Raw genomic sequence first — 110,800 nt, 5'->3', positions numbered from 1 at the left:
AAGGTTAGCACCATCGCCGTCATCAGCCCCGGCCAGGCCAGCGGCAGCTCGACCCTCCAGAGCGAGGCGAGCGGCGACATCCCGCAGCATCGCGCGGCCTCGCGCACCTCGACCGCGATGGCCTCGAAGCCGCGCTGGGCAGGCTGGATGGCGAAGGGCAGGTTGAAGATGACGGAGGCCACCACCAGCCCCTCGAAGCTGAACACCAGCTGATGCCCGAACGCCTCCTGCCAGAACGCGCCCACGGGCGAGTTCCGGCCGAAGGCCACCAGCATGTAGAAGCCGAACACCGTGGGCGGCAGCACCAGGGGCAGCATGACCAGCGCCTCGACCACGCCCTTGCCGGCGAAGTGGCGGTAGGCGAGGAACCGGCCCATCACGACGGAGACCGGCAACAGGATCGCCACCGTCCACGCGGCCAGCCGCAGGGACAGCCAGAGCGCGGTCCAGTCCATGGATCACCCGTCGTCGGGCAGGACGAAGCCGTAGCGCTCCATGATCTCGCGCGCCGAGGGCGACCGGATGTAGTCGTAGAAGGCTTCGGCGACGGGGCCCGCGCCATTCAGCAGCACCATGCGCTGGCGCAGCGGCTCGTGCCATTCCTCGGGGATGAGGTCGTGGCTGCCCTGTGCCGCCACGTTCGGGGCGAGGGCCAGCGAATAGGCGATGATCCCCCCTTCGGCATTGCCCGAGAGGGCGAACTGCGCGGCCTGTGCGACGTTCTCGCCCAGGACCAGGTAGGGCTGGATCGCGTCCCACAGCCCGGCATGGCGCAGCGCCTCCTCGGCGCGCTGGCCATAGGGGGCATGCTCGGGATTGGCGATGGCGAACCGGGTGATCCGGCCCGCCTCCAGCGCCTCGCGCAGCGTCCCGAACGTGCCGTCGGCCACCAGCGACGAGCCCTCGGGCACCTTCACCACGATCCGTCCGACGGCATAGAGATCCCCCTCGTCCCGGGTGAAGCCGTCGCGGTGCAGGTCGAGGATGAACTGCTCGTCCGCGGCCATGAACATCTCGAAGGGCGCGCCTTCGCGGATCTGCCGGGCGAAGTTGCCGGTGGAGCCCAGCGACAGCCGCACCGTCATCCCGGTCTCCTCGCTGAACCGGGCCGCGATCTCCTCGACCGCGAACTGGAGGTCGGCGGCGGCCGCGACCACCGGCGCCTGATCCTGCGCCTGATCCTGGGCACGGGCGGCGCCGGCCATCAGGGTCAGCGCAACGGCAGCCGCGAGAACGGAACGGCGGCGAAACGGCTCGGGCATCGGGACATGTCCCTCGGGATCTTGCTGCCGGACCATATCGCAGGGCCACCGCCGGTCGGGCAAGCGTTATTTCTGACCGGGTATATCCCTGAGCATCGCCCGCAGCGCGTCCAGATGCGCGGCTCCTGCCCGGGCCGCATCCGCCTCGAACGCGCGATAGAGCGCCAGCACCCGTCGGCCGGTCTCGGTCAGGACCGCGCCGCCTCCGCCCGGGCCGCCGCGGGTGCGGTCCACGACGGGGTCCCTGAACATGCTGTTCATCGTGCCGATCAGCTGCCAGGCGCGCTTGTAGCTCATCCCCATCTCGCGGCCCGCCGCGGCGATGGAGCCGGAGCGATCGACGCGCTCCAGCAATTCGGCCTTGCCCGGCCCGATCATCCGCTCGTCGCCGAAGACGATCCGGATGTGGAGGCGCTCGCGGCTGGCCTTGTCGGTCATGGTCCGACTATCGCGACGTGCGGGAGCGGTTGGCAAGGGCGCCCGTCCGGCGCCGCGCCGCCGCTGCGGGGCCGTGCCCCCCGTGCTCCGGCCTTCCGGGACCGCCCCGAAAAGCGGCAGCCCCCGGCCGGCCGCCCACCGGACGGGCAACGCCCGGCTCTTGCCCATCAAGGACCTTGACGCGCTCCGCCGGGGGCGCATGGTAGAAGCACATGCCGGGCCCGCGCCCGGTCGGCAACCGCGCCTCGTGCCGCGCCTCCCGGTCCAAGGGGGTGCGGCGCGGGGCGCTTGGCTTTTGGGGGACCGCGACCCGTGACCTCGGTGCGAATCGGCCTGCTCCTGTCGCGCTCGGGCACCTACCGCCTGCTGGCCGATGCCTGCCGGGCGGGCGCCCTGCGCGCGATCGAGGCGGTCAATGCCGATCCCTCGCTGCCCCTCACGCTCGATCCCGTGGAGCGCGACCCGGCGGGCGAGGCCGATGCCTATGCCCCCCTCTGCGCCGAACTGGCCGCCGAGGGCGCGCGCCATGTCCTGGGCTGCGTCACCTCCTGGAGCCGCAAGGAGGTCATCCCCGCGCTCGAGCGCACCGGCACCGTGCTGTGGTATCCCTGCCCCTACGAAGGCTTCGAGGCCTCCTCGCAGGTCGTCTATGCCCATGCCTGCCCGAGCCAGCATCTCGTGCCGCTGCTCGCCTGGGCGGTTCCGCGCTTCGGCCGCCGCGTCGTCCTCGCAGGCTCCAACTACATCTGGGGCTGGGAGACGAACCGGGTGGCCCGCGACCTGATCGAGGGGGCAGGGGGGCGTGTGCTGGCCGAGCGGCACCTGCCGTTGGGCGACGAGGATGTGGGCCGCCTCGTGGCCGAGATCCGCGCCACACGGCCCGACTTCGTGCTCAACAGCCTCGTCGGCGCCTCCTCCTACGCCTTCCTGCGCGCGATGGCCGGCCTGCGCGCCGAGGACCTCGCCGTCCCGGTCCTCTCCTGCAATCTCACCGAATGCGAACTGCCCGCGCTCGGGCCTGCGGCCGAGGGGCTGATCGCCGCCGGGCCCTCCTTCGGGCAGGGCCTCGGGTCCTTCGAGACCGCCGCCCATGCCGCCGTCCTGAGCCTCGCGCGGCGCATGGCCAGCGCCGGGCCGGAGGCGCCGCTCGACGCGCTCCTTGCCGCCCCCGACGGCGGCCTGCTCGCCATCGACCCGGCCACGCACCACGCCACCCTGCCCGTGCTGATCGCGCAGGTGGAGGGCGGCGCGTTCCGGGTGCTGGAGCGGCACGAGGCCGTCGCCCCGGACCCCTATCTGTCCCGCCGCCCGTCGCTGCCCGCCGCTCCGCATCTGAGGGCCGTCACGCCATGAGACGCCTGGCCACCCCGGTTCTCGCCGGCGCCCGCGCGGCGATCCTGCACCGCCCGCACCCGACCGTGGAGGCGCTGACGCGCCAGCTCGCGGCCATCGGTCTCGCCGCGGAGGCGCACTGGCCCGACCTCGCCCCCTCGGTCCTGGCGGCCGACTTCGTGTTCTTCGACGTGGACCGCGGCCACGACGCGCAGTTTCCCTGGAAGCCCGGCGAGGCGCCGATGCCCATGGTCGCGCTCATCGGCTCCGAGGCGCCCGGCCGCATCGAATGGGCTCTCTCGATGGGCGCGGACGCCCAGCTCCTCAAGCCCGTGGGCGACGGCGGCGTGTATTCGGCGCTGCTCATCGCCCACAGCGCGTTCGTCGCCCGCCGGGCGCTCGCCGCCGAGGTGGAGGGTCTGCGCGCTCGTCTGGCCGAGCGGCGCACGGTCCTGCGCGCGGTGCTCCTGCTGGCCGGGGGGCAGGGCGAGGAGGCGGGCTATGCCGCCCTGCGCCGCCGCGCGATGGAGTGGCGGGTGACCATCGAGGAGGCTGCGGCGCGCATCCTGGCTGCGCGCGGCCCAGCCCGGGGAGGCCGGCATGACCGACATCGCCCTGCCTGAGCCGCGCCGCCGCGGCACGCTCGCGCGGCTGGCCCGCCGGCCGCTCGCCTTCGCGGGGCTGGTGGTGATCGTGCTCACCGTCCTGGCCGCAATCCTCGCCCCCTGGCTCGCGCCCTACGATCCCAACACGCAGCATTTCGACGGCCTGACGCTCCAGGGCGCGCCGCTGCCTCCCGGCGGGGGCCCGGACGGGGCCTTCCCGCTCGGCACGGACCTCCTGGGGCGCGACCTGCTCAGCCGCATCCTTTACGGCGCGCGCACGTCGCTCGTGATCGGGGTGGTCGCCAACGGCATGGCGCTCGTGGTCGGCACGCTGGTCGGCGTCACGGCAGGCTATTTCCGCGGCCTTCTCGGCGCCGTGCTGATGCGGTTCACCGACCTGATGATGGCCTTCCCGGCGCTGCTGCTCGCCATCGCCCTCGCCGCAATCCTGCGTCCCTCGCTCTGGATCGTGGCCCTCGTGATCGCGCTCGTGAACTGGGTGCAGGTCGCGCGCGTCCTCTACACCGAGACGACCTCGCTCGCCGAGCGCGACTTCGTGCAGGCCGAGCGCGCGATCGGCGCGGGCCACGGGCGCATCCTCGGGCTCCATATCCTGCCGCACCTGCTGCCCACGATCATCGTCTATGGCACGCTCGGCATCTCCACGACCGTGCTGCTCGAGGCGACGCTGTCCTTCCTCGGCATCGGCGTGCAGCCGCCCGATCCCTCCTGGGGCAACATCATCTTCGAGAGCCAGACGTATTTCCAGGCCGCGCCGTGGCTCGTGTTCTTTCCCGGCCTCGCGATCCTCGTGCTCGCGCTCGCCTTCAACCTCGTGGGGGACGGGTTGCGCGACGTGCTCGACCCCACCCAGCGCGAGAGGGCCTGACCGATGGCGCTCTACCTCGCCCGCCGCCTGCTCCAGTCCGTGCTGATCCTGCTCGGCGTGACGTTCATCACCTTCTTCCTCCTCTATGTCCTGCCCGCCGACCCCGTGCGCCAGATCGCCGGCCGTTCGGCCACCGCGCAGACCGTCGAGTCGATCCGCGAGCAGCTCGGCCTCGACCAGCCCTTCTGGGTCCAGTACGGCCGCTATCTCTGGGGCCTGCTGCATCTCGACCTCGGGCGCAGCTACCTCCAGCGCGCCGAGGTGGCCGAGCTGATCTGGGCGCGCCTGCCGCCCACGCTCCTGCTCATGGCCGCCGCCATCGCCTGCGAGGTGGCCATCGGCCTCACGATGGGCATCTGGGCGGCGCTGCGCCGCGGCACGGCCACCGATACCGGCCTGATGCTGGCGAGCTTCGCGGGTGTCTCGGCGCCGCAATTCGTCGTGGGCCTGCTGCTCCTCTACGTCTTCGGCGTCTGGCTGCGCTGGCTGCCCATCGGCGGCTACGGCACCTTCGCCCACCTGATCCTGCCCGCGCTCACGCTCGGCCTGCTCGGGGCGGGCTGGTATTCGCGCATGATGCGCTCGAGCATGATCGAGGTGCTGCGCCAGGATTTCGTGCGCACCGCCCGCGCCAAGGGCCTGACCCGCGCCCGCGTGATCGTCCGGCACGCGCTGCCCAACGCGATCCTGCCCATCGTCGCCATGATCGGCATCGACATCGGCATCTTCATGGGCGGCATCGTCGTGGTCGAGAGCGTGTTCGGCTGGCCCGGCATCGGCCAGCTCGCCTGGCAGGCGATCCAGCGCGTGGACATCCCCATCATCATGGGCGTCACCCTCGTCTCGGCGGTGGGGATCATCCTCGGCAACCTGCTCGCAGACATCGTGGCCCCCCTCATCGACCCGCGCATCACGCTGCGCTGAACCACAACCATCAGGGAGACCAAGAACCGATGAAGAGACTCCTCGCCTCCACCGCGCTTCTCGCCGCGCTGGCCCTGCCGGCCCTGGCCCAGGACGGGAACGGCTGGCAGCCCGACCCCGATGCCCGGCAGGGCGGCGCCATCGTCATCACCTACAAGGACGACGTGGCCACCCTCGACCCGGCCATCGGCTACGACTGGCAGAACTGGTCGATGATCAAGTCGCTGTTCGACGGGCTGATGGACTACGTCCCCGGCACCACGGACCTGCGCCCCGGCCTGGCCGAGAGCGTCGAGATCTCCGACGACGGGCTGACCTACACCTTCACCCTGCGCGAGGGCGTGCGCTTCCACAACGGGCGCGAGATGACGGCCGAGGACGTGAAGTACTCGCTCGACCGCGTCACCGACCCCGAGACCCAGTCCCCCGGCGCGGGCTTCTTCGGGATGATCGAGGGCTTCGACGCGCAGATGGCCGGCGAGGCGGAGGGCCTGTCGGGCGTGGAGGTCGTGGACCCGCGCACCGTGCGCATCACGCTGTCGCGCCCCGACGCCACCTTCCTGCACGTCATGGCGATCAACTTCTCCTATGTCGTCCCGCGCGAGGCGGTCGAGGAGCACGGGGCCGACTTCGGCCGCAACCCGGTCGGCACGGGCGCCTACCGACTCGGCGAATGGACGCTGGGCCAGCGTCTCGTCTTCGAGCGCAACGAGGATTACTGGATGGAGGGGCTGCCCTATCTCGACCGGATCACGATCGAGGTGGGCCAAGAGCCGACCGTGGCGCTGCTGCGCCTCCAGAACGGAGAGGTGGACATTCCCGGCGACGGCATCCCGCCCGCGCAGTTCCAGCAGGTCATGGACGATCCCGACCAGGCCGAGCGCGTCGTCCGGGGCGGACAGCTCCATACCGGCTACGTCACGATGAACGTCACCGAGCCGCCCTTCGACGACGTGCGCGTGCGCCAGGCGGTCAACATGGCGATCAACAAGGACCGCGTGATCCAGATCATCAACGGCCGCGCGGTGCCCGCCAACCAGCCGCTGCCGCCCTCCATGCCCGGCTACGACCCGGACTACGAGGGCTATCCCTACGACCCGGAGGGGGCGCGGGCGCTGCTCGCCGAGGCGGGCTACCCGGACGGGTTCGACACCGAACTGTTCGTGATGAACACCGATCCCAACCCCCGCATCGCCCAGGCGATCCAGCAGGACCTTGCGGCCATCGGCATTCGCGCCTCGATCCAGTCGCTCGCCCAGGCCAACGTGATCGAGGCGGGCGGCGCGGGCACGGCGCCGATGATCTGGTCGGGCGGCATGGCCTGGATCGCGGACTTCCCCGACCCTGCCAACTTCTACTACCCGATCCTCGGCTGCGCCGGCGCCGGGGAAGGCGGCTGGAACTGGGCCAAGTACTGCAACGAGGACCTCGACGCGATGGCCGAGCGGGCGGATTCCATGTCCGATCCCGCGCAGGCCGAGGAGCGTCTCGCCCTGTGGACCGAGATCTATGCGCGCATCATGGAGGATGCCCCCTGGGCGCCCGTGTTCCACGAGGAGCGCTTCACCATGCGCTCGCCCCGCATGGGCGGCGCGGACGAGCTCTACGTCGATCCGGTGTCGATCCCGATCAACTACGACTATGTCTACGTGACCGAGTGAGGGCGCATGTGCAGGGCCTGTGACTACACGATCCACGGGCACCAGCACCATTTCGGCTGGGACAACGCGCTTGTCCCGGCCGAGAGGGTCGCTCCGGGATCGACCATCCTGTTTCACTGCCAGGATTCCTCGGCGGGCCAGCTCGGCCCGTCCTCCACCCTTGCCGATGTCGTCAATCTCGACTTCGCGCGCATCAACCCCGTCTCCGGTCCAATCTGGGTCGAGGGGGCGGAGCCGGGCGACGCGCTCAAGGTCACGATCGAGGACTTCGTGCCCCAGCGGCGCGAGGGAACGGCCTGGGGCTGGACCGCCAACATCCCTGGTTTCGGGCTGCTCGCCGACCAGTTCCCGGACCCCGCGCTGATCGTCTGGACCTACAACGCCGCGACGCTGGCCCCCGCCATGTGGGGCCGCGAGGCGCGCATCCCGCTCAAGCCGTTCGCTGGCACGATCGGCAACGCGCTGGCCGAGCCCGGCCAGCACTCCGTCGTGCCCCCCCGGCGCGTCGGCGGCAACCTCGACATCCGCGACCTCTCCGCCGGCACGACGCTCTACCTGCCGGTCGAGGTCGCGGGCGCGCTGTTCTCGGTGGGCGACACCCATGCCGCGCAAGGAGACGGCGAGGTGTGCGGCACCGCCATCGAGAGTCCGATGGACGCGATCCTGACGCTCGACCTCGTGAAGGGCGCCAATCTCAGGACCCCCCGCTTCACCACGCTCGGTCCCGTGACGCGCCATCTCGACGTCAAGGGCTACGAGGTCACGACCGGCATCGGCCCGGACCTCATGGCAGGCGCGCGCGATGCCGTGTCGGCCATGATCGACCTGCTCTGCGCCACGCGCGGCATGTCGGCGGCGGATGCCTACATGCTCTGCTCGGTCTGCGGCGATCTGCGCATCTCCGAGGTGGTGGACCTGCCCAACTGGGTGGTCAGCTTCTACTTCCCGAGGGCCGTGTTCGAGTGAGCCGCACCGCATCCCTCCGCTCCGGGGCCGTTCAGGGCCCGGACACACCGCCGGACGGCTCCCCCGGTGTCGCGCCCGTGCTGTCGGTCGAGGGTCTGACCGTCTCGGTCGCAACCGCCGCCGGTCCGCGCCCGCTGGTGCAGGAGGTGAGCTTTGCGCTCCGCTCCGGCGAGACGCTCGCCATCGCGGGCGAATCCGGCTCGGGCAAGTCCATCACGTCGCTCGCGGTCATGGGCCTGCTGCCCCCGAACGTCGCCCCCACGGCAGGTCGGGTGATGCTGGGCGGCACGGACCTCTTGCGCCTGCCCGAGCGGCGGATGCGCGCCATCCGCGGCGACCGCGTGGCGATGATCTTCCAGGAGCCGATGACCTCGCTCAACCCGGTCATGACCGTCGGCGCCCAGCTTGTCGAGGCGATCCGCGCCCACGAGCCGCTGTCTGCCCGCGAGGCGCGCGGCCGCGCCCTCGACGCGCTCCGGGCGGTGCGCCTCTCCGAACCCGAGCGCCGCCTCTCCCAGTATCCGCACGAACTCTCGGGGGGCATGCGCCAGCGCGTGATGATCGCGATGGCGCTCGCGCTGCGCCCCGACGTGCTGATCGCCGACGAACCCACCACCGCCCTCGACGTCACCGTCCAGCGCGAGGTGCTCGACCTGCTGCGCGACCTGAAGCGCGACACCGGCACCGCGCTTGTCCTCATCACCCACGACATGGGCGTGGTGGCCGAGATGGCCGACCGCGTCCTCGTGATGAAGGACGGCCGCACCGTGGAGGAGGGTCCCGTCGCAACCGTGTTCGAGGCCCCGGCCGCGGACTATACCCGTGCGCTCCTCGCCGCCGTTCCCCGCATGGGGGCCCGCCCCCCGGCACCTCCCCGCCCCGTGGCGGGCCCGCCCGTGCTGGCCCTGCGCGATCTCGTCGTGGGCTTCGACACGGGCCGCGGGCTGCTCGGCCGGCCGACCCACCGCGTCCATGCCGTCGAGGGCGTGTCCCTGACCATCGCCCCCGGCGAGACCTTCGCGCTCGTGGGCGAGTCGGGTTGCGGCAAGTCCACCATCGCCCGCGCGATCGCAGGTCTGGTTCCCTTCTCGGGCGAAATCGAGGTGGCCGGGCGCATCCTGCGCGGCCAGCGCGATGTCACCCGTGCCGTGCGCCGCGATGCCCAGCTCGTGTTCCAGGACCCGGCCGCCGCGCTCGATCCCCGGATGCGCGTGGGCGACCTCGTGGCCGAGCCGCTGGCGATCCACGGCATCGGCAGCCGGGCCGAGCGGCGGGCCAAGGCCGAGGCGCTGTTCGAGCGCGTGGGCCTGCCCCGCACCGCGCTGGACCGCTATCCGCACGAATTCTCCGGCGGGCAGCGCCAGCGCATCTGCATCGCCCGCGCCCTCGCGCTCGACCCCAGGCTCATCGTCGCGGACGAGAGCGTGTCGGCCCTCGACGTCTCGGTGCAGGCGCGCGTCCTTGCGCTCCTGAAGGAGCTGCAGGACGAACTCGGGGTGTCCTACCTGTTCATCTCGCACGACATGGCGGTGGTGGATTCCATCGCGGACCGCGTGGCGGTGATGTATCTCGGCCAGATCGTCGAGACGGGCACCCGCGCGCAGGTCTTCGGTGACCCGCGCCACCCCTATACCCGCCGACTGATCGAGGCCGTCCCCGTCCCCGATCCCCGCCACGTCCGCCCCCCCCGCCTGCGCGAGGCGCGCGAGATCCCCTCGCCCGTCCGCCGCCGCGGCGACCCGCCCGCCCGCATGGCCCTGCGCGACATGGGGGAGGGGCATCTTGTCGCCGAGGCGTAGGCCGGCCCGCGGCGGCACCGCGCCGTGCGGTCGTCAGGCGACCGGCGCATCGGGCCGCGGCCGGAGATCCGGGCCGCCTCACATCCCCCGCGATGCCGGGCCGCGCAGGCTTGCGGCGAGGATCACGGCGATGATGATGAGACCGGTCAGGATCATCCGCGGACCGGCGCCGAAGCCGTAGGTGTTCAGCATCGAGACCACGAGGAACAGGAACAGCGCCGCGCCCCAGATGCCGGGGACGTTGGAATTGCCCCCCGCGACCGAGGAGCCGCCGATCACCACCACGGCGATCGAGATCAGCAGGTATTCGGCGCCCATGTTCAGCGCCGCCCCGCCCGAGAAGCAGGAGAGCAGGAAGCCGCAGAGCCCCGCGAGCGTCGCGCAGAGGACATAGGCCGACAGCCGGACGCCATGGACCGCGATGCCTGCCCGTCGCGCGGCCGGCAGGCTCTGGCCGATGGCGGTGACGCGCCGGCCCCAGGCGCTGCGCTCGAGCAGCACCCAGGCCGCGAGCGTGAGCAGGCTGGCGACGATGGCGAGGTTGGGGATGCCCCACAGGTTGCCGGTGCTGAAGGCGGCGAGCGTCTCGGGCGGCTTGATGCGCAGGCCCCGGTTCGTCCAGATCGCGGCGGACTGGACGACGAAGGACAGGGCCAGGGTGGCGATGATCGGCGGGATGCGCAGCGCCTTGATGAGCGCGTAATTGGCAAACCCCACGCCCGCCCCGATCCCGAGCGCGACGGCAAGCCCCGGCAGCGCCATGGCGTCGGCCGTATCCATGAGCTTGAGCGACACCGTGCCGGCGAGCGTCATCGTGGCCGGGATCGAGAGGTCCACGTTGCCGGGCCCCAGCGTGATGACGAACATCTGCCCCAGCCCGACGATCACGCTGAAGGCGGCAAAGGTGAAGGCCGCCTGCGCGAGCCCCGCCGCACTCGCCCCCGCGGTGGCGGCGATGGTCGCGGCATAGACGACGATGGCCGCGATCCAGGCCCAGATCCAGGGCTTGCGCAGAAGGGTCATGCCCGCACCCCCCGCCGCTCGAGCGCATCGAGCCCCAGACGCAGCGCCAGCACGAGGATCAGGATCGCCCCCTGCGCGCCGATCTGCCAGTCGGGCGACAGCCGCAGGAAGGACAGGAACGACCCGGCGAGGGTCAGGGTCAGCGCTCCCACCACCGCGCCCACGGCCGAGACGCGCCCGCCCACGAACTCGCCCCCGCCGAGGATCACCCCGGCGATGGACAGGAGCGTGTAGCGCAGCGCGATGTTGGCGTCCGCCGAGGTCGTCAGCCCTACCAGCGCCATGCCTGCGAGCACGCCGAACAGCCCCGCCAGGGCATAGGCCGCAGCCTTGGCGCCCAGCACGCTCCAGCCCGCGCGGGCGACCGAGCGTTCGTTGCCGCCCACCCCCCGGATCAGCACGCCGAGCGAGGATCGCGCCATGATCAGATGCGCGGCCAGCGCGATCAGGATGCTGGCGGCCAGCGCCATCGGCAGGAGCGGCGGCCGCACCGTCATGAGCGCGCGCAGCCAGCCCGGCGCCGCCCCGCCGGGCGCAGGCAGGATCATCACGGCCAGACCGAGCCAGACGAAGCTCATCCCCAGCGTGACGACGATCGCGGGCAGTCCGCGCAGATGGATGATCACGCCGAGGAGCGCATAGCCCGCGACGGCGGCAAAGAGGATCAGCGCCCCCAGAAGCGGCGTGTCGTGAAGAAAGGTTGCGGTGACGCAGGCGGCAAAGCTGACAAAGGCCCCCATCGACAGGTCGAGGTCGTTGACCGCGATGACGAACATCTGCGCCAGCGTCGCCAGCGCGATCGGCACGGCCAGGTTGAAGAGCAGGTTCAGGCCCGTATAGCTCATCGCCCGCGGCTGGAGCCAGAACACGCCGGCGAGCAGCGCCCCCAGCGCGAGGAACGGCACTGCCAGCCGGATCAGGTCGGCTGTCGGTCTCACGCCGCGCCCTCTGCGGGATGCCCGGCAAAGGATGCCTCGAGGATGGCCGTCTCGGTGATCTGCGCACCCGCGAGTTCGGCCGCCGCCGCCCCCTCGCGGAAGACATAGACGCGGTCGCAGAGTTCCATTTCCTCGATCTCGCTCGAATACCAGACAAAGGCGCGACCCGCTGCGGCCTCGGCGCGGATGATGCCATAGACCTCCTGCTTGGTCCCCACATCCACCCCGCGCATGGGATCGTCCATCAGGACCAGCGGCGCTCCGGCCAGCAGCGCCCGCGCGAAGAGCACCTTCTGCTGATTGCCCCCCGACAGCGACAGGATCGGCAGGCCGAGATCGGGCGAGCGGATGCCGATGCGCGACCGCCAGGCTTCGGCTGCGGCCCTCTCGGCGCGCTCGTCCACGAGACCGCGCCGGGTGAGCGCCGACAGCGCCGAGACCGTCAGGTTGCGACGGATCGACCAGAGCGGCAGGATGCCGTCGTGCCGGCGGTCCCCGGCGACATAGGCGACGGCCGGGCGCCGGCCGGCGGCCCAGGCGGGGGCCAGCCGGTCGTGCAGCGCCCGCAACAATTCGGTCTGGCCATGGCCGGCAAGTCCGGTCAGCCCCACCACCTCGCCCGCGGCCACGCGCACCGGCAGGCCGCGGGGCAGCGCGTGGACGACGAGCGGCGCGGCAGCTGCGGGCGCGGCGCCCCTCTCGGCGCGCCGACGCTCCTGCGCGGTGGAGCCCATGGCGGCCACGAGGCCGGCCGGCGTGAACTCTGCCGCCGGGCGGTCGGCGACCACCTGGCCGTCCTTCATCACCACGATGCGGGTGGCGGTCTCGAGCACCTCCGAGAGGATGTGCGAGATCAGGACCACCGATCCCCCGGCGGCGACGAAGCGGCGGACATGCGACAGAAGCTGCCGCGCGATGCTCGCATCGAGCGAGGATGTGGGCTCGTCCAGGATGACCAGCCGCGGGGGGGGACCGGCTTCGGCGAAGGCCAGTGCGATCTCCACCATCTGGCGCTGGGCGAGCGCGAGGCTGGCGACCTGCGCCCGCACGTCGATGCCGTGGCCGGGAAAGACCGCATCCAGCGCCGCCTTCGCCAGCCGGCGCGCCTCGGCCCGCCAGATCAGGCCGAACTGCCCGCGATGCAGGATGCGGGCATTCTCGGCCACCGTCAGGTTCGGGCAGAGCGACAGCTCCTGGAAGACGCAGCGCAGCCCCAGCGCGCGCGCGGCCGCCACGTCCCAGCGCACCGGCTGTCCGTCGGCCCGCAGGCTGCCCCCCTGCAGCGCAAGGCCGCCGTTGAGCACGTTGACCAGCGTGGATTTCCCCGCGCCGTTGTGCCCGACGAGGCCCAGGCACTCGCCGGCTCTCAGCGCGAGGCTGACCCCGTCGAGCGCGGTCACCTCGCCGAAGCGGAGCCGCGCATCGGTGACGGACAGAAGGGCAGGCGCATCGCTCATGGCGGGGAACGGGGCGAGGGCAGGCCGGGACCCGTGGGACGGAAGCCGGGCAGGAGGCTTCCGTCCCGTGCGGAGGAGCCGGTCAGCCCGCGTCCTCGATCACCGCGACGGCATCCTCGAGCGTGTATTCCACGTTGGCCACGCCACCCACGGGCGTGGTCTCGAGGTTGGCCTCCAGCGTGTCCTGCGTGATGGTCAGGAACGGCACGACCAGATCCTTGGGCACCTCGCGTCCGTCGAGGATCTGCTGGGCGACCCAGAAGGCGAGCGTGGACACGCCCGGCGCGATCGAGACCGACATCGTCTCGTAGCCGCTCGCGTCCTTCTGTTCCTTCCACCACAGCAGTTCGTCCTGCCGGTTGCCCATGATGATGATCGGCATCGGCCGGCCCGCCGCCTGGAAGGCCTGGGCCGCGCCGTAACCGTCGCCGCCCTGGGTGACGACACCCACGATCTCGGGCAGGGAGGGCAGGATGCCGGCCACGGCGCGCTGGGCCACGTCCTGGGCCCAGTCGCCGTGCACCGAGCCCACGATGGTGAACTGCGGATATTGTTCCACGCCCGCATGGATGCCGGCGCTGATCTCGTCATCGACGAAGACGCCCGCCAGGCCGCGGATCTCGAGGAGGTTGCCGCCCTCGGGCAGCCGGTCGGCGAGGTATTCGACCTGCACGCGGCCCATCTCCCGGAAATCGACCGCGATGCGCCAGGCACAGGGCTCGGTCACGATCCCGTCGAAGCTGACCACCGTCACGCCGGCGTCGCAGGCCTCGCGCACGGCCCCGTTGAGCGCCGTCGGCGAGGCGGCGTTGAGCACGATGGCGTCATAGCCCTGCAGGATCAGGTTCTGGATCTGCGCCGCCTGTTCGGTGGCCGAGTTCTCCGCGGTGGTGAAGGCATCGGCGGCCGCGACGATGCCGGCCTCGACGGCAGGCCCTGTCACCGTCTCCCAGCTGGTCAGCATCGCCTGGCGCCACGAATTGCCGGCATAGTTGTTGGACAGGGCGATGCGCTTGTCCGACGTGTCGGCCGAGGCGGGCAGGACCGCCACGGACAGGGCGGCTGCAAGGGCGGCCCCGAGACTTCTGGTGGACAAGAGACGTCTGGCCATGGCGTTTTCCTCCCCGGGGTATTGGTGGCCGCACGATCGGGCTGCGGCGGACACTGGCGTGCCGCGGTTCCTCCTGCCGCGACGGGCCGCACTCTGCCTGCCATGCCGCAAGGTGAACAGGACCAATCGCGCAGCCGGAATGCGGGAACGCGCTCGCGTCCTGCGGGAACCCGCAAGCCGGCTGCCGGTGTCTCCCTTCCCCGTCGCGGGCATCGCGGCCAGTATGAGGCGGGGAGGATGCACGGTGCCCAGGCTGCGACCCCAGACACGCTTGAACCAGTTCCTGCGGATCGCGCGTCTGCTGGCCGGCCATCTCGACTTCCTGTCGGCGATCCGCGCGGTCGCCGCCGAGATCGCGGGCATCGTGCCGCACGACCATCTGGACGTCTGCATCGTCCGGCCGGATGGCAAGGTGCACACGGCCTACGAGACCGGAATCGACACCGCCTGGGGCAGCGCACCGGAGGCTCCGGTCGCCAAGAGCCCGATCCGGTCCCTCCTGACGGGCGGCGTGGGCTACATCCTCACCGACGATGCGACGCGGGACCGGCGTTTCCACTTCCCCGGCGCCTTCACGCGGCCCATCCATGAGCACGGGCTGCGCGCCCGCATCCATGTGCCCATGGTCGTGCATGGCGAGGTGATCGGGGCCCTGTCCTGCTCGCGTCACGAGCCGGGGACCTATCGCGCGGCGGACGTGCGCAACTGCCGCTATGTCGCGGAAATCCTCGCCCCCTATTTCTTTGCCCTGCGCGCGGCCGAGGATGCCCGCCGTTCGGCCATCCTGGAGGCCGAGCTGCGCGCCCGCGAGGAGGGTCTGCGGCAGGGCGCCCTGCGGCTGACCGAAGCGCTCGAGGCCGAGCGGCAGCGCATCGGAATGGACCTGCACGACCAGACGCTCGCCGAACTGACCCGACTGATGCGGAGGCTGGAACATCTGGCCGACCGGCCCGCGCTGAGCGGTCCGGATCTCGTCCCGCTGATCGCCAGCCTGCACGCCAGCCTGGCCGGCCTGCGGCAGATCATCGAAGAAGCCAAGCCGACGGTGCTGCATCTGTTCGGCTTCCGCGATGCGGTCGAGAACCATCTGGATCGCGCGGTGCGCGACAGCGGCATGGCCATCGCCACGCGCGTCGTGGACACGACGGGCGGGGTGATCGACCGGCTGCCGGGCTCCGTCGCGGTGACGCTGCTGCGGATCGTCCAGGAGGCGGTCAACAACGCCATGAGCCATGCGGGCGCGACCAGCGTCTCGGTCGATCTGTCCGCGGAAGCGGGAACGCTGGAGCTTGCGGTCATCGACGACGGCTGCGGCCTGGGCTCCGGGCCGCGGCGCGGGGGGGCGGGGATCGACAACATGCGCACCCGCGCCCGTCTGGTCGGCGCCCGGTTCGCCATCGGCCCCGGCCCCGGCGGGAGAGGCACGGAGGTGCGCATCGGCCTGTCGCTGCCTGCCGCCGGGGTCGCAGGCACGGCAGGGCCGTTGCAGGAAGCGTCATGAGGGTGCTCCTCGTCGAGGACGATCCGCTGCATCGGGCCTGGCTGCGGGAGGCCGTGCGGCAGGCTCTGCCGGAATGCCGCGAGATCGTCGAATGTGCCGATGGCGGCGACGGAGAGACGCGCGCCCGCGAGATGCCGGATGCCTGCGTGGTGATGGACCTCCAGATGCAGCCGCGCACCGGGATCGACGCGGCCCGGACCATCTGGCGCGAGCGGCCGGCCACGCGGATCCTGTTCTGGTCGAACTATTCGGACGAGGCCTATGTGCGCGGCGTCAGCCGGATCGTGCCGCCCGGCGCCGCCTACGGCTATGTCCTCAAGTCGGCCTCCGGCGAACGTCTCCGGCTGGCGCTGCGCGGCATCTTTGTCGAGAACCAGTGCGTGATCGACGGCGAGGTGCGTGGCGCCCAGCAGCGCAGCGCGGTGCAGTCCGGCGCCCTGTCGGAAACCGAATACGAGGTGCTGATCGACATCGCGCTGGGTCTGACCGATCAGGCGATCGCCTTGCGCCGGGGGCTGTCGCTGCGTTCGGTGCAGAACCGGCTGCAGGCGATCTACGACAAGCTCGGGGTGCGCGCCGTCGAAGGCCAGACGGGGCTCTACAACCTGCGGGGCCGGGCCGTCTCCGTCGCCGTGCTGCGGCGCCTGCTCAACCGCGCGACGCTCGAGCACGCGGAGGCCGACCTTGCCCGATGGACGGCCCGGCATCCGCGACCCCGGGACCCGTGACTCGCCACAAGGTGCGGCCCCTCAGCCCGGAAGACCCCGGAGCGCCCGACCGGGGCGCCGGACCCCCGAAGCCGCCCAATCGGCTCTCTCAGGCCAGCTCAGCCCGGGGGTCCGGCAGCCCGCACATGCCGACGCAGGATGGCGGCGAACCGGTCCTGGAGCGGATGGGCGAGCATGCCGGCCCGTCGCACGAGGCCGACCCGTCGCTCGCCCGAAAAGCCCACGAGGGTGAACGGCGCGAGATCTGCAAGCCAGCCGCGCCCGACAGCGGCCACAGGCGCCACCGACAGCATGCGGCCGTCGCGCAGGCAGGCGGCCATTACGGGATCGGCGTTGGTCGAGACGCGAAACCGCGGCCGCGCCAGACCATGCCCGACGAAGAACGCCTCCAGCGCGGCGCGCACCGATTCGTCAAGCTGGGGCACCACCCACTCGTAGCCCGCGACTTCGGCCGCCGCCACCCGCCGCCCGGTTAGCGGATGGCCCCGCAGGCAAACACCCGTGAAGGCGTCGCGGAACACCTCGTCGATCGCAAAGGCGGCGTCTCCCTCGAGATGATTGCACATCCCGACATAGAGATCGATCCGGTTGGCCAGCAGTGCCGAGCGCAGGTTGTTGGCGTGATCGGTCATCACGTCGATCTCGGCGTCGGCCTCCTCCAGCAGTTCGAGCACCGCCGCGCCGGTGGCGTCGAGGAAAGTGGACCCTGCTCAGGGGTGGCGGAGACGAAGGGATTCGAACCCTCGAGACGGTTTCCCGCCTACGCCCTTAGCAGGGGCGCGCCTTCGACCACTCGGCCACGTCTCCGCGGCCGGTCCTACAGGGCGGGGGCGGGGGAAACAAGGGCGGATCGGATGCCGGGCGGACTCGCGCCCCGGCTCGCCCGAACCGGCCCGGCCCATGCCGGGAGAGCGACGGAGACCCCGCTCGCGCCCCGGCCTGCCCGGACCGGCCCCGGCCCCGCACGGCCGCGTCCGTCCGCCGCGCCAAGGGGGCGCTGGCGCGACCGGACCCCGGCCCTAGATCAGATCCACCCGCCCCGAGGTGCCATGCCCCCCGATTCCGCGCCCCGCCCGTCCGTCCCACTTCCGCCCGCCGCGACCGTTACGGCCTCCGGCCCCGCCCGCGCTGCGCCGGCTGCCGGTCCGCGCGCGGTGCAGGCCGCTGCTCCGGTCCCCTCCGGGCGCCTCTCCCGCCTGTCGCGCGTGGGCGGCCTGGCCGCCGCGCTCGCCGGCGGCGCGGCGGCCGAGGGGGCGCGCCGCCTCCTGAGGGGCGAGCGGCCGCGCCTCGACGATCTCCTTCTCGCCCCCGCCAATGCCCGCCGCCTCGCCGCCCGACTGGCGGAGATGCGCGGGGCGGCCATGAAGATCGGCCAGATCCTGTCCATGGATGCGGGCGACCTGCTGCCCCCCGGAGCGGGCGAGGCGCTGGCCGCCCTGCGGGCCGAGGCGCGGCCCATGCCGTCCGCCCAGCTGCGCGCCGCGCTCTGCGCCGAATGGGGCGCGGACTGGCACCGCCGCGTCGCCTTCTTCGACGCCGTCCCCGCGGCCGCGGCCTCCATTGGCCAGGTCCATCGCGCCCGCGCCCATGACGGCCGCGCGCTGGCGCTCAAGATCCAGTATCCCGGCATCGCCGCCAGCATCGACGCCGATCTCGACAACGCCGCCGCGCTCCTGCGCCTCTCGGGCCTCCTGCCGCCTGACCTCGACCCCGCCCCCTTCCTCGCCGAGGCGCGCCGCCAGCTTCACGAGGAGGCCGACTATGCGGCCGAGCTGCGCCACCTCCGGCACTTCCGTGCGCTGCTCGCGGACGATCCCGCCTTCCGCCTGCCCGAGCCCGTCCCCGAGCTTTCCACCCCCCGCCTCCTCGCCATGACCTGGGAGGAGGGGGCCCCCCTCGAGACCCTCGCCGCCGAGCCCGCCCCCGTCCGCGACCGCGCCGCCGCCGCCCTGATCCGCCTCGCCTGGCGCGAGCTGTTCGAGTGGGGACTCGTCCAGACCGACCCGCATCTGGGCAATTACCGCTGGGACGGCGCACGCGGCCAGATCGTGCTGCTCGACTTCGGCGCCGTCCGCCCCGTGCCGCCCGCACTCGCCGCGCTCTACCGCGCGCTGCTCGATGCGGCCCTCGCGCGCGACCGGCCTCGCGCCGCCGCCGCCCTCGAGGGGTTCGGCGCGCTCGACGCCCGGACGCCCCCGGCGCTCCGGGCCGAGGCGCTCGCGCTCTTCGACCGCACGGCCGAGGCGCTGTTCCACCGCGGCCCCTTCGACTTCGCCCGCGACCCGCTGCTCGCCGAGCTGCGCGACAGGGGTCTCGCCCTCGGCCGCGACCGCTCCGCCTGGCGCGCGCCGCCGCCCGAATCGATCTGGGTCCAGCGCAAGCTCGGCGGGCTCTACCTGCTCCTGGGCCGGATCGGCGCGCGGGCCGACCTGCGCGCGCTGCTGGCCTAGGCGCCCAGCGCCCGCGCCACCGCCGCAAGGCCCCCGCGCAGGATCGCCCCCGCCCGCGCCGCGTCTCCCGCCTCGGCATAGACGCGGAACTCCGGTGCGTTGCCCGAAGGGCGCAGGTGCAGCACCTCCCCCCCCTCCAGCCGCATCCGCAACCCGTCCGTCCGGTCGGGCGGGGCCGCCTCGCGCAGCCCCATCCCCGACAGGAACGCCCCCCGCGCGCCCTCGTCCTCCAGCCCCGCCAGAAGGGCGCCCGCCCGCGCGGGCTCCACCCCCTCCAGCCGGTCGGCGGCGGTGAAGCGCGCAGGCAGCCCCCGCCGCAGCGCCGAGAACCCCCCCGCCTCGCGCGCCGCCGCCAGCCCCGCCACGATCGGCACCAGCGCGTCGCGCGTCATCAGCGGCGCGATCGGCCCTGCCGGCCCCCGCGCGGCAAAGCCCAAAAGGAACCCCCCATTGGCCTCGTAGCCCGCCACGCGCGCGCCCGCCTCCGCCTCCATCGCCGCGATCACGAAGGGCGAGCCGATGCGCGTGCGCCGCACGGCGAATCCCATCCCCTCCACCAGCCCGTTGGAGGAGACGGGCGTGACCACCACCTCTGCCCCCAGCGCCCGCGCTGCCACGGGCCCAAGCACGTCGCCCGGCACGATGGCGCCGTCCTCGCCCGCCACCAGCGGCCGGTCCGCGTCCCCGTCGGCCGACACGAGCGCATCCAGCCGCTCCGCGCCCACCCATTCCGCGATCCGCGCCCGCGCCTCCGCGTCCACCGCCTCCGTGTCCACCGGCACGAAGATTTCGGACCGCCCCAGCCCCACCGTCTCGGCCCCCAGCGCCCGCAGCACCCGGTGCAGCCCGTCGCGCGCCACGGTCGAATGCTCCCACACGCCGACCCGCATCCCCGCCAGCGCGCCCTCGCCCCAGGCCGCGGCGACGCGCGCCTCGTGCGCCTCGGCCACGCCCGCCTGCGCGCGCGCGGGCGCGTCGCGGCCCCCGGGCGGGGCGCCGAGTTCCGCCAGGATCGCACCCTCCTCGGCCTTGGTGATCTCGCCCCGCGGCGTGTAGAACTTCAGCCCGTTGCGGTCGGCCGGGATGTGGCTGCCCGTCACCATCACGGCCGCCGCCCCCGCCTCCGCCGCCGCGCGCGCCAGCGCCGGGGTCGGCACCGCGCCCGCTTCGACGACCGCCACCCCCTCGCCCCGCGCGGCCTGCGCGACCGCCCGGGCGAGACCGGGGGAGGAGGGGCGCAGGTCCTGGCCCACCCACATCTCGCGCGCGCCGGGGCAGGCGCGGAGAAAAGCGCGGACATGGTCGGCCACCAGATCCGGTGTCAGTTCCGCGACCAGTCCGCGCAGACCGCTCGTGCCGAATCGCGGTGCCATGATCCCCTCCCGGCCGCCCCGTCCCGATTCGCCCCGCGGCAAGGGGGTGTCAAGGCGTTGCGCAAACCGGGGCCGGTGCGCGCGGTGCCCCAAGGTTTCGTTAACCTTTCGGCGGCAGAAGGGGACGCGACGCGCATCCCGTCCGAAAGGCTCCGCCATGTCCGACCCCGACACCTCGCCCCATCTCGGCCTGCCCTATCTGCTGCCCGGCCAGGCGCAGAAGCACGTCACCCACAACGAGGCCCTGCGCTTGCTCGACGCGATCGTGCATCTCGCTGTGGAGGATCGCGACCGTCCTGCACCCCCTGCGTCCGCCGAGGAGGGTCAGCGCCACATCGTCTCCCCGGCCGCGGGGGGGGACTGGGCGGGGCAGGGGGGGCGCATCGCCGTCCGCCAGGACGGGGCGTGGACGTTTCTTGCCCCCCGCGCAGGCTGGCGCGCCCGTGTGCTGTCGGAGGATCTCGATCTCGTCCATGACGGGACGACCTGGCGCGACGGGACCGCGTCGGGGCTGCGGGCTGCCACGCTCGGCCTCAACGCGGCGGCCGATGCCGCGAACCGCCTGACGGTGGCCGCGCCGGCCACGCTCCTGACCCATGACGGAGAGGGGCATCAGCTCAAGATCAACAAGGCCGGCCCGTCCCGGACGGCCAGCCTGCTGTTCCAGAGCGACTGGTCGGGCCGGGCCGAACTGGGGCTAGCGGGGTCGGATCGCTTCGCCCTCAAGGTCAGCGCCGACGGCGCGGTCTGGTCCGAAGTCCTGTCGGCCGATCCCGCCACGGGGCGGCTGCACCTGCCCGCGGGGGCCGGGATCGACGGCCCCATCAGCGGCACGGCCGTCACGCAGGGCCCCGCGGACGCCACGCCCGACCGCCTCGTGCGCAGCCAGGATGCCGTGCTGCGGGGATCGATCCTCGGGACGGTCGCGCTGGCCGGAGGCCAGCCGGCGGGAGCGGTGATCGAGCGCGGGTCCGGTGCGGGCGGCGAATACATCCGCTGGGCCGACGGCACCCAGATCTGTCTCAGCCCCGTCTTCACGGCCCATGTGACCACCGCGACGGGGGCGATCTTCCGCTCGGGCAGCTTCACCTGGACCTTTCCGGTCCCCTTTGCCGCCGACATGCCGCTGGCCGTCCTGCCGTCCAACGGCAATGCCCTCTTCACGCACTGGATGGTGGCCCGGCCGGTCGATGCGCTCAGCGCCCAGATCGCCTTCTTCGCGCCGGCCTCGGTCAACAGCCGCACGGGTTCGGCGGTGGCGATCGGACGGTGGGCGTGATGGCCCCCTCAGCGCGCGGGCCAGGGGGGCTCCACGGCCAGGCCGGGATGCAGCGGGCGGAACCGCTCCGGCGGCACCCCGGCCTCCGCAAGCGCCCGGTCCAGGGCGCGGGGCGGGTCCTCGCGCCCCTCCCAGGTGAGCTGGAACGTCCCCCAGTGATGGCCGAAGGCCCGTTCCGCCTCGCAGTCGAGCAGGATGCGCACGGCCTCGGCCGGGTCCACATGCTCGTGGCCCACGAACCAGCGCGGCTCGTAGGCGCCGATGGGAATGAGCGCGGCATGAGGCGGACCGAACCGCCGGCGCACGTCGCGGAAGATGCGCCCGTCGCCATAGGCGGTGTCGCCCACATGGTAGAGCACGCCCCCCGTTCGTGCATCCGTGACGACGAACGAGCCCCAGAGCGCCATGCGGCGGTCCCAGAGGCCCCGGGCGGACCAGTGGTAGGACGGCACGCAATGCACGGCGAGCCGCTCGCCCAGGGGTTCGCTCTCGCCCCAGTCGAGGCTGCGCACCGGGATGGCCGGATCGGCGCGGCGGATGATCGCGTCGTTGCCGAGCGGCGTGAGCACGCGCGCCCCGAAGCGGCGCCACAGCCGGGCCAGCGTCGGCGCCTCCAGATGGTCCCAGTGATTGTGCGTCACGAGCACGGCGTCGATGGGGGGCAGGTCCTCCCAGCGCAGGCCCGGCGGATGGGCCCGCCTGGGTCCCGCCCGGCCGCCCGGCCCCAGCCGCTCGGCAAAGACCGGATCGATCAGAAGGTTCAGCCCCGCGAGCTGCACGAGGAGGCTCGAATGTCCGATCGGGACGATGCGCAGGGCCTCGCTGCGGGTCGGCGGGCGGTCTGGCGTCACGGGCAGCGGCAGGTCGGGCCAGCGCCGCGCGATCTGCCCCCGCACGAAGCGCAGCGCCGCGCGCAGACCCCGCCGCGGCACGGGATGGGAGCGGAAGCGGAGCCCGTCGAAATGGGGAGTGACGGGGCCCCGGTGATAGGGGTTGCGCCGCCTCATGCGCGGCGGTCCTCCGCCGGGGCGATCCGGATGCGGAACCGGCGACAGGGCAGGGGCCTCGGCATGGTCATCTCCTCCGGGACGGGCACGGGGATCGGCGCCCGAGCAAACATCATCCCGCCCCGTCTGGCGAGCCCGTCCCCGGCGGCTTTACGCAACGGCGCCCGCGCCCTAGACCGGGACGGGGGGCGGACCGGACAGGGAGCGTCGCGATGAAGGCAGAGCTCGGCGGCGCGGCCGTCCTCGTGACCGGTGCGGCCAGCGGGATCGGCGCCGCCGTGGCGCGGCAGGCTGCCCGGTCGGGGGCGGGCGCGCTCGCCCTGGTGGATCGCGACGGGCCCGGCTGTCGCCGCATGGCCGACGAGCTGGCGGCCTTCTGCCGGACCGAGGCGATCGAGGCGGACCTGGCGCAGAGCGGGCAGGCGCGCGATGCCGCCGCTCGTGCCCTCGACCGGCTGGGCCGTCTCGACGGGCTGGTGAATGCGGCCGGCCTGACCACGCGGGGCTCGGTGATCGAGGGCTCGGCCGGGACCTGGGACGCGCTTCTGGCCGTCAACGCCCGGGCGCCCTTTCTGCTGATGTCGGCGCTTCTGGCCCATCTTCGCGCGCGCGGCGCGCCGGGCGCCATCGTCAACATCCTGTCCATGCACGCCCATGGCGGGGCGCCCGACCTCGGCCCCTATGCTGCGAGCAAGGCCGCCCTGCTCGCCCTCACGCGCAACGTCGCCCATGCCCATCTGCGCGACCGCATCCGCGCCAACGGCATCAATCTGGGCTGGGTCGCCACCGAGGCCGAACACCGGATGCAGGCGGAGACGCTGGGGCAGGGGGAGGACTGGGCCGAGCGCGCGGCCGCCCGCCTGCCGCTGGGCCGCCTCATCGCCCCCGAGGAGGTGGCGCGGCTGGTCGTCTTCCTGCTCTCGGACGCCTCGGTGCCGCTCACCGGCGCGATCATCGACCTCGAGCAGTGGATCGCCGGAGCTCCGCCCCCATGAGCGCTCCCGACCGTCCGGCCGAGGAGCCCATCCGCGACTATGACGGCCTCGTGGCGGCAATCGTCGCGCGCGGCGACCGCCTCAGCCGGCGCCATGCCGAGGTGGCGCACTTTCTCCTCAACCACCCCGAGGATGTCGCGGTCAGCTCCATCGTCCGGCTCGCCGCCCGCGCCGGGGTGACGCCCGCGACGATCACGCGCTTTGCGCAGGAGATGGGACTCGGCGGGTTCTCCGACCTGCAGGCGCTGTTCCGCGAGCGCCTTCTCGGCCCGCGCCTGCCCTTTGCCGACCGCCTCGCCGCGCTGCGCGCGGCCCCCGTGGACGAGGCCGACCTGGACGATCCCGGCCGTCTGTTCGAGGGGCTCGTCGCTGCGGCCGTGGGCTCGCTCCTGCGGATCGAGGAGGGGCTCGACCGTGCGGCGCTCGGGGCGGCGGTGGAGGCGCTGGTGCAGGCGGGAGCGGTCCATGTGGCGGCGGCCCGCGGGGCCTTCGGGATCGGGGCCTATGCCGTCTACGGCCTCGCACGGTCGGGCAAGCGCGCCCATCTCGTCGACAATCTCGGCGCCATGCGGGCCGAGCAGGTTGCGGCCATGGCGCCGGGGGACGTCCTTCTCGCCCTGACCTTCGACGACTATACACCCGAGACGGTCGAGATCGCGCGCCACGCGGCCGCTGCCGGACATGCGGTCCTCGCCGTCACCGACAACCCCCTGAGCCCCGTGGTCCCGCCCGCGCGGCACGTGCTCTACGTCAAGGAGGCCCGTCTCGGTCATTTCCGCTCCCAGGTGCCCGCGCTGGTGCTCTGCCAGACGCTGATCGCCAGCGTGGCACGCCGGCTGGGGCGTGCCGAGACGACGCCGGAGGCGAAACGGAATGTTCGCTCCCATGAGGAATGAAAAAGTCCTTGCACCACGGGCGGCGCGCGCCATGATGGGCCGGGGGGAGACGGATCATGGCCGCGCCGCACTGGAACTTCGAGGGCGCCCGGGTGCTCGTGATCGGCGCCAGCCGCGCCGGGATCGGGGCGGCCATCGCCCGCGCCTTTGCCGCGGCCGGCGCCGCCGTCACGATCACCGGCCTGGAGGAGGAGCCGGCGGAACCCGATCGCGGCCGCTTTGCCTATCGGCGGCTCGACGTGACGGATGGCGCCGCGATCGGGGACCTGGCCGCGGCGCTGCCGGAACTCGACGTGCTCGTGAACTGCGCCGCCATCACCGCGCGCGGCGAGGAGATGGACCCCGCCTTCTTCGCCCGCGTGGTGGATGTGAACCTGTTCGGGACGTTCCGCACCGCTCTCGCCTTCCATCCGCATCTGCGGGCCTCGGGCGGCTGCGTGGTCAACCTCGCCTCCATGTACGCGATCTTCGGCAGCCCGCGGAACCCGGCCTACGGGGCGAGCAAGGCCGGCGTGGCCCAGCTGACCCGGTCGCTCGCCATCGCCTGGGCGCCCGACGGCATCCGCGTGAACGCGGTCGCGCCGGGCTTTGTGGTCACGGAGCAGTCGGCGCGGTCGCGCACCGATCCGGCCCACGTCGCGGCCGTCGCGGCGCGCACGCCGCTGGGCCGCTGGGGCGAGCCCGAGGACATCGCGGGCGCGGTCCTGTTTCTTGCCTCCTCCGCAGCGGCCTTTGTCACGGGGGTCTGCCTGCCCGTGGACGGCGGCTATTCGGTGAGCTGAGGGGGCGATGACGGGCGCCGCACTGATCGGGACCGGCTTCATCGGGGCGGTGCATCTCGACGCCCTCCGCCGCCTGGGCATCCCGGTGCGGGGGCTTCTGGGCAGCAGCCCCGCCCGCGGGGCGGAGCGGGCCGCCGCCTGGGGCCTGCCGCGCGCCTATGCGACGCTCGAGGACCTTCTGGCCGATCCGGCAGTGGAGGTGGTCCATGTCACCTCGCCCAATCGCCTGCACCATCCGCAGGTGTCCGCTATCCTGCGCGCCGGCCGCCACGTCGTCTGCGAAAAGCCTCTGGCAATGGACTCGGCCCAGTCGGCCGAGCTGGTGGACCTCGCCGGTCGCAGCGGACGGATCGCCGCCCTGTGCCACAACATCCGCTTCTATCCGCTCAACCGGCATGCGCGCGGCCTGGTGGCGGGGGGCGAGATCGGACCGGTCCGCCTGATGACCGGCGCCTATCACCAGGACTGGCTCTCGCGCGAGGAGGACTGGAACTGGCGGCTCGATCCGTCCGAGGGCGGAGGGCTCCGGGCGCTCGGCGACATCGGGACGCACTGGATCGACCTCGTCTGTCACCTCTCGGGCCTCTGGCCCGAGGCGATCTTTGCGGATCTCGCCACCCTGCTGCCCGAGCGCCTGCGTCCCGCCGGGCCGGTGGAGACCTTTGCCCGCGACCGCGGCGGCGGCGAGCGCGTCCGCGTCCGGACGGAGGATGTGGGCCTCGTCCTTCTGCGCTTTCCCGGCGGCGCGCGGGGATCGCTCTCGGTCAGCCAGGTCAGCCCCGGCCGCAAGAACGCCATCCGCTGGGAGATCGCGGGCGCAGAGGCCACCCTCGCCTGGGAGGGAGAGGACCCCGACCGGCTCTGGATCGGCCGGCGCGAGGGGCCGAGCAGCCTGCTGCTGCGCGACCCGTCGCTGCTCAATGCCGAGGGCCGTGCGGCCACAAGCCTGCCTGGCGGTCATGCCGAAGGCTTTGCCGACAGCTTCCGTGCCCTGTTCGCCGCGATCTATGCCGACATCGCCGCGGGCCGCCGCAGCCCGGCAGCAGCTTGGGCCGACTTCGCCGACGGCCACCGCATGATGCGCCTTCTGGACGCCGCGGCCGACAGCGCGCGCACGGGCCGCTGGATCGATCTGGCCGCAGGCGAACCCGGCAGACCCCCCGCCCAGCCCCGGACCGAGAGGAGAACGCCATGAAGCTCGGCCTGCTCACCGCCCCCTTCCCCGACCGCACGCTGTCCGAGGTCGCAGACTGGGCTGCCGCGGTCGGGTTCGAGACGCTCGAGATCGCCTGCTGGCCGCGCGAGGGGGCCGAGGCGCGGCGCTATGCCGGCACGGCGCATCTGCCCATCGGCACGATGGGGCGCGAGGAAGCGGCCGAGATCGCGGACGCCCTGCGCGGGCGCGGGCTGTCGATCTCGGGGCTCGGCTACTATCCCAACCCGCTCCATCCCGACGCTGCGGTGCGCGAGGCCGCCTTCGCCCACCTGCGGCGGGTCGTGGAGGCGGCCGCGCTTCTCGGGGTGGGGGTGGTCAACACCTTCCTGGGAGGCGACCGCCATCTCGACCTCGACGAGAACTGGAGCCGTGCGGAGGCGATCTGGCCCGAGGCGATCGCCCATGCGCGCGATCACGGGGTCACGCTCGCCTTCGAGAACTGCCCGATGATCTTCTCGCGCGACGAATGGCCCGGCGGCCACAACATCGCCTATTCCCCCCGCATCTGGCGGCGGATCCTCGAATGGGACGGGGTCGGGATGAACTTCGATCCCTCCCACCTCGTCTGGCAGATGATCGACATCGGCCGCTTCATCCGGGAGTTCGGGTCCCGGATGGTCCATGTCCACGCCAAGGACGTGATGATCGACCGCGACGGCCTCTACGAGAACGGCGTGATGAGCGCCGGACGCGGCTGGCAGGTGCCGCGGATGCCGGGTCTGGGCGACGTGGACTGGGGCGCGTTCTTCTCCGGCCTCTACCGGGCGGGCTACGACGGCCCCGTCGTCATCGAGCACGAGGACCGACGCTTCGAGGGCTCGGAGGAGGCGGTCCGGCGCGGTTTTCTGTTGGCACGGGACGTCCTGCGGCCTTACGTCAAGTGAAGCGCGCCCGCGGGCGCAGAACGGGAGGGAGACGACATGACGCGACGGATTTCGGCGGCTGCGGCGCTGGCGCTGGCGGCGGCGCTCGGGGCGCCCGCGGCGGCGCAGGACATGTTCACCATCGGCGTGTCCAACACCGTCCAGGGCAACGGCTGGCGCGAGCAGATGATCTGCGCCATCCGGGCCCAGGCCCTCGACTCGGGGCAGGTGGCGAGCCTCAACGTCGCACACCGCAACACCGATGCGGCCGGCCAGCTCGAGGACATCCGCAACCTGATCCAGGCCGGCGTGGATGCGATCGTAGTCAACCCTGCCAGCCCCGACGCGCTCAACGACGCGATCCGCGAGGCGACGGCCGCCGGCATCGTCGTGGTCGCGGTGGACCAGGCCGTGTCGGAGGAATCGGCCTTCGTGATCTCCAACGACCAGGAGCAGTACGCCTATCTCGGCGCCCGCTGGCTCTTCGAGCAGCTCGGGGGCGAGGGCGACGTGGTGTACATGCGTGGGGCCGCCGGGGCCTCGGCCGACGAGGACCGCGACCGCGGCTTCCGCCGCGCGCTCGAGGAGTTTCCGAACATCCGCATCGCGCAGGAGGTGTTCACCGGCTGGCAGCAGGACCAGGGCAAGCAGCAGATGCTCGACTATCTCGCCTCAGGCCTGCCGGTGGACGGGGTATGGACCTCGGGCATCGACAACGTGATCGTGGACGCCTTTCTCGAATCGGGCGAGCCGCTCGTGCCGATCGTCGGTGCCGACAATGCCGGCTTCGTCGAGCAGCTGCTGACCGTGGACGGGCTGGTCGGGGCGGCCGTGACCAATCCGGGCTCCATCGGGGGGGCCGGGGTGACCCTCGCGCTCCAGATCCTGAACGGCGAATCGCCCGAGGAGCGTGTGGTCACGGTGACGCCGGAGCTCTGGACGAACGCCACGGAGGAAGGGCGGGCCCGCATCGAGGAGGCGCGCAATCCCGATCTGGACCCGGAATGGCCGGTGAGCGTCTCCATCCCCGGCTGGACCACCTATTCCATGGAGGAGATCATCGCCTGCCGCGGCCCCGGCGAGTGACGCCGACCCGGCCGATCGGGCCGGTCCGCCCCCGGCGGGGCCGGCCCTGCAAGCGAAGGGGACAGGACAACCCGTGGGAGCGATGAGAGAGGCCGCGGCGACGCGGCAGGACGGCCCGGAGGCCGCTCCGGCGCCGGCCGGGCCGCCGATCCTCGACGCGGCGGGCGTGTCGCGCCGGTTCGGGGCGGTCGTGGCCCTGCGCGACGCCTCGCTGCGCGTGGCGCGCGGCGAGGTCGTGGCGCTCATGGGGGCGAACGGCGCGGGCAAGTCCACCTTCGTCAAGATCCTGACCGGAGCCCTGAAACCCGATACGGGGCGCATCCGCCTTGCGGGCCGCGAGGTGCGCCTCACCTCGCCCGCCGCCGCACGCCGGGCGGGCCTCGTGCCCGTGTATCAGGAACCCGCGCTCATCCCCGACCTCGACGTGGGCGACAACCTGCGCCTGACCCGGACGCCCTCCGGCCCGTTCCTGCACTGGGCGGCCGAGCTGGGCCTCGGCGCGGTGCGGCTCGACGCCAGGGCCGGAGCCCTGCCGCTCGCAACGCTCCGCGTCCTCGACCTCGCCCGGGCGCTGGCAGCCGAGCCGGACCTGCTCGTGCTCGACGAGATGACGGCCGCCCTGCCGACCGACCTTGTCGATCGGGTCCTGTCGGTGGTGCGGGCGCAAGCCGATGCGGGCCGCGCGGTCATCTACATCTCGCACCGCTTCGCCGAGATCGCCCGGCTCTGCGACCGTGCCACCATCCTGCGCGACGGCACCACGGTCGGCGATCTGCCCATCGCGCCGGGGGTGGAGGAGCAGGCGGTGGAACTCATGCTGGGCGGCCGCCTCTCCGCGCCGGCGGCCCTGGCGACCCGGGCGTCTCCGGCCGCCTCGGGCCCGCCGCGGCTGCGCGTGCGGAATCTGGCCGCGGCGCCCAAGCTCGCCGGCCTGTCCTTCGACCTCCGGCCGGGCGAGGTCCTGGGCGTCGTCGCGCTCGAGGGGCAGGGGCAGGACGAGCTGTTCGAGATCCTGGGCGGCCTGCGCCGTCCCGAAGCCGGTCGGATCGAGGTGGACGGCCGCCCGCGCGCCTTCCGCCACCCCGCCGATGCCATCGCCGCGGGACTCGCGCTCGTGCCCGGCGACCGGGCGGATGCGCTGCTCTCCGTGCGCTCCGTGCGCGAGAACCTCGCCCTTCCGGCTCTCGCCCGGCCCCGCGCCTGGGGGCCCATCGCCATGCGGCGCGAGGCCGAGGCCGTCTCGCGCACCATCGCGCGGCTCCAGATCGACACGCGCGCCCAGGGCGAGGCGCGCCGCCTCTCGGGGGGCAACCAGCAGAAGGTGACGATCGGCCGCTGGCTGACCGGGGCGCCGCCCCGCATCTTCCTTCTTCTGGACCCCACGCGCGGCATCGACGTGCGCACCAAGCGCCAGATCTATGCGCTGGTCCGGGATCTCGCGTCCGAGGGGGTCGCGGTGCTGTTCTACACGTCGGAACTGCCCGAGGTCCCGCAGACCTGCGACCGGGTGATCGTGCTGTTCGGCGGGCGCGTCGTGGATGCCCTTCCGGCGGCCGAGGCCGACGAGCCGCGCCTGATGCGCGCGGCCTATGGCCTGACCGAGGGCGAAGGCGGGGCCGATCGCGCCCGGGAGGCGGCCCCGTGACCGCCCGCCCGGTCGCCGCGCGGCCCTCCGTCGCGATCGTTGCGGCCCGCCACGGCTGGACGCTGGGCCTGGCCGTGCTGCTGGCGCTCCTGCTCGCGCTTACCAAGATCATCCAGCCGGCCTTCGGCGCCACGGGGCTCGAGGCGCTGGTGCGGGCCGCGCTGCCCTTCGCCTTTGCCACCGCCGCCATGACCGTGGTCGTGATCGCCGGGGGCATCGACCTGTCGGTGGCCTCCATGATGGCGGTGGCCGGCGTGACCGGCGCGGTCCTGATGCAGAATGCCGGAGACGGGGCCGGAGCCCTCCTGGCCGTCGGGGCGGTGCTCCTGGTCGGGGCGGCGATGGGCGCGACCAACGGGTTGCTCATCGTCGGCACCCGCCTGCCCGACATCGTCGTGACGCTGGCCATGCTCTTTGTCTGGGAAGGCGTGGCGCTGCTCATCCTGCGCGCGCCGGGCGGCGCCGCGACCCCGTGGCTGCGCGAACTCGTCGTGGGCCCGCTCGTGATCCCCGGCCTCCCGCCCGCGGCGACCGCCCTCGTGCCACAGGCGCTGCTGGTCCTGGCCGTGATCCTGGCCGCCATCTGGCTGCCCCTGCGGCGGTCGCGGCTGGGTCTCGGGATCTATGCCGTGGGCAGCGACGAGACGGCGGCCTTCCGGTCCGGCGTCTCCATCGGCGCCACAAAGGTCGCCGCCTATACCCTGGCCGGGGTCCTCGCGGCGCTGGGCGGGCTGTCCGTCACGCTCGCCACCGGGATCGGCGAGCCCATCCCCGGCCCCTATCTGCTCGCCTCGGTCGCCGCCGTGGTGCTGGGGGGGGTGGCGCTGGGCGGCGGGCGGGGCGGCCTTCTGGGGCCGCTCCTGGCGGTGTTCATCCTGCGGGTCGTGCGGCTCGACCTGACGCTGCTCGCGGTCGATCCCAACGTCACCACCATCATCGAGGGCACGATCATGGCCGCCGTCGTGATGGCCGGAGGGCTCCTCGCGATGCGGGAGAGACGATCATGACGGCTGCCGCTGCCTCCCCTTCGCCGCTCGCCCGCGCCGCTCGCCTGTTGCGCGACAATCCCGTGATCGCCCTTCTGGCGCTCCTCCTGCTCCTGGTCGGGGTGCTGGAGATCCTGCGGCCCGGCATCGTCAACGAGCGCTGGATCGGCAACACGATCCGCTTCGCCATCCCGCTCGCCATGCTCGCCGCCTGCCAGACCCTGACCATGCTGACCGGCGGCATCGACCTCTCGGCCGGCTCGGTGGCCACCGTCGCGGCCTTTGTGGCGGCCACGCAGGCGCCCCTGATCGGGCCCGAGGCCGCCATGCTCGTGGCACTGGGACCCGCCCTGCTCGTGGGGCTGGCCAACGGGGTGGGGGTGGGGCTCTGCCGCGTCCATCCGCTCATCATGACGCTCGCCACCGGGCTGATCGCGGTCGGCGCGCTCCAGGTCTACCAGCGGGGGGTGATCGCCACGGGCTCGGCCGTGCCGCCGCTCCTGGGCTGGCTCGGGACGGGGCGCAGCTGGGGCGTGCCGCATGCGCTGGTCCTGTTCGTGCCCTTCGCCGCCCTTCTCCTGTGGGCCGAGCGACGCACGGGCTTCGGCCGCCTGCTCTATGCGGTGGGGGCCAACGAACGGGCCGCACGGCTTGCCGGGGTGCGGGTCTGGGGTGTCCATCTCGCGCTCTATGCGCTCTCGGGGCTGATCGCGGGGCTGGCGGGGCTTCTCTATCTGGGCGTGATCCGTGCCCCGTCGCTCTCGCTGGCCGAGCCGCTGCTCCTGCCCTCCGTCGCCGCGGCGGTGATCGGCGGAACCTCCATCTTCGGAGGGCGCGGCGGCTATGCCGGCACGATCGTGGGTGCGCTGATCCTCACCGTGCTCGGCACGCTGCTCACGATGCTCCAGATGCCCGAGGGCGGCCGGCGCATCCTGTTCGGTCTCATCATCCTCGTCGTCACCGCCGCCTATCTGCGCCTCACCGACCGCGGCTGAGCCGCCCAGCCAAGGACCCCCGCCATGCCGCTTCGCGTCGCCGGAATCAGCTTCGACCACATGCACATGGGCGACCTGCTCCGGATGGTCCACGACCATCCCGGGGCTGAGATCGTCGGGATCTTCGACCCGGACCGGAGCCGCATGGACGCGGCCGCCCGGACCTTCGCCATCCCGGAGGAACAGATCTTCACCGATCTCGACCGCTGCCTCGCGGAAGCGCGCCCCGACCTCGTGCTGCTGTGCGCCGCCACGGCCGCGCATGCCGACTACGTCGAACGCCTCGCCCCTCGCGGCGTCCACATCCTCGTGGAGAAGCCCTTTGCCGCCTCGGCCGACGACGCGCGGCGCATGATCCGCGCGATGGAGGGAACGGGGCGGCTTCTGGCGATCAACTGGCCGCTCGCCTGGTATCCGCCGCACCGCACCGCCAAGCGGCTGCTCGACGAGGGAACGATCGGCACGATCACCGAGGTGCACCATTACGGCGGCAACCGCGGTCCCCTCTTCCACCTCGCCGACAAGGTGGAGGTCACCCCCGAGGAAGTGGAGCGCCAGAAGCCCCATGCCTGGTGGTACCGGCGCGAGGCGGGCGGGGGATCGCTGCTCGACTATCTGGGCTACGGCGCCACGCTCGGCACCTGGTTCATGGGCGGCGAAGCGCCTCTCGAGGTGACGGCTGCGACCTGGGGCGCGCCGGGGCTCGAGGTGGACGAGCACTCCATCACGATCTGCCGCTATGCCCGGGGCCTCAGCAAGATGGAGACGCGCTGGGGCACCTTCACCGATCCCTGGGTTCACCAGACCCAGCCCAAATGCGGTTTCGTCCTCGTCGGCACGGATGGCACGATCGCCAGTTACGACTACGAGGATCACGTCACCGTCCAGACCCGCGCCCGGCCCGAGGCAACGCCGGTCCCCAACGACGTCCTGTCCGAGGGGATGCGCAACCCCATCGAGTACCTCGCCGCCTGCCTGCGCGAGGGCCGACCCGTCGAGGGGCCGCTCGACCCCGCGCTCTGTCTCGTGGCGCAGCGCATCGTGGACACCGCCGCGCGCTCGGCCGCCGAGAAGCGCACGCTGGAGCTTGTGCCATGACCGACGAGAGCCGTGCCGCCGAGACAAGGACGGAAGGCATGCCCGATCAGGACAGCTATGCCCTGAAATCGGTCAACCTGCCGGAGATCCCCGCGCCCGACCTCCCCTATCGCCCGCCCAGTCCGCGGGGCAAGGCTCCGCGCATCGGGCTGATCGGGGCAGGTGGCATCGCCGCCGCCCATCTGGATGCCTACCGGGCGGCCGGCTGGGACGTCGCGGTGATCTGCAACCGCACGCGAGCGCGGGCCGAGGCTCGCGCCCGCGAGTTCTATCCCGAGGCGCGCGTCACCGATGACTGGCGCGAGGTCTTGGCCGATCCGTCCATCGAGGTGGTGGACGTGACGCCGCATCCAGCCGACCGCCTGCCGATCCTGCGGGCCGCGCTTGAGGCGGGCAAGCACGTGCTCTCGCAGAAGCCCTTCGTGCTCGACCTCGACGAGGGCGAGCGGCTCTGCGACCTTGCGGACGCGCGCGGCGTGCGTCTGGCCGTGAACCAGAACGGCCGCTGGTCGCCCCACATGGCCTGGATGCGCGCGGCGGTCCGGCAGGGCCTGCTGGGGGACGTGGTCTCCTGCCATGTCTCGATCCACTGGAACCACGGCTGGATCGCCGGCACGCCGTTCGAGCGGCTGGAGGATCTGGTCCTCTACGATTTCGGCATCCACTGGTTCGACTTTCTCGCCTCCGTGGCGCCGGGGCGGGCGCGGAGCGTCTTTGCCACCGCCGCGCGTGCCCGCGGACAGGCGGCGCGTGTGCCGCTTCTGGCGCAGGCGCTGGTGCGGCTCGAGGACGGGCAGGCGTCGCTCGTCTTCGACGGCGCCCTCGCGCACGGGCCGCGCGACACCACCTATGTCGGCGGCACCCAGGGCAGCCTTTTCAGCGAGGGGCCGGATCTCGGCACGCAGACCGTGACGCTGACGCGCGCGGACGGATGGTCGCGGCCGTCCCTCGAGGGGAGCTGGTTCAACGACGGGTTCCGCGGCGCCATGGGCGAGCTGCTCTGCGCGATCGAGGAGGGCCGCGAACCCGGTCACGCCGCACGGGCCAATCTCGACAGCCTCGCCATTGCCTTTGCGGCCATCGAATCGTCCCATTCGGGCCGGGAGGTGGCGGTGGGATCGGTCCGCCGGATCGCCGTCTGATCGCCTCAGGCGGCGATCAGCCCGGCTGCCCGCGCGCCGTCCAGAAGCGAGGCGGCCACGTGATGGGCATGGGCGCCGCGGGTGGGCTGGATGTCGGGTACCTGCACCACCGTCAGACCGGCCGCATGGGCCGACCGTGCCCCCGTCTCGCTGTCCTCGAAGGCGAGCGCGCGGGAGGGCTCCACCCCCAGCCGCTCGACCGCCAGAAGATAGGGGTCCGGCGCCGGCTTGGGCGCGGCCACATCGTCGAACGTCACCATGGTGCGGAAGTGGCGACGCAGCCCCGCCGCCTCCACCTTCTCCTCTGCCGGTCCGCGGCGCGACGAGGTGGCGAGCGCCACCGGCACGCCGCGCTGCTCGAGCATCCCGAGCAGGTCCAGCGCGCCCGGCTTGAGCGGGATGCCGCGCGCGAAGCGCTCCGAACAGCGGCGGTCCCATTCGGCGAAAAAGGCCGCCAGCTCCACCGTGGCACCGGCATGTTCCTCGATCAGGCGGACGCGGGTGCGGTCGTCGATCCCCGCCAGACTCTCGAAGAAGGGCAGGTCCACCGGCAGGCCCAGGGCGGCGCAGGCTTCGACGCCGGCCTCATTGCACAGGGATTCCGTGTCGATCAGGGTTCCGTCGAGATCGAACACGACGGCGGCAAAGGGGCTGGGCATCGGGTCTCCTCGGGAACCGCCCGGGACGTAGCCTGCCCCATGTCCCCTGTCGAGGGGTCGCCCAACCAGAGACGGAAGCGCCGCAGGCCCGAGGGCTGAAGGTCCAGCGCCTCGATCCGGCATCCAGGCGCGGCGGCCGGATCGGCATCGGGGCGCAGATCGATCCAGGCCGCCGTCCCCGGAAGGGAGGCAAAGCGCCACGCGATGCCGCTTCCGGGCACCGAGCCGCCCCCGGCCAGCCAGCCCACGACGATCTCCCGGATCGTCCTCGCCGACACGGCCAGCGGCCGTCCCGTCCAGCCTGCCCCGAACCCCCCACCGCCGCCCAGCCGGAAGCTGCTGGCCGCCAGCACGAACCGGTCGGCCGCGGCCACGGGCCGGCCCGCATGCTGCAGCGCCGCAATGCGCCGCCCCGGCGGCCGGGACGGGTCCACCACCCATTCGAGCCCGGACAGCACGTCGAATCCGTATCCCGGCACGTCCCCGGCCAGCAGAGGCTGGTCCGTCTTGCCGCGGCGCAGGGTCGCGAAGACGGCGGCGCTGCGCTCCAGCCAGCCGCGCAGATCGGCCCCCGTGATTTCCAGCACCACCAGCCGGTCGGGATGGGGATGCAGCGCGAGCGCGTCGCGCAGGCGCAGCGGACCCGGCGACAGCGCGAGGCTGCCGCCTCCGCCCGCGAGGCGGAACGGAGCCGCCGCCGCGACGAGGGGCAGGCGGGCCTCGGGCCGGTCGCCGAGCAGCTGCCGCGCGGCCGCCGTCTGAGCTGCGGCGACCAGCGCCAGCGTGCGGTCCGGCGCCACGAGCGCGAAGGCGTTCGACAGCGGCGATTCGAGCGGTGCCAGCGGACGGCGCAGCAGGGCCCGGACACGCCGGTGGGCGGGGGCTGCCATCCCGGCCAGATCGGGGTCCGGGATCGCTCCCGCCGTCGGCACCGCGCGGGCCCGCGAGGCGACCGTCCGCCACGATCCGTCCCGCCGCGCCAGAAGCAGGTCGATCACGCCGACATGGCTGCCGTGACAGCCCGGCTGGACGGCCGCGACCGCCCCGATCCGCCCCGGCTGCCGGCCTGCGGGAAAGACCTCGTGGGTGTGGCCGAGGATCAGCGCATCGATCCCCCCGACCCGGGCGAGCAGCTCCGCCGTCCGCTCCCCCTCCGGCGCCTCCCGGTCGTGGGGTCCCGCATGACACAGCGCGATCACCACATCGGCACCGGCCGCGACGAGGTCGGGGATCTCGCGCCGCGCCGCCGTGACGATGCCCTCGGCGACGAGGCGCCCGCCGAGGACGACCCCGTTCCAGGGCACGGTCTGCGGCGGTGCAAAGCCCGTGATCCCGATCCGCAGAGGGTGCATGACACCGCCCCTGTCGCAAGCCTGCCGCTCGAGCACGGCCCACGGCCCCCAGCGGGCAGGCTCGTGCGGCAGGCGCAGATTGGCGCAGACGATCGGATAGGGCAGGGCCCCGATCCGGCGCAGCAGCGGGTCGAGGCCGAAGTCGAGATCGTGATTGCCGAGCGTCGCGGCATCCGGGCGGAGCGAGGCCAGCGCCGCCGCGACCGGATCGGGCCCGCGCGGCCGTCGCTCGCCGCAGCCGCCCATCCACCAGTCCGCGAGCGGCGTGCCCGTGAACGTGTCGCCATTGTCGAGCAGCAGGCAGGCTGCCCCGCGCGCGGCGCTCCGCAACCGGCGGACCACCGTCGCCACGCACGCGATCCCCATGGCTGCCGCCGGGCGGTCGGCATAATAGTCGAAGGGCAGAAGATGACCGTGGAGATCGCTCGTGGCCAGGATGCGAAGCCGGATCGTGCCGCCCGTTGCCGTTGCCGGATCGGTCCGCACCGTCTTCCGTGTCGCCATCGGGTCCGTCCCCCTCCGTTGCCTCCCGATCCAGCAACCCTTGATCGGGACGCGCCCGGCAAGCCTGCCGGCCTCCTCGGGCCTGCCGTGCCGGCGGTGAGCGCGTCGTGAAGGACACGCTCGCCCTCGCACCCGCCGTCTGCGCGCTCGACCGCGCCGCGCATCTGCGCACCGACCCGGAGGCCCTGTCGCGGCTGGCGCGCAGGACCGGTGCCCGCCGCCTGGCCCTGGCAGAGACGGGCGATGCCCTGGCGCACGAGGTCGGGGGCGTCGTCCGCCCCATCCTGGAGGAGGGGGCCCGGCCCGAGGACATCTTTCTGGGCCTTCTGGACGACGAGGGCCTGTGGACGGGCCTCGCGACAGACCCGCCGCCGGAGGCCAGGCCGCTCGATCTGCGCACCGTCCTGGCCACGCTCGACCCGGCCCACGCGGAATGCGCGGCGCTCGCGCGGGCGCTCTGGACCTGGCACGGGCGGCACGGGTTCTGCGCCGCCTGCGGCGCGCCCAGCCGGATCGTCGCCGCAGGCTGGCGGCGCGACTGCCCGGCCTGCGGGGCTCAGCACTTCCCGCGGACCGATCCGGTCGTCATTGCCCTGGTCCTGTCGGGCAATGCGGTGCTGCTCGGGCGGTCCCCCGGCTGGCCCGAGGGCATGCACTCGCTGCTCGCGGGTTACATGGAGCCCGGCGAGACGGTGGAGGCGGCGGTGCGCCGCGAGGTGGCCGAGGAGGCGGGCGTGCCGGTCGGCCGGGTGCGCTACCTGGCCAGCCAGCCCTGGCCCTTTCCCGCCTCGCTGATGCTCGGCTGTCGGGCCGAGGCGACAGGCCGGGCGCTCGCGCCCGATCCGGCGGAGATCGAATCGGTGCTCTGGGTCGGGCGCGAGCGTCTGCTGTCGGTGTTCATGGGGCGCGACGCTGCGCTGCGCGCGCCACGCCCCGGCTCCATCGCATCGTTCCTGCTGCGCGAATGGCTTGCCGGACGGATCGGTTCGGATCAAGGCTGAGGGGGGCAGGGGAGGCGGCCATGGACATCACCGTGCAGGAGGATGTGGGCCTGGCGGCCGCCGACCTGTTCGAACGCATCACGGACACGGCCACCTTCGAGCGGCAGGCCCTGCGCCGGGGGGCCGAGCTGCGTCGCCTCGACCGCCAGCCCCGCCCCGGACCAGGGGCCGCCTGGCATGTCACCGTCCCCTTTCGCGGCCGCCGGCGCGAGATGCAGATCGAGATCAGCCGGATGGAGAGCCCGTCGCTCGCCGAGGCGCTGATCCGCGGCGGCGGCATGGAGGGTGTGCTGCGCGCCGAATGCGTGGCCCTCTCCCGGACGACGACCCGGCTCACCGTCCATCTGCATCTGGAGGGACGGACCCTGCCCGCGCGCCTTCTGGTCCAGTCGTTCCGGCTGGCCCGCGCCTCGCTCGAGCGGCGCGCGGCCGACCGTCTCTCCGCCTGGGCCCGCAGCCAGGAGGCCGCGCCCGCCCGGCGCCGGGCGCCCGGCGTCAGAAGCTGAAGCTGACGCCGAAATTGATCGAGTTGGTGACGATGTCGGTCTCGAGCGTGCCGCCCCCGGCGAGGTCGGCGCTGTTCATCGAGTAGCTGCCCTTGTATTCGCCGAACACCGACCACCGGTCGGTCAACGCATAGGAGGCCCCCGCCATCCAGGTCACGGCCGGGCCGGTGACCTGATAGCCCCAGGTCCGGCTGTCGCCGCTCACCACCTCCACATGCGGCACCGCCAGCCCGATCCCGGCCCCCGCATAGGGGGTGAGGGGGCCCAGAGCCTCGGGCCAGCGGTAGAAGCCGTTCACGGTGACGAGGTTGAGCCCGTCGCTGAACTCGAAATGCTCGAGACCTGCGCGGTCGAGCGTCTCGCGGTCGGCATAGACCTTGGCATGGTTCAGCTCGACGCCCCAGCCGAGATTGCCTCCCTCCGGCCACCAGGTCGCCCGGAGGCCCCAATGCGGCGGCATCTCGAACGAACGTCCCTCCCAGCCGGCCGTGAAGTCCGCATCGGGAATCGCGTCGTCGCCGCGGATCGTCACGCCCGAATGCGGCGCCGTCTGCCAGCCGCCATAGAGGCCGATCTCGACCTCCGCCCAGGCGGGAGCGGCCGACAGGGCCAGAAGGAGCGCAGCACCCGCGCGCAGCGATCGGAATGGGGAAAGGGTCGCGGTCATGCGCGCAAGCTAAGGGCAGGGGGGGCGTCCCGCAAGGCGCGGCCCGCGCCTGCGCCGCCTTTTGCCGAGCAACACGGCCGGGCTGCTTGTGGCGCGGCCGCGGCGGGGGTGCGTCCTGTCGTCCCGGCCTGTCCCGGACGGCTGGACGGGGCCGGATTTGGTGATAAGAACCGGCCGAGCGGGCAGCCCTCCGGGACTGCTCCCGTCCGCGTTCCAAGGCGGCCGAGTCCGCCCCTGCCGAAAGAGGTCCCCGTGTCGCATCCCGACGCATCGCAGCCCACCCGCCGCGACTTCATCTACTACGCGACGGCCAGCGCCGGCGTCGTGGTGGCGGGGGCGGCGGTGTGGCCCCTCATCAACCAGATGAACCCCTCAGCGGACGTGCAGGCGCTGGCCTCCATCCGGGTGGACGTGTCCGACGTGTCGCCCGGCACGCAGATCACCGTGCTCTGGCAGGGCAAGCCCGTCTTCATCCGCGCCCGGACCGAGGCCGAGATCGAGGCGGCGCGCGCCGATGACGGGGCCAGCCTGCCCGACCCGGAGGCCAACAACGCCAACCTCGCGGGCGAGGCGCCGGCCATCGACGCCAACCGGGCCCTGCCTAACCCGGAAGGGTCCGACCTGCCCGAGGGCACCTGGCTCGTGCAGATGGGCATCTGCACCCATCTGGGCTGCGTACCCCTCGGTCAGGCCGGCGATTTCAACGGCTGGTTCTGTCCCTGCCACGGCTCGCATTACGACACGTCGGGACGCATCCGCCGCGGCCCCGCCCCCCGCAACCTTCCGATCCCGGTCGCCGCCTTTGTCGAGCCGACCGTGATCCAGCTCGGCTGAGGAGCCCCCATGTCCGGCGTTCTTCACGACGATTACGTCCCCAAGACCCGCGGCGAGAAGTGGCTCGAGCGGCGGCTTCCGCTCATCTCGCTCATCCACGCCTTCGTGACGATCCGCACCCCGCGCAACCTCAACTGGATGTGGATCTGGGGCGTGGTCCTGACCTTCGCCCTCATCAGCCAGATCGTCACCGGGGTGATCCTGGCCATGCACTACGTGCCCCACGTGGACATGGCCTTCTGGTCGGTCGAGCACATCATGCGCAACGTCAACGGCGGGCACATGATCCGGTACTTCCACCAGAACGGCGCCTCGCTGATGTTCTTCGCGGTGTACCTGCACATCTTCCGCAACCTGTATTACGGCAGCTACAAGACCCCGCGCGAGGTGACCTGGATCATCGGCGTGCTGATGCTCGTGCTGATGATGGGCATCGCCTTCATGGGCTATGTGCTGCCCTGGGGTCAGATGTCGTTCCACGGCACCGCCGTGATCACCGGCCTGTTCGGCGCCATCCCCTTCGTGGGAGAGGCGGTGCAGACCTGGCTGCTCGGCGCCTCGGCCGTGGGCCAGCCGGCGCTCAACCGCTTCTTCTCGCTGCACTACCTGCTGCCCTTCGTGCTGCTGGGCCTCACGATCGTGCACATCTGGGCCTTCCACACCACGGGCAACAACAACCCCACCGGCGTCGAGGTGCGGCGCACCTCCGTGGAGGAGGCCAAGCGCGACACGCTGCCCTTCTGGCCCTACTTCGTCATCAAGGACCTCTACGCGCTGGCGGTGATCCTGGTGGTGTTCTTCGGCATCGTGGCCTTCATGCCGAACTATCTCGGCCACCCGGACAACTACATCCCGGCCAACCCGCTGGCGACGCCCGCGCATATCGTGCCCGAATGGTATCTTCTGCCCTTCTACGCGATCCTGCGCGCCTTCACCAACGACGTCTGGATCGTGATGTTCACCGAATGGATCACCTTCGGCATCATCGACGCCAAGTTCTTCGGCGTGCTGGCCATGTTCGGCTCGCTCGTGGTGCTGGCGCTGGCGCCCTGGCTCGACACCTCGCTCGTGCGCTCGGGCCGGTACCGGCCGATGTTCAAGTGGTGGTTCTGGCTGTTCGTGGCCAACTTCGTCCTGCTGATGTGGGCGGGCGCCATGCCGGCCGAAGGGTGGATCCCCGCGATCTCGCTGGTGGGCGCGACCTACTGGTTCGCCTACTTCCTGGTGATCCTGCCGATCCTCGGACTGATCGAGCGGCCGACGACTCCGCCCGTCTCGATCGAGGCCGACTTCGCAGCCCATTACGACCCCAATACCGGGGGCACCAAGCAGCTCTCCGGTCAGCCGGCCGAGTGAAGGGACAGAGATGATGCTCAAGACGCTCGCGCTCGGCGCCGCCCTCGGCACCTCGCTCGTGCTCGCTGCTCCGGCGGTCCAGGCCGCCGGCGAGGGGGTGGTGACCGACTACGCCTTCCCCTTCGAGGGGCCGTTCGGCGCCTATGACCCCATCCAGCTCCAGCGGGGCCTCAAGGTCTTCACCGAGGCGTGCATCGCCTGCCACGGGCTCAGCTTCGTGGCCTACCGCAACCTCAGCGAACCCGGCGGGCCGATGCTCCCGGTCGAGCAGATGCGCGCCTATGCCGAGCAGTTCACCGTGTTCGATCCCACGCTCGACGACGGCTTCGGCGCGGAGCGTCCGGCGACGCCGGCGGACCGCTTTCCGCAATCGGGCCTCGCGAACGCGCCGGATCTCAGCCTCATGGCCAAGGCGCGGGCCGGCTTCCACGGCCCCTACGGCACGGGTCTCAACCAGCTCTTCCGCGGCATGGGCGGCCCCGAATACATCGCCTCCGTCCTGACGGGCTACCGCGACCCGCCGGATTGCGCCCCCGACAACATCGAGGGCTACTACAACATCGCCTTCTCGGCGGGGAACTATCCGGTCGAGTGCACCGACGAGCACGGCCACCACCTCTATCCGGGCTCCTGGATCAACATGCCCCCGCCGATCGCGGACGGGCAGGTGGATTTCGACGACGGGGCGCCCAACGACCTCACCTCGATGGCGGTAGACACGGCCGCCTTCCTGATGTGGGCGGCCGAACCGAAGCTCAACCAGCGCAAGCAGGCCGGGGTGACCGGCATCATCGCGCTCGTGGTGCTCTCGGTGCTCCTCTATCTGACCAACAAGCGCGTCTGGGCGCCCGTCAAGGCCGGCGGCCGGCCGCTCGGGCGGGACCAGATCGGCGGCGATCCCACGCTGCGCGACCGCGCCTGACATGCGGCTTGCGCGAGGCGCCCGGTCCGGGGCGCCTCAGCCCCTCCCGAGATAGGCGCGCAACGCGGGCGGCGGATCGTCGATCAGGCCGCCCACCGGGGCGGGTTCGTGGGCCCGGCCCTCGGCCACGAGGATCGCCAGTTCGCAGCCCCTCCGCGCCTCGGCCGGGTCGTGCGTCACCAGAAGCAGCGTCGCCCCCCGCGTCCCCAGCACCGCGCGGGTGAGGTCCAGCATCTCCGCGCGCTGCGCCGGACCCAGCGCCGCAAAGGGCTCGTCCATCAGGATCAGGGGCCGATCCTGCAGGAGCAGCCGCGCCAGCGCCGCGCGGCCCTGCTGCCCGCCCGAGAGTTCGGCCGGCCGCCGCGCGCCCAAGCCCCCCAGCCCGACCCGCTCCAGCGCCGCCTCGGCCGCGGCGCGCTCCGCCCGGCCGGGCCTCAGCGCGGGCCGCAGACCCAGCGCCACGTTGCGCACGAGGTCGAGATGCGGAAACAGGTTGTTGTCCTGAAACAGCACCCCTACCGGCCGCCGGCCGGGCGGCAGGGGGGTCAGGTCGCGCCCGTCCCACAGCACGTGCCCCGCCTCGGGCCGCAGGAACCCCGCGATGCCCGCGAGCAGCGTGGACTTGCCCCCGCCCGAGGGGCCCATCACCGCCACCGCCGCCCCCCGCGGCACCACGAGGTCGGCCGCGAGCCGAAAGCTGCCCTGCCGCAGCACCAGCCCCTCAAGCCCGAGCACGGCGCCCCCACAGGTCGAACAGGGCGAACAGCCCCAGCGCCAGCGCCACGGTGACGAGGCCCACCCCCGCCGCCGCCTCCATCCGGTAGGACCCCATCAGCCGTGCCATCAGCAGCGGCAGCGTCGCCTGCCCCTCGCCCGCGAACAGCGCGATCGCCCCCAGGCTGCCCGCCGACAGCGCCGCCGAGAGCCCGGCCGCGAAACCCAGCGCGGGCCGGGCGAGCGGCAGCGTCACCAGCAGGAGCCGCCGCCAGCCCCCGAGGCCGAGGCTCGCCGCCAGCCGTCCGTGCCGCGCCTCGGCCTCGGCCAGGGCGGGGGCCAGCGCGCGCAGCGCGAAGGGCGTGGCCAGAAGCCCGTCCACCAGCGCCGCCACCGGCAGGGCGGCGTCGGCCAGCGCCACATGCGGCCGGACCAGCAGCAGAAGCCCCGTCCCGAGCACGAGCGGCGAGGCCGCGAGCGGCAGCGCGCCCGCGCCCTGCGCCAGCGCGCCCCCCCGCAGGCCCAGCGCCACGGCCAGCGTCACGGCCAGCCCCGTTGCCCCCAGCGCCACGAGCAGCGTCCGCCCCGCCGCGCCCCAGACCGCCTCGGGCATCGCGCCGAGCGCCCAGACCCCCCGCCAGGCGGCCAGGCCCAAGGGGGCGAGCAGGAACAGCACCGCCCCGCCGATCACCAGCGCGTCCACAAGCCGCGCCCCGAGGCCCTCCGCATCCCACCGCTCGACGGGCCGGCCCAGCCCGCCCCCCAGCGACACGCCCCGCCCCAGCCGCCAGGCCGCCAGCGCCGCCGCGCCCCCCACCGCATATTGCAGCAGCGCCAGCGCCGCCGCGCCGCCGAAATCGGCCTCGAACCGGATGGCCTGATAGATGGCGAGTTCCACCGTCGTCGCCCGCGGCCCCCCGCCCAGGATCAGCGCCACGGCAAAGCTCGTCAGGCAGAGCGCGAAGATCGCGGCAAAGGCGCCGGGCAGGGTGCGTCGCAGCATCGGCCATTCCAGCAGCGGCCCCACCGGTGCGCCGAGCGTGGCGGCCAGCCGGAAGCGCTCGGCCGGGATGGCGGCCCAGCCTGCCAGCAGGAGCCGCGCGGCCAGCGGCAGGTTCAGGAACACATGGGCCAGCACCACCCCGTGCAGCCCGTAGATCGAGAAGGGTCCGAGGCCCAGAGCCGCCAGACCCGCATTGACCAGACCGCCCCGCCCGAACAGCGCGAGCAGCGCCAGGACCGCCACGATCGCGGGCAGCAGGAACGGCGCCCCCAGAAGCGTGAGCAGAAGCCCGCGCCCCGGAAAGCGCCGCCGCGCCAGCGCGCGGGCGAGCGGGATCGCCAGTAGGCAGGACGCCCCCGCCGACAGCGCCGCCTGCCACAGCGTGAAGCGCAACGCCGCCGCGTCGGCCGCCCCGAGCCCCCGCCCCACCCCTGCGAGCAGCAGCGGCACGAGCGGGCCCAGCGCCAGGACTCCCACGACCCCCGCCGCCAGCCGCCCCGGCCAGCGGGACGGTCCCCAATCCGGGCGCATGTTCGGCGACGGGGCGGACCTCACCGCGACAGCGCCGCCCGCCAGGCGGCCACGGCCGCGTCGCGCCGCGCCGCCGCCTCCTCGGGCGAAAACAGCAGCGTGCGGGCGGGCCGCATCGACTCGAACCCCTCGGGCAGGCCCGCCTCCGGCGTCACGGCCGGATACATCCAGTTGGTCGTCGGGATCACGCCCTGGAAATCCTCCGACAGCATGAAGGAGAGGAAGTCGCGGGCCAGGTCGGGCACCGGCGTCGCCGCCAGCATCCCCGCCACCTCGACCTGCAGGTAATGCCCTTCCTCCATCGGCAGCGCCACGAAGCCCTCGTCCCCTTCGGCCAGCAGGTGATAGGCGGGCGAGGTGGAATAGGACAGCACCAGATCGGCCTCCCCCTCCAGGAACAGCCCGTAGGCCTCGGACCAGCCCGGCGTGACGGTCACGATGTTGTCGGCCAGATCGGCCCAGAGCGCCGGCGCCTCGTCCCCATAGGCCGCCTCGATCCACAGCACGAGGCCGAGCCCCGGCGTCGAGGAGCGCGGGTCCTGGATCAGCAGCGTCGCGTCGCTCGCGGCCAGCTCGCGGAAGCTGCGCGGTGTCGGCCCCCCCGCGCGGCCCACCAGCGCGAACCAGCCCCAGTCGAAGGGCAGGAACATGTCGTCCTCCCAGGCCACGGGCAGGTCGAACTCGGCCTCGATCCCGTGGGGCGCGAACAGGCCCGTGGCGCGCGCGGCCTCGACCAGGTTGGTGTCGAGCCCCAGCACCACGTCGGCGGCCCCCTCCCCCTCGAGCGCGAGCCGCGCGAGCAGCGCCGCCCCGTCGCCGCCCGCCTCCCAGCGCAGGTCGCAGCCGCAGCGCGCCTCGAAGGCCGCCTCGATGGCGGGGCCGGGGCCCCATTCGCTGACAAAGCTGTCATAGGTCAGGACCCGCAGGACGGGCCGCTCGGCCTCCTGCGCGAGGGCAGGGGCGGCCAGAAGGAGCAGGGGAAGGACATGGCGCATGGCATCTCTCCTTGGCGCCCCGGCGGGTGGGGGCGCGACGGGCGGGATGCCTGCCGGAACCTTCCCTCCGCCGGTGCTAACCGGTTCAGGTTCGACGGGTTCGCGCAGCCGCGCATCTCAGCCCCAGACGGGGCACCCCGAGGTGGCACCGATCCTAGCGCGCCGCGGACCGGTCGCAAGGCCCCTTGTCCGGCCGCCCGTCCCCCGTCAGGATCGGCCGGCCGGGGGAGAGGACCGGATGGGACAGCACATCGCACGAAGCGCGCGCGCCGGCGCGGCGGGTCCGGGGCCGCGCGCGGCCGCAGCCGCCCCCTTCCCGGCCGTGCCCCGCCCCGGTCTCCGGGGGAGATGAGCGCTGCGCCTTCTTCTGGTCCATGCCCATCCTGCCCCCGACGCCTTTTCCGCCGCGCTGCTGCGCGCCGCGCAGGAGGGGGCGGAATCGGCCGGTCACGCCGTGCGCGTCCTCGACCTGCGGGCCGAGGGGTTCGACCCGGTCATGGGCGAGGCGGAATGGCGCGGCTATCACGGCCCGACCGCCGATCCGGTCCTGCGGCAGCACGGCGAGGCGCTGCTCTGGGCCGAGGGCGTCATCCTGGTGTTCCCGACCTGGTGGGGCGGCCCGCCGGCGCTGCTGAAGGGCTGGCTTGACCGGGTATGGCGTCCGGGCCTGGCCTTCCACGAGGAGGCGTCCGGACTGCGTCCCGGCCTCGGGCATCTGCGGGTCCTGGGCGTGGTGACGACGCTCGGGCTCTCGCGCTGGGCCTGGTCGGTGGCGCTCGGCGCGCCGGGGCGACGGATGCTGCTGCGGGGCCTGCGCGTCTGCACGGGGGCACGGACGCGGACCCTCTGGCTTGCGCTCCATCGGGTGGAAACGGTCCCGGCAGGCACGCGCGAGCGGTTCCTCCGCCATGTGCGACAGCGGATGGCCCGGCTGCGCTGAACGGGCCTGCGGGCGGCATGCCCTCCGACGGAGCGCGCAGCAAAGGGCGCGGCGTTAAGGGAATCTTAATCGTCCGGTGCTAGGGTGCGATTCGTGGCGCAGGGCAGGGGCAGGGCGGGCCCCTGCCGCAACGGGCGGGGCGCGGCCTATTTCACGATGGCCTCGTCGCGCACGAACATGTTGGCCCAGGCCCGGTCGATCAGGTCCGGGCGCATCTGGGGCTCGATGCCCTCGAACCGGCAGATGGCGAGCATCTGGTCGATCAGGAAGACGGGCTGGTAGTTGGCATAGACGTTGCCGATGGTGGGGTACTTGTTCTGGAGCAGATGGACGAGCGAGGGGCCGTCCAGCGGCATCCGCTTCTTGCGCGCCACCAGCGCGAAGATCTTGAGGAAATCCTCCTGCGAGGGGCCGTCCACCTTGATCTTGAAGAAGATCCGCCGCAGCGCCGCCTTGTCGAAGATCTCGTTGGGATGGAAGTTCGTGGAGAAGATCACCAGCGTGTCGAAGGGCACCTCGAACTTCTCGCCCGATTGCAGGGCGAGGATGTCGCGTCCCTCCTCCAGCGGCACGATCCAGCGGTTGACGATCTTCTGCGGCGGCTCGGACTGGCGCCCCAGGTCGTCGATGATGAAGATGCCGCCCGTGGACTTGAGCTGCAGCGGCGCCTGATAGGTCCGCGCGACCGGGTTGTAGACGAGGTCGAGCATGTCGAGGGTGAGTTCCCCCCCGGTGACGACGGTGGGCCGCTCGCAGCGGACATAGCGCGTGTCGTAACGCCCCGAGGTGCGACGCAGGCTGTTGGGATCGTCCAGATCCTCCTCGGCGGCGGCGTGCACGATGGGATCGTAGACGGTGATGACCTGTCCCGCATAGGCGACGGCGCGGGGAATGAAGATCTTGTCCCCCAGGGCGGCCTTGATCCCGTTGGAGATGGAGGATTTGCCGTTGCCGGGCGGACCGTACATCAGGATCGAGCGGCCCGCTCCCACCGCCGGTCCCAGCTGGTCGAGAAGCGTGGGGGGCAGGATCAGATGGCCCATCGCGGCCTGCAGGCGGTCGCGGGTGATCTCGAGGTTGCGGATCGACTGGCGGCGGACCTGCTCGCGATAGACGTCGAGCGGGACGGGCATGGCCCCGAAATATTCCGACTGGGCCAGCGCATCGACCGCCCGCGCCTTGCCGGCATCGGTGAGCTGATAGCCCATCTCGCCCGTGGAATTCGCATGGAGCGTGCCCGTCGCTTCCAGCAGGCGCTGCGACCGGGCCAGGTCCACCAGTTCCTGCGTCACGCCGATGGGCAGGCACAGGGCGCGGGCGATCTCCGAAACATGCGTGACATTGGTGCGGAACATCGTCTTGAGAAGGATGTCGCGCATCATCACGGGATGGAGGCCCATCGCCCCCAGCGAGCGCGGGGCGGGCGGGGGCTGGACGGCGGGGCTGGTGTCAGGCGGGGCGACGTGCAGCGTCACGGGCATGTCCTGCGGCAGGATGGCTCTGCTCGCAGGCTGGCAGCGGAATGGGGCGGAAGTGGGGAGGCCGTCGGGTGCCGCCGGGGCAGTCCTTCAGGCCGCCGCGGCCAGTCCCAGATAGCCCACCACAGTCAGGCCGATCGCCACCCCCATGGGGAAGCGCTTGCCCGAATCCCAGCTCTTCCAGTGCGGCGCGAGGCGCGGGCCGACCGTGTACTTGGCCAGGCGGTGCAGGGCAAAGGCCGCCAGCACCGCCGCCGCATAGAGGCCCAGAAGCTCCGGCCAGTCCGCGAAGGCCACGAACGGAGCGGCCGCGGCCGCGAGCTTGGCGTCTCCCGCCCCGATCATGCCCAGCGCGTTGAGCCCCATCCCCGCCAGCAGCACCGCGGCGAGATTGGCCCAGCGCCAGCCGTATTCCGACCAGGGCCACAGGCCGCCGGCGGCGAGGCCGAGCCCCCCCAGCGCGAAGACCCCTGCCAGCGCGAGGACGGCCCTGTTGGGGATCTTCATGCGGCGCAGGTCCGACAGGCCCGCCCAGACCATCACGGGCAGCGCCCCGAGCAGCAGGATGGCGGCGACGACGGCGGGGGTGGCCATGTCAGGTCTCCGACTCGAGGGCCTCGAGGGCGCGGGCGGCTTCGGGGAAGTGGCGCGGGGCGGTTTCCACCGCCTCCCGCAGCAGGCCCCGGCCGATCGTCACGTCGTTCTGCTTGATGGCCGCGAGGGCCAGCGTGTGCAGCAGCTGCGCCCGTTCGTCCTGCGTCATCGGGATGACGGGCAGGGCATAGTTGCGCTGGGCGCCCCGCGCCATGACCAGGTTGTTCTTGGCGGTGAACAGCGACGGATCGTGACGCAGCGCGTCCGCAAAGAGCCGCTCGGCTCCGCGATAATCTCCCCGCGTCAGCTTGGAGAAGCCCCAGTTGTTGAGGACCCCCGCGGGCGTGGTCGTCAGACCCGCGGCGATCTCGTAGAAGCTGTCGGCGCGGGCCCAGTCCTCGGCGGCGTCCGCCACCATCGCCTCGAGACGGTAGCGCTCGAAGGTCTCGTGGGTCGGGGGAATGGCGTTGAGCGTGGCGCGGGCGCGGTCCCACTCGTTGATGCGGATGAGCGCGCCCGCCAGTTCGACCCGGTCCTCCGGCAGGGACCGGGGATGGGCGATCACGGCATCCCAGGCGGGAATCGCCTCGGCCGGCCGTCCGGCCCGGACCAGCGACTTGGCCAGGCCCCGCAGCGGCTCGATCGCGCCGGGCCGCTCCTCGATCTGGCGGCGGAAATAGGCGACCGCCTCGTCGGGCTGTGCGATGGTCAGCATCGCGTCGGTCAGGCCGGCCTCCTCGGCGGCGCTGATGTCGCGCAGCGCCCTCTGCACCTCCGCATCGCCGGAGCGCGCACCCCCGCAGGCCGCCAGCACGACCAGCGCGCCCGCGCAGGCTGCCAGCCGCAGGGCGCGATGCAACGCCCCCGCGTCGTCGCCGATAGGAGCCGCGCCCGGCGGCGCGGCGGAGGGATGGTGCATGGACCTGCCCCTTTGCTGCCTCAGAGCGGCTCCCCGGGGCCGAAGCGGCTTTCGCGCCCGAACCCGATGAGCGGGACGCTTTGCGTCTCGTTGACGCCACTATAGGCAGGATCGTCGCGCCGTGCGAGCGCGAGGCGCAGATTGTCGCGGATCGTGTCGCTTTCGCCGCTGCTCAGGGCATAGGCGCGGCGAAAGGCTTCGGCGGCCTCGGCGGGCTTGCCCCGCTCCATCAGCACCACGCCCAGATTGTTCCAGGCGGGCCCGAACTCCCCGTCCTCGCGCAGCGCCTGACGCAGCCACCGCTCCGCCTGACCCAACCGGCCCAGATGGAGGTTGGCGCTGCCCAGACCCGCCAGCGTGTCCACGGTCAGCCCGTCGCGCAGGGCGGCGCGCTGATAGGCCGAGAGGGCCAGCTCGTACTGGCCGGCCGCCATGAGCCTGTGTGCCGTCTCGAGCGGGTCAGCCCCCGGGCCCCGCCCCAGACCCGGCGCATAGACGTTGCCGGGAGCGTCGTTCAGGCGCGCCTCGCCGCAGCCGCCCAGAGCCGTCCCGACCACAAGCGCTGCGACCAGCGCCGCCCGTCTCACTCGCCGCCCCCCTGCGCGCCTTCGACGCCGCCGCCCAGAACGGTGTAGATCTCGTACACCGAGGGCCCGATCAGGATGATGAGCAGCGGCGGCACCGTCAACATCATCGTGGCCAGCGTCATCTTGGTGGGCAGGGTGTTGGCCTTCTCCTCGGCGCGCATCACGCGCTTGTCGCGCATCTCGGACGCATAGACGCGCAGCGCGTCCGCGATCGAGGTGCCGAACTGCTGGGACTGGATGAGCACGGTGACAAAGCTCGTCACATCGGGCACGCCGCAGCGCTCGGCCATGTCCCGCAGCACGAGGATCTTGTCCTTGCCCGCCTTCAGCTCCCAGGAGACGAGTTCGTATTCGTCGGCCAGGTCGGGAAAGCCCGAGCGCAGCTCGCGCGCCACGCGCACGATCGACTGGTCCAGCGACTGGCCCGCCTCGACGCAGACCAGCATCATGTCGAGGCTGTCGGGAAAGCCGTTCGTGATCGCTTCCTGACGCGCGGCCTGACGGCGCGTGACCCAGTAGCGCGGCAGCATGTAGCCCGCAGCCCCCGGGCCGATCGTGTAGAGCAGAAGCTGCGTGGTGCCGAGCGGCTCCTCCGAGACGGCCGCGAGCCACAGCGTGTAGATGAGCCCCAGCGCCAGCAGCCCCAGCCCCAGGGCGAACTGCGCGAAGTGGTAGATGCGCACCGCGTTGCGGGTCCGGTAGCCGGCCTGCAGGAGCTTGAGGCGGGTGGCGGAATATTCCTTCTCGTTCTTGGGTTCGAGAAAGGTCGAGTATTTCTCGAGCTTGTCCTTGCCCTGCGGGCGGCGCAGCCGTTCCTGCTTCTCCTGCGCGAGCGTCTGGTCGCGCTGGCGCTCGCGCAGCCGGTCGAGCGGGTCCTTGGGGCCGGCGAACAGCATGGGCAGCGCCAGCAGGATCATCGCCACGCCCAGAAAGCCGATGGCGAGCAGGGGGCCCGAGGGGCCCAGCCAGTCGGTCAGCCAGCCGGCAAGGGGCGCCAGAAGGTCCATGGGTCACACCTTGATGTTCACGAGGGCGCGCATGACGAAGATGTTGGCGATCAGGAAGGCCGCCACGACCAGGCAGGCTGGGATGAACACGGCCGTGTCCTTGACCTTGTCGTAGTAGTTGGGCTCCGCCACGTTGATCCCGATCAGCGCCACCACCGGAAAGCCCGACAGGAACGTGCCGGACCACTTGGCCTCGGCCGTGATGGCCTTGACCCGCCGGAACAGGCGGAAGCGGGCCCGGATCACCTTGGCCAGCCCGTCGAGGATCTCCGCCAGGTTGCCGCCGGCGGTCTGCTGGATGCCCACTGCGACGGCCAGAAAGCGCAGGTCCTGCATGTCCATCCGCTCGGCCAGCGCCTTCAGCGCCTCGCCCATGTCGCGCCCGTAGGCAGCCTCGTCGGCGATGACCCCCATCTCCGAGCCCAGCGGGTCGGAGACCTCCTTGGCGACGATGTTGATGGCCGAGGAGAAGGGATGCCCCACCCGCAGGCTGCGGACCATGAGCTCGACCGCATCGGGCAGCTGCTCCTCGATCAGGCTCATGCGCTTCCTGGCCTTGCGGTCGATCCAGACATAGACGCCGCCCACCCCCATCGCGACCGCGACCGCGGCCCGCACGGGGGCGGCCGCGTTGGTGCCCACGGTCAGCGCCACGAAGGCCAGTCCCGACAGCGCGGCCATGACCATCACGAGCTGGGTGGGCGAGAAGGCGATGTTGGCCTTCTGCGCCTTGGAGGCGAGGATGGCGTAGAGCGGGATGGACTGCGAGCGCATGTGCTGGGTCATCTCCTTGCGGAGCTGCTCCAGCACCTTCTCGCGACCCTGCCCCTTCTCCAGCAGCGCCAGGCGGCGGTTGACGCGGGCATTGAGGCTGATCGACTTGCCGAAGACCGTCAGATAGGCGCCCTCCACCAGCACCAGCACCGCCACGAAGACGAGGCCGTAAATGATCGGTTCGGCCGAGATCTGCATGGAGGGTCCTTTCCCTAGCCGGCGAAGGGTTCGAAGATGGAGGCGGGCAGGTCGTAGCCCCACAGGCGGAACCGTTCGCTGTAATGCGACCGCACCCCGGTGGCGGTGAAATGGCCGATGATCTTGTTGTCGGGCGTCAGCCCGACGCGCTGGTAGCGGAAGATCTCCTGCATCGAGATGACCTCGCCCTCCATCCCCGTGATCTCGGTGATCGAGGTCATCCGACGCGATCCGTCCTGAAGGCGGCTCGCCTGCACGATGAGGTTGACCGCCGAGGCGATCTGGGAGCGGACGGCCTTGATGGGCATCTCGATGCCGGCCATGGCGATCATGTTCTCGAGCCGCGAGACGGCATCGCGCGCCGAGTTGGCGTGGATCGTGGTCATCGAGCCGTCATGGCCCGTGTTCATGGCCTGGAGCATGTCGATGACTTCTTCGCCGCGGGTCTCGCCCACGATGATGCGGTCCGGGCGCATCCGCAGCGCGTTCCTGAGACAGTCGCGCTGGCTCACGGCGCCCTTGCCCTCGACGTTGGGGGGGCGGCTTTCCATGCGGCCCACATGGGTCTGCTGAAGCTGCAGCTCGGCCGTGTCCTCGATGGTCAGGATGCGCTCGTTGTTGTCGATAAAGGACGACAGCGCGTTGAGCGTCGTCGTCTTGCCCGACCCCGTGCCGCCCGACACGATGACGTTGAGGCGCGTGGCCACCGCCGCCTGCAGATAGGCCGCCATCTCCTCGGTAAAGGCGCCGAAGCGCACCAGGTCGTCCACCGAGAGCTTGTCCTTCTTGAACTTGCGGATCGAGACCAGGCTGCCGTCCACCGCGATGGGCGGCACCATGGCGTTGAAGCGCGACCCGTCCGCCAGGCGCGCGTCCACGTAGGGGTTCGACTCGTCCACGCGCCGGCCCACGGCCGACACGATCTTGTCGATGATCCGCAGCAGGTGCCGCTCGTCCTTGAAGGTGATGTCGGTGAGCTGGAGCTTGCCCGCCCGCTCGACGAAGATCTGGTGCGGTCCGTTCACCAGGATATCGTTCACGCTGTCGTCCTTGAGCAGCGCCTCGAGGGGGCCGAGGCCCCGGACCTCGTCGTAGAGATCCTGATTGAGCTGAAGGCGCTCCTCGCGGTTGAGCACGACCCCCATCTCGTCCAGCTTCTCGCCGGCGATGGCCTGGATCTCCTGACGCAGCTCGGCCTCGCTCGCCTTCTCCAGGGCGGCGAGGTTGAGCGTGTCGAGCAGGACCTTGTGCAGTTCGAGCTTGATCTCGGCAAGCCGCTCCTTGCGCTTGCGCTCCTTGTCCTGGGGCGCGGGCTCGGCCGGCTTGGCGGCAGGTCGCGCGAGGGCAGGCTTGGGGGCGGCCGGCTGGGGGGCAGGGCGCGGAGAGGCGGCGGGCTCCGGTTTGCGGAACTTGGCGAACATGGGCTCTCACCTCGATGGGATGGTTCGATCCCCCGACGGGATCAGCCGCGCGTCTTGGCGGCGGGAGTCTCGGCCAGATTGACCTCGTGGATGGACTTGGCGAGCTTGGCGATCTCCTTGCGCAGCGGGTTCTTGGGCGCGCTCTCGGCCAGAGGCAGACCCTGGTCGCAGGCCTGCACGACGGGGCGGCCGCCATCGGGAAGCTGCACCTCGATCGAGATGCCGAGCGAATCGGCCAGCCTGCGGACCCGCCCCTTGCTGCTCAGGTCCATGAGGCCCGGTGCGCGGTTGAGCACGAAACGGAACTTGTCGAGCGGCAGCCCCTCGGAGGTCAGCGCCCGCTTCAGGCGCAGCGTGTTCTGCGCCGACCGCATGTCGAGCTCGATCGTGGCAAGGCACAGATGGGCGGCGGCCAGAACGGCCTCGCCCCAGTCGGCCATCGCCTGCGGCATGTCGATCACGACATAGTCGAAGTTGGTCCGGGCGCATTCGACGACCCGTTCCACGTCGCGCGGGCCCACGAGGTCGAGCGGGACCAGATCGAGCGGTGCCGTCAGGACGTGCAGCCGGCCGTTGAAGCTCAGAAGCGCCCCCATGAAGGTGTCGCTGTCCATCGATTCCGTGTCCGAGAGCATCTCGAGCACGGCCTCGCGGCGGGGCAGGTCGAGATAGGTCGCGACCGATCCCCATTGCAGCCCGAAATCGAGCAGGCACACGCGCGGGGCTGCCTCGCCCTTCTCGATGGTCGCGAGTTCCCAGGCCAGGTTGACGGCCAGCGTCGTGGCCCCCGTGCCGCCCGCCAGCCCGTAGACCGGGATCACCACCCCCGACCGGTCGCCGGTGGCCTTCAGGGCCGGACGGTGCGCCTCGGGCACGGAGGGGACAGGGGGGGCGTTGACCCGCTCGATGGCGCGGGCCAGCTCCCCCTCGGGCAGCGGATAGGGCACGAACTCGTCGCCGCCCTCGCGCAAGAGCTGGTGGAGCGAGGCCGGGCTCACGTCCTCGGCGATCAGGATGACCTTGATCCCGCGGGTCTTGGCGGCGCGGATCACCTCGATCACCCGCGCGAGGTCCTCCTCGTCCTCCGCATCGAGCGCCACGGCGATGAACTCGAGCGAGGCGGCATCGGGCTGGTCGAGAAAGGCCACGGCCTCCTCGAAGGACAGATCCCCCCAGCGTTCGCCGAGAGCGGCTTCCATGTCCTCGATGAGCAGGTCGAACAGCTGGACATCGCGGCTGATGGTGCAGGCGACAAGGGCTGCGGGCTCGGGTTGCAGGGCTGCGCTCATGGCTGTCATGCCTTTTCGTCCTCTCCGGGGCATCGGGCGCGGTGGGCGCCGGGCCGACTGGGATCGGCGGTCATCCGTTCTGACCCAGGATTCGCTTCCGATGGGGGCGAGATTGGGGCCGGATTTCTGTCTTTGTAGGGATATGGGCGACGATCCCCCGTGGCGTGCGCACAGGGACCGGCCGCCCGCCTCCGGCGGCGGGTGGGCGGGCACCGCCCGGTGAGGCGCGCCCTACTGGCCCTGGCCGGGCTGGGCGACGGGCTGGCTGGTGACGATCGGAACCTGGGGCGGAACGGCGCTGGCCACGTATTCGCGGAAGACGATCTCGGCGTACTTGCCGTTCAGCACGTTGGGATGGCTCTGGACGAAGCCCCGCACCTCCGTGACCGTGCGCCGGTTGCGCCGTTCGGGTCCCGCGGTCAGGACCACGGGCTCGGTCTGCCCGCGCGAGACGAGCGCCTCGAGGCGCCCGCGGTCCACCCCGCGCGAGACCAGATAGTCCACCGCCGCCTGCGCGCGCCGCAGCCCCAGGCGGTGGTTGTAGGCCGCCGATCCCACGAGGTCGGTATGGCCGAACACGGCAAAGCGGACCTCGGGGAACTGCCGGATCCAGGCGGCCTGCCGGTCGAGCACCCGGCGCGCCTCGGCGTCGAGCGCGGCCGAATCGAAGGCAAAGGTGATGGTGGTCGGCACCTCCTCGCGGAAGCGGCGCGACAGGCTCATCGCATAGGTCGTCTGTCCCGACTGGATCAGGACGTTGTTCATCGTCGCACGGCCGAACCCGTCGTCGTCGGCGGCCCGCCCGGCCTCGCCGAAGAAATCCGGCCGGGTAGGGTCCGCCTCGCAGGCGACGAGCGACAGGCAGGCGAGGGCGGAAAGGAGAAGGCGCATCGCCCGTCAGTCCATCACATAGCCGTAGGAGCCCGAGAAATCCTGCCTCGCCACCTCGGCGGCCGCGCCGCGCGACGGGGCGCCCGACGCCGCCACGCGGCCGAACAGGAAGAAGTCGCGCTCGGTCGGGGGGCGAACGCGGTCCGTGGGCAGGGCGAGGGCCTCGCCCCGGGTGGGTGTCACCAGATGGGCGGTGATGATGATGACGAGTTCGGTCTGCTGCCGCTCGTAGGCTGCCGAGCGGAACAGCGCCCCCAGGATGGGGATGTCGCCCAGCCAGGGCACCTGCCCGTTGAGGTTGCGGAAATCGTCCTGCAGGAGCCCCGCGATGGCGAAGCTCTCTCCGTCGCGCATCTCGACGGTGGTGGAGGTCTGCCGCGTGCGGAAGGCGGCGATGTTGAAGCCCCCCAGCGTCACGCCGGCCGCCGGATCGAGCGAGGACACGGAAGCCTGCATCTCGAGGTTGATGAGATCGCCCTCGACCACGCGAGGGGTGAAGGCCAGCTGCACGCCGAACGGCTTGTACTCGACCGTCACCACGCCGTCGCCGCTGTTGACGGGGATCGGATATTCGCCGCCGGCCAGAAAGGTCGCCTGCTGGCCCGACAGGGCGGTGAGGTTCGGCTCGGCCAGGGTGCGCACGACGCCGCGCGCCTCCAGCGCCTCGAGCAGCAGCCCCACTTCCAGGCCGCCCGCGTTGAAGCCCAGAAGCAGCGCGCCGTTGTTCTGGTTGGTGGCCGGGATGTTGCCGCCGAAGGCGTTGCCGAGCGCGCCAGACGTGTTGAGCGAGTTGGTCCCCCCCGCCACGCCCAGATCGCCGCCAAAGCCGATTCCGCGCGTGACCAGCGACGAGGACAGAGACTTGGAGACGTTGCGCGACATCTCCGCAAAGCGGACGCGCAGCATCACCTGCTGCGTCCCGCCCACGGTCATCAGGTTCGACACCCGGTCGGGGGCATAGCGCTGCGCGAGTTCCAGCGCCCGGTCCAGCGCGGCGATCGAGGACACCTGGCCCGACAGCACGATCCCGTCATTGGCCGTGCGCACCTCGATCCGCTCGCCCGGCAGGATCTGCTCCAGCCGTTCCTTGAACTCGCCGATGTCGGGGGTGACGCGCACCTCCACATTGGCGATCAGCCGCCCGTCCGCACCCAGCAGCGTCAGCGTGGTGCGCCCCGGCTCGCGGCCGAGCACATAGATCGTCCGGTCCGACAGCGACGAGATGTCGGCAATGCCCGGATTGGCGATGGACAACTCCGTGAAGGGCACGTCCGACTCGACCACCACCGCCCGGTTCATCGGCACGTTGAGGGGGGCGGTGACGCTTCCGGTCAGAACGGTCAGCGTCTGCGCCGCCGCAGGAGACGGGGCCGCAAGGGCGAAGGCGAGCCCCGCAAGGGCCGCCCGGAAGGCACGTGGTCGAGTCATCTGGCCCTGCCTCTGGCTCTGGGGCGCGGACGTTGCGGCCGCCTCCGGTCGTCCGTCTGCCTGCTGGTGCGATCCTGCGGCCCGGCGGCGGGATCTGTCCACATCGGGCTGCGAGCTGCGATCACAGGCGCGGACGCCTGTGGAGGCGCCGCCACAGGAGGCTCAGTTGGTGGGGCAGTCCACCGGCGTCTCGACCACTTCGGCGCCCCGGCGCGTGCGGACGGTGCAGACGGGGGGCGGGGGAGGAGCGATCTCGACCGACGGAGCAGCCTCCTCCTCGATGCCCAGCATGGCGCGGCGATCCACCTCCACCGCCGCGGCCACGAGGCTGTCGCCCTGTCCGACGAGCGACAGCGACAGCTTGCCCGTGCTCTGCGCCAGCGCAAGCTTGGCCACCTGCTGCGGCGAGGCCTCCACCGTCACGGTCCGCGGCACGAGGACGCCGGAGAGGTGCGCGTCCGCGATCTGGTCGATGGCGACCAGCCGCAGCCCCGTCTCGATGAGCTGGGTCACGTCGCCGCGCTCGGGCGCCTGGCCCGTCCAGTACACGTCCACCCGGTCGCCCGGCCGCAGGAAGCCCGCCACGCCCGAGGCCACGTCCACGCTGACCGCAAAGGCCCGCATGCCCGGCGACAGCCGCGCGACCAGTCCCGCATCCTCGCCCGGCGCGGTCACCTTGACGGCCAGCAGCGGCTCGTTGGGTTCCATCTGGCGCAGGACGGCGCGCTGGACGTTCGGTCCCTGCGGGAACAGCTCCTCCACGGAGCGGAACACCCCCTCGGGCAGGAAGGGTTCGGCATAGCGGACGAACATGATGTCGTCGGGGGTGATGCGTTCGCCGTAGAGGAGCGTCCGCTTGGCCGCGATCACGTTGACCGTCGGCACGGCCGCCGCGGCCGCCTGCCGCTGGGCCTCGAGCGCCAGCGCCTGTTCGGCCATGTAGCCGCGCACCATGTACACCGCCGTTCCGGCGAGGCCGAGGCCAGCGACCAGGACAAGGCCGAAAAGGCTTCTCATCGCGGAAATCCCCTCAGGTTGGGAGGTGCAGGGCGGTCATTCCCAGCGGACGGCGGGAACTTCCGCGGCGCCGAGCCGCGCCCCGGCCCCGCCGGACAGGTCCGTGGCGCCGCTCAGGATCATCGAGACCACGAGGACGCCGAACAGCAGGATGGCTGCCGTGAGAACGACCCAGTCCACCGTGACCGCGCCATCCTCGTCGCGGCCGAAAACCCAGACTCGCTTCCAGTCCATACGCGCCTCCCGGCTGCCGACTCCGTCCTGGCCCAGCGTGGACGGCGAATGTGGTGTTTTCGCGCCAGATCCGCGGTGAGTCCGTGAAGGTGGCGGGGCGCAGAAACGCCAGACCGCGCCCTTGGGGCGCGGCCCGTGAAGATCGCTGACGAAGCGATCAGTCGAACGTGATCGCGGGAACCGCGGTTTCGAGTTGCGTTTCGATGTTGCCGGCCATCGTCGTCGCGCCCCCGCGGACGCTGGTCAGCACGGCGATGCCCAGACCGACGATGGCGGCGGTCAGCACCACCCAGTCCACGGTCACGGCGCCGTCCTCGTCCGCGCGGAAGGTCTTGATGAAGTCGAGCATGTCTGTCTCCTCAGGGTTTGGTCTTCGCTTGCACCGCGCCGGTTCGCCTCGGGCCGGCCTCTCGTCTTGGCCCGATCCCCGTCGTCGATGGCAGCAGAAGGCCCCCCGATTCGGGCGGGATTTTGGCGCTCGCGGTGCATTTTCACGCGGCCGTTAACGGGATCTTCAGTTTTCTCGAGCAGTGTCGGGACAGGACCGATTCGCCTCGGGGGCGTGGCGCGCGGTCCGCAACGCCGGCTCCAGATGCGGCGGCCACCCGGCGGCGGCTTGGGCCGAATCGCGTCCGCAGGCAGGATGCGGCGCCAGACGGACAAGGCGAACCGCACGGGGGACAGCATGGGACGGACGGGGCAGGCCGGTACGCGGCCCGGCGCGATGCGGCCGGACCGGCAGGGTGGCGGCGCAGCATGTCGGCCCGGACAGCGCGGCGGGACGGGCCGGTGGACCGGGCTTCTGGCCGTGCTCGCGCTGCTCGGGCCGGGGGCGGCCGGATGGAGCGCGGCACTGGGCGGGGTCGGCGCGCTGACGGCGGCGGTGCCCGCGGCGGCTCAGGATTCGGGCATCCGCCGGGTGGGGGTGCCTGCACCGGGCAGCACGAACCGCATCACCGTCCAGATCAACCCGCTCTCGCCCCCGCGGCCCTCCGCCGCCCTGCCGCCCGCGGCCCCGCCCCGGGCAGGTCAGGCCGCCTCCTCCGCCGGGGCCGCCCCGCGGAGCGGGTTGGCCGTCCCGGGGGCGGGGGTCGGCGGCGGGACGGGCGGGGCGGACTGGTTCTGGGCGGGGGTCTCGCCCCGTCTAGCCGATTCGCGGCCGGGGCGCCTGGGCGAGGCGCTGGCCGCCCTCGGGCGCGCCCCGTCCGGCCAGGGCTTCAGCGCCCCCCGGCTTCAGGCCCTGCAGGAGATCGCGCGCCAGCACGGCACCGACATCCTGCGCGCCACGGTGGGCACGCGCGTCTCGCCCGCCCTCGTGCTCGCCGTGATCGCGGTGGAGAGCGCGGGCAACCCGGCGGCCGTGTCACGCGCCGGTGCGGGGGGGCTCATGCAGCTGATGCCCGCCACGGCCGAGCGGTTCGGGGTGCGCGACCGCTTCGCCGCGGGCGAGAACATCCGGGGGGGCGTGGCCTATCTCGACTGGCTCCTCGGCCATTTCGGCGGCGACCCGATCCTGGCGCTCGCGGCATACAACGCGGGGGAGGGGGCCGTGCGCAGCAACGGCGGCGTTCCCCCCTATGCGGAGACGCGGGCCTACGTGCCCAAGGTGCTGACCGCCTGGACGGTGGCACGCGGCCTCTGCCGCACCCCGCCGGAGCTTCTGTCCGACGGCTGCGTGTTCGCGGTCAGCGCGTTCTAGACGATCCGGGCCTCGGTGGCGCTCCGGATGTCCTGCTCGGACACGTCCGGGGCGCATTCCACGATCCGCAGCCCCCCCTCGACCACGTCGAGGACGCCGAGATTGGTGATGATCCGGTGAACCACCCGCTGCCCCGTCAGCGGCAGGGTGCAGCGCCGCAGCAGCTTGGACTCGCCCGCCTTGTTGGTGTGGTCCATCACGACGACCACGCGCCCGACGCCCGCGACCAGGTCCATGGCGCCCCCCATGCCCTTCACGAGCTTGCCGGGGATCATCCAGTTGGCGAGGTCCCCCTCCTCGGAGACCTCCATCGCGCCGAGGATCGCCATGGCGATCTTGCCGCCGCGGATCATGGCAAAGGACGTGGCCGAATCGAAATAGGCCGAGTGGGGCAGTTCGGTGATGGTCTGCTTGCCCGCGTTGATGAGGTCCGGGTCCTCCTCGCCCTCGAACGGGAAGGGACCCATCCCGAGCATCCCGTTCTCGCTCTGCAGCGTGACGAAGATCCCCTCGGGGATGTGGTTGGCCACCAGGGTGGGGATGCCGATGCCCAGATTGACATACATCCCGTCGCGCAGCTCGGCGGCGGCGCGGGCGGCCATGCCGTGACGGTCCCAGGGCATCCGGTCTCCTCCTCAGGCGAACTGGGGCGGATCGTCCCCGATCCCGGCCGGAACGTCCAGAGCCACCCGTGTCCCGCCGGGGCCCGACTCGACGGACAGGCGCCCGCTCAGACCCTCGATCAGCTGGAGCGCGATCCGCCCGCCCATGCTGCCCATGTCGGGCCAGGTCGTGCCGTCGGGCAGCCCCCTGCCGTCATCCGCCACGAGGAGGCGCAGCGCGCCGTCCTCGCCGGCCTCGAGCCGGACATCGATCGTTCCGCCGTCCCGCCCCTCGAAGGCGTGTTCGAGCGCGTTGGTGACGATCTCGGACAGGAGCAGACCCAGCCGGGCCGCGACATCGACGCTCGCCAAGGTGCGGGGTGCCCGGAACTGGACGCTCAGGCCCGCGCGGCCGTCCAGATGGGCCACCGCGTTGACCACGCGCGACAGGTAGGCGTCGAGCGGCAGCCGCTCGCCACGGCTTGCGAAACCTGCGGCGCTCAGCTCCTCGTAGAGGAACTGCAGGCTTTCCACGCGCCGCACCAGCGTGTCCGGATCGCCCGTCCCCTGCCGCGCATGAAGCCGGATGAGACCCACGATCATGGCCAGGTGGTTCTTGACCCGATGCTGGACCTCGCGCAGCGCGTGATCGGGCGAGGCGTTGGCGGCGCGGCGCGCCTCCTCCTCCGACAGGGCCTTCTGGATCCCGAGGAAATGGGTGATCGCGCCCTCTGGGTCATGGACCGGCGCGATCAGCAGGCGGTTCCGGAACGGCCGCCCGTCCGCACGGTAGTTCAGAAGATCCACCGTGATCTCGCGGCCGGCGACGATCGCCTCGCGCAGCAGCCTGACATGGTCGGGATCGGTGCCGGGACCCTGCAGGAAGCGGCAGTTGCGCCCGATGACGGCGCTGCGCTCGTAGCCGGTCACGCGCGAGAAGGCGTCGTTGACATAGACGATCGGGTTGTCGGGCAGCGACGGGTCCGTCAGGACCATGGCCACGCCCGCACGCAGAAGGGTGGAAAAGGCCTCCTCGTCCGGGATCGAGGGCAGGGGAACATCATGGGACATGAGGGAACGCCACCGATTCGCTGGGACCCTAGGGCCCGGTTCGTCCTGCGCCAAGAGCGTCGCGACGTTCGTCCCGGGCCGCCTCGAGAAGGGCCCGAAGGCCCGGGCGGTCGAGATCGCCGGGCTGGCGCAGCTTCACATGCCGCAGCGCCTTGCCCGTCCCCTCCAGAAGCCCCTCGGGGTCCGGCAGAGAGGTTCCGCGAAAGAAGCCCAGATTGACGTGGGCCTTGTGCGGGATGGCATAGGCATAGGCCTCGCTCATCTTGGCGCCGCCCCATCCCCAGTAGACCGCCTTCTCCCCCGGCGAGGCCATCTCGACCGCTTCGGGGTGGACGGCCTCGACAAGGGACCGGATGACCCGCAGGAGCGCCTCATGCTGCGGGGCCAGCGCAACGATATCCTCGAAGCGGCCCTGCCCCCCGCTCTTCATGCGGAGGCGGCCGGACGCGGGCGCGTGGTGCGCTGCTCGATGCGCTTCTCGTGCCGGCCCTGGATCAGGCGGTGGACATAGATGCCGGGCAGGTGGACATGGTCGGGGTCGATGGAGCCCGGCGGCACGATCTCCTCGACCTCCATCACGCAGACGCGCCCGCAGGTGGCGGCCGGGACGTTGAAGTTCCGCGCGGTCTTGCGGAACACGGCGTTGCCCGTCGTGTCGGCCTTCCAGGCCTTGACGATCGCCAGATCGGCGACGATGCCGCGCTCGAGGATATAGGTCTGGCCGTCGAATTCCTTGTGCTCCTTGCCCTCGGCGACGACGGTCCCCACGCCGGTGCGGGTGTAGAAGCCGGGAATGCCCGCGCCGCCGGCGCGCATCCGCTCGGCCAGGGTGCCCTGCGGGTTGAACTCCAGCTCCAGCTCGCCCGACAGGTACTGCCGCATGAACTCGGCGTTCTCGCCGACATAGGAGGACATCATCTTGCGCACCTGCCGGCTCTCGAGGAGCACGCCCAGGCCGAACCCGTCCACGCCGGCATTGTTGGACGCCACGGTGAGGTCGCGGGTTCCCGCCTCGCGGATGGCGGCGATCAGCAGTTCGGGGATGCCGCACAGGCCGAAGCCCCCCGCCGCGATCAGCATCCCGTCGAACAGCAGCCCGTCCAGCGCCGCCCGCGCGTCCGGATAAACCTTGTTCATGCACCCGTCTCCGGCCCTGTCCCGCCTGTCGGCGGGGACCGTAGCGGCGGGCGCCGGACAGGAAAAGGGCCTGCCGGACCGTGGCGCCGCTCAGCCCTCTGCGGCCCGGCCCGCCGCGCGGCGCCGACGCGGCGCGGGCGCCGTTCCATCCGGCGCCGAGTCGGCCGCGGCGGAAACCTCGGGGGACTTCTTCGCCTTTCTTGTCTTGGCAGTGGACTTGCCCGCACCCTTGGCGGCCGGGCGCCTGGCTGCGGCCTTGCGGCCCTTGGGCTTCGCGGCCTGCCGGGCTTCCAGAAGCGTGACCGCCTCGGCCAGTGTCAGGGAGTCGGGGTCCGCCTCGCGGGGCAGGCTCGCGTTGATTCCGTTCCAGGCGACATACGGGCCGTAGCGTCCCGGCATCAGCGCCACCGGGCCGCCCTGCGGATGCTCACCCAAGGTGCGGAGCGGCTCGGCCCGGGTCCGGCCGCGACCGCCGCCGGCGGCCTTCTGGGCCAGAAGCTCCACGGCGCGGTTCATGCCCACCTCCCAGACCTCGTCCACATCCGGCAGGTTCGCGTAGCGCGAGCCGTGGCGGATGAAGGGGCCGAAGCGACCAATCCCCGCCTCGACCGGGGCGCCATCCTCGGGGTGGGAGCCCACGAGGCGGGGCAGCGACAGCAGGCGCAGCGCCTTGTCGAGCGTCATCTCCTCGGGCCGCCAGCCCTTGGGCAGGGAGGCGCGGGGAGGCTTGGGCGCCTCGGCCGTGGCCTCGCCGCGCTGGACGTAAGGTCCGAAGCGGCCGTCGCGCAGATGGATGGGCGTGCCGTCGGCATCGTGCCCGAGCAGGCGGTCGCCCGGCGGAGCGGTCCCCTCCTCGGGCGGCGGGCCGAAGGGGCGGGTGTAGCGGCATTCGGGATAGCGCGAGCAGCCGATGAAGGCACCGCCCGTGCGCGCCGTCCGCATCGACAGCCGCCCCGCGCCGCAGGAGGGGCAGCGGCGCGGGTCGCCCCCGTCGGCGCGCGGCGGGTAGAGGTGGGGCGCCAGGACCTCGTCGATCTTCTCGAGCACGTCCCCTATGCGCAGGTCCGCCGTCTCGGCCAGTGCGGCGGAGAAGTCGCGCCAGAACGCCTCGAGCACCGCGCGGTAATCGGCCTCCCCGGCGCTGATTCCGTCGAGCTGGTCCTCGAGACCGGCCGTGAAGCCGTATTCGACATAGCGCGGGAAGTAGGTGGCGAGGAACGCCGTCACGAGTCGCCCCTTGTCCTGCGGATGGAGGCGCCCCCCTTCCTTGCGGACATAGTCGCGCTCCTGGATCGTGGTCACGATCGAGGCGTAGGTGGAGGGGCGGCCGATCCCCAGCTCCTCCATCCGCTTGACGAGCGTGGCCTCCGTGTAGCGGGGGGGCGGCTGGGTGAAGTGGCGCGCGCCCAGCACGGCGCCGTTCGCGTCGAGGATGGCGCCCGCGCCGTCCTCGCCGCACGCCTTCGCATGGGCGTCACGCAGGGCATCCTCGGCGAAGGACAGGCGCTCGCCCGCGACGATCTGGGGCAGGATGGTGCCGTCCTCGCCCTCCTCGTCGTCGCGCCCCTCGACATAGACGCGCAGGAAGCCGTCAAAGAGGATGCGCTGGCCCGTGGCGCGCAGGCCCACTTCTCCGTCCTCGGAGCGGATCTCGGCCACGGTGCGCTCGAGGCGGGTGGCCTCCATCTGGCTGGCGATCGTGCGCTTCCAGATCAGCTCGTAGAGGCGGCGGCCGTCCGCGTCCGACAGGCGCGCCGCCTCGGGGGTGCGGGCGAGGTCGGTGGGGCGGATGCATTCGTGCGCCTCCTGGGCGTTCTTCGCCTTGTTCTTGTACATCCGCGGGGCTGCCGGGACATAGTCGGCGCCGTAGAGCTGGCGGATCGTGTCGCGGGCGGCATGGACGGCCTCGGGGGCCATGTCGATGCCATCCGTGCGCATGTAGGTGATGAGCCCCGCCTCGTAGAGGCGCTGGGCCGCGCTCATGGTTTGCTTGGCACCCATGCCGAACTTGCGGCTCGCCTCCTGCTGGAGGGTGGAGGTCATGAAGGGGGGCGCGGGGTTGCGCGTGGCGGGGCTCGCCTCGACCGATTCGACGCGGAGCGGGCGCGAGGCCACGGCATGGACCGCGATCTCGGCCGCGGCACGTTCGGAGAGGGTGAACTTGTCCAGCTTGCGGCCGCCAAGAAGCGTGAGGCGCGCGTCGAAATCCCTGCCCCGGGGCGTGCGCAGGCGGGCGGTCACGTCCCAGTACTCGCGGGCGCGGAACGCCTCGATCTCCATCTCGCGGTCCACGATCAGGCGCAGGCAGACGGACTGGACGCGCCCCGCCGAGCGGGCGCCGGGCAGCTTGCGCCAGAGGACGGGCGACAGGTTGAAGCCCACGAGATAGTCGAGGGCGCGGCGGGCGAGATAGGCCTCGACCAGCGCGGAATCGACCTGGCGGGGATGGGCCATCGCCTCGGCCACGGCCTTCCTGGTGATCGCGTTGAAGGTGACGCGGCTCACCGTCGTGTCCTTGCGGATCGCCCGGCGCTCGCGCAGCGCCTCGGTCAGGTGCCAGGAGATCGCCTCGCCCTCGCGGTCGGGGTCGGTGGCAAGGATCAGGGTGCCGTCGGTCTTGAGCGCGTCGGCGATGGCCTTGAGGTGCTTCTTCGAGTCGGCCGCCACCTCCCACTGCATCGCGAAGCCGGCTTCGGGGTCCACGGAGCCGTCCCTGGCGGGCAGGTCGCGGACATGGCCGTAGCTCGCCAGAACCGTGTAGCCGGGGCCGAGATAGCCGTTGATGGTCTTGGCCTTGGCCGGCGATTCGACGACGACGACAGGCATCGGGGGCCTCCGGCTCTGGTGCAGGGGCGGGGTATGTGGGCCGTTCCGGGGCCTTGTCAATCCGGAGCCGGGCCGGCTCAGCTGCCGAGCGCCAGGAGGCCGCCGGGCTGGCGCTGCACCGCCCCGTCGAGTTCGAGCTCCGCCAGGACCGGGGCGAGGGCCTGCGGCGTCAGGCCCAGATCGCGGATGAGCTGATCCTCCGCCAGCGGGGCGGGGCTCAGCCGCTCCAGCACCCTCTCGCGCAGGGGCGCCGCGGCTGCGGGGCCGGAAGCCGCGCTCCGCTCCCTTTGCGGGACCGCGGGTGCGGGAGGGCTGGCGGGACGCGGGGCGGGTGCCGGAGCGGCGGCGGCCTGCGGGCCCAGCGCTTCGAGGATGTCGGCGGCCGAGCGCACGAGCGTCGCACCGTCCCGGATCAGGGCGTTGCAGCCTGCCGCACGCGGGTCCATCGGGTGGCCGGGCACGGCCAGCACCTCCCGCCCGGCTTCGGCGGCTTGTCGCGCGGTGATGAGCGTGCCCGAGCGGTCCGCCGCCTCCACCACCACGACGCCGAGCGACAGGCCCGCGACGATGCGGTTGCGCGCCGGGAAGTGGCGCGCGCCGGGCACGAGGCCCACGGGGTTCTCGCTCAGCCGCAGGCCGTGGGCGGCGATCTCGGCCGCGAGGCCGGCATTCTCGGGCGGATAGACGTGGTCCACGCCGCCCGCCATGACCGCGATCGTCCCCGTGGGCAGGGCCGCGCGGTGGGCGGCCGCGTCCACCCCGCGCGCCAGGCCCGAGACGACGACAAAGCCCGCCCCGCCCAGTTCGGCCGCGAGGTGGCGCGCCATGCGCAGCCCCAGCGAGGAGGCGTTGCGCGCGCCCACCACCGCGAGCGCGGGTCTGGCGAGTAGGCCCGTGTCCCCCAGCGCCCAGAGAAGCGGCGGGGCGTCCGGCAGCGTCGAGAGGGCCGCCGGCCAGTCGGGGTCGTCCCGCACGAGAAGCCGCGCCCCGCAGGCGAGGCCCGCGCGATACTCGGCCGCGGCGACGCCTTCGGGGCAGGGGGCATAATCCCTGACCCCCGCGGCGCGGGCGATGGCGGGCAGGGCGCGCAGCGCCTCGCGCGCGGTGCCGTGTTCGCGCAGGAGGCGAAAGAAGGTCGCCACCCCCACCCGGCGCGAGCGCAGCAGCCGCAGCCGGTCGAGCCGGTCGTCCTCAGCCCCCGGCAGGGGTGTCGCAGCCGTCATGCCGCCCCTGTCCCCCGTGATGTCCGCCCCGCGCGAATCTCCTTCTAGCAGGCAAAGGTTAACAAACCCTGAATCGCCGGGCGGGGCGGAGGACAGGCGGTCAGGTGGCCGCGGGCTCGCGCAGGAAGGCGGCCGAGTCGTAGGTCGTCTCGAAGCGGGTGACGCGGCTGCCGTCGTGTTCGGCCAGGCTCATGCCGCGATAGGCGATGGGTCGGCCGTCGCTCAGACGCCCCTCGGAGCGCCAGGCGAGGACCAGGACGCCGTCGCCGTCCACCTTGTGCGAGAACTCGGAGCGGACCGTCTCGAACTGGTCGAGATAGGTGCGCCAGAAGCGGTCCGCCGCGCCCTCGCCCTCCTCGGTGATGGCGAGGTTGGACAGCGCGGCCCCCTCGGCGAAGAGGGCGACGAGGGGGGCGGGGTCGCGGTCGCGCTCGGCCTGCTGGAGGGCCTGGGCGAATCGGTCTGCCATGCCGGGCATGAGGGGGCTCCGTGGGAATGCTCCTGCCCGGTCCAAGGCCCGGCGGGGGCGGGCGGTTCCCGCCTCAGGGGGGCGGCGCCTCGTCGCGCTCGGGCTCGATCCGGCCCGTGGCGCCCAGCCGGTCGGCCAGAAGATAGCAGCCCAGCGCCCAGGCCGCCCCGAGCGCCCAGCCCGCGAGCACGTCCGAGGGCCAGTGGACGCCCAGATAGACGCGCGAGACGCCGACCGCGAGAACGACGAGGATGGCGAGCGAGAGATAGAGCGCCTTCATGCTGCGCAGCGGGTCCGTGCGCGCCATCATGGCCGCGAGCAGAAGCCAGACGGCCGTGGCCATGGTGGTGTGGCCGGACGGAAAGGAGGCAAAGAGCGCGTCCGTGCCGTGCGGCACGAGATCGGGGCGGGCGCGGTCGAACAGGGCCTTGATGGAGGAGGAGAGCGCCTGGGCCCCGGCCACGGCGAGCACGAACAGCCCCGCCGAGCGCGGCTGTCCGCGCAGGACCAGCGCCAGCGTCACGGCCGCGACCGTCCCGAACAGGATCAGCGCGCCGCCGAGCGCCGTGATGTCGCGCACGACCGTCTCGACCACCGGGCCGCCCCAGGGCCGCGCGGGGTCGAGCGGGTCGCGCAGGGCCAGAAGCAGCCGTTCGTCCCAGGCGTGGCCGGTGCCGTCCCACACCTCCTCGGCCACCTCCCAGAAGGTCCAGGCGAGGGCGAGGACGGCGAGAAGGGGCAGCAGCGTGCGCGTCTCGACGCGGAAGGGGAGGCGAGGCATGGGCGCTCCGGGCTTGGTCGGCTGGCGAACGCGCCGGGCCGGCGGCCGTTCCCTGTCTCAGACGGCCGCCCCTCCGACGGTGAGGCCCCCGATCAGCAGCGAGGGCTGGCCCACGCCCACGGGCACCCACTGGCCGGCCTTGCCGCAATTGCCGATGCCGGGGTCGAGCGCGAGGTCGCGGCCCACGGCGCGGATGCCCTTGAGCGCGGTTGCCCCGTCGCCGATCAGGGTGGCGCCCTTGACAGGCTCCATCACGCGGCCGTCGCGGACGCGGTAGGCCTCGGTGCAGGAGAACACGAACTTGCCCGAGGTGATGTCCACCTGCCCGCCGCCGAACCCCACGGCCCAGAGGCCGTCCTTCAGCTCGCGCACCATCGCTTCGGGATCGGCCTCGCCGGCGAGCATGTAGGTGTTGGTCATGCGCGGCATGGGGATGTGGGCGAAGCTCTCGCGCCGGCCGTTGCCGGTGGGGGCCACGCCCATCAGGCGGGCGTTCTGGCGGTCCTGCATGTAGCCCACGAGGATGCCGTCCTCGATGAGCACGGTGCGCCCCGAGGGCGTGCCCTCGTCGTCCACGGTGAGGGAGCCGCGCCGGCCGGGCAGCGTGCCGTCGTCGAGCACGGTCACGCCGGGCGCGGCGATGCGGGTTCCCATGAGCCCGGCGAAGGCCGAGGTGCCCTTGCGGTTGAAGTCGCCCTCGAGCCCGTGGCCGATCGCCTCGTGCAGCAGGATGCCGGGCCAGCCGGGGCCGAGGACCACGTCCATCACCCCGGCGGGGGCGGGGCGCGCCTCGAGGTTGACGAGGGCGATGCGCAGGGCCTCGCGCAGGGAGGCCTCCCAGGTGTCGCGGGACAGGAGGCGCGAAAGGTCGTGCCGGCCGCCGAGCCCGTAATGCCCGCTCTCGCGGCGGCCGTCCTGCTCGACGATCACGGAGACATGCAGGCGCGCCATGGGGCGGGTGTCGGCGACAAGGCCGCCCTCGGGTCGCAGGATCGCCACTTCCTGGTGGGAGGCCGCGAGCGAGGCCGTGACCTGGACCACGCGCGGGTCCATCGCGCGCGCCGTGGCGTCGATCTCGCGCAGCGTCTCGACCTTCAGGGCGAAGGCCGCGTCCTCGAGCGGGTCCTCCTCGCCGTAGAGGCGGCGGTTGGTGCCGGGGGGCGGGGGCGCGAGCGTGCCGCCGCCCGCGCCGATGGCGAGGCGGGCGGTGGCCACCGCGCGGGCGAGAGCGGGCTCGGAGATGTCGGTGGAATGGGCATAGGCGGCCGTCTCGCCGCGCACCGCACGCAGTCCGAAGCCCTCGGAGGCGTCGAAGCTCGCCGTCCTGAGGCGGCCATCGTCGAAGCCCAGCACCTCGGACCGGCGCCGTTCGAGAAAGAGTTCGCCGTCGTCGGCGCCATGGGTGGCCTCGCGCAGGTGGCGCAGGGCGGCGTCGCGGTCGAGCGAGTCCTCGAAGGGGCGGAAAGGGGCAGGCATGGGCGTCTCCCGTTGGGGCGGGCCCCCCTGGTGCACAGGGTCGCAGGGGCAAGGCCGCGGCTTGTGGCGCTTCCAGAGATATGGGATGACACGAGCGGCCGACAGGGGCGCAACGCTCCTGCCGCCTCCGTTCCGTTGCCGCACGAGGAGCCTCCATGAGCGCCTTCCCCGCCCTCCGTTCCGCAGCCGCCCTCGGGCTCGCCCTGATGCTGGGCGCGGCCGCCTGGGGGCAGGAGGCGACGGTGCCGGCCGATCCCGGACCTGCCTTCATCCAGACCGCCCCGGAGCCGGCCGTCGAGACGGCGCCCGCGCCGGGCCAGGGCGACGGCACCGCCAACCAGCCCGCGGCGCCGGAGCCGCCGGGCGGCGCCGGAGACCTGACCGGCAACACGGCCGACGAGCCGGCGCCCCAGGCCGCCCCGGAGGCTCCGCCGGACGCGCCCCTTCCGGCCGAAGTGCTGCCCATCATCGGCCAGCCCGTCGCCGGCGGCATCAACCTGCACCCCGCGGCCAGCAGCATCGCCCATGACACCTTCTGGCTGGACACGCTGCTCCTGTGGATCATCTCCGGCATCACGCTGGTGGTGATGGTCCTGATCCTGTGGGTCATCGTGCGCTACAACGCGCGCCGCAACCCGGTGCCCGCGCGGTTTACCCACAACTCGCCGCTCGAGGTGACGTGGACGGTGATCCCGATCGTGATCCTGGTCTTCATCGGCGCCTTCTCGCTGCCGGTGCTGTTCACGCAGCAGGAGATCCCCGAGGGGGACGTGCACATCACCGTCACGGGCTACCAGTGGTTCTGGAACTACCAGTACCCGGACGAGGGGATCGAGTTCGACAGCTACATGATCGGCTACAACATGGGCAACCTCAACGAGGAGATCAGCGCCGAACTCGCCGCCGCGGGCTATTCCGACGAGCACTGGAAGCTCGCTACCGACACGGCGGTGGTGGTGCCGCGGGGGGCCAACGTGGTGATGGCCGTCACGGGGGGCGACGTGATCCATTCCTGGACGATCCCTGCCTTCGGCGTGAAGCAGGACGCCGTGCCCGGCCGGATGGCGCATCTGTGGTTCAACGCCGACACCGAGGGCGTGTTCTTCGGCCAGTGCTCGGAGCTCTGCGGCAAGGACCATGCCTTCATGCCGATCACCGTCCGGGTGGTCAGCCCCGAGGCCTATCAGGCCTGGCTGGCCGAGATGCGCGGCGACGCGCCGGCAGCCTGACCGTCCGGGCCGCGCCCTCCCGCGGGGGCGCGGCGACCTGCCGCGGCGCCGGAGCGGGACTCCCGGCGCCGTCCGGTTTATCTGGGAAGCCACGATGAGCGACGCCACCCTGAACCCCTCCGTTCCCGCCGGCCCGAACCGCGACGTGCCGCTGGCCGAGGCGGGCTTCGGCGATTACGTGGCCCTGCTCAAGCCGCGGGTGATGTCCCTGGTCGTGTTCACGGCGCTGGCCGGGATCGTGGCCGCGCCGGGCCCGCTTCATCCCTTTATCGGCTTCGTGGCGCTCCTCTGCATCGCCGTCGGCGCCGGGGCCTCGGGCGCGCTCAACATGTGGTGGGACGCCGACATCGACCGGCTGATGCGCCGCACCCGCAGCCGCCCCGTCCCTGCGGGTCGCGTGGAGGCGGGCGAGGCGCTGGCCCTGGGGCTGGCGCTGGCGGGGTTCGCCGTGATGATGCTGGGGCTGGCGGCCAACTGGGCGGCGGCGGGGCTTCTGGCCTTCACGATCTTCTTCTATGCCGTCGTCTACACGATGTGGCTCAAGCGGCGCACGCCGCAGAACATCGTCATCGGCGGGCTGGCGGGGGCACTGCCGCCGCTGGTGGGCTGGGTCGCGGTCACGGGGTCGGTGGCCTGGGCGCCGCTTCTGATGGTGCTGCTGATCTTTCTCTGGACGCCGCCGCATTTCTGGGCGCTCGCGCTGTTCGTGCGGGGCGATTACGGGCGCGCCCGCGTGCCGATGATGACGGAGGTGCGCGGCGACCGCGCCACGCGCGACCAGATCCTGCTCTATGCGCTGCTCCTGATCCCGGCCTCGGGCGCGCTGGCCCTGTCGGCGGCGGGCGGGCCTGTCGTGCTTGCCGCGAGCGTCGGGCTGACGGCCCTGTTCGCCGTGGCGGCCTGGAGGGTCTGGCGGCGCGACGCCGCCCGGTCGGAGGCCGACGGCTGGGCGGCCGAGCGGCGGCTCTTCCGTCTGTCGCTCGTCTATCTGTTCGGACATTTCGCGGCGGTGATGGCCGAGGCCGTTCTCGGCACCGGCTGGTCTGCCTGGGGAGGCGCATGATGGCGATCCGGGTCGAACACGAACTGCATGCCCGCCGGCGCGGACGCAATCTGGGCCTTCTGGCCGTCCTTGTCGCCTTTGTGGTTCTCGTCTTTTTCCTCACGGTGGTGAAGGTGCGGAGCCTCGATGACCCCAGGGCGTTCCAGGGCTTCGATCACACCGTTCGGCCCGCCATGATCCCGCAGGACGGAGGCTCGTGATGGATCGCAATCTGCGTACCGCCCTCTATGCCGGGGGGCTGGTGGTGACGATGGGGGGGCTGAGCTTCGCCGCCGTGCCCTTCTACGACTGGTTCTGCCGCGTGACCGGCTTCGGCGGCACCACGGCCGTCTCGGACGGTTCGAACGCCGTTCCCACGGACCAGTGGGTGACGGTGCGCTTCGTCGCCGCGACCGAGCGCGGGATGCCCTGGACCTTCCGTCCGGTGGAGACCTCCATGCGCGTGCGGGTGGGCGAGTCGGCCCTCGCCTTCTACGAGGCGTCCAACCCCACGGACGTGCCCGTGGCCGGTCAGGCGAGCTACAACGTCATGCCCTATGCCGCCGGCGGCTACTTCGCCAAGGTGGAGTGCTTCTGCTTCACCGAGCAGGTGCTGCAACCGGGCGAGACGGTGCAGATGCCGGTCAGCTTCTATGTGGACCCGGCCATCCTGCAGGACCCGGACGGCCGCTTCGTGCGCGAGATCACGCTGGGCTACACCTTCTACCAGATGCCGCTGCCGCCCGAGGAGGAGACGCATGCCGCCCTCGCCGGAGCGGTGCAGGGGCTTTGACACTTCTCCCGGACGCCTCCATAGATCGACGCCGCAACCGGACAGGAACATCGCCGATGGCCCAGACCAAGAATCACGACTACCACGTCCTGCCGCCGTCGATCTGGCCCTTCATCGCGGCCGTGGGCGCCTTCGTGATGCTGTTCGGGGCGACGCTGTGGATGCACGGCTCGGGGCCGTGGCTGTTCCTGATGGGCCTCGTGGCGGTGCTCTATGTCATGTACGGCTGGTGGGCCGACGTCGTGGCCGAGAGCCGGGTGGGCGACCACACCCCGGTGGTCCGCATCGGCCTGCGCTACGGCTTCATCCTGTTCATCATCTCCGAGGTGATGTTCTTTGCGGCCTGGTTCTGGTCGTTCTTCAAGCACGCCCTCTACCCGATGCATCCCGACGGGCTGAGCCCGGCCGTGGACGGCGTCTGGCCGCCCGAGGGGATCGTGACCTTCGATCCCTGGCACCTGCCGCTGATCAACACGCTGATCCTGCTCTGCTCGGGGGCGGCGGCGACCTGGGCGCACCACGCGCTGGTGCACGAGAACAACCGCAAGGATCTCAAGACCGGACTGTGGCTGGCCATCATCCTGGGGATCGTCTTCACCGGCTTCCAGATCTACGAATACACGCATGCCCAGTTCGGCTTCGCCGGCAACATCTACGGCGCCAACTTCTTCATGGCGACGGGCTTTCACGGCGCGCACGTGATCATCGGGACGATCTTTCTGGCCGTCTGCCTGCTGCGCGTCTATCGCGGCCATTTCACGCCGGAGCGGCATGTGGGCTTCGAGGCGGCGGCCTGGTACTGGCACTTCGTGGACGTGGTCTGGCTGTTCCTGTTCTTCTCGATCTACGTCTGGGGCTCCTGAGCGCGTCAGCGGCGACGCCCGTGCGGCGGCTGCTGTTTCCCGTCCTGCTGGGGCTCGTGGGCGTCGCGATCCTCGCCTCGCTGGGGGTCTGGCAGCTGCGCCGTCTCGAGGCCAAGGAGGCGCTGATCGCCGCGATCGAGGCGCGCATCGCCGCCGCCCCGGTGGCGATCCCCCCCGCGCCGGACCCGCTCGCCGACCGCTTTCTGCCCGTCGCGGTGGAGGGTGCGCTGCCGGGGCAGGAAGCGCCCGTGCTGACCACCCTGGGGGGACGGGGGCCCGGCTACCGCATCGTCGCCGTCCTGGAGAGCGCCGAGGGCCGGCGCGTGCTCGTCGATCTGGGCTTCGTGCCCGAGGCGGACCGCGACCGGACCCGACGGGCCGAGCGCGTCCGGGTCGTCGGCAACCTCGCCTGGCCGGACGAGACCGACCGCTTCACCCCGCGCCCAGACCCCGAGGCGAACACCTGGTTCGCGCGCGACGTGACGGCGATGGCGGCCGCGCTCGGGACCGAACCGGTTCTGGTCGTCGCGCGTTCCGTCGAGCCCCCCCTGGGACCGGTGCCTGTGCCGCTCGACGCGTCCGGGGTGCGCAACGACCATCTGGGCTATGCCGTGACCTGGTTCGGGCTGGCCGCGGTCTGGGCCGTGATGAGTGGGGCGCTCGCGCTCCGGACGTGGCGGAGGACGACATGAAGCTGCCCCTCTGGCTGATCGATGCCTTTGCCGAGCGGCCCTTCAGCGGCAACCCCGCCGGCGTCGTGCTGCTCGAGGAGCCGATTCCCGATACCCTGATGCAGGACATCGCCACCGAACTGGGGCAGGCCGAGACCGCGATCTCGCTGCCCCGGTCGGACGGAAGCTGGGAGTTGCGCTGGTTCGCCCCGCTGCGCGAGGTGGCGTTCTGCGGCCACGCCACCCTGGCCGCCGCCCATGCGATCGCCACCGAGCGCAACGGGGCGGGCACGATCACCTTCCGCACCCGCTTCGTCGGCGACCTGCGGGTGCGCAGAGAGGAACGCGGCCGCTATGTCCTAGACCTGCCGCGCGTCGATCCCGGCCCGGCCGATCTGGAGGCGCTGCGCACGCTGGTGCCCGAGGCGGCGGAGGCCTTTGCCACGTTCGAGAACGTCTTTGCGGTCCTGCCCTCGGAACGGGCGGTGCGCGACTTCGCCCCCGATTTCGCGGCCATCGAGGAGGCGCTGGGCGGCATGGGCCTGACCGTCACGGCGCGCGGCGCGGAGGCCGACATGGTGTCGCGCTACTTCGCCCCCGCGGCAGGAATCCCCGAGGATCAGGTGACGGGCTCGATCCATGCCACGCTGGCCCCCTTCTGGGCCGCGCGGCTGGGGCGCACGCGTCTCGTGGCCGAGCAGGCCTCGCGCCGGGGGGGGCGCATCCTGTGCGACGTGGCGGGCGAGCGGGTGCTGCTGACGGGCGGGGCCGTCACGGTGCTGCGCGGCGAGATCGTCCTGCCGGACTAGGGGAGGCACAGCGATGCGGTATGTCTCGACCCGCGGGGAGGCGCCCGCGCTTTCCTTCGAGGAGGCGATGATGACGGGCCTCGCGCCCGACGGGGGCCTTTACCTGCCCGAATCGGTCCCGGTCATGCCCGAGACCGAGATCGCCGCGCTGGCCGGCCTGTCCTTCGAGGAGACGGCGTTCCGCGTCATGCGTCCCTTCGTGGGCGACTGGCCCGAGGAGGAGTTCCGCGCCCTGGTGGCCGAGGCATGGGGGAGCTTCGGCCACATCGCGCGCGCGCCGCTCCGCCAGATCGGTCCCTCGCACTGGCTGCTGGAGCTGTTCCACGGCCCGACGCTCGCGTTCAAGGACGTGGCGATGCAGCTGATCGGGCGGCTCATGCGCGCCTCGCTCGCGCGCAGGGGGGGGCGCGTGGCGATCCTGGGGGCGACCTCGGGGGATACCGGCTCGGCGGCGATCGAGGCGTTCCGGGGCGTGCCGGGCGTGGACGTGTTCATCCTCTTTCCCGAGGGGCGCGTCTCGGAGGTGCAGCGGCGGCAGATGACGACCCCCGCCGAGCCCAACGTCCACGCGCTCGCGCTCGAGGGGACGTTCGACGATTGCCAGAGGCTGCTCAAGGATGCCTTTGCCGACCGCGCCTTTGCCGAGGGCGTGGGGCTGGCCGGCGTCAACTCGATCAACTGGGCGCGGGTGCTGGCGCAGGTCGTCTATTACGTGACCGCGGCCGTGGCGCTGGGGGCGCCGGGACGGGCGGTCTCCTTTGTCGTGCCCACCGGCAATTTCGGCGACGTCTATGCCGGACACATCGCGCGGCGGATGGGTCTGCCGGTCGAGCGGCTGGTGGTGGCCACCAACCAGAACGACATCCTGCACCGCACCCTGCAATCGGGCGAGAGCCGCAAGGCCGGGGTGCGCCCCTCGATCAGCCCGTCCATGGACATCGAGGTGTCGTCTAATTTCGAGCGGGCGCTGTTCGAGGCCTATGGCGGCGATGCGGGGGCGGTGCGCGCCGACATGGCGGCCTTGCGCGCGGAGGGCGGCTTCCGGGTGGGGCAGGGCGCCTGGGGGCGGCTGCGCGACTGGTTCGCCTCGGGCCGCGCCTCGGAGGAGGAGACGGCGGAGGCGATCCGCCGCGCCTGGCGCGAGACGGGGGAGCTGGTCTGTCCGCACACGGCCGTGGCGCTGCACGTGGCGCGCGACGTCGTGGGGGCGACGCCGCTGGTCACGCTGGCCACCGCCCATCCGGCCAAGTTCCCCGACGCGGTGGAGGCCGCCACGGGCCTGCGCCCGGCCCTTCCCCCGCGGCTGGCGGACCTGTATGACCGGCCGGAACGGGTGACGCGGGTGCGCGACGACCTTGGCGCTCTGCAGGCGCTGATCCGCGACCGCCTGCGCGCCGCCCGCGCCGCCTGAACGCCGCCACGACCGATCCGGGAGACCGATCCGCCCATGAATGTCCGCCTTCACACCCTGTCCAACGGCCTGCGCGTCGTCACGGAGACGATGCCGGGCCTGCGCTCGGCCGCCGTGGGCGTCTGGGTCGCGGCCGGGGGGCGGCACGAGCGGCCCGAGGAGAACGGCATCGCCCATTTCCTCGAGCACATGGCCTTCAAGGGGACCCGGCGGCGCACCGCGCTCGAGATCGCGGAGGCGATCGAGGACGTGGGCGGCTACATCAACGCCTATACCTCGCGCGAGATGACGGCCTATTACGCGCGCGTCCTGGGCGAGGACGTGGACCTGGCTGTGGATGTGATCGCCGACATCCTGCTCGAGCCGCTCTTTGCGCCCGAGGAGATCGAGGTCGAACGCGGCGTGATCCTGCAGGAGATCGGGCAGGCGCTGGATACGCCCGACGACATCGTGTTCGACTGGCTGCAGGAGGCGGCCTATCCCGATCAGGCGATGGGGCGGCCGATCCTGGGCGACGCGCCCCATGTGGAGGCCTTCGGCGAGGGGGACCTGCGCCGCTTCGTGGGGGCGCATTACGGGCCGGGTCAGATGATCCTGGCGGCCGCGGGCGCGGTGGACCACGAGGCGCTGTGCAGGGCCGCCGAGCGGCATTTCGGCCATCTCTCGCCCGTTCTGACCCCCTGCCGTCCCGAGCCCGCGCGCTGGCGCGGCGGCGAGCGGCGCGAGGTCAAGCCGCTCGAGCAGGTTCATGTCGCGCTCGCTCTCGAGGGGCCGCCCTACCGCGACCCGTCCATCCATGCCGCGCAGGTCTGGGCCACGGCGCTGGGCGGGGGCATGTCGTCGCGCCTGTTCCAGGAGATCCGCGAGAACCGGGGCCTGTGCTACACGATCTTTGCGCAGGGCGGCGCCTACGAGGATACGGGCCTGACCACGATCTATGCCGGCACCTCGGCCGAGGATGCGCCCGAACTGCTGCGCCTGACTGCGCATGAGCTGCGCCGGGCGGCCGACGACCTGACCGCGGCCGAGATCGCCCGCGCGCGGGCGCAGATGAAGGCGGGGCTGCTCATGGGCCTCGAGAGCCCGTCCAACCGGGCCGAGCGGCTGGCGCGGATGCTCCAGATCTGGGGCCGCGTGCCCGCCGTGGAGGAGCAGATCGCCTGGATCGAGGACGTCACGACCGACGCGGTGCGCGGCTTCGCCGCGCGCATGGCCGGGGGCACGGGGATGGCGCTGGCGCTGTGCGGGCCGGCAGAAGGTCTGCCGGGCCTCGACGCGGTGCGGGAGAGGCTGGCGGCGTGATGCTCTGGCGCCGGCGCGAGCTGCGCCTCGAGACCGAGCGGCTCGTGCTGCGCCCGCCGGTGCACGGGGACTGGCGCGCCTGGGCGGCGCTGCGCGAGGCCTCGGCCGCCTTTCTCCAGCCGTGGGAGCCGACCTGGGCGCCCGATCACCTGACGCGGCGGGCCTTCACCGCGCGGGTGTACTGGGCGCAGCGATCGGTGGCGCAGGGCACCGCGCTGCCCCTGTTCCTGCTGCGGCGCGAGGACGGGGCGCTCCTGGGGGCGATCACGCTGGACAACATCCGCCGCGGGCCGGCCCAGTCCGCCACCACCGGCTACTGGATCGGCGAGCCCTATGCGCGACAGGGCTACATGCGCGAGGCCGTGGAGGCGGTGGTGCGCCATGCCTTCGGCCCCCTCGACCTCAGCCGGATCGAGGCGGGCTGCCTGCCGGAGAACACCGCCTCGCGCCGGCTGCTCGAGCGGACGGGCTACAAGTACGAGGGCGTGGCGCAGGCCTATCTCCAGATCAACGGGCGCTGGCGCAACCACGTCCTCTACGCCAATCTGCGCCACGACCGCCGGGGGCGCACGGAGGCGGGTTGAGACCTGCTCGCGCGATCGTCAGGAGCGTCGCGGGCCCGGGCGGCTAGGCTGGGGCCCATGCGTGCCGTCCTGCTGCCCCTTCTCTGCCTCGCCGCGCCCGCGCTGGCGCAGGAGCGCATCCCCTCGCACTGCCTCGCGCTGGCCGGAGGCCCCGAGCGGGTCTGGCGCGCGTCTCTGGCTCCGGTCGAAGCGGATGCGGTGGCGATCCGCTTCGTCGATCACGCCATGTTCCTGATCCGCACGCCCTCGGTCTCGGCGGTGACGGACTTTGCGGGGTTTCTCGGCAACACGACCTTCCTGCCCGACGTGGTGACGATGAACCACGCCCATTCGACCCACTGGACCCCGAACCCGGACCCGGCCATCCCCCATGTCCTGCGCGGCTGGCCCGAAGGAGGCGAGGCGCCGCGCCATCGGCTGGACCTGGGCGAGATGCTGGTGCGCAACGTGTCCACCGACATCCGCCGCGGCGCGGGTGTGGAGGCGGACGGCAACTCGATCTTCGTGTTCGAGGCGGCGGGCCTGTGCATCGGCCATCTGGGCCATCTCCACCACGAGCCCACGGAGGAGGATTACGCGCTGCTGGGCCGGATCGACGTGGTCATGGTGCCGGTGGACGGGGGGCTCACGCTCGACCACGCGACGCTGGTGCGCACGCTCGGGCGGCTGCGGGCGCGGGTGGTGATCCCGATGCACTGGTTCGGGCCGGCGAACCTGGAGGCCTTTCTGGGCCGGATGGAGCGCGAGGCGGGCTACCGGGTGGAGCGGGCGGGCGCGTCCGAGGTTGTGCTGCGGCGCGGCGACCTGCCCGAGGCGCCGACCGTGCTGGTGCTGGACCCGGCCTGGCTGAGCGATTGAGGCAAGCCGCCGCCTTGCGCGGGCGCGCTTCCCGGGGCAGGCAGGAGCCATGAGCCCCGATGACGCCTCCGAGCCCTTTGCCGGCCTGTGCCCGGCCGACGACGCCTTCGAGCGGGTCCTGCGCGCCGAACTGCCCGCGGCGGCCTTCCGCGAGGCCACGGAGGCGGACCTGACCGAACCGCGGGGGCGCTGGCGGGGGCAGGGCCTGGTGGTGGCGCCCGGATCGGCCGCGGAGGTGGCGACGCTGCTCGCGCTCTGCCACGAGGCCCGGGTCGGGGTGGTGCCGCGCAGCGGCGGCACGGGTCTGGTCGGCGGCGGGCTGATGCCGGAAGGGCCGCCGCGCCCGGTGCTCCTGTCGCTCGACCGGATGGCGCGGATCCGCGCGCTCTACCCGTCCGAGAACGTGCTGGTGGCCGAGGCAGGCTGCATCCTGGCCGACTTGCAGAAGGCCGCGCGCGAGGCGGGGCGGCTCTTTCCCCTCTCGCTCGCCTCGGAGGGGTCGGCGCGCATCGGGGGGCTGCTCGCCACCAATGCGGGCGGCACGGCGGTGCTGCGCTGGGGCAATGCGCGGGCGCTGTGCCTCGGGCTCGAGGCGGTGACGGCGGAGGGGCGCGTCTGGCATGGGCTCACGCGGCTGCGCAAGGACAATCTGGGCTACGACCTGCGCGATCTGCTGATCGGCTCGGAAGGAACGCTCGGGGTCATCACCGCGGCGGCGCTGCGCCTGGTCATGCCGCCCGCCGCCGTGGCCGCCGCGCTGCTCGCCGTGCCCTCGCCCGAGGCGGCGCTCGAGCTGCTGGCGCTGGCGCAGGGGCGGCTGGGCGACCTCGTGCAGGGGTTCGAGCTGATCGGGCGGGCGGGCTGGGACTTCCTGGAGGAGACGGGCCTCGGGGCCTGTCCGCTCGCGCCGGTGCCGGACTGGTGCGTGCTGGTGGAGGCGGGGCTGCCCGAGGGGCTGGAGCCGGGCGCGGCGATGGAGGGGCTGTTTGCGGCGGCGGCGGCGGCGGGGCTGGTCCCGGACGGGGTGCTCGCTGCCTCGGGGGCGCAGGCGGCGCGGCTCTGGGCGCTGCGCGAACGCATCCCGGAGGCGAACCGCCGCATCGGGGCCGTCTCCTCGCACGACATTGCGGTGCCCCTGGGCGAGATCGGCGCCTTCCTGCGCGAGGCGGACCGGGCCGTGGCCGCGCTGGGGCCGTTCCGCGTCAACGCCTTCGGGCATCTGGGGGACGGCAACCTGCACTACAACGTCTTTCCGCCGCGCGGGGGGCGGCGCGAGGACCACGAGGCGCAGCGCGAGGCGGTCAAGCGGGCCGTCCACGACCTCGTCCATGCCCGCGGCGGATCGGTCGCGGCCGAGCACGGGGTGGGCCGCCTCAAGGTCGCCGACCTGGAGCGCTACGGCGATCCCGTGAAGCTGGGGATGATGCGGGCGGTCAAGGCGGCGCTCGACCCCAAGGGCATCCTCAATCCCGGCGCGGTGTTGCGCGCCTAGAGGGGCGGATAGTGGCGGCGCAGCGCCGCCCGGTCCTGGGGTCCGAGTCGGGTGGCGGCGTTGGAATCCTCCGAGAAGACCGACAGCCCCTCGTAATGGGGGTTGCGGATGTCGGTCATCAGGCCCATCGCCTGGGTCAGCTCCTCGAGCACCACGGGGATGACGTCCGGGGGCGGCAGGTCGGCGGCCATCACGATCACGGCCTCGGTCAGGCGCAGCGCCTCGTCCCACCAGACGGTGACGAGCGCGGCGCCGATCGTCTGGCCGTCCACGCCCCGCACGCCCGTCCCCTCGATCGGCTCGCCGTCGCGGGAGATGGACAGCCGAACGGTCACGTCCGCCCCGGCCGCACCGGCGACGCGGCGCAGGCGCAGCGCGGCTCCGGCGGCGTTGATCTCGGCGATGGCATGGTCCAGCGCGACCGAGATCCGCCGGGCGAGATCCTGCGGATAGCCGAGGGGTGCCGGCAGGAGGGCCACCCGGATGTCGTCCGCCTTCTCGGGCGCCCAGCGGATCGGGTCCACCGTGCAGGGGCCACCCGGCAGGGCGCGGCAGGAGACGAGGCGGTAGAAGTCCTCGTCCGAGAGCTTGCCGGAGGTGGTCAGGAAATCCCCGCCCGCATCGCCCGGACCGGCCCAGACGGTGCCGGCCAGCAGCGCCGCTGCGGCGAGCGCCGCGGCCGCCCTCACAGCACGCGCCCCGCGACGGGTCGCAGCCGCGCGACAAGGTCCGGGTCGCGCGCCTCGGGCGCGGTGATGATCGCCCCGTCCAGCGCGCGGTCGCAGCGATGCGGGCAGGGATGGTCCCCGGCGCCGAGGCGCGAGGGCAGACCGAGGGCGAGGTCGCGTCCGCGCGCCGCATTCGCCCGGAGCACGGCCAGCACGGCCGCCACGTCCACCGCAGCCTCGGCCTCGTGCCAGGAATCGTAGTCCGTGACCATCGCCACGGTGGCATAGCACAGCTCGGCCTCGCGCGCGAGGCGCGCCTCCGGCAGCATCGTCATGCCCACCACGTCGCAGCCGAGCGACCGCCAGAGGCGGGATTCGAAGCGGGAGGAGAATTGCGGCCCCTCGATACAGAGATAGGTCCCGCCGCGATGGACGGTGGCCCCCGCCGCCTCGGCGGCCCGGGCGGCGAGGTCCGACAGGCGGGGACAGACGGGTTGCGCCAGGCTGACATGGGCGACGCAGCCCGTGCCGAAGAAGGAGGCGGGGCGGCCGTAGGTGCGGTCGAGCGTGCCGTCCACCACGACGAGGTGGCCGGGTGCCATGCCCTCGCGGAAGGAGCCCACGGCGGAGATCGACAGGACGTCCGTGGCGCCCAGCATCTTGAGCGCGGCGATGTTGGCGCGGGCGGGGATTTCGGAGGGCGCGATGCGGTGGCCGCGCCCGTGCCGGGGCAGGAAGCTGACCGGTAGGCCGTCGAGCCGGCCCGTCAGGATCGCGTCCGAGGGGCGGCCCCAGGGCGTGTCAACCTCGCGCCAGGCGGCGTCCTCGAGCGGCAGGTCGTAGAGACCAGAGCCTCCGATCAGGGCGAGATGCGTCATGGCCGGACCCCCGCTGCGCCGTCCCCGGCCGGAGCCTGCCGTGCCCCGCGCCCGGGCGCAACGGGATCGGCGGGGTCCGGCGGCGCTCAATCGCCGGGGCGGGGCATCTCCCAGACCCGGTCCACATGGGCATAGTCGCGGTAGCCCAGCCGCGCCACGGGGCGGAACAGCGTCACGTCGAGCCGGCCATCGCGCAGGCAGTCGTCGCGCAGGTGCACCCCCGTCACGGCCCCGAGCACGAGCCAGTTCGCCCGGCCCGCCAGCCGCACGATGCCGGTGAGCCGGCATTCGAGCGCGGCGGGGGCATCGGCCACGCGGGCGCAGGGAATCGTCTCGCAGGGGGCCTTGGGCAGGCCGGCGGCCGCGAATTCGTCCGCGCCGGCGGGAAGGGGGGCCGAGGTGGCGTTCATCGCCTCGCGCTGGTTCCAGCCCACGACGTTGACGCAGAAGGCGCCGGTCTCTCGGATCAGGGCCAGCGTGTCCTTGGTGCCGGTGCGGTCGGGCTTGTCCCCGCTCGAGGCGAACATGACCTGCGGCGGGCGCGAGGCCACGGCGTTGAAGAAGGAATAGGGGGCGAGGTTGTCCTGTCCGTCCTGCCCGCGGGTGGAGATCCAGCCGATCGGCCGGGGCGAGACCACCGCATAGAACGGGTCGTGCGGCAGGCCATGACCCTCGGCGGGACGGTAGAACATCGGCGCTCTCCCGGTGCTGCGGCCGGTCCGCGGGACCGGGCGGGCCGGGATGCGGAGACGGCGTTGACTCGACCGGGCCGCATGGTAGGGGCCGCCGGGCGCCCCGCCAGGGGGCGGGGGGCAGGGGATGGTGCGCATCGACCGCGAGGAGCCGGCGGATGGCGAGGCCGTGGAGGCCCTGTTCGACCTGTGCTTCGCGCCGGGGCGCGAGGCACTGTCCTCCTACCGGCTGCGCGACGGCGTGGCGCCCGTGGCCGCGCTCTGCTTCGTGGCGCGGGAGGCGGACGGGACGCTGGCCGGCGCGATCCGCCACTGGCCGGTGCGCATTCTCGGTCCTGCGGGCAAGAAATGGGCGCTGCTGCTCGGGCCCGTGGCGGTGCATCCCACCCGGCAGGGCGAGGGTCTGGGGGCCGCGCTGATCGCGCGGGGCCTGGAGGGGGCGCGCGCCGAAGGCTGGAGCCGGGTGCTGCTGGTGGGCGATCTGCCCTATTACCGCCGGTTCGGGTTCCGTCGCCTCGACGGGGTGGAGATGCCGCCCCCCACCAATCCCGAGCGCATTCTGGGCCTCGCGCTGCGCGAGGGTGCGTGGGATGGGGTCGCGGGCCGGGTGGTCCGCGCGCCCGGCTGAGCGCGCGGTCCGTCCTCCCCCTGCGGGGCCTGAGGGTGCCGCTCCGGGGGGGGCGGGCGCGTTGCGACGCGCGGCGGCCGGGGATCTCCGCCTCCGCGCCGTGGACGAGCACCTGCGCAGCCAAGCGGCCCGGTGGGATGCGGCGGAACCTCGGGCGCGTCCGTGGCGCCCCACCCCTGCAAAGAGCACGGGCGGCCGCCTGATCGTTGCAGGTCCCGCCCCGGTCGTCCGCGCCGCCCCTCCGGTCCGCCGGGACGGAAGGATCGGGCGCGTGGGGGCACCCTGCCACGGAGAGGTTAACGAAGCGTTACACCACCGCGCGGTGGTGTTGCGCCGCGCTGCGGCGAGGGGAAATCAGCCGGCGGCGGGCGCCCAGCCCTCCGGGTCCGCGAGATAGGCGGCGAGCGCCTCCAGCGTGGCAGGCTCGAAGGCCCTGCGCGCGCGTGCCTCCTCGAGCACGTCGCGCCAGGTGCAGAGGGCGTGCAGGGCAACGCCGGCGGCGGACAGGCGATCCTCGAGGGCGGGAAAGATCCCGTAGGCGAACACCACGGCCGCGTGGCGGCATTCGCCCCCCGCCTCGCGGATCGCCTCGACGAAGGAGAGCTTGGAGCCGCCGTCGGTGGCGAGGTCCTCGACGAGGAGCACGCGGTCGCCGGGCCGCAGGCGCCCCTCGATCCGGGCCATGCGGCCGTGGCCCTTGGCCGTCTTGCGGACATAGGCCATGGGCAGCGCCAGCCGGTCGGCGAGCAGGGCGGCATAGGGGATGCCCGCCGTCTCGCCGCCTGCGATCACGTCGAACGCCTCCGCCCCCGCCCGTTCGAGCAGGCGCCGCGCGAGCAGGTCGGCCAGCGCCGCGCGGATGCGGGGAAAGCCGATGGGCCGGCGGCAATCGACATAGGTGGGCGCGCGCCGGCCCGAGGCATGGACGAAGCCCGTCCCGGGATCGAAGGCGACGGCGCCGGCCTCGAGCAGGAGGGCGGCGGCCAGACGGGAGGGATCGGGGCTCATGCGCTCTCCTCGACGCGCCAGTGGAGGGGAAAGCCGGGGTCGAACACGGTCACGCGATCCTCTCCGCAGGGGATGGCGGCGGGGGGGGACCATGCCTCGCCGCGCACCAGCGCGATGCGGTCGGCGGAGGGCGCCATGCCGTAGAAGGCGGCGCCGTTGAGCGACACGAAGGCCTCGAGCCGGGGAAGCTGGCGCGCGGCCTCGAAGATGGCGGCGCAGACGGAGAGGGCGACGGGCGCGGTGAAGAGACCGGCGCAGCCGCAGGGCGAGAGCTTGGCCGAATCGGGGTGAGGCGCCGAATCGGTGCCGAGGAAGAACCGCCGGTCGCCGGAGACCGCGGCCTCGACAAGGGCGAGGCGGTGGCGTTCGCGCTTGGCCACGGGGTTGCAGTAGAGATGCGGCCGGATGCCGCCTGCGAGCAGCGCGTTGCGGTTGAGCACGAGATGGTGGGCCGTGATCGTGGCGGCGAGGTGGCGCGGCGTGTCGCGCACGAAGTCCACGCCGTCCTGCGTGGTGACATGCTCGAGCACGATGCGCAGGTCGGGCACGCGCCGGCGCAGCGGGCGCAGGACGCGGTCGATGAACACCGCCTCGCGGTCGAAGATGTCCACGTCGGGGTCGGTCGCCTCGCCGTGGATGCAGAGCGGCATCCCGATCTCGGCCATGCGTTCGAGGACGGGGCGGACGGCGTCGAGATCGCGCACGCCCGCATGGGAGTTCGTGGTGGCCCCGGCCGGGTAGAGCTTGACGGCGAGCGCCGCGCCCGAGGCATGGGCGAGGGCCACCTCGTCGGGGTCGGTGTCCTCCGTGAGATAGAGCGTCATGAAGGGCGCAAAGCGCGTGTCGTGCGGCAGCGCGGCCAGGATGCGCTGGCGGTAGGCCCGGGCGTCGGCGGCGGTGCGGACCGGGGGCACGAGGTTGGGCATCACGAGCGCCCGGCCGAACCGGGCCGCCGAATGGGGCAGCACCGCCTGCATCATGGCGCCGTCGCGCAGGTGGAGGTGCCAGTCGTCGGGCCGGCGCAGGAGGAGGCGGTCGGGCATGGGGGCGCCTTAGCACGGCGGCGTGATCGGTTCTAGGCAGACCCGCCCGGACGGGTCATGATGGCGCCGTCCGAGCCGAGGAGAGTTCCGATGCGCGCCGTCCTGCCCGTCCTCCTGCCGGCGCTGCTGGGCGCCATGCCCGTCGGGGCGGAATGTCTGGGTGCGCGCGATCTGGGGCGCGGCGTCCTCGTCAGCTACGACAACGGCGACGAGGTGCGCCTGCAGCGGACCGCGGACGGGGCGGTGACCGTGGACGAGACCTATGCCGACGGTTCGGTGCCGATGCGGCTCCATGCGGCGCGGGGCATCTACTATTTCGAGGAATACATGCTGGACGAGGCCGGGCGGCGGCTGGACGGGACCGGGCTGCGGGTGGAGTTTCCTTCCGACCCGCGCAGCCTGCCCGAACCGGCGGCGGGCCTCGTCTGGGAGGGCGAGACGGTCAACGTCTTCCCCGACGGCAGCGAGCGGCGCGAGACCGTCCGCGTCCGGTTCGAGGAGGGCGCGCCCCTGGTCCTGTCGGGCTGCACCTATGCGGTTCTGGACACTGCGATCCGCTACGACTGGGGCAAGGACGGGGGCCTGACGCTGCGCTATGCCTATCTGCCCGAGCTGGGGGCGGGGCTGGTGCTGACGAGCCAGTTCGACGGGGGCGAGGTCAACGCCAAGACCCCGGTGGCGCTGACGCGGGCCGGCAAGTAGGGGCTACTCGGCCGCCTCGGTCGGCGGAGCGGGCACGGGTTCGCCCCATTCGAGGAGCTTGCGCTCGAACAGGGGGCGGTCGCGGGTGGCGAGGCCGTGCCGGCAGACCCGCGCGGCAAGCCGCCGCCGGCCGTCCGCCTCCAGCCGCTTGAGCAGGCCGCGCAGGTAGGGCAGGTGCGCCCGCCGGGCCCGCCAGAGGCGGGCAAAGGCCAGCCGGTCGAGCCGCCCCTCCATGGCGAGGTCCACGAGCTGCGGCGTCACGCCCATCTGGTCGAGCATCGCCTCGATGCGGACGCCGGCGAGCGGGCAGCGGAAGGTGAGCACATGCGCCTTGTGGAAGAGCGCCGCATGCATCGCGTCCGGCGCGTAGTTGGGATCGTGCAGCACGAACACGCGATCGGCCGCGTCGATCATCTCGGGCGCATAGCCGTAGCGCGAGGTGAAGTCGCGGCGCCGGTCGCGCAGATGGCGGCGGTCCCAGCCGGCCACGGAGGGGTCGAGCGTCGCGTAGGGGCGCAGCGCCAGCACCCGCGCGCCCGGCGCGGCCACGGAGAAGGCGGCGGCCGCATAGCCCGCGGGACCCGCCCCGGTGAACAGGACGCGGTCGAAATCCTCGAAGAAGCCGTCATCGGTGAGCCGGTCGAAGGTGCCCCACACGGCCGGATCGCGGAACCACGTCTCGCCGTGGGAGAAGACCGCCAGAAGCGACCAGCCGTTGCGCGTCACGTGCTCGAGGCCCCGGGGCGCGGCCCCCGGGGCGCGGCGCGCGCCCTCCACCGTCTCGAAGGTGACAAGGAGCGTCCGGCCGGCATCGATGAACAGCGCGGCATGATGCGGCCCCAGACGCTCGAAATAGCCGTGCTCGTCGCCGAGCGAGTCCAGCCGGGCGAGCCAGTCCTCCTCCGAGAGGTCCGACAGGTCGAGGTCCAGAAGGTCGAGCGGGGTCTCGCTGGGCATGGCGGGCTCGCTGGCGCGGGGCTGGGGCGTGATGGGGGCATCCTGGGCGCGCATTGCGGCGGAAGCGGGGAGGAGGCCGGGCCTTTTCCCGGCCCCGGCCCGTCCGGGCCGGCAGCGTTCAGCCGAAGGCCTGAAGCCCCGTCTGCGCGCGCCCGAGGATCAGCGCGTGGATGTCGTGGGTTCCCTCGTAGGTGTTGACGGTCTCGAGGTTGATCATGTGGCGCATGATGGGGAAGGCATCCGAGATTCCGTTGCCGCCCAGCATGTCGCGCGCCTCGCGCGCGATGGCGAGCGCCTTGCCGCAATTGTTGCGCTTCATCAGGCTGATCGCCTCGGGCGAGGCGCGCCCCGCCTCCAGCAGGCGCCCGAGCGCGAGCGCGCCCTGAAGGCCCAGCGCGATCTCGGTCTGCATGTCGGCGAGCTTCTTCTGGAAGAGCTGGGTCGCGGCGAGGGGGCGGCCGAACTGCCGCCGCTCCAGCCCGTATTGCCGCGCGGCGTGCCAGCAGGATTCGGCCGCGCCCATCACGCCCCAGGCGATGCCGTAGCGCGCGCGGTTGAGGCAGCCGAAGGGACCCTTGAGCCCCTCGACGCCCGGCAGGAGCGCGTCCTCGCCCACTTCCACGCCGTCGAGGACGATCTGTCCCGTCACGGAGGCGCGCAAGGAGAGCTTGCCGTCGATCCGGGGCGCGGAGAGGCCGGGCGTGCCCTTCTCGAGCACGAAGCCGCGGATCCTGCCGTCATGCGCCTCGGACTTGGCCCAGACCACGAAGACGTCGGCGATGGGGCTGTTCGAGATCCAGGTCTTGACCCCGTCGAGCACATAGCCGCCGTCCACCGGGCGCGCGCGGGTGCGCATCCCGCCGGGGTCGGACCCCGCATCGGGTTCGGTCAGGCCGAAGCAGCCGATCGCCTCGCCGCGCGCCAGACGGGGCAGGAAGCGCGCGCGCTGGGCCTCCGAGCCGTAGGCGTGGATCGGATACATCACGAGGGACGACTGAACCGACATCATGGAGCGGAAGCCCGAATCCACCCGCTCCACCTCGCGCGCGACGAGGCCGTAGGCGACATAGCCCGCGCCCAGCCCGCCATGCTCCTCGGGGATGGTGATGCCGAGAAGGCCGGCCTCGCCCATCTCGGCGAAGATGGCGGGGTCCGTGGTCTCGGTCGCCCAGGCTTCGCGCAGGCGGGGGGCGAGACGGTCGGCGGCAAAGGCGGCCGCGCCGTCGCGCAGCATCCGCTCCTCCTCGGAGAGCGCGTCCTCGAGCCGGAGCGGGTCGGCCCAGTCGAAGGCGGCGAGGCCGGGGCCGTGCCCGTCCTCCGCTGCGGACGGGGCGGGGGCGAGATGGCGGGGGGTCTGGTTCATGGCATCCTCCGGTCGGCCCGAGTCTACCGGTGCGGGAGGGGGGCGGCAACGGGGCCGCAGGACGCGCCGGTCCGGGCCGGTCCGGGGGACGGGCGGACGGGTCGTCCGTGACGCAGCGGCCACAACGGGATGGAACAAGGATGCCCGGCCCTCGGCGGTGCTGCCGGCGCGCGCGACCCGCCCTAGGGTGCGCCCCGGTGTGCGAGTGTTCTGCCGGATGATCTGTCATGTTCGAGGGCTCCCTTCCCGTTGCCGACCCTGAAGCCGAGATCCGCTGGGAGTTCCGCGAGCGGATGGAGCGCCGCCTGGCGCAATGGTATCACGGGCGGAACCCGCATCCCGACCCCGCCCGACAGGCGCGGCGGCTGTTCCTGGCCTCGCTGGTCCACAAGGTCGCGATGCGCCGCTATGTCGAGTCGATGGGCGTGGCGCTGCCCGGTCTCATCCTCGAGGCGCCGCGGCTGCAGGACGTGCCCTGGACCATGCTGCCCGACCGCATCGCCATCAAGCCCTCCAACAATTCCTATTGCCGCGGCGTCGTGCTGTTCGACGGGGTCCGCGACCTGATGTCGGGCGAGGCGGTGCCGCGCGGGCGGCTGGGGCGTCATGTCCGCCAGGTCTGGGACCGCGACGACATCCTGTCCAAGCCGCGCACCACCGTGGTGATCGAGAGGATGGTCGCCGATTGCGACCCGGCCTATGCCGTGCCGCGCGACTTCAAGATGTTCACCGCGGGCGGGCGGGTCCATCTCATCATGGTCGTGGACCGCAGCCGGGGCTGGCGGGGGCGCACGGCCTCGTTCTTCACGCGCGAGTGGGAATTCGTGCGCGAGCGGATCACCACCAATGTCGAGCCGGGACCCGACTATCCGCGTCCGCCGGGGCTCGAGGCGCTGGTGGCGGCGGCCGAGACGCTGTCGGCCGACCTGCGGGCCTTCTACCGGCTCGACTTCTTCCTGAGCCCCCGGGGGCCGGTCCTCGGCGAGTTCACGTCCTATCCCAATGCCGGGCAGGGGTTCACGCCCTTCGGGGACCGCCTGATGTGCGCGATCATGGACCATGCGCCGGACTGGGACTGAACGGCTGGATCGCCGGTTGACGGAAACGTGAGAGAGGCGCAGGCTGACGCCGGGACAACCCGTCGGGGAGGGCGGGGTCCGAGGGAGGGAGGACACCGATGACGCTCCGTCTTCCGGCGGCCGGCCTGGCGGCCGCGATCGCCGTGGCCGCCACGCCGGGCCTGGCCTGCCCCGACTGGCGCGGCGCGCCGCATTTCGGGCAGATCCAGCTGGCCGCGGGGTTCGTCCCCGACCCCTATGTGCGCAACGTGACCGCCGGGGGGACCACGAGCATCCAAGGCTGCGGGGGCACGGGCTGGGCCGGGTTCGTCACCACGCGGCCCGATTTCGACCTCTACTGGTCGGGCGCCTCGTCGCAGCTCACCATCGCGGTGGTCTCGGGGGCGGATGCGGTGCTGCTCGTCAACGCGCCGGACGGGTCCTGGCACTACAACGACGATTACCGCGGCACCAATCCGGCGGTGACGTTCGTGAACCCGCAGCAGGGGCTCTACGACATCTGGATCGGCAGCTATGACGGCTCGCGCCGCAACCCGGCGCAGCTCATCATCACGGAACTGCCTTACTAAGGGGATCTGCAAGGGGTTTCGCCCCTTCCGCTATTGCCTAGCGGGCAGGGGGGAAACCAGATCGCGCCCCATGCGTTGACGGCGCAGCTTTGCGGCTGCGCCAAGGGAAGGACCGACCATGTTCCATCATTCGTTCCGCGCCACCACGGCGCTTGTGGCCACGCTTGCGCTGGTGCTGCCGCAGGGCGCGCTCGTCCCGGCCGCGCGCGCGCAGGAGACGATCCTGCTCTGCCTCGACCTGACCGAACCGCCCTGCCCGGAGGGCGAGCCTGCCGAGGGCACGCCGCACCTGCTGGGCGAGGATGGCTCGATCGTGCCGCTGGAGGAGCCGCAGGCGGAGGCTGCGGGAGAGGCGGAAGCGCAGGCTGAGGCGGAAGCTGAGGCTGCGGCCCAGGCCGAGGCGGAAGCCGCGGCGCAGGCGGAGGCGGAGCGGATCGCGGCCGAGGAAGCCGCCGAGGCCGAGCGGTTGGCGGCCGAGGAAGCCGAGCGTCTGGCGGCCGAGCAGGCGGCGGCCGAGGAGGCGGCGCGTCTCGAGGCGGAGGCTGCCGCGCAGGCGGAGGCGGAAGCCGCGGCGCAGGCGGAGGCGGAGCGGATCGCGGCCGAGGAAGCCGCCGAGGCCGAGCGGTTGGCGGCCGAGGAAGCCGAGCGTCTGGCGGCGGAGCAGGCGGCGGCCGAGGAGGCGGCGGCCGAGGAGGCGGCGGCCGAGGAGGCGGCGGCCGAGGAGGCGGCGGCCGAGGAGGCGGCGGCCGAGGAGGCGGCGGCCGAGGAGGCGGCGGCCGAGGAGGCGGCGGCCGAGGAGGCGGCGGCCGAGGAGGCGGCGGCCGAGGAGGCGGCGGCCGAGGAGGCGGCGGCCGAGGAGGCGGCGCGTCTCGAGGCGGAGGCTGCCGCGCAGGCGGAGGCGGAAGCCGCGGCGCAGGCGGAGGCGGAGCGGATCGCGGCCGAGGAAGCCGCCGAGGCCGAGCGGCTGGCGGCCGAGGAAGCCGAGCGTCTGGCGGCGGAGCAGGCGGCGGTCGAGGAGGCGGCGCGTCTGGAGGCCGAGGCTGCGGCCCAGGCCGAGGCAGAGGCTGCCGCGCGGGCCGAGGCGGAAGCGGCGGCGCAGGCGGCGCAGGCCGAGGAGCCGGCGGCTGCGACCGACCCGGTCGAGCCGGGTGCCGTGCCGGAGATCGCGCCGGACCTGCCCGATCCCGCGGAAGCCGGCGAGCCGGCCGCTGCGACGGCGGCGGACGAGCCGGCCGAAGCCGTGGCGGAGCCGTTCCCCGAGGTCGCGGCCGACGCCCTGGCCGAGACGGCCCCCGAGACGGCTGCCGAGACGGCCCCCGAAACCGCGCCGGACGCGGTGTCCGAGCCTGCGCAACCCGCCGGGCCTGCGGAGCCCGCCGCCCCGGCGGCGGCCGGGGACGCGGCCCTTGTCGATCCGACCGTGCTCGAGCCCACCGCTCCGGTCGCGGCCGCCACGGCCGCCGAGACTGGCGAGGAGGCACCGGCGGAGGCCGTGGCCGAGGTCGAGACCGTGACGCTGACCGAGGAGGACGTCCGCTCCGCCGAGGAGGATTTCGACACCACCGTGACGGGCCAGGCCCGCGCCGAGGGCCAGCCCAGCCGCGAGCGCGGCCTGAGCAATCTCGAGCGGGCGCTGCTTCTGGGTCTGGGCGCGGTCGCCGTCGGCGCCGTGCTCAACAACGGCCAGCAGATCGTCGCCAACACGGGCGACCGGGTGGTGACGCGCGATCCGCAGGGCGGCCTGCAGATCTTCCGCGACGACGACGCCATCCTGCGCCAGCCCGGCTCGACCGTGCGCACCGAGACCTATCCCGACGGCTCCACCCGCACGATCCTGGAGCGCCCGGACGGCACGCAGGTGGTGACCATCCGCGACGCGACCGGCCGCGTGCTGCGCCGCGCGCGCGTCCTGCCCGACGGCACGCAGGTCGAGCTTTTCGACGATCTGGGGGCGCCGGTGGTGCCCGTCGATGTCCGCACGCTGGTCGAGCAGGCGCCGCCGCCCGTCTCGGCCTCGGCCTCGGAGATCGACGAGGCGCTGCTGCGGCAGCTCCTGCTCGGGGCGGAGCCCGCGGTCGATCCCGGCCGCACCTTCACCCTGCGCCAGATCCGCGAGATCGAGGCGGTGCGCAACCTGGTCCCGGCCGTGGACCTGGACAACATCACCTTTGCGACCGGTTCGGCCGCGATTCCGGGGGCGCAACTGTCCAACCTCGTGCGGATGGGCCGGCTGATCGAGGAAGCGCTGGAGCGCAACCCGCGCGAGGTCTTCCTGGTCGAGGGGCACACGGATGCCGTGGGCTCGGAGGAATACAACCTCGCGCTCTCGGACCGGCGGGCGGAATCGGTGGCCCTCGCGCTTACGCAGAACTTCAACATCCCGCCCGAGAACCTGGTCGTGCAGGGCTTCGGCGAGGCCTTCCTGAAGATCCCGACCCAGGAGGCCGAGGAGCGCAACCGCCGCGCCACGCTGCGCCGGATCACCCCGCTCCTGACCTTTGCCGCGGCGCAGTGACGCCGCCCGGGGGGCGGTCCCGCGAGGGACTGCCCCCTTTTCGCGCGCGCAGGGGGGGCCTATCTTGGGGCTCGCAGGCACAGGAGGCCCGTCCCCGATGTTCGCGATCCCCGGCAAGCAGGCCGTCACCCTGACCCCCGCCGCCGCCGCGCAGGTGCGCCGCATGATGGAGCGCGAGGGGCGTCAGGGCCTGCGCATCGGCGTGAAAAAGGGCGGTTGCGCGGGCATGGAATACACGATGGAATGGGCCGAGGAGGTCGCCCCCCACGACGCCGTGGTGGAGCAGGACGGCGCGCGCATCCTCGTCGCGCCCATGGCCCAGATGTTCCTGATCGGCACGGAGATCGACTACGAGACGGGGCTGATCGAATCGGGCTTCCGCTTTCGCAACCCCAACGTGGTCGAATCCTGCGGCTGCGGCGAGTCGATCCGGTTCGCCGACCCCTCCGCCGCGCGCTGAGCGTTCCCCTCGGCCGCCGGCCCTGCTAAGCCGGCAGCGCGAACGGAGAGGGGGACCGCGATGCGCCGCAGGCTGGCCGCCGGCAACTGGAAGATGAACGGCACGAGCGCGAGCCTGTCGGAGGTGGACGCGCTGCTCGACGCGCATCCCGCGCCGGGGGTGGAGATGGTGCTCTGCCCGCCCGCCACGCTGATCGCCGCGCTGGCCGCGCGGCGGGGGCGCCACCCGCTGGGCGTGGGGGGACAGGATTGCCACCCCGAGCCCTCGGGCGCGCATACCGGCGACATCGCGGCCGAGATGCTGCGCGATGCGGGGGCGGGTTTCGTCATCGTCGGCCATTCGGAGCGGCGCGCCGACCACGGCGAGGATGATGCGCTGGTGGCGGCCAAGGCCCGCGCGGCCCATCGGGCGGGGATGGTGGCCATCGTCTGCCTGGGCGAGACGCTGGAGGAGCGCGAGGAGGGACGGACGCTGGAAGTGGTGGGCCGCCAGCTCGACGCCTCGGTGCCCGACGGCGCGACGGGCGGCAACACGGTGATCGCCTACGAGCCCGTCTGGGCTATCGGCACGGGCCGGGTGCCCACCACCGACCAGATCGCCGAGGTCCACGGCTTCCTGCGCGACCGCCTGTCGGCCCGAATCGGGGCGCAGGGGGCCTTTGTCCGCCTGCTCTATGGCGGCTCGGTCAAGGGGTCCAACGCGGCCGAGATCTTTGCCGTGCCGGACGTGGACGGGGCGCTGGTGGGGGGCGCGAGCCTGAAGGCCGCCGACTTCTCGCCCATCGTCGCCGCGCTCGAGGAGGCGGCCGCGCGCGAGGCGCCGTGATGCGCCACTTCAGGCAGTCGCCCACGGACCGGGACTTCGTCCAGAACCCCTATCCCTTCTACAACCGCGCGCGAGAGGGGGGCGCCGACCTCTTCCTGTGGGAGGATTACGGGATCGTCTGCGCGGTGTCGCATCGCGCCGTCTCGGCGCTGTTGCGCGACCGGCGGCTGGGCCGCGAGGCACCGCCGGAGCATGCGCCGGAGATTCCCGCCCATCTGCGGCCCTTCTACGACATCGAGGCCCACTCGATGCTGGAGCTCGAGCCGCCGCGGCACACGCGGTTGCGCGGGCTGGTGCTCAGGGCCTTCACCTCGCGGCGGATCGCGGCGCTGGAGGGGGAGATCGCCGCGCTCTGCGACGAGCTGATCGACCGCCTGCCCGAGGGGCCGTTCGACCTGCTGGATGCCTACGGGCGGGTGATTCCGGTCGTGGTGATCGCGCGGCTGCTCGGCGTGCCGGAGGAGCGGGCGCCGGACCTTCTGGCCTGGTCGAACGCGATGGTCGCCATGTACCAGGCGCGCCGGACGCGGGCGGTGGAGGAGGCGGCCGTCGCGGCCACGCTGGCCTTCCGGTCCTTTGTGGAGGACACGATCCGCGAGCGGCGGGGCCGGCCGGGCGACGACCTGCTCTCGGCGCTGATCGCGGCCGAGGAGGAGGGGCAGCGCCTGTCCACCGACGAGATGGTGGCGACCGTCATCCTGCTTCTGAACGCGGGCCACGAGGCGACGGTCCACAGCTTCGGCAACGGCGCGAAGGCGCTGATCGAGGCGGGGGTGACGGCGGTGACGGAGGAGGCGGTGGAGGAGGCGCTGCGCCTCGACCCGCCGTTGCACCTGTTCACGCGCTGGGTCTACGAGCCCTGCGAGCTGTGGGGGCACCGCTTCGCGCGGGGGGACCGGGTGGGGCTGCTCCTGGGGGCGGCGGGCCGCGATCCGGCCGCCTATCCCGATCCCGGCCGCTTCGACCCCGGCCGGTTCGCGCCGGGAGGCGGGGCACCCGCCCATCCGGCCTTCGGCGCGGGCATCCATTTCTGCGTGGGCGCGCCGCTTGCCCGGCTCGAGCTGCTGGTGGGCCTGCGCCGCCTGTGGCAGCGCCGCCCCGGCCTGCGGATCGCCGAGCGGCCGGTCTATGCGGACCTCTTCCACTTCCACGGGCTCGAGCGGCTGGTCGTGGCCGCGTCAGGGCCGCCAGAGCTTCCAGGCTGAGACGAGAAGGATCAGCACGAGGAGCGGCAGCAGGACGGCCTCGGGGACGTGGCCGAGGAGGCGGCCGCCGAGAAGGGCACCCAGCACCGATCCGGCCGCGAGCGCCAGCAGGAGCGCCCGATGGGCCGCCAGCGTGGCCCCCAGGCGCGGGTCGCGGGCATAGCGGAGAAGCCCCACGACCATCGTCGGCAGGCTGACCGCGAGGCTGAGGCTGCCCGCCAGCGCAGGGCCCGTCCCGAAGAGCAGGATCAGCGTGGGGATCAGCAGTTCGCCCCCGGCCACGCCCATGACGGAGGCGACGACCCCGATCCCCCAGCCTGCCAGCAGCCCCGCCGCCACCTGCCAGGGTCCCGAAAGCAGCGCCTCCCGCGGACCGAGGCCGTGGCCGAGCAGCAGCGCGGCCGCGAGACCCGCAAGAAGGAGCGACAGGACCCGGTGCAGCGTCCGCTCGCGCAGGCGCAGCACCCAGCCCGCCCCGGTCCAGGCCCCGAGCAGGCTGCCTCCGAGCAGGTTCAGCGCCGCCCCCGCCGAGGCCCAGAGCTCGGCCCACGGCACCGTTCCGGCCCGGGCGGGCAGCGACACGGCGACGACCACGAGGCTCGTGACCTTGTTGAGCAGAACCGCCTCGAAGGCCGGCAGGCCGAACAGCGCGATCAGCAGGGGCAGCCGGAATTCGGCCCCGCCCAGCCCGATCAGGCCGCCGAGCAGGCCGACCGCCGCGCCCGCCAGCGCCGCGGCGAGAAGGCGGGATGCGCTCAATCCGCGTCGCCGGGCGCGGTGCCGGGCGGTCCCTCCCACGGCTTGAAGCGGGTTCCCTGGGCCGCGCCGATCCGGTCGATCTGGTGGCGGATGGCCTCGTCCGGGATGGCGGGCCAGTCCCCGCCCGCGATCAGCCCGCATTCCCTGAGGGTGGCGCCGAGGGCGGGAAAGTCCACCTCGCCCCAGGAGGTGCGCGAGGGGCGATGGGCGTGGTCCTCGATCCAGTTGCGGCGCAGATGGTTGATCGCGGCGACCTCGGCGCCCTGGAAGGCGTGGATCTGGCGCGCGAAGCAGCGGTCCAGATCGCCGTCGCGGCGTGCGATGATGCCCACGTTCTGCCCGCGATGGCCCACGAGGGCGAGAAGGTGGAAGGGCGAGCAATCCACGCCGACGACATGCGTCGCGGCCTTGTAGGCGGCGATCTGGTCGGCGAAGCCGTGCTTCTGCGGATGGAAGGGCACATAGCCCTCCGCCTTCAGATGCTCCTCGAGCACGGTCTCGGCGAGGATGGACCCGCGCTGGACGGGCAGCGCGCTGCGCGAGATGTAGATCTTCGGGTGACCCTGCGGCGCGATGCCCCGCCCGGCATGGGCGCGCATGTAGGCGCGGAATTCGGGGCTGCCCTCGATCATCTGGAACATCCCGAAGCCCTGCGGGGGCACGTGGAGCCGCTCGACCCGCGCGGGCTCCTCGAGGTTGCGCACCGGCACGTCCAGACCCAGCGCCTCGAGGAAGGGGCGGTAGGTGGCCATCACATGCTCCGGCCGGTTCTGGAACTTGGGCACGAACAGCGCACCCTCGATCGCGCCGCGCAGGCGGTCGAGCGCCCAGAGCCGGGCGATGCTCTCCACCAGGAAATGGCCGAAATGGCCGAAGAGCGGCCCGAGGAAGAGCCAGCTGCCCCCCAGCGTCTCCACCGGCCCCGCGGGCATGGGCGGGCGGACCGTGACCTGGGCGCTGCCCCGCCAGGTGACGCTCTCGGGCACGAGGCTGCCGTCGGGCCGCAGCACGCCCGAACGCTGGACCGACTGGTTGCCCAGCCCCTTGGCCGGCGGCACGACCAGCGCATCCTCCACGACGGCAATGGGGCCGAGGCCGCCTGCGATCTCCGGCGGCTGGAGGCGGTCCTGGATCATGGCGGCCTGTTCCCTGTGGCGAGCCCCGCCCCTCTCCTGCCACAGGGGCGCGGCGCGCGCGACACGGCGCTGCCCACCGCCTGCCGATTCCGCCCGGGACCGCGCTTGCCTGCCACAGGGCCGCGGCGATAGGCTGTCCGCCGGCGGCCCGCGCGGGGCGGCAGGGGACCGGACGGCGATGGCGGAGCAGGGGGCGGCAGGGCGGGAGGACAGGCCCCTCGAGCGGATGGGCGCGGCCGAGGCCATGCTGCGGGCGCGGGGCAACGACCTGCGGCGCTACCCCGCCCCGGACCGCGACGGCGACCGCCTCTATCCGCTCGCCTCGCCCACGGTGACACCCTCCTTCCGCATCGGGCCCGAGGACACGATCTTTGCCATCGGCTCGTGCTTTGCCCGCAACGTGGAGCGCGCGCTGGAGGCGGCGGGGCGGCGGGTGCTCAGCCGGGCCTTCGACCTGGGCGAGATCGGCGCCTCGCTCGAGGATGCGGCCAACTTCTTCAACAAGTATTCCATCCATTCCGTCCTGAACGAGCTGCGCTGGGCGCTCGAGCGCGACAGCTGGCCGGGAGCGGAGGCGATCTACACGGTCGGCCCCGACCGGCACGTGGACGCCCAGCTGGGCATGGCGCGGCTCGACTTCCCGCTCGAGACGGTGCTCGCCTTCCGCAGCCGCTATCTGGACGCCATGGCGCAGGTGGCGCAGGCGGACGTCATCATCCTGACGCTGGGCTATGTGGAGACGTGGTTCGACCGGCGGCTCGGCCTCTATCTCAACGTGATGCCGCCCATGCAGGCCATCAAGGCCGAACCGGACCGCTTCGAGTTCCGCGTGCTGTCCTATGCCGACGTGCTGCGCGGGCTCGAGGACCTGCACGCGCTGCTCCTGCGCCACCGCACCAGGCCGCTCAGGATGCTCGTGACGGTCTCGCCCGTCCCGCTGCTGGCCACGTTCCGCGATATGGACGTGCTGGTGGCCAATGCCTATTCCAAGTCGGTCCAGCGCGCCGCCATCGACGAGTTCGTGCGCGGCCGCGAGGGGGTGGATTATTTCCCCTCCTACGAGTTCGTGACCCTTTCCAATCCGGCCGTGGCCTGGTCGCGGGGGGATTACCGGCACGTCTCGGCCGACGTGGTGGACCGGATCATGGCGGACGTGCTGGCCCGCTACGTGGAGGGGAGCGAGGGCCGGGGCGGGCTGTCGGCCGAAGGGCTGGCCGCCTCGGCCCGGATGCTGGCCAAGCTCGGCCACCACGAGGAGCTGGTCGCGCTCTGCGAGCGTCACCGCGACCTGGCCGATGCGGACCCGGACGTGCTGCTGCTCGAGGCGGCCTCGGCGCGGCGTCTCGACCGGCTGGAGCGGTCCTTTGCGGCTCTGGCCCGCGCCGAGGCGCTGGCGCCGGAGCGGCCTGACGCGCTGGAGCGGATGATCCTGCTCTGCCGCCCGCTGCGCCAGCGCGAACGCGCCCGCGAGCTTCTGGGCCGTCATGCGGCCGCCTTTCCGGCGCGGTCCGGCTTCCGCGACAAGGTCACCTGGGCCTGAGCCAGGCCGGCTGCGGCCATTGACGCGGCCGTGATCGGCCCTTTCATAAGGGCGGTCCGCGCCCCTCCGGCGCCAGAGACGGAAAGAGAGAGACCGCCATGGCCTTCACCCTCCCCGACCTGCCCTATCCGCACGATGCGCTCGCCGCCAAGGGGATGTCGCGCGAGACGCTCGAATACCACCACGACATCCACCACAAGGCCTATGTGGACAACGGCAACAAGGCCGTCGCCGGCACCGAATGGGAGGGCAAGTCCGTCGAGGAGATCGTCAAGGGCACCTACCAGCCCGGCGCCGTCGCCCAGTCGGGGATCTTCAACAACGCCTCCCAGCACTGGAACCACACGCAGTTCTGGCAGTGGATGACCCCCGGCGAGTCGAAGATGCCGGGCGAGCTGGAGCGCGCGCTGGTGGATGCGTTCGGCTCGGTGGAGGACTTCAAGACCCAGTTCAACAGCCAGGGCGTGGCCCAGTTCGGCTCGGGCTGGGTGTGGCTCGTCAGGGACACGGACGGCTCGCTCAGGATCACCAAGACGGAGAACGGGGTGAACCCGCTCTGCTTCGGCCAGACCGCGCTTCTGGGCTGCGACGTATGGGAGCATTCCTACTACATCGACTTCCGCAACCGGCGGCCCGCTTATCTCGCGAACTTCCTCGACAACCTCGTGAACTGGGAGAAGGTGGCCGAGGCGCTCTGAGGGCGCGGCCGGCCGGCCGGGGGAATGCGGGCCGGAACCGTGCCGGCCCGCGTCCGTTTCCTCCGGCACAGCAAGAGGGAGACGGCCATGGCCGAGCGCCACCGATCCAAGGACGGCACCCGCGAGACGGAGGCCTTCCTGCACGACGAGCCCACGCCCGGCGGACAGGGCGAGACCGGCGGCACGCTGGCGCGGACGATCGGCGCCCGCGCCGACGAGCGCAAGGCGACCGACCCGGATGCGGGCGTGCCCGTGCGGGTCCGCAAGTCCGACACGCCGGGGGGCTGACGCATGGCACGGCTGGAGAACGGCGCCTGGGTCCTCGTGCTCGACGGCGAGAAGGCCCTCATCCTGCGCAACACCACCGACGCGCAGGACCCCAACCTGGAGATCGTGCGCAAGGAGGAGCAGGAGAACCCTCCCGACCGCGAGCAGAAGACCGACCGGCCGGGGCGCTACTACGATGCGGGCGCGCCCGGGCAGAAGTCGGCCTACGAGGAGACAGACTACCACCGCCTCGAGAAGGAACGCTTTGCCGAGGAGATCGCCGACATCCTCTACCGGGCCGCGCACCGCAACCGCTTCGAGCGGCTGGTGATCGTCGCGGGGCCGCAGATCCTGGGCGCGCTGCGTCCGGCTCTGCACAAGGAGGTCATCCAGCGCGTGATCCTCGAGATCCCCAAGACGATGACCGGTCATCCCGTCCCGGAGATCGAGGCGCTGCTCAGACAGGAACTGGCCGACGCCTGATCCCGGTCGGGCGGGGCGGCGAGCGGGACAGGATTTTTGACCCTATCCCGCAGGGTTGCTATGCTCGGGCGATCCTGCCTGTCCGGTGTCCGGGCGGGGGATTGCCGGGGAGTGGCACAGGATGAGCAACGGATGGCGCATCGCGCTGGCAGGGCTGGCTGCGGCGGCGCTGTTCGTGGCCATCGTCCTGGCCGTGCCGCCGCACGGCGCGCCCCCGGACGAGCCGCCCTCCGTGGAGGGTGCGGGTGCCGCACCGGCATCCGGCGCGGCGGCGCCTGCGGATGCGGGAGAGGCGGCGGGCGCGTTGCGCTTCGACGCCGTGCGCGTGGAGCCGGACGGCAGCGCCCTGGTCGCCGGCCGCGCCCCGCCCGGCGAGCGGGTGGAGGTGCTGGACGGCACCGTGGCCGTGGCCGAGGCGGTGGCCGATTCCGACGGACGCTTCGTGACCTTCCTGTCGCTCGAGCCCTCGCCGGAGGCCCGCAGCCTGAGCCTGCGCGACGAGGAGGGTGTCCTGTCGGGCGAAACGATCCTGCTGGCGCCCCTGGCCCCCGCCGCGTCCGGGGCGGGGGCCGCCCCTCCGCCGGGGGAGACCGGCGCGGCCCCGCGCTCCGCCGGAGCGGCCGCAGGGGCGGGGGACGCGACGGAGACGGACGAGACGGAGGCGCAGGCGGCGCAGGCCGTCGCGGCGGTGGATGCGCAGGCAGCCTCCCCCGGGGTGGAGGGGGCTCTCCAGGGGATGCCGGCCGCGGCCGGCCCGGCCTTCGACAGCGCGGCGCTTGATGCCGCCGCCGTCACGGGCGCGGAGCCGCAGGGCGCGGCGCGCGCGGGTTCCGTGACCGGCAGCGCCCCGGCGGCGCCGGCGGGCGGGGAGGGCCGCGAGGGCGAGGTCCCGTCTGCGTCGGCGCAGCCGAGCGGCGCGGTCGCCTTGTCTCCGCCCGGCCCCTCCGCTGCGGAAGAGCCCGAAAGGTCCGGCGCGGCGATGGCCGCGGCCGATCCGGCGCTGTTCTCGGCACCGCCGGGGCCAGACTTCGGGGATGCGGCGGAGCCCTCCGGCGGGGGCCTGCCCGCCGGGACCGGCGGCGCTGACGGGGAGGGGTCCGAGACGGATACCCACGGCGGCGGCGTCCAGGCCGCGCGCGCGACGCCTCCTGCCTTCGGGCCGGACGCGGCGGAGGACGAAGCGGGGTCCGAGGCCGGCGGCACCGCTGCGGCGATCCGGACCCGGCCGGGCGACGACTTCTCCGGTCCCGATGCGGCCGTCGCCCCGGACGGGTCGGCACCGGGGATCGCCGCGACCCCTCCGGCCGCGGCGCGGCAGGACGGGGCGGGCTCCGGGCCCGAGGAGGGTCCGGAGAGCTGGGTGCCGACCGACGGGATCGCCGCGCCCGTGCCCCCCGCGCCCGTGCTCCCCGCGGCCGCGCCCGACCGTCCGGATGAGCCCGCCGCCGGAGAGACGGTCCTGCCGGTCGCGCAGGGCCCGTCCGTACCTGCGATGCCCTCTGCCGATCCGGGGCCGTCGGTCGGGACCGACGCGGCGGGAGGCGGGCAGGCCGCCGGTCCGGTCGCGACGGGAGACGCTCCTGCCCTGGGCGGGGCCGCCGACCGCCCCGGCGAGCCCGGTCCGGCCACGCCGGAGCCGGCCCTCGCGGCATCTGCCCCCGCGGATGCGGCAGCACCCGTGGCCCCGGGCCGTCCGGTGCCCGACCCCGCCCCCGCACCCGGCGCGGCGCCGGCGGTGGTTCCCGATCCGCCCGCGCTGTCGGGCCCCGGAGCGGCCGAGCCGTCGCAGCCGGCGGTCCTCGTAGCCGATGCGGACGGCGTGCGGGTGGTCCAGCCCGCGCTGGAGCCGGGGGCCGGACCCGACCTGCTCGAGACCGTGGCGCTCGATGCCATCGCCTATGATCCGGACGGCGCGGTGGTCCTGTCGGGACGCGGACAGGGGGGCGGAACCGTGCGCCTCTATCTCGACAACCGCCTGGTCGGCGAGGCGGCCATCGGACCCGACGGGCAGTGGCGCCACGACCTGGCGGCCGATCCGGGGGTCTATACGCTGCGCGTGGATCAGGTGGATGCGTCGGGCCGGGTGACCAGCCGGATCGAATCGCCCTTCCAGCGCGAGGAGCGCGACGACCTCGCGCGGCTGATGGAAGCGGCCGGGCGGCCGGGTCAGACGATCATGACGCGCACGGTCCAGCCGGGCAACACGCTCTGGGCCATCGCGCGCGAACGCTACGGCCAGGGCATCCTCTATGTCCGCGTCTTCGAGGCCAACCGCGACCGCATCCGCAACCCCGACCTGATCTATCCGGGCCAGGTCTTCGTGCTGCCGGCACGCGACGGGCGCTGACGGGACCCCTCTGGCCTTCGGCCGCGCAGGGGCGTAGGGTCCGCCGCCTGCCAGCCCGAAGGCCAGCCCGACGATGCGCCGCCTCAAGCCCACCGATGCCGCCCTGAGCGACCGCGCCACGAACTGGCGCACCTTGCGGCGGACGGCCCCCTACCTGTGGCCGCCGGGCCTGCCCTGGGTGAAGCGGCGCGTCGTGGCGGCCGTCCTGCTGCTGGTGCTGGCCAAGGTTCTGACGGTGCTGACCCCCGTCCTCTACGGCCGCGCGGTGGACGCGCTGGGCGCGCCGGGCACCGTGCCGGGGGGATGGCTCGCCATCGGTGCGCTGGGCCTGACGCTGGCCTACGGAATGGCGCGGATCCTCACCGTGGGCTTCCAGCAGCTGCGCGACGTGGTCTTTGCCCGGGTCGGCCAGCGCGCGCTGCGCCTGATCGCGCTCGAGACGTTCCGGCACATCCATTCCCTGTCGCTGCGCTATCACATCACGCGCCAGACGGGGGGTCTCAGCCGGATCATTGAGCGCGGGGTCAAGGGCGTGGACTTCGTCCTGCGGCTGCTGCTGTTCTCGCTGGGGCCGCTGACGCTGGAACTGGTGTTCACCGGGCTGATGCTGTGGTGGCTGTTCGATGCGCGCTACCTGCTCGTCGTGGCGGCGACGATCGTGCTCTATGTCTGGTTCACGTTGCGCGTGACCGAGTGGCGCGTCCGCATCCGCAAGGAGATGAACGACCAGGATACCCGCGCCAACCAGCGCGCCATCGACTCGCTGCTCAACTACGAGACGGTGAAGTATTTCGGCGCCGAGGCGCGCGAGGCCGCCCGCTACGACCAGGCGATGGCGGCCTATGCCGAGGCGGCGGTGCGGACCAACAACTCGCTCGCCTTCCTGAACTTCGGACAGGGGCTGATCATCAATGCCGGCCTGATCGCGGTCATGGTCATGGCGGCGATGGGGGTGCAGGCGGGGACGCTCACCGCGGGCGATTTCGTGATGGTCAACGCCTACATGATCCAGCTCACCATGCCGCTGAACTTTCTCGGCAACATGTACCGCGAGATCCGGCAGGCGCTTGTGGACATGGACGAGATGTTCACGCTGCTCGAGCAGCCCCCCGAGGTGCGGGACCGCCCCGGCGCCCCGCCGCTGGCGGTGACGCGGGGCGAGATCGTGTTCGACGACGTCCGCTTCGGCTACGACCCCGAGCGGCCGATCCTGAAGGGCCTGAGCTTTCGCGTCGCGCCGGGCGAGCGGGTGGCGGTGGTGGGCCCCTCGGGCGCGGGCAAGAGCACGATCGGACGGCTCCTGTTCCGCTTCTACGACGTGACGGGGGGCGCGATCCGCATCGACGGGCAGGACATCCGCGACGTCACGCAGGAGAGCCTGCACCGCGCCATCGGGGTGGTGCCGCAGGACACGGTGCTGTTCAACGACACGCTGCGCTACAACATTGCCTATGGGCGCGACGGCGCCACCGACGTCGAGATCGAGGCCGCGGCGCGGGCCGCACGGCTCGACGGGTTCATCCGCTCTCTGCCCGAGGGCTACGACACGGAGGTGGGCGAGCGCGGCCTCAAGCTCTCGGGCGGCGAGAAGCAGCGCGTGGGCATTGCGCGCACCCTGCTCAAGAACCCCCCGATCCTTCTTCTGGACGAAGCCACGAGCGCACTCGACACCGAGACGGAGGCAGGCATCGCCGAGGCGCTGGCCGCAGCCGGAGAAGGACGGAGCGTCATCGTGATCGCCCACCGGCTCAGCACCGTCGCCGATGCGGACCGCATCCTCGTGCTGGAGGACGGGCGGCTTGTGGAGGAGGGGTCTCATGCCGCCCTTCTGGCGCTCGGCGGGCGCTACGCGGATCTCTGGCGCCGGCAGGGAGCCGAGGACGAGGCGCTGGCCGCCGAATAGCGCCCGGGCCCCTCCGCGGCGGCCCGGCGGGCTCGGCGGAGCGGAGCCTCGGGGCGGGGGGGAGCGGGTTCCGGGCTTGTCCGCGGGAAAGCGCGCCTGTTATGACGGGCCGCAGGCTGCGGGCCGCGGCCCACTCCGTCGGGGAGCGGGCGGGATCGGACCGGGCCGGTCGGGGGCAGGTCCCGCGGGGACCGGACCGGAGCCCGGCGGTCGGAGACGGGGGAAGGCGTGGCCAATACGTCGGACAGCTTCATCGACGAGGTGACGGAAGCCGTCCGCCGCGAGCGGCTGCACCGCTGGTTCCGGCGCTGGGGCTGGCTGGTCGGCCTCGGACTGCTGGCGATCGTCGGCGGGGCCGCCTTCCTCGAGTGGCGCAACAGCCGCGCCTTGGCCGAGGCGCAGGCCCGCGGAGACGCCCTTCTGGCCGCTCTGGAAGCGCCCGACGGCGCGGAACGGCTCGCCGCCCTGGCCGCCTTGCCGGAGCATCCGGTCGCGCGCCTTCTTCTGGCCGCCGAACAGGCCGAAGCGGGCGATGTCGCCGCTGCTGCCGCCTCCTACGACCGGGTCGCGCAGGACGCGACGCTGCGCCCGCTCTGGCGCGACCTCGCCGCGCTCAAGGCGCAGATGGTCCGCGGGGCCGAGGCCGATCCGGCCGCGCTCGAGATGCTGGCCGCGCCCGGTGCTCCGTTCCGGCTCCTCGCGCTCGAGCAGCGGGCGTTGTGGGACCTGCGGCAGGGGGACGAGTCCGGCGCGGTCGCGCGGCTTCGGGACCTGCTCGGGGAGGACGGGATCGGCAGCGCGCAGGCCGACCGCGTCTCCGCGCTGCTGACCGCCCTGGGCGAGCCGCCGGCCGCGGCCGAGCCCGACCCTCCCCTCATCACGCCCCAGCCATGAGCGAGCGCATGCAGAAGTTCCTTCCCGGCATCCTGCTGGGCCTCGTTCTGGCCGGCTGCGGCACGCAGGAGGTTCCCCTGCCCGGCGAGCGGCTGCCGCTGCGCGACGGCACGCTGGCCAATGTCGAGCGCGTGGCGGCCCCGCGCGGTCTTCAGCTCCCGCCCCAGCAGGCCAACGCGGACTGGACCCACCGCGGCGGAAACCCGGCCCGGGCAGGCGGGCATCCGGCGCTGCCCGGCGCGCTGTCGCTGGCCTTCTCGGTGCCGCTGGGCGAGGGCAACAGCCGCCGTGCCCGGATCACGGCCGAGCCGGTCGTCGCCGGCGGCCGGGTCTTCGCGCTCGATGCGCGGGCGACGGTGACGGCGCATTCCACGGCCGGACAGCTCCTGTGGGCCCGGGACGTGACGCCGCCCGGCATAGTGCGGGACTCCGCCTCCGGCGGCGGCCTGGCCACGGACGGGGCGCTTGTGGTCGTGACCACGGGCCACGGGCGGCTCACCGCGCTCGATGCGGCCACGGGCGAGCCGCGCTGGGTGCAGGACCTGAACGCGGCCGGAACCTCGGCGCCGCTGATCCTGGGCGATCTGGTCGTCGTGATGGCCCGGGACGGCCGCGCCTGGGCGCTGGAGCGCGCCAATGGTCGCATCCGCTGGCAGGAGGCGAGCAACCCCACGGCCGCCTCGTTCGCCGGGGGCGCGGGGGCCGCAGCGCGCGGCGACCTCGTGGTGCTGCCCTTCGCCTCGGGCGAGGTGGCGGGCGTGTTTCCCGGCGGCGGGTTCCGGCGGTGGGAGAGCTTTGTCGCCGGCCAGAGGCCGGGCCGCGCTGCCGCCTTTGCCGCGACCGATATCGGGGCCGACCCCGTCATTGCCGGCGGGACGGTCTATGTGGGCAACGTGTCCGGGCGGCTAGCCGCCCTGTCGGTCGAGACGGGCACGCCGCTCTGGTCCGTGCCGGAGGGAGCGGTCGCCCCGGTCTGGCCGGCTGGCGATTCGGTCTTCCTCGTCAACGATGTGGGCCAGCTTCTGCGCCTCGAGGCGGCGACCGGCGCCACGATCTGGCGGGTGCCGCTGCCGCAGGAGAGCCGCCGCCGGGGCGTGACCGCGCATGTGGGGCCGGTCCTGGCGGGGGGGCGGCTGATCGTCGCGTCCTCGGACGGGGTCCTGCGGCAGTTCGATCCGGCGACGGGCGCGCCGCTCGGCGACGTGGCACTGCCCGCGGGTGCGGTCTCGGCCCCTGTCGTGGCGGGGGGCACGCTCTATGTCCTGACCGCGGACGGGCGGCTCAACGCCTTCCGCTGAGGGAGGGCGGTCCTTGGCCTTCACGCTCGCCATCGTCGGCCGGCCGAATGTGGGCAAGTCCACGCTGTTCAACCGCCTGGTGGGCAAGCGCCTCGCCCTGGTGGACGACCAGCCGGGCGTGACGCGCGACCTGCGCGAGGGGCAGGGGCGTCTGGGCCCGCTGCGCTTCACCGTGGTGGACAGCGCGGGTCTCGAGGAGGCGACGGACGATTCGCTCCAGGGCCGGATGCGCCGCCTGACCGAGCGGGCGATCGATTCGGCCGATGTCTGCCTGTTCCTGATCGACGCGCGGCAGGGCCTGACGCCCACCGACCGCGCGCTCGCCGACCTGCTGCGGCGGCGCGCCCGCCACGTGCTCCTCGCCGCCAACAAGGCCGAGGGCCGCGCCGGCGAGGCGGGCTGGCTCGAGGCGTTCGAGCTGGGCCTGGGCGAGCCCATCCGCCTCTCGGCCGAGCACGGCGAGGGGATGGAGGACCTGCTCTCGGCCCTGATGCCGCTGGCCGAGACCCTGGCCGAGGAGGCGGCGGCCGAGGAGGAGCGCGCCCCCGAGACGGATGTGGATCTCGGCTGGGACGGCTCCGAGACCGAGGAGGCCGAGGAGCCGGAGGCCGACGAATCCTGGCGCCCCTCGGCGCGCCGCCCGCTCCAGATCGCCGTGGTCGGCCGGCCCAACGCGGGCAAGAGCACGCTCGTCAACCGCATCCTGGGCGAGGAGCGCCTTCTCACGGGGCCCGAGGCGGGGATCACGCGCGACGCGATCTCGGTGGCGACCCTGTGGGAGGGCACGCCGGTGCGCATCTTCGACACGGCCGGGATGCGCAGGCGCGCGCGTGTCACCGACAAGGTCGAGAAGCTCTCGGTCTCGGACGGGCTGCGGGCGGTCCGCTTCGCGGAGGTGGTTGTCGTCCTGCTCGACGCGGACATCCCCTTCGAGCAGCAGGACCTGCGCATCGCCGACCTGGCCGAGCGCGAGGGCCGCGCGGTCGTCGTGGCCGTCAACAAGTGGGACGTCGTGGAGGACCGGGCCGAGCGCCTGGCCGCGCTCAAGGCCGCCTTCGAGCGCCTCCTGCCGCAGCTGCGCGGGGCGCCGCTGGTCACGGTCAGCGCGCGGACCGGGCGCGGTCTCGACCGGCTGCACGAGGCGGTCCTGCGCGCGCACGAGGTCTGGAACCGCCGCATCCCGACGGGCCGTCTCAACCGCTGGCTCGCCGCCGCCACCGAGGCGCACCCGCCCCCCGCGCCGGGCGGCCGCCGCATCCGGCTGCGCTACATGACCCAGGTCAAGGCGCGGCCGCCGGCCTTCGTGGTCATGGCGAGCCAGGGGGACGAGCTGCCCGAGACCTATCGGCGCTACCTCGTCTCGGGCCTGCGCGAGGCGTTCGACCTGCCCGGCACGCCGATCCGGCTCATGGTGCGCGACCAGGGGCAGAAGAACCCCTATGCGGGCCGCCGCGCGCCGCGCGCCACCGCGCTGACCAAGCATCTGGGCCGCAAGTAGCCCCTCAGACCAAGCGGACGGCGGGGCCCTCGCGCCAGCGCCACCAGGCCACGGCCGCCAGCAGCACGATCCCTGCGGCCGTGCCCGCCGACAGGACGGGCAGGACGCCCAGGTTCTTGGCAGCGATCCCGAACAGGCCCCAGCCCGCCGCCACGGCGAAGGTCGGCACCCGGCCCAGCCAGGACTGCACGATCAGCGCCGCCGCCACCGCGCCGCCCACGAACAGATAGGCCGCCGCCTCGGGCGTGAGCCAGCCGAAGCCACCGGCCGTGCTGCCCCACGAGACGAACGACGCTGCCGTCAGCCAGCCCGCATAGAGCCCCACCGGCGCCCGCAGGAGCCAGCGGTCCCGCTCGGGCGCGCGCGAGGCGGCCCAGATGGCGAGCACGGCCATGACCACGATCATGATGCTGGCCCAGATCGCCGAGCGCTGCGCCACCGCGAGCCAGGGCGTGCCGACGATCAGGCTGGCCAGCAGGGGGCCGCGCACGGCGTCCCAATCAGGGTCGTCCGCCCGCGCGAACACGCCGACGAGGGCCGACACGATCAGGCCCAGATAGATCAGGCCCCAGATGGAGAAGGCCCAGCCCGCCGGCTGGACCGGCGGATCGGGCTGCGGGATGGGCACCTGCCCCGTGTCGTAGCCGTCGAACGGAAAGAAGTAGCCCGACGCGACAAAGGCGAGGGTGAAGACGAGGACAAGGAGGGGCAGGGGTCTCATGCCCCCCGATCTAGGGCGGGATCGCGCGGACCCAAGCCCCCCGGCCCGCCGGATCAGGCCAGATCGCCGGCGGGCGTCAGCCGCGAGGCGCCGCCGAGGCGCGGGCGCAGCACCTCGGGCAGGGTCACGGAGCCGTCCTCCTCCTGCCCGTTCTCCAGCACCGCGATCAGCGTCCGCCCCACGGCGAGCCCCGATCCGTTCAGCGTGTGCACGAAGTCGGGCCGCCCGCCCCCGGCAGGTCGGAAGCGCGCGTCCATCCGCCGCGCCTGCCAATCCCCGCAGGTGGAGACGGAGCTGATCTCGCGGAAGCGGTTCTGGCCGGGCAGCCACACCTCGAGGTCGTGGGTCCGGCGCGCCCCCGCGCCCATGTCGCCGGTGCAGAGCACCACCGTCCGGTAGGGCAGGCCCAGCCGCTCGAGCACCGCCTCGGCGCAGCGGGTCATGCGGGCATGCTCCGCCTCGGAGGCGTCGGGGTGGGTGATCGAGACCATCTCCACCTTCTCGAACTGGTGCTGGCGCAGCATCCCGGCCGTGTCGCGGCCTGCGCTGCCGGCCTCCGAGCGGAAGCACTGGGTATGGGCCACAAGCCGCAGGGGCAGGGCGGATTCGTCGAGGATCAGCCCGCCGGCCAGGTTGGTCAGCGTCACCTCGGCGGTGGGGATCAGCCAGAAGTCGTCCGTGGTGCGGAAACTGTCGCCGCCGAACTTGGGCAGCTGTCCGGTACCCACCATCGCCCCCTCGCGCACCAGAACCGGCGTCCAGGTCTCGCGCAGGCCGTGCTCCTCCACGTGCAGGTCGATCATGAACTGCGCCAGCACCCGGTGCAGCCGCGCCAGCGCCCCGTGGAGGACGACGAACCGGCTGCCCGAAAGGCGCGCGGCCGCCTCGAAGTCGAGGCCCGCGCGGGCGGCGGGGATCTCGTGGTGCTCGAGGGGGCGGAAGGCGAAGGCCCGCGGCTCGCCCCAGCGGCGGATCTCGACATTGCCGCTCTCGTCCGCCCCGTCCGGCACGTCCGGATAGGGCAGGTTGGGCAGCGCCAGCAGCGCCTCGCGCAGGGCACGGTCGAGGCGGTCGGCCTCCTCGCCCAGGGCGGCGATTTCGGCCTTCTTGGCGGCGACCAGGGCGCGCAGGCGCTCGAATCCGGCCTCGTCGCCCCGCCCCTTGGCGGCGCCGGCCTCGCGCGAGGCGCGGTTCTGCTCGGCCTGGGCCGTCTCCGCGGCGTGGATGCGGGCGCGGCGCTCTTCGTCGAGGGCGAGAAGCGCGGGGCTCTGGGGCGGCAGGCCGCGGCGCGCCAGCGCGGCATCGAAGGCGTCGGGATTCTCGCGGATGGCGCGGATGTCGTGCATGGTCTCGGCCCCTCGTGGCCATCCCTTCGGACGGCGCGCGCGTCATAGGCCGAAACCGCGCCGGGGGGGAAGTCCGCCCGTCGCTGCGGCGCGACCCCGGTCCCGGCCGGCTTCACCCCCTCGTGTCACGCGATGGACAAGGGCGGACCCGGCCCCTATGTTGCCGCGACTTTCGGGGGGCCCCCCTCCCGCGCCACCCAAAGGACCGCCATGGAAGGCATCGTTTCCCTCATCCCGCTCGTTCTCGTCTTCCTGATCATGTATTTTCTGCTGATCAGGCCCCAGCAGCGCAAGCTGCGCGAGCATCAGGCCATGGTCGCCGCCCTGCGGCGCGGGGACCAGGTCGTGACCTCCGGCGGAATCGTCGGCAAGATCACCAAGGTCAAGGACGGCGAGAACGAGATCGAGGTCGAGATCGCTCCCGGCGTGCAGGTCCGCGTGGTCCGCTCCACCGTGTCCTCGGTCCTGAACAAGACCGAGCCTGCCAAGGTCTGACCCCGTGATCTTCATGCCCCTCTGGCAGCGGCTTCTGGTGGTCGCGGCCATCGTGGGCGCCCTCGTGCTGGCGGCGCCCAACCTGTTCTACGACCGCGTGGAGCGGGCCAACGACGCCCGCGCCCAGATCGCGGCGGGAATCACCAGCCCCGAACTCGAGGCCGAGGCCGCCCTGTGGCCGGCCTGGCTGCCCTCGGGGCTCGTCAATCTGGGCCTC

109 protein-coding genes, 1 tRNA gene and 1 riboswitch (2 of these 111 cut by a window edge) are annotated in these 110,800 nt (G+C 72.8%); of the genes, 60 read left to right on the top strand and 50 right to left on the bottom strand.

All coding sequences use genetic code 11. From position 1 onward, the window contains the following. The 3 genes from modB to GT358_RS02425 form a co-directional block, all read right to left on the bottom strand. Positions 1–455 carry the 5' portion of a molybdate ABC transporter permease subunit gene (gene modB, locus GT358_RS02435; protein WP_166580956.1) on the bottom strand. It extends 214 nt beyond the left edge of the window, so the window shows 455 of its 669 coding nt (coding positions 1–455); it begins with the start codon at positions 453–455; its stop codon lies beyond the left edge, outside the window. A gap of 3 nt (positions 456–458) precedes the next feature. Continuing rightward, on the bottom strand, positions 459–1,262 hold the full coding sequence (gene modA, locus GT358_RS02430) for a molybdate ABC transporter substrate-binding protein (protein WP_166580955.1): 804 nt from the start codon (positions 1,260–1,262) through the stop codon (positions 459–461). Between the two features lie 66 nt (positions 1,263–1,328). After that, on the bottom strand, positions 1,329–1,700 hold the full coding sequence (locus GT358_RS02425; protein WP_166580954.1) for a winged helix-turn-helix domain-containing protein: 372 nt from the start codon (positions 1,698–1,700) through the stop codon (positions 1,329–1,331). Positions 1,701–2,012: 312 nt separating this feature from the next. Between GT358_RS02425 and GT358_RS02420 the strand changes: the two genes are divergently transcribed. From GT358_RS02420 to GT358_RS02390, 7 genes are read left to right on the top strand one after another with little or no spacing between them, the layout of a single operon-like run. Continuing rightward, the gene (locus GT358_RS02420; RefSeq protein WP_166580953.1) at positions 2,013–3,053 is read left to right on the top strand and encodes a transporter substrate-binding protein; all 1,041 of its coding nucleotides are present in this window, start codon (positions 2,013–2,015) and stop codon (positions 3,051–3,053) included. Next, a complete protein-coding gene (locus GT358_RS02415; protein WP_166580952.1) occupies positions 3,050–3,655 on the top strand; it encodes an ANTAR domain-containing response regulator in 606 nt (201 codons plus the stop codon). The genes GT358_RS02420 and GT358_RS02415 overlap by 4 nt, the downstream gene beginning before the upstream one ends. After that, positions 3,633–4,526, top strand: coding sequence for an ABC transporter permease (locus tag GT358_RS02410; RefSeq protein WP_166580951.1), 894 nt, complete (start codon positions 3,633–3,635; stop codon positions 4,524–4,526). Before GT358_RS02415 ends, GT358_RS02410 begins: the two co-directional genes overlap by 23 nt. Positions 4,527–4,529: 3 nt before the next feature. Beyond that, positions 4,530–5,450, top strand: a complete 921-nt coding sequence (locus GT358_RS02405; RefSeq protein WP_166580950.1) for an ABC transporter permease — start codon at positions 4,530–4,532, stop codon at positions 5,448–5,450. A gap of 29 nt (positions 5,451–5,479) precedes the next feature. Then, entirely contained in the window at positions 5,480–7,111 is a 1,632-nt protein-coding gene (locus GT358_RS02400) for an ABC transporter substrate-binding protein (RefSeq protein WP_166580949.1), read from the top strand. A gap of 6 nt (positions 7,112–7,117) precedes the next feature. Continuing rightward, on the top strand, positions 7,118–8,077 hold the full coding sequence (locus tag GT358_RS02395) for an acetamidase/formamidase family protein (RefSeq protein WP_166580948.1): 960 nt from the start codon (positions 7,118–7,120) through the stop codon (positions 8,075–8,077). Next, on the top strand, positions 8,074–9,876 hold the full coding sequence (locus tag GT358_RS02390; RefSeq protein WP_166580947.1) for an ABC transporter ATP-binding protein: 1,803 nt from the start codon (positions 8,074–8,076) through the stop codon (positions 9,874–9,876). The genes GT358_RS02395 and GT358_RS02390 overlap by 4 nt, the downstream gene beginning before the upstream one ends. Positions 9,877–9,954: 78 nt before the next feature. On the opposite strand, the gene GT358_RS02385 is transcribed toward GT358_RS02390, so the two are convergent. The 4 genes from GT358_RS02385 to GT358_RS02370 all read right to left on the bottom strand — a co-directional run bounded on the left by GT358_RS02385 (position 9,955) and on the right by GT358_RS02370 (position 14,405). Continuing rightward, positions 9,955–10,899, bottom strand: coding sequence for an ABC transporter permease (locus GT358_RS02385; RefSeq protein WP_166580946.1), 945 nt, complete (start codon positions 10,897–10,899; stop codon positions 9,955–9,957). Further along, a complete protein-coding gene (locus GT358_RS02380; protein ID WP_371416197.1) occupies positions 10,896–11,837 on the bottom strand; it encodes an ABC transporter permease in 942 nt (313 codons plus the stop codon). The genes GT358_RS02385 and GT358_RS02380 overlap by 4 nt, the downstream gene beginning before the upstream one ends. Next, on the bottom strand, positions 11,834–13,294 hold the full coding sequence (locus GT358_RS02375) for an ATP-binding cassette domain-containing protein (RefSeq protein WP_166580945.1): 1,461 nt from the start codon (positions 13,292–13,294) through the stop codon (positions 11,834–11,836). Before GT358_RS02375 ends, GT358_RS02380 begins: the two co-directional genes overlap by 4 nt. 82 nt (positions 13,295–13,376) lie before the next feature. Beyond that, the gene (locus tag GT358_RS02370; RefSeq protein ID WP_166580944.1) at positions 13,377–14,405 is read right to left on the bottom strand and encodes an ABC transporter substrate-binding protein; all 1,029 of its coding nucleotides are present in this window, start codon (positions 14,403–14,405) and stop codon (positions 13,377–13,379) included. A 244-nt stretch (positions 14,406–14,649) separates the two neighbouring features. Here GT358_RS02370 and GT358_RS02365 point away from each other — a divergent pair, with 244 nt between their 5' ends. Further along, positions 14,650–15,906: a GAF domain-containing sensor histidine kinase gene (locus tag GT358_RS02365; protein ID WP_208103260.1), complete on the top strand. Its 1,257-nt coding sequence runs from the start codon at positions 14,650–14,652 to the stop codon at positions 15,904–15,906. Further along, positions 15,903–16,634, top strand: a complete 732-nt coding sequence (locus GT358_RS02360) for a response regulator transcription factor (RefSeq protein WP_166580942.1) — start codon at positions 15,903–15,905, stop codon at positions 16,632–16,634. Before GT358_RS02365 ends, GT358_RS02360 begins: the two co-directional genes overlap by 4 nt. Positions 16,635–16,732: 98 nt before the next feature. On the opposite strand, the gene GT358_RS02355 is transcribed toward GT358_RS02360, so the two are convergent. Beyond that, entirely contained in the window at positions 16,733–17,308 is a 576-nt protein-coding gene (locus GT358_RS02355; protein WP_166580941.1) for a LysR substrate-binding domain-containing protein, read from the bottom strand. A gap of 43 nt (positions 17,309–17,351) precedes the next feature. Beyond that, positions 17,352–17,441: transfer RNA gene (locus GT358_RS02350), tRNA-Ser, on the bottom strand. A gap of 242 nt (positions 17,442–17,683) precedes the next feature. On the opposite strand from GT358_RS02350, the gene GT358_RS02345 reads away from it, so the two are divergent. Continuing rightward, positions 17,684–19,084 carry an AarF/ABC1/UbiB kinase family protein gene (locus GT358_RS02345; protein ID WP_166580940.1) on the top strand — a complete coding sequence of 467 codons (1,401 nt, stop codon included), beginning with the start codon at positions 17,684–17,686 and terminating at the stop codon, positions 19,082–19,084. Here the strand turns inward: GT358_RS02345 and GT358_RS02340 are convergent. After that, positions 19,081–20,457, bottom strand: a complete 1,377-nt coding sequence (locus GT358_RS02340; protein WP_166580939.1) for a phosphomannomutase — start codon at positions 20,455–20,457, stop codon at positions 19,081–19,083. The genes GT358_RS02345 and GT358_RS02340 overlap by 4 nt on opposite strands. Before the next feature lie 157 nt (positions 20,458–20,614). On the opposite strand from GT358_RS02340, the gene GT358_RS02335 reads away from it, so the two are divergent. Continuing rightward, complete coding sequence (locus GT358_RS02335; RefSeq protein ID WP_166580938.1) at positions 20,615–21,736, top strand: DUF2793 domain-containing protein; 1,122 nt, start codon at positions 20,615–20,617, stop codon at positions 21,734–21,736. 8 nt (positions 21,737–21,744) lie between these two features. On the opposite strand, the gene GT358_RS02330 is transcribed toward GT358_RS02335, so the two are convergent. Next, entirely contained in the window at positions 21,745–22,743 is a 999-nt protein-coding gene (locus GT358_RS02330) for an MBL fold metallo-hydrolase (protein WP_166580937.1), read from the bottom strand. Between the two features lie 212 nt (positions 22,744–22,955). Between GT358_RS02330 and GT358_RS02325 the strand changes: the two genes are divergently transcribed. From GT358_RS02325 to GT358_RS02275, 11 genes are all read left to right on the top strand, one after another. Further along, positions 22,956–23,738: an oxidoreductase gene (locus tag GT358_RS02325; RefSeq protein WP_166580936.1), complete on the top strand. Its 783-nt coding sequence runs from the start codon at positions 22,956–22,958 to the stop codon at positions 23,736–23,738. Continuing rightward, positions 23,735–24,634 (top strand): MurR/RpiR family transcriptional regulator, encoded by a 900-nt coding sequence (locus GT358_RS02320; RefSeq protein ID WP_166580935.1) that lies wholly within the window; start codon positions 23,735–23,737, stop codon positions 24,632–24,634. Before GT358_RS02325 ends, GT358_RS02320 begins: the two co-directional genes overlap by 4 nt. Positions 24,635–24,690: 56 nt before the next feature. After that, positions 24,691–25,416, top strand: coding sequence for an SDR family NAD(P)-dependent oxidoreductase (locus tag GT358_RS02315; protein ID WP_166580934.1), 726 nt, complete (start codon positions 24,691–24,693; stop codon positions 25,414–25,416). A gap of 7 nt (positions 25,417–25,423) precedes the next feature. Continuing rightward, complete coding sequence (locus GT358_RS02310; RefSeq protein ID WP_166580933.1) at positions 25,424–26,611, top strand: Gfo/Idh/MocA family protein; 1,188 nt, start codon at positions 25,424–25,426, stop codon at positions 26,609–26,611. Beyond that, positions 26,608–27,516 carry a sugar phosphate isomerase/epimerase gene (locus GT358_RS02305; protein ID WP_166580932.1) on the top strand — a complete coding sequence of 303 codons (909 nt, stop codon included), beginning with the start codon at positions 26,608–26,610 and terminating at the stop codon, positions 27,514–27,516. The genes GT358_RS02310 and GT358_RS02305 overlap by 4 nt, the downstream gene beginning before the upstream one ends. A 36-nt stretch (positions 27,517–27,552) precedes the next feature. After that, positions 27,553–28,581 carry an ABC transporter substrate-binding protein gene (locus GT358_RS02300; RefSeq protein WP_166580931.1) on the top strand — a complete coding sequence of 343 codons (1,029 nt, stop codon included), beginning with the start codon at positions 27,553–27,555 and terminating at the stop codon, positions 28,579–28,581. 82 nt (positions 28,582–28,663) lie between these two features. Beyond that, positions 28,664–30,226, top strand: coding sequence for a sugar ABC transporter ATP-binding protein (locus GT358_RS02295; RefSeq protein ID WP_166581083.1), 1,563 nt, complete (start codon positions 28,664–28,666; stop codon positions 30,224–30,226). Further along, entirely contained in the window at positions 30,223–31,233 is a 1,011-nt protein-coding gene (locus GT358_RS02290) for an ABC transporter permease (RefSeq protein ID WP_371416196.1), read from the top strand. The genes GT358_RS02295 and GT358_RS02290 overlap by 4 nt, the downstream gene beginning before the upstream one ends. Beyond that, positions 31,230–32,207, top strand: coding sequence for an ABC transporter permease (locus tag GT358_RS02285; RefSeq protein WP_166580930.1), 978 nt, complete (start codon positions 31,230–31,232; stop codon positions 32,205–32,207). The genes GT358_RS02290 and GT358_RS02285 overlap by 4 nt, the downstream gene beginning before the upstream one ends. Before the next feature lie 24 nt (positions 32,208–32,231). Then, positions 32,232–33,305 carry a Gfo/Idh/MocA family protein gene (locus tag GT358_RS02280; RefSeq protein WP_166580929.1) on the top strand — a complete coding sequence of 358 codons (1,074 nt, stop codon included), beginning with the start codon at positions 32,232–32,234 and terminating at the stop codon, positions 33,303–33,305. Further along, a complete protein-coding gene (locus GT358_RS02275; protein ID WP_208103259.1) occupies positions 33,302–34,447 on the top strand; it encodes a Gfo/Idh/MocA family protein in 1,146 nt (381 codons plus the stop codon). The genes GT358_RS02280 and GT358_RS02275 overlap by 4 nt, the downstream gene beginning before the upstream one ends. A gap of 5 nt (positions 34,448–34,452) precedes the next feature. Here GT358_RS02275 and GT358_RS02270 read toward each other — a convergent pair whose 3' ends face one another. Next, positions 34,453–35,106 carry an HAD family phosphatase gene (locus GT358_RS02270; RefSeq protein WP_166580928.1) on the bottom strand — a complete coding sequence of 218 codons (654 nt, stop codon included), beginning with the start codon at positions 35,104–35,106 and terminating at the stop codon, positions 34,453–34,455. Next, positions 35,058–36,962 (bottom strand): bifunctional UDP-sugar hydrolase/5'-nucleotidase, encoded by a 1,905-nt coding sequence (locus tag GT358_RS02265; protein WP_166580927.1) that lies wholly within the window; start codon positions 36,960–36,962, stop codon positions 35,058–35,060. The genes GT358_RS02270 and GT358_RS02265 overlap by 49 nt, the downstream gene beginning before the upstream one ends. A 107-nt stretch (positions 36,963–37,069) precedes the next feature. Between GT358_RS02265 and nudC the strand changes: the two genes are divergently transcribed. Continuing rightward, positions 37,070–37,963: an NAD(+) diphosphatase gene (gene nudC / locus GT358_RS02260; protein ID WP_166580926.1), complete on the top strand. Its 894-nt coding sequence runs from the start codon at positions 37,070–37,072 to the stop codon at positions 37,961–37,963. A gap of 20 nt (positions 37,964–37,983) precedes the next feature. Next, the gene (locus tag GT358_RS02255) at positions 37,984–38,469 is read left to right on the top strand and encodes an SRPBCC family protein (protein WP_166580925.1); all 486 of its coding nucleotides are present in this window, start codon (positions 37,984–37,986) and stop codon (positions 38,467–38,469) included. Here GT358_RS02255 and GT358_RS02250 read toward each other — a convergent pair. Continuing rightward, positions 38,459–39,136: an outer membrane protein gene (locus GT358_RS02250; protein WP_166580924.1), complete on the bottom strand. Its 678-nt coding sequence runs from the start codon at positions 39,134–39,136 to the stop codon at positions 38,459–38,461. The two genes, GT358_RS02255 and GT358_RS02250, sit on opposite strands and share 11 nt — an antisense overlap. Positions 39,137–39,388: 252 nt before the next feature. Between GT358_RS02250 and petA the strand changes: the two genes are divergently transcribed. The 3 genes from petA to GT358_RS02235 are packed head-to-tail and all read left to right on the top strand — an operon-like array spanning position 39,389 to position 42,248. Then, a complete protein-coding gene (petA, locus tag GT358_RS02245) occupies positions 39,389–39,970 on the top strand; it encodes a ubiquinol-cytochrome c reductase iron-sulfur subunit (RefSeq protein ID WP_166580923.1) in 582 nt (193 codons plus the stop codon). A 9-nt stretch (positions 39,971–39,979) separates the two neighbouring features. Continuing rightward, positions 39,980–41,326 (top strand): cytochrome b N-terminal domain-containing protein, encoded by a 1,347-nt coding sequence (locus GT358_RS02240; protein WP_166580922.1) that lies wholly within the window; start codon positions 39,980–39,982, stop codon positions 41,324–41,326. Between the two features lie 13 nt (positions 41,327–41,339). Continuing rightward, the gene (locus tag GT358_RS02235) at positions 41,340–42,248 is read left to right on the top strand and encodes a cytochrome c1 (protein WP_166581080.1); all 909 of its coding nucleotides are present in this window, start codon (positions 41,340–41,342) and stop codon (positions 42,246–42,248) included. 36 nt (positions 42,249–42,284) lie between these two features. Here the strand turns inward: GT358_RS02235 and GT358_RS02230 are convergent, their stop codons facing one another. From GT358_RS02230 to thiB, 3 genes are read right to left on the bottom strand one after another with little or no spacing between them, the layout of a single operon-like run. After that, entirely contained in the window at positions 42,285–42,983 is a 699-nt protein-coding gene (locus GT358_RS02230; protein ID WP_166580921.1) for an ATP-binding cassette domain-containing protein, read from the bottom strand. Continuing rightward, complete coding sequence (locus GT358_RS02225; protein WP_166580920.1) at positions 42,970–44,496, bottom strand: thiamine/thiamine pyrophosphate ABC transporter permease ThiP; 1,527 nt, start codon at positions 44,494–44,496, stop codon at positions 42,970–42,972. The genes GT358_RS02230 and GT358_RS02225 overlap by 14 nt, the downstream gene beginning before the upstream one ends. Positions 44,497–44,516: 20 nt before the next feature. Continuing rightward, a complete protein-coding gene (gene thiB, locus GT358_RS02220; protein ID WP_166580919.1) occupies positions 44,517–45,491 on the bottom strand; it encodes a thiamine ABC transporter substrate binding subunit in 975 nt (324 codons plus the stop codon). A gap of 45 nt (positions 45,492–45,536) precedes the next feature. Continuing rightward, positions 45,537–45,641: riboswitch (TPP riboswitch) on the bottom strand. 205 nt (positions 45,642–45,846) lie between these two features. Here thiB and GT358_RS02215 point away from each other — a divergent pair. Further along, positions 45,847–46,431: an NAD(P)H-dependent oxidoreductase gene (locus GT358_RS02215; protein ID WP_166581079.1), complete on the top strand. Its 585-nt coding sequence runs from the start codon at positions 45,847–45,849 to the stop codon at positions 46,429–46,431. 146 nt (positions 46,432–46,577) lie between these two features. On the opposite strand, the gene GT358_RS02210 is transcribed toward GT358_RS02215, so the two are convergent. The 13 genes from GT358_RS02210 to GT358_RS02150 all read right to left on the bottom strand — a co-directional run bounded on the left by GT358_RS02210 (position 46,578) and on the right by GT358_RS02150 (position 58,617). Then, positions 46,578–47,831, bottom strand: a complete 1,254-nt coding sequence (locus GT358_RS02210) for an ATPase (protein ID WP_243730680.1) — start codon at positions 47,829–47,831, stop codon at positions 46,578–46,580. A 168-nt stretch (positions 47,832–47,999) separates the two neighbouring features. Beyond that, the gene (locus GT358_RS02205; protein WP_166580917.1) at positions 48,000–48,503 is read right to left on the bottom strand and encodes a prepilin peptidase; all 504 of its coding nucleotides are present in this window, start codon (positions 48,501–48,503) and stop codon (positions 48,000–48,002) included. 1 nt (position 48,504) lies between these two features. Continuing rightward, entirely contained in the window at positions 48,505–49,422 is a 918-nt protein-coding gene (locus tag GT358_RS02200; protein WP_243730648.1) for a lipopolysaccharide assembly protein LapB, read from the bottom strand. Between the two features lie 20 nt (positions 49,423–49,442). Then, positions 49,443–50,009 carry a tetratricopeptide repeat protein gene (locus GT358_RS02195; RefSeq protein WP_371416195.1) on the bottom strand — a complete coding sequence of 189 codons (567 nt, stop codon included), beginning with the start codon at positions 50,007–50,009 and terminating at the stop codon, positions 49,443–49,445. Next, positions 50,006–51,016 carry a type II secretion system F family protein gene (locus GT358_RS02190; RefSeq protein WP_166580916.1) on the bottom strand — a complete coding sequence of 337 codons (1,011 nt, stop codon included), beginning with the start codon at positions 51,014–51,016 and terminating at the stop codon, positions 50,006–50,008. The genes GT358_RS02195 and GT358_RS02190 overlap by 4 nt, the downstream gene beginning before the upstream one ends. 3 nt (positions 51,017–51,019) lie before the next feature. After that, positions 51,020–51,988 (bottom strand): type II secretion system F family protein, encoded by a 969-nt coding sequence (locus tag GT358_RS02185; protein ID WP_166580915.1) that lies wholly within the window; start codon positions 51,986–51,988, stop codon positions 51,020–51,022. Positions 51,989–52,002: 14 nt separating this feature from the next. Then, positions 52,003–53,409 (bottom strand): CpaF family protein, encoded by a 1,407-nt coding sequence (locus tag GT358_RS02180; RefSeq protein WP_166580914.1) that lies wholly within the window; start codon positions 53,407–53,409, stop codon positions 52,003–52,005. Between the two features lie 41 nt (positions 53,410–53,450). Continuing rightward, complete coding sequence (locus GT358_RS02175; RefSeq protein ID WP_166580913.1) at positions 53,451–54,707, bottom strand: AAA family ATPase; 1,257 nt, start codon at positions 54,705–54,707, stop codon at positions 53,451–53,453. Between the two features lie 222 nt (positions 54,708–54,929). Further along, on the bottom strand, positions 54,930–55,589 hold the full coding sequence (locus GT358_RS02170; RefSeq protein ID WP_166580912.1) for an OmpA family protein: 660 nt from the start codon (positions 55,587–55,589) through the stop codon (positions 54,930–54,932). Positions 55,590–55,595: 6 nt separating this feature from the next. Continuing rightward, positions 55,596–57,017, bottom strand: a complete 1,422-nt coding sequence (locus tag GT358_RS02165) for a type II and III secretion system protein family protein (protein ID WP_166580911.1) — start codon at positions 57,015–57,017, stop codon at positions 55,596–55,598. A 162-nt stretch (positions 57,018–57,179) separates the two neighbouring features. Then, a complete protein-coding gene (cpaB, locus tag GT358_RS02160; RefSeq protein ID WP_166580910.1) occupies positions 57,180–58,034 on the bottom strand; it encodes a Flp pilus assembly protein CpaB in 855 nt (284 codons plus the stop codon). Between the two features lie 36 nt (positions 58,035–58,070). Beyond that, on the bottom strand, positions 58,071–58,268 hold the full coding sequence (locus GT358_RS02155; RefSeq protein ID WP_166580909.1) for a hypothetical protein: 198 nt from the start codon (positions 58,266–58,268) through the stop codon (positions 58,071–58,073). 157 nt (positions 58,269–58,425) lie between these two features. Further along, entirely contained in the window at positions 58,426–58,617 is a 192-nt protein-coding gene (locus tag GT358_RS02150) for a Flp family type IVb pilin (protein ID WP_166580908.1), read from the bottom strand. Between the two features lie 294 nt (positions 58,618–58,911). Here GT358_RS02150 and GT358_RS02145 point away from each other — a divergent pair, with 294 nt between their 5' ends. Further along, positions 58,912–59,967 (top strand): lytic transglycosylase domain-containing protein, encoded by a 1,056-nt coding sequence (locus GT358_RS02145; protein WP_243730647.1) that lies wholly within the window; start codon positions 58,912–58,914, stop codon positions 59,965–59,967. Here GT358_RS02145 and GT358_RS02140 read toward each other — a convergent pair. From GT358_RS02140 to GT358_RS02100, 9 genes are all read right to left on the bottom strand, one after another. Next, positions 59,964–60,590, bottom strand: a complete 627-nt coding sequence (locus GT358_RS02140) for a 3-oxoacid CoA-transferase subunit B (protein ID WP_166580907.1) — start codon at positions 60,588–60,590, stop codon at positions 59,964–59,966. The two genes, GT358_RS02145 and GT358_RS02140, sit on opposite strands and share 4 nt — an antisense overlap. Before the next feature lie 12 nt (positions 60,591–60,602). After that, complete coding sequence (locus GT358_RS02135; protein ID WP_166580906.1) at positions 60,603–61,640, bottom strand: PAS domain-containing protein; 1,038 nt, start codon at positions 61,638–61,640, stop codon at positions 60,603–60,605. A gap of 28 nt (positions 61,641–61,668) precedes the next feature. Next, positions 61,669–62,070: a DUF1801 domain-containing protein gene (locus GT358_RS02130; protein WP_166580905.1), complete on the bottom strand. Its 402-nt coding sequence runs from the start codon at positions 62,068–62,070 to the stop codon at positions 61,669–61,671. After that, the gene (locus GT358_RS02125; protein ID WP_166580904.1) at positions 62,067–62,777 is read right to left on the bottom strand and encodes a CoA transferase subunit A; all 711 of its coding nucleotides are present in this window, start codon (positions 62,775–62,777) and stop codon (positions 62,067–62,069) included. Before GT358_RS02125 ends, GT358_RS02130 begins: the two co-directional genes overlap by 4 nt. A gap of 90 nt (positions 62,778–62,867) precedes the next feature. Beyond that, entirely contained in the window at positions 62,868–65,603 is a 2,736-nt protein-coding gene (topA, locus tag GT358_RS02120; RefSeq protein ID WP_166580903.1) for a type I DNA topoisomerase, read from the bottom strand. Positions 65,604–65,680: 77 nt separating this feature from the next. Then, the gene (gene dprA / locus GT358_RS02115) at positions 65,681–66,826 is read right to left on the bottom strand and encodes a DNA-processing protein DprA (protein WP_166580902.1); all 1,146 of its coding nucleotides are present in this window, start codon (positions 66,824–66,826) and stop codon (positions 65,681–65,683) included. Between the two features lie 100 nt (positions 66,827–66,926). Continuing rightward, positions 66,927–67,304 carry a nuclear transport factor 2 family protein gene (locus GT358_RS02110; protein ID WP_166580901.1) on the bottom strand — a complete coding sequence of 126 codons (378 nt, stop codon included), beginning with the start codon at positions 67,302–67,304 and terminating at the stop codon, positions 66,927–66,929. Between the two features lie 64 nt (positions 67,305–67,368). Beyond that, positions 67,369–68,076: a phosphatase PAP2 family protein gene (locus tag GT358_RS02105; RefSeq protein ID WP_166580900.1), complete on the bottom strand. Its 708-nt coding sequence runs from the start codon at positions 68,074–68,076 to the stop codon at positions 67,369–67,371. Between the two features lie 57 nt (positions 68,077–68,133). Then, entirely contained in the window at positions 68,134–69,552 is a 1,419-nt protein-coding gene (locus tag GT358_RS02100; protein WP_166580899.1) for a TldD/PmbA family protein, read from the bottom strand. A gap of 455 nt (positions 69,553–70,007) precedes the next feature. On the opposite strand from GT358_RS02100, the gene coxB reads away from it, so the two are divergent. The 12 genes from coxB to GT358_RS02040 all read left to right on the top strand — a co-directional run bounded on the left by coxB (position 70,008) and on the right by GT358_RS02040 (position 80,606). Further along, positions 70,008–70,781, top strand: coding sequence for a cytochrome c oxidase subunit II (gene coxB, locus GT358_RS02095; RefSeq protein WP_371416204.1), 774 nt, complete (start codon positions 70,008–70,010; stop codon positions 70,779–70,781). A 94-nt stretch (positions 70,782–70,875) separates the two neighbouring features. Then, positions 70,876–71,844, top strand: coding sequence for a heme o synthase (locus GT358_RS02090; protein ID WP_166580898.1), 969 nt, complete (start codon positions 70,876–70,878; stop codon positions 71,842–71,844). After that, positions 71,841–72,044 carry a hypothetical protein gene (locus tag GT358_RS02085; protein WP_371416194.1) on the top strand — a complete coding sequence of 68 codons (204 nt, stop codon included), beginning with the start codon at positions 71,841–71,843 and terminating at the stop codon, positions 72,042–72,044. The genes GT358_RS02090 and GT358_RS02085 overlap by 4 nt, the downstream gene beginning before the upstream one ends. Further along, complete coding sequence (locus GT358_RS02080; protein WP_166580897.1) at positions 72,044–72,616, top strand: cytochrome c oxidase assembly protein; 573 nt, start codon at positions 72,044–72,046, stop codon at positions 72,614–72,616. Before GT358_RS02085 ends, GT358_RS02080 begins: the two co-directional genes overlap by 1 nt. A gap of 56 nt (positions 72,617–72,672) precedes the next feature. Continuing rightward, entirely contained in the window at positions 72,673–73,479 is an 807-nt protein-coding gene (locus tag GT358_RS02075; protein ID WP_166580896.1) for a cytochrome c oxidase subunit 3, read from the top strand. A gap of 20 nt (positions 73,480–73,499) precedes the next feature. Then, a complete protein-coding gene (locus tag GT358_RS02070) occupies positions 73,500–74,171 on the top strand; it encodes an SURF1 family protein (RefSeq protein WP_166580895.1) in 672 nt (223 codons plus the stop codon). Further along, positions 74,168–74,959, top strand: coding sequence for a PhzF family phenazine biosynthesis protein (locus GT358_RS02065; protein WP_166580894.1), 792 nt, complete (start codon positions 74,168–74,170; stop codon positions 74,957–74,959). The genes GT358_RS02070 and GT358_RS02065 overlap by 4 nt, the downstream gene beginning before the upstream one ends. 13 nt (positions 74,960–74,972) lie before the next feature. Further along, the gene (gene thrC / locus GT358_RS02060) at positions 74,973–76,370 is read left to right on the top strand and encodes a threonine synthase (RefSeq protein WP_166580893.1); all 1,398 of its coding nucleotides are present in this window, start codon (positions 74,973–74,975) and stop codon (positions 76,368–76,370) included. A gap of 36 nt (positions 76,371–76,406) precedes the next feature. After that, a complete protein-coding gene (locus GT358_RS02055) occupies positions 76,407–77,672 on the top strand; it encodes a pitrilysin family protein (RefSeq protein ID WP_166580892.1) in 1,266 nt (421 codons plus the stop codon). Further along, positions 77,672–78,256: a GNAT family N-acetyltransferase gene (locus GT358_RS02050; protein ID WP_166581073.1), complete on the top strand. Its 585-nt coding sequence runs from the start codon at positions 77,672–77,674 to the stop codon at positions 78,254–78,256. The genes GT358_RS02055 and GT358_RS02050 overlap by 1 nt, the downstream gene beginning before the upstream one ends. 57 nt (positions 78,257–78,313) lie before the next feature. Continuing rightward, positions 78,314–79,114, top strand: coding sequence for an MBL fold metallo-hydrolase (locus GT358_RS02045; protein WP_166580891.1), 801 nt, complete (start codon positions 78,314–78,316; stop codon positions 79,112–79,114). 49 nt (positions 79,115–79,163) lie between these two features. Then, a complete protein-coding gene (locus GT358_RS02040; RefSeq protein ID WP_166580890.1) occupies positions 79,164–80,606 on the top strand; it encodes an FAD-binding oxidoreductase in 1,443 nt (480 codons plus the stop codon). Here GT358_RS02040 and GT358_RS02035 read toward each other — a convergent pair. From GT358_RS02035 to GT358_RS02025, 3 genes are all read right to left on the bottom strand, one after another. After that, positions 80,603–81,295 carry a DUF2927 domain-containing protein gene (locus GT358_RS02035; protein WP_166580889.1) on the bottom strand — a complete coding sequence of 231 codons (693 nt, stop codon included), beginning with the start codon at positions 81,293–81,295 and terminating at the stop codon, positions 80,603–80,605. The genes GT358_RS02040 and GT358_RS02035 overlap by 4 nt on opposite strands. Continuing rightward, positions 81,292–82,152 (bottom strand): S-methyl-5'-thioadenosine phosphorylase, encoded by an 861-nt coding sequence (gene mtnP / locus GT358_RS02030; RefSeq protein ID WP_166580888.1) that lies wholly within the window; start codon positions 82,150–82,152, stop codon positions 81,292–81,294. Before mtnP ends, GT358_RS02035 begins: the two co-directional genes overlap by 4 nt. An 86-nt stretch (positions 82,153–82,238) precedes the next feature. After that, positions 82,239–82,844 (bottom strand): flavin reductase family protein, encoded by a 606-nt coding sequence (locus GT358_RS02025; protein ID WP_166580887.1) that lies wholly within the window; start codon positions 82,842–82,844, stop codon positions 82,239–82,241. 127 nt (positions 82,845–82,971) lie between these two features. Between GT358_RS02025 and GT358_RS02020 the strand changes: the two genes are divergently transcribed. Then, the gene (locus tag GT358_RS02020; protein WP_166580886.1) at positions 82,972–83,472 is read left to right on the top strand and encodes a GNAT family N-acetyltransferase; all 501 of its coding nucleotides are present in this window, start codon (positions 82,972–82,974) and stop codon (positions 83,470–83,472) included. A gap of 354 nt (positions 83,473–83,826) precedes the next feature. On the opposite strand, the gene GT358_RS02015 is transcribed toward GT358_RS02020, so the two are convergent. Together GT358_RS02015 and pyrC are read right to left on the bottom strand one after the other, a co-directional pair. Then, positions 83,827–84,480 carry an orotate phosphoribosyltransferase gene (locus GT358_RS02015; protein WP_166580885.1) on the bottom strand — a complete coding sequence of 218 codons (654 nt, stop codon included), beginning with the start codon at positions 84,478–84,480 and terminating at the stop codon, positions 83,827–83,829. Further along, entirely contained in the window at positions 84,477–85,523 is a 1,047-nt protein-coding gene (pyrC, locus tag GT358_RS02010) for a dihydroorotase (protein WP_166580884.1), read from the bottom strand. The genes GT358_RS02015 and pyrC overlap by 4 nt, the downstream gene beginning before the upstream one ends. Positions 85,524–85,613: 90 nt before the next feature. Here pyrC and GT358_RS02005 point away from each other — a divergent pair, with 90 nt between their 5' ends. Then, a complete protein-coding gene (locus GT358_RS02005; protein WP_166580883.1) occupies positions 85,614–86,225 on the top strand; it encodes a hypothetical protein in 612 nt (203 codons plus the stop codon). Between the two features lie 3 nt (positions 86,226–86,228). Here the strand turns inward: GT358_RS02005 and GT358_RS02000 are convergent, their stop codons facing one another. After that, a complete protein-coding gene (locus GT358_RS02000) occupies positions 86,229–87,182 on the bottom strand; it encodes a hypothetical protein (RefSeq protein ID WP_166580882.1) in 954 nt (317 codons plus the stop codon). Between the two features lie 118 nt (positions 87,183–87,300). Beyond that, on the bottom strand, positions 87,301–88,545 hold the full coding sequence (locus tag GT358_RS01995) for an acyl-CoA dehydrogenase (RefSeq protein ID WP_166580881.1): 1,245 nt from the start codon (positions 88,543–88,545) through the stop codon (positions 87,301–87,303). Between the two features lie 227 nt (positions 88,546–88,772). Between GT358_RS01995 and GT358_RS01990 the strand changes: the two genes are divergently transcribed. The 6 genes from GT358_RS01990 (at position 88,773) to GT358_RS01965 (ending at position 95,198) form a co-directional block, all read left to right on the top strand. Then, positions 88,773–89,624, top strand: a complete 852-nt coding sequence (locus tag GT358_RS01990; protein ID WP_166580880.1) for an ATP-grasp fold amidoligase family protein — start codon at positions 88,773–88,775, stop codon at positions 89,622–89,624. A gap of 98 nt (positions 89,625–89,722) precedes the next feature. Beyond that, a complete protein-coding gene (locus GT358_RS01985) occupies positions 89,723–90,193 on the top strand; it encodes a peptidase S1 (RefSeq protein WP_166580879.1) in 471 nt (156 codons plus the stop codon). 118 nt (positions 90,194–90,311) lie between these two features. Then, on the top strand, positions 90,312–92,708 hold the full coding sequence (locus GT358_RS16470) for an OmpA family protein (protein ID WP_208103258.1): 2,397 nt from the start codon (positions 90,312–90,314) through the stop codon (positions 92,706–92,708). 97 nt (positions 92,709–92,805) lie between these two features. After that, positions 92,806–93,168, top strand: coding sequence for an iron-sulfur cluster assembly accessory protein (locus GT358_RS01975; RefSeq protein WP_166580878.1), 363 nt, complete (start codon positions 92,806–92,808; stop codon positions 93,166–93,168). Positions 93,169–93,228: 60 nt separating this feature from the next. Beyond that, positions 93,229–93,993 (top strand): triose-phosphate isomerase, encoded by a 765-nt coding sequence (gene tpiA / locus GT358_RS01970; protein WP_166580877.1) that lies wholly within the window; start codon positions 93,229–93,231, stop codon positions 93,991–93,993. Further along, complete coding sequence (locus GT358_RS01965) at positions 93,993–95,198, top strand: cytochrome P450 (RefSeq protein ID WP_166580876.1); 1,206 nt, start codon at positions 93,993–93,995, stop codon at positions 95,196–95,198. Before tpiA ends, GT358_RS01965 begins: the two co-directional genes overlap by 1 nt. Here GT358_RS01965 and GT358_RS01960 read toward each other — a convergent pair. Next, positions 95,172–95,957, bottom strand: a complete 786-nt coding sequence (locus GT358_RS01960; RefSeq protein ID WP_243730646.1) for a sulfite exporter TauE/SafE family protein — start codon at positions 95,955–95,957, stop codon at positions 95,172–95,174. The genes GT358_RS01965 and GT358_RS01960 overlap by 27 nt on opposite strands. Then, positions 95,954–97,093, bottom strand: coding sequence for a DUF563 domain-containing protein (locus tag GT358_RS16590; protein WP_243730645.1), 1,140 nt, complete (start codon positions 97,091–97,093; stop codon positions 95,954–95,956). Before GT358_RS16590 ends, GT358_RS01960 begins: the two co-directional genes overlap by 4 nt. Before the next feature lie 178 nt (positions 97,094–97,271). Between GT358_RS16590 and GT358_RS01955 the strand changes: the two genes are divergently transcribed. The 9 genes from GT358_RS01955 (at position 97,272) to der (ending at position 108,021) form a co-directional block, all read left to right on the top strand. Continuing rightward, the gene (locus GT358_RS01955; RefSeq protein WP_166580874.1) at positions 97,272–98,633 is read left to right on the top strand and encodes a GSCFA domain-containing protein; all 1,362 of its coding nucleotides are present in this window, start codon (positions 97,272–97,274) and stop codon (positions 98,631–98,633) included. A gap of 98 nt (positions 98,634–98,731) precedes the next feature. After that, positions 98,732–99,331, top strand: coding sequence for a superoxide dismutase (locus GT358_RS01950; protein WP_166580873.1), 600 nt, complete (start codon positions 98,732–98,734; stop codon positions 99,329–99,331). A gap of 87 nt (positions 99,332–99,418) precedes the next feature. Then, a complete protein-coding gene (locus GT358_RS01945; protein WP_166580872.1) occupies positions 99,419–99,619 on the top strand; it encodes a hypothetical protein in 201 nt (66 codons plus the stop codon). A gap of 3 nt (positions 99,620–99,622) precedes the next feature. Continuing rightward, positions 99,623–100,081, top strand: a complete 459-nt coding sequence (locus tag GT358_RS01940; RefSeq protein WP_166580871.1) for a host attachment family protein — start codon at positions 99,623–99,625, stop codon at positions 100,079–100,081. Between the two features lie 121 nt (positions 100,082–100,202). Further along, positions 100,203–102,428: a LysM peptidoglycan-binding domain-containing protein gene (locus GT358_RS16585; RefSeq protein ID WP_243730644.1), complete on the top strand. Its 2,226-nt coding sequence runs from the start codon at positions 100,203–100,205 to the stop codon at positions 102,426–102,428. 73 nt (positions 102,429–102,501) lie between these two features. Next, a complete protein-coding gene (locus GT358_RS01930; RefSeq protein WP_166580870.1) occupies positions 102,502–104,331 on the top strand; it encodes an ABC transporter ATP-binding protein/permease in 1,830 nt (609 codons plus the stop codon). A gap of 228 nt (positions 104,332–104,559) precedes the next feature. Beyond that, positions 104,560–105,225 carry a hypothetical protein gene (locus tag GT358_RS01925; RefSeq protein WP_166580869.1) on the top strand — a complete coding sequence of 222 codons (666 nt, stop codon included), beginning with the start codon at positions 104,560–104,562 and terminating at the stop codon, positions 105,223–105,225. An 8-nt stretch (positions 105,226–105,233) separates the two neighbouring features. Further along, positions 105,234–106,523: a PQQ-binding-like beta-propeller repeat protein gene (locus GT358_RS01920; protein WP_243730643.1), complete on the top strand. Its 1,290-nt coding sequence runs from the start codon at positions 105,234–105,236 to the stop codon at positions 106,521–106,523. Positions 106,524–106,536: 13 nt separating this feature from the next. Beyond that, positions 106,537–108,021, top strand: a complete 1,485-nt coding sequence (gene der, locus GT358_RS01915) for a ribosome biogenesis GTPase Der (RefSeq protein ID WP_166580867.1) — start codon at positions 106,537–106,539, stop codon at positions 108,019–108,021. Positions 108,022–108,025: 4 nt separating this feature from the next. Here der and GT358_RS01910 read toward each other — a convergent pair whose 3' ends face one another. After that, positions 108,026–108,742 carry a tryptophan-rich sensory protein gene (locus GT358_RS01910; protein WP_166580866.1) on the bottom strand — a complete coding sequence of 239 codons (717 nt, stop codon included), beginning with the start codon at positions 108,740–108,742 and terminating at the stop codon, positions 108,026–108,028. 53 nt (positions 108,743–108,795) lie between these two features. Further along, positions 108,796–110,088 carry a serine--tRNA ligase gene (gene serS, locus GT358_RS01905; protein WP_166580865.1) on the bottom strand — a complete coding sequence of 431 codons (1,293 nt, stop codon included), beginning with the start codon at positions 110,086–110,088 and terminating at the stop codon, positions 108,796–108,798. 210 nt (positions 110,089–110,298) lie between these two features. Here serS and yajC point away from each other — a divergent pair, with 210 nt between their 5' ends. Together yajC and secD are read left to right on the top strand one after the other, a co-directional pair. Further along, positions 110,299–110,583 (top strand): preprotein translocase subunit YajC, encoded by a 285-nt coding sequence (yajC, locus tag GT358_RS01900; protein WP_166580864.1) that lies wholly within the window; start codon positions 110,299–110,301, stop codon positions 110,581–110,583. A gap of 4 nt (positions 110,584–110,587) precedes the next feature. Continuing rightward, a protein-coding gene (secD, locus tag GT358_RS01895) for a protein translocase subunit SecD (protein WP_166580863.1) crosses the window boundary here: on the top strand, positions 110,588–110,800 show its start. Its footprint extends 1,449 nt past the window's final position; only the first 213 of its 1,662 coding nucleotides appear in the window; it begins with the start codon at positions 110,588–110,590; its stop codon lies off the right edge, out of view.

This window comes from Rubellimicrobium sp. CFH 75288 (assembly GCF_009904055.1).
Lineage (GTDB): Bacteria > Pseudomonadota > Alphaproteobacteria > Rhodobacterales > Rhodobacteraceae > Rubellimicrobium.
The sequence above is the reverse complement of the archived record's forward strand: the minus strand, read 5'-3'. Positions and strand labels throughout refer to the sequence as shown.

What these genes read in the sequence shown, in the direction of transcription:
- GT358_RS02225 (WP_166580920.1), bottom strand. Translation starts at nt 44,496, where the DNA reads ATGCGCCCGGATTGGGGACCGTCCCGCTGGCCGGGGCGGCTGGCGGCG.
- GT358_RS02360 (WP_166580942.1), top strand. Translation starts at nt 15,903, where the DNA reads ATGAGGGTGCTCCTCGTCGAGGACGATCCGCTGCATCGGGCCTGGCTG.
- GT358_RS01945 (WP_166580872.1), top strand. Translation starts at nt 99,419, where the DNA reads ATGGCCGAGCGCCACCGATCCAAGGACGGCACCCGCGAGACGGAGGCC.
- GT358_RS01965 (WP_166580876.1), top strand. Translation starts at nt 93,993, where the DNA reads ATGCGCCACTTCAGGCAGTCGCCCACGGACCGGGACTTCGTCCAGAAC.
- GT358_RS01950 (WP_166580873.1), top strand. Translation starts at nt 98,732, where the DNA reads ATGGCCTTCACCCTCCCCGACCTGCCCTATCCGCACGATGCGCTCGCC.
- GT358_RS16590 (WP_243730645.1), bottom strand. Translation starts at nt 97,093, where the DNA reads ATGATCCAGGACCGCCTCCAGCCGCCGGAGATCGCAGGCGGCCTCGGC.
- GT358_RS02335 (WP_166580938.1), top strand. Translation starts at nt 20,615, where the DNA reads ATGTCCGACCCCGACACCTCGCCCCATCTCGGCCTGCCCTATCTGCTG.
- serS (WP_166580865.1), bottom strand. Translation starts at nt 110,088, where the DNA reads ATGCACGACATCCGCGCCATCCGCGAGAATCCCGACGCCTTCGATGCC.
- GT358_RS02180 (WP_166580914.1), bottom strand. Translation starts at nt 53,409, where the DNA reads ATGTTCGCCAAGTTCCGCAAACCGGAGCCCGCCGCCTCTCCGCGCCCT.
- GT358_RS02235 (WP_166581080.1), top strand. Translation starts at nt 41,340, where the DNA reads ATGCTCAAGACGCTCGCGCTCGGCGCCGCCCTCGGCACCTCGCTCGTG.
- GT358_RS02185 (WP_166580915.1), bottom strand. Translation starts at nt 51,988, where the DNA reads ATGCAGATCTCGGCCGAACCGATCATTTACGGCCTCGTCTTCGTGGCG.
- GT358_RS02015 (WP_166580885.1), bottom strand. Translation starts at nt 84,480, where the DNA reads ATGAGCCCCGATCCCTCCCGTCTGGCCGCCGCCCTCCTGCTCGAGGCC.
- GT358_RS02055 (WP_166580892.1), top strand. Translation starts at nt 76,407, where the DNA reads ATGAATGTCCGCCTTCACACCCTGTCCAACGGCCTGCGCGTCGTCACG.
- GT358_RS02330 (WP_166580937.1), bottom strand. Translation starts at nt 22,743, where the DNA reads ATGAGGCGGCGCAACCCCTATCACCGGGGCCCCGTCACTCCCCATTTC.
- GT358_RS02410 (WP_166580951.1), top strand. Translation starts at nt 3,633, where the DNA reads ATGACCGACATCGCCCTGCCTGAGCCGCGCCGCCGCGGCACGCTCGCG.
- cpaB (WP_166580910.1), bottom strand. Translation starts at nt 58,034, where the DNA reads ATGAGAAGCCTTTTCGGCCTTGTCCTGGTCGCTGGCCTCGGCCTCGCC.
- GT358_RS02250 (WP_166580924.1), bottom strand. Translation starts at nt 39,136, where the DNA reads ATGACCGCGACCCTTTCCCCATTCCGATCGCTGCGCGCGGGTGCTGCG.
- GT358_RS02210 (WP_243730680.1), bottom strand. Translation starts at nt 47,831, where the DNA reads ATGGGCCTCCATCCCGTGATGATGCGCGACATCCTTCTCAAGACGATG.
- GT358_RS02285 (WP_166580930.1), top strand. Translation starts at nt 31,230, where the DNA reads ATGACGGCTGCCGCTGCCTCCCCTTCGCCGCTCGCCCGCGCCGCTCGC.
- GT358_RS01930 (WP_166580870.1), top strand. Translation starts at nt 102,502, where the DNA reads ATGCGCCGCCTCAAGCCCACCGATGCCGCCCTGAGCGACCGCGCCACG.
- mtnP (WP_166580888.1), bottom strand. Translation starts at nt 82,152, where the DNA reads ATGACGCATCTCGCCCTGATCGGAGGCTCTGGTCTCTACGACCTGCCG.
- GT358_RS02165 (WP_166580911.1), bottom strand. Translation starts at nt 57,017, where the DNA reads ATGACTCGACCACGTGCCTTCCGGGCGGCCCTTGCGGGGCTCGCCTTC.
- GT358_RS02345 (WP_166580940.1), top strand. Translation starts at nt 17,684, where the DNA reads ATGCCCCCCGATTCCGCGCCCCGCCCGTCCGTCCCACTTCCGCCCGCC.
- GT358_RS02280 (WP_166580929.1), top strand. Translation starts at nt 32,232, where the DNA reads ATGCCGCTTCGCGTCGCCGGAATCAGCTTCGACCACATGCACATGGGC.
- GT358_RS02150 (WP_166580908.1), bottom strand. Translation starts at nt 58,617, where the DNA reads ATGCTCGACTTCATCAAGACCTTCCGCGCGGACGAGGACGGCGCCGTG.
- GT358_RS02075 (WP_166580896.1), top strand. Translation starts at nt 72,673, where the DNA reads ATGGCCCAGACCAAGAATCACGACTACCACGTCCTGCCGCCGTCGATC.
- GT358_RS01995 (WP_166580881.1), bottom strand. Translation starts at nt 88,545, where the DNA reads ATGAACCAGACCCCCCGCCATCTCGCCCCCGCCCCGTCCGCAGCGGAG.
- GT358_RS02140 (WP_166580907.1), bottom strand. Translation starts at nt 60,590, where the DNA reads ATGCCCTGGGACCGTCACGGCATGGCCGCCCGCGCCGCCGCCGAGCTG.
- GT358_RS02105 (WP_166580900.1), bottom strand. Translation starts at nt 68,076, where the DNA reads ATGCCTCGCCTCCCCTTCCGCGTCGAGACGCGCACGCTGCTGCCCCTT.
- GT358_RS02385 (WP_166580946.1), bottom strand. Translation starts at nt 10,899, where the DNA reads ATGACCCTTCTGCGCAAGCCCTGGATCTGGGCCTGGATCGCGGCCATC.
- GT358_RS02000 (WP_166580882.1), bottom strand. Translation starts at nt 87,182, where the DNA reads ATGCCCAGCGAGACCCCGCTCGACCTTCTGGACCTCGACCTGTCGGAC.
- GT358_RS02270 (WP_166580928.1), bottom strand. Translation starts at nt 35,106, where the DNA reads ATGCCCAGCCCCTTTGCCGCCGTCGTGTTCGATCTCGACGGAACCCTG.
- GT358_RS02405 (WP_166580950.1), top strand. Translation starts at nt 4,530, where the DNA reads ATGGCGCTCTACCTCGCCCGCCGCCTGCTCCAGTCCGTGCTGATCCTG.
- GT358_RS02130 (WP_166580905.1), bottom strand. Translation starts at nt 62,070, where the DNA reads ATGAAGAGCGGGGGGCAGGGCCGCTTCGAGGATATCGTTGCGCTGGCC.
- GT358_RS02065 (WP_166580894.1), top strand. Translation starts at nt 74,168, where the DNA reads ATGAAGCTGCCCCTCTGGCTGATCGATGCCTTTGCCGAGCGGCCCTTC.
- GT358_RS01910 (WP_166580866.1), bottom strand. Translation starts at nt 108,742, where the DNA reads ATGAGACCCCTGCCCCTCCTTGTCCTCGTCTTCACCCTCGCCTTTGTC.
- GT358_RS02340 (WP_166580939.1), bottom strand. Translation starts at nt 20,457, where the DNA reads ATGGCACCGCGATTCGGCACGAGCGGTCTGCGCGGACTGGTCGCGGAA.
- GT358_RS02100 (WP_166580899.1), bottom strand. Translation starts at nt 69,552, where the DNA reads ATGCCTGCCCCTTTCCGCCCCTTCGAGGACTCGCTCGACCGCGACGCC.
- modA (WP_166580955.1), bottom strand. Translation starts at nt 1,262, where the DNA reads ATGCCCGAGCCGTTTCGCCGCCGTTCCGTTCTCGCGGCTGCCGTTGCG.
- GT358_RS02255 (WP_166580925.1), top strand. Translation starts at nt 37,984, where the DNA reads ATGGACATCACCGTGCAGGAGGATGTGGGCCTGGCGGCCGCCGACCTG.
- GT358_RS01985 (WP_166580879.1), top strand. Translation starts at nt 89,723, where the DNA reads ATGACGCTCCGTCTTCCGGCGGCCGGCCTGGCGGCCGCGATCGCCGTG.
- thiB (WP_166580919.1), bottom strand. Translation starts at nt 45,491, where the DNA reads ATGCGCCATGTCCTTCCCCTGCTCCTTCTGGCCGCCCCTGCCCTCGCG.
- topA (WP_166580903.1), bottom strand. Translation starts at nt 65,603, where the DNA reads ATGCCTGTCGTCGTCGTCGAATCGCCGGCCAAGGCCAAGACCATCAAC.
- GT358_RS02040 (WP_166580890.1), top strand. Translation starts at nt 79,164, where the DNA reads ATGAGCCCCGATGACGCCTCCGAGCCCTTTGCCGGCCTGTGCCCGGCC.
- GT358_RS02190 (WP_166580916.1), bottom strand. Translation starts at nt 51,016, where the DNA reads ATGGACCTTCTGGCGCCCCTTGCCGGCTGGCTGACCGACTGGCTGGGC.
- GT358_RS02310 (WP_166580933.1), top strand. Translation starts at nt 25,424, where the DNA reads ATGACGGGCGCCGCACTGATCGGGACCGGCTTCATCGGGGCGGTGCAT.
- GT358_RS02275 (WP_208103259.1), top strand. Translation starts at nt 33,302, where the DNA reads ATGACCGACGAGAGCCGTGCCGCCGAGACAAGGACGGAAGGCATGCCC.
- GT358_RS02375 (WP_166580945.1), bottom strand. Translation starts at nt 13,294, where the DNA reads ATGAGCGATGCGCCTGCCCTTCTGTCCGTCACCGATGCGCGGCTCCGC.
- GT358_RS02200 (WP_243730648.1), bottom strand. Translation starts at nt 49,422, where the DNA reads ATGCACCATCCCTCCGCCGCGCCGCCGGGCGCGGCTCCTATCGGCGAC.
- GT358_RS02205 (WP_166580917.1), bottom strand. Translation starts at nt 48,503, where the DNA reads ATGGCCACCCCCGCCGTCGTCGCCGCCATCCTGCTGCTCGGGGCGCTG.
- GT358_RS02300 (WP_166580931.1), top strand. Translation starts at nt 27,553, where the DNA reads ATGACGCGACGGATTTCGGCGGCTGCGGCGCTGGCGCTGGCGGCGGCG.
- GT358_RS02125 (WP_166580904.1), bottom strand. Translation starts at nt 62,777, where the DNA reads ATGAACAAGGTTTATCCGGACGCGCGGGCGGCGCTGGACGGGCTGCTG.
- GT358_RS02320 (WP_166580935.1), top strand. Translation starts at nt 23,735, where the DNA reads ATGAGCGCTCCCGACCGTCCGGCCGAGGAGCCCATCCGCGACTATGAC.
- GT358_RS02045 (WP_166580891.1), top strand. Translation starts at nt 78,314, where the DNA reads ATGCGTGCCGTCCTGCTGCCCCTTCTCTGCCTCGCCGCGCCCGCGCTG.
- GT358_RS01955 (WP_166580874.1), top strand. Translation starts at nt 97,272, where the DNA reads ATGGCGGAGCAGGGGGCGGCAGGGCGGGAGGACAGGCCCCTCGAGCGG.
- GT358_RS01940 (WP_166580871.1), top strand. Translation starts at nt 99,623, where the DNA reads ATGGCACGGCTGGAGAACGGCGCCTGGGTCCTCGTGCTCGACGGCGAG.
- pyrC (WP_166580884.1), bottom strand. Translation starts at nt 85,523, where the DNA reads ATGCCCGACCGCCTCCTCCTGCGCCGGCCCGACGACTGGCACCTCCAC.
- GT358_RS02090 (WP_166580898.1), top strand. Translation starts at nt 70,876, where the DNA reads ATGAGCGACGCCACCCTGAACCCCTCCGTTCCCGCCGGCCCGAACCGC.
- GT358_RS02080 (WP_166580897.1), top strand. Translation starts at nt 72,044, where the DNA reads ATGGATCGCAATCTGCGTACCGCCCTCTATGCCGGGGGGCTGGTGGTG.
- GT358_RS02025 (WP_166580887.1), bottom strand. Translation starts at nt 82,844, where the DNA reads ATGTTCTACCGTCCCGCCGAGGGTCATGGCCTGCCGCACGACCCGTTC.
- tpiA (WP_166580877.1), top strand. Translation starts at nt 93,229, where the DNA reads ATGCGCCGCAGGCTGGCCGCCGGCAACTGGAAGATGAACGGCACGAGC.
- GT358_RS02315 (WP_166580934.1), top strand. Translation starts at nt 24,691, where the DNA reads ATGGCCGCGCCGCACTGGAACTTCGAGGGCGCCCGGGTGCTCGTGATC.
- thrC (WP_166580893.1), top strand. Translation starts at nt 74,973, where the DNA reads ATGCGGTATGTCTCGACCCGCGGGGAGGCGCCCGCGCTTTCCTTCGAG.
- dprA (WP_166580902.1), bottom strand. Translation starts at nt 66,826, where the DNA reads ATGACGGCTGCGACACCCCTGCCGGGGGCTGAGGACGACCGGCTCGAC.
- GT358_RS02415 (WP_166580952.1), top strand. Translation starts at nt 3,050, where the DNA reads ATGAGACGCCTGGCCACCCCGGTTCTCGCCGGCGCCCGCGCGGCGATC.
- GT358_RS02020 (WP_166580886.1), top strand. Translation starts at nt 82,972, where the DNA reads ATGGTGCGCATCGACCGCGAGGAGCCGGCGGATGGCGAGGCCGTGGAG.
- GT358_RS16585 (WP_243730644.1), top strand. Translation starts at nt 100,203, where the DNA reads ATGAGCAACGGATGGCGCATCGCGCTGGCAGGGCTGGCTGCGGCGGCG.
- GT358_RS02400 (WP_166580949.1), top strand. Translation starts at nt 5,480, where the DNA reads ATGAAGAGACTCCTCGCCTCCACCGCGCTTCTCGCCGCGCTGGCCCTG.
- GT358_RS01975 (WP_166580878.1), top strand. Translation starts at nt 92,806, where the DNA reads ATGTTCGCGATCCCCGGCAAGCAGGCCGTCACCCTGACCCCCGCCGCC.
- GT358_RS02305 (WP_166580932.1), top strand. Translation starts at nt 26,608, where the DNA reads ATGAAGCTCGGCCTGCTCACCGCCCCCTTCCCCGACCGCACGCTGTCC.
- GT358_RS02295 (WP_166581083.1), top strand. Translation starts at nt 28,664, where the DNA reads ATGAGAGAGGCCGCGGCGACGCGGCAGGACGGCCCGGAGGCCGCTCCG.
- GT358_RS01920 (WP_243730643.1), top strand. Translation starts at nt 105,234, where the DNA reads ATGCAGAAGTTCCTTCCCGGCATCCTGCTGGGCCTCGTTCTGGCCGGC.
- GT358_RS02395 (WP_166580948.1), top strand. Translation starts at nt 7,118, where the DNA reads ATGTGCAGGGCCTGTGACTACACGATCCACGGGCACCAGCACCATTTC.
- GT358_RS02425 (WP_166580954.1), bottom strand. Translation starts at nt 1,700, where the DNA reads ATGACCGACAAGGCCAGCCGCGAGCGCCTCCACATCCGGATCGTCTTC.
- yajC (WP_166580864.1), top strand. Translation starts at nt 110,299, where the DNA reads ATGGAAGGCATCGTTTCCCTCATCCCGCTCGTTCTCGTCTTCCTGATC.
- GT358_RS02370 (WP_166580944.1), bottom strand. Translation starts at nt 14,405, where the DNA reads ATGGCCAGACGTCTCTTGTCCACCAGAAGTCTCGGGGCCGCCCTTGCA.
- GT358_RS02135 (WP_166580906.1), bottom strand. Translation starts at nt 61,640, where the DNA reads ATGTCCCATGATGTTCCCCTGCCCTCGATCCCGGACGAGGAGGCCTTT.
- GT358_RS02110 (WP_166580901.1), bottom strand. Translation starts at nt 67,304, where the DNA reads ATGCCCGGCATGGCAGACCGATTCGCCCAGGCCCTCCAGCAGGCCGAG.
- GT358_RS02240 (WP_166580922.1), top strand. Translation starts at nt 39,980, where the DNA reads ATGTCCGGCGTTCTTCACGACGATTACGTCCCCAAGACCCGCGGCGAG.
- GT358_RS02005 (WP_166580883.1), top strand. Translation starts at nt 85,614, where the DNA reads ATGCGCGCCGTCCTGCCCGTCCTCCTGCCGGCGCTGCTGGGCGCCATG.
- GT358_RS01990 (WP_166580880.1), top strand. Translation starts at nt 88,773, where the DNA reads ATGTTCGAGGGCTCCCTTCCCGTTGCCGACCCTGAAGCCGAGATCCGC.
- GT358_RS02170 (WP_166580912.1), bottom strand. Translation starts at nt 55,589, where the DNA reads ATGCGCCTTCTCCTTTCCGCCCTCGCCTGCCTGTCGCTCGTCGCCTGC.
- GT358_RS02155 (WP_166580909.1), bottom strand. Translation starts at nt 58,268, where the DNA reads ATGGACTGGAAGCGAGTCTGGGTTTTCGGCCGCGACGAGGATGGCGCG.
- GT358_RS02085 (WP_371416194.1), top strand. Translation starts at nt 71,841, where the DNA reads ATGATGGCGATCCGGGTCGAACACGAACTGCATGCCCGCCGGCGCGGA.
- GT358_RS02050 (WP_166581073.1), top strand. Translation starts at nt 77,672, where the DNA reads ATGCTCTGGCGCCGGCGCGAGCTGCGCCTCGAGACCGAGCGGCTCGTG.
- GT358_RS02145 (WP_243730647.1), top strand. Translation starts at nt 58,912, where the DNA reads ATGCGGCGCCAGACGGACAAGGCGAACCGCACGGGGGACAGCATGGGA.
- GT358_RS16470 (WP_208103258.1), top strand. Translation starts at nt 90,312, where the DNA reads ATGTTCCATCATTCGTTCCGCGCCACCACGGCGCTTGTGGCCACGCTT.
- GT358_RS02325 (WP_166580936.1), top strand. Translation starts at nt 22,956, where the DNA reads ATGAAGGCAGAGCTCGGCGGCGCGGCCGTCCTCGTGACCGGTGCGGCC.
- GT358_RS02175 (WP_166580913.1), bottom strand. Translation starts at nt 54,707, where the DNA reads ATGACAGCCATGAGCGCAGCCCTGCAACCCGAGCCCGCAGCCCTTGTC.
- GT358_RS02265 (WP_166580927.1), bottom strand. Translation starts at nt 36,962, where the DNA reads ATGGCGACACGGAAGACGGTGCGGACCGATCCGGCAACGGCAACGGGC.